The organism is Desulfonatronum lacustre DSM 10312, assembly GCF_000519265.1.
Lineage (GTDB): Bacteria > Desulfobacterota > Desulfovibrionia > Desulfovibrionales > Desulfonatronaceae > Desulfonatronum > Desulfonatronum lacustre.
On sequence record NZ_KI912608.1, the window covers coordinates 3,585,921 to 3,697,518 of the forward strand.

Genomic DNA, 111,598 nt, shown 5'->3' on the forward strand with positions numbered 1-111,598 from the left:
GAAAGATGCTGCCGAGGCCGTGGAACATGCTGTCGGAAGAATTGCTCTTCGCGGCGAGCGTGGGAGCATGGGAGGCATACCCCCGCTGTGTCGGGTCGTCGCGGACGATCAGCCAGATGGCCGCGCCTAGGATCAGACAGATGAGTCCCAGAATCCACATCACTCCGCGCCAGCCCATCAGATCGACCAACAGGCGCAGCGGCGCTCCGGCGGTGACCGCGCCCATCACCCCCACCAGCAGCCCGATCCCGGTGACGAAAGCAAACATCCGTGGCGGGAACCAGTGGGTGGCCAGTTTCATCAGGGTCACCCAGGCCACGGCCACGGAACCGCCGATGAGCAGCCGACCGATGTTGGCCAGGAGCACGGTGTCGGCCAAGGCGAAAAAAATGGTGCCCAGGGCCGCCAGCAAGGCCCCGGCCGTGAGCAGCCGCCTCGGCCCCCAGTGGTCCGCCAGCATGCCCGTGGGGACCTGCATGGCCACATAGCTGTAGAAATAAAAGGCTGAAAAATTGCCCAGGGCAGCGGCTCCGATCTGGAAATCGCTCATCAGCAGGTCGGTCATCACCGCCGGGGCCACCCGCTGGTAGAAACTCATAAAGTAGAGCGCAGCGCCCAACCCCCATATCAGCCAGGAAAGCCCAAGGGGAGGAGGGGCGAGGTTCGCCGGGACGCGATCGTCAATGGGGGACATCGAGGGCTTCATCAAGAGTATTTCATCGGGGTGCCGCCCCTTTTCGATTGGTGAGGTACACGCCCAAGCCGACCATGGCCGCTCCCAGAATCAGGGTCAGGCTGATGGTTTCACCCAGGATCAGGAATCCGGAGGCAATGGCCCAGACGGGCACGAAGTTGATGAATACCGCGGCTCTGGACGGGCCGATGGTTTTGACGCCCTGATAGAACCAGGTGAAGCCCAGCACCGTGCCGAACACTCCAAGATAAATCAGGGCCGCCCAGCGTGTCCAGGTCAGCGCCAAGACGTGGCCCGGCAAGCCCTCGGCCAAGCTAAAGGGCAGCAGTGCCGCGACGCCCACCAGGCAGGACCAAGTCACCGCCGCATGAGGTGAAAGATTCTTCATCATCACTTTGCCCACCAGGAGATAGATCACCCAACTGGCCACGCAACCGAAAATGGCCAAATCACCCCAAGACAAGGCTTGGTTAAAAATATCCTGGGGGCGGCCGCCGGTAATGGCCAGGATCGCCCCGCAGACCGAAAGTCCGATGCCGAGCAGTCTGCCCATGCCCAGCGGTTCCTTAAACAGTGGAGCGGCCAGCAGGGCGACGAAGATGGGATTGGTAGCCACGATCACCGCCGCCCGTCCGGCTTCTACGGTGCGCAGGCCGGTGAAGAACAACACATTGTAGGCGAAGATGCCGCTCATGCCCAGGATGAACACCGGAAGCAACTGACCCAGGCGAAGTCGCGGCAGGCCGCCTTCGTACACGCGCACCAGAATCACCAGGCTGACTGAGGCGATGGCGAAGCGTAAAAACGCCGCGGAGAACGGCGGCAGGTCCGCGGCCACCACTCGCCCGGCCACGAAGGTGCCGCCCCAGAACATGGAGGTGCAGAGCAGCTTGAGGTAGGTTTTGAACACGAGGGATCTTTCCCCGGGCTGTTGGAATGGTTGTCGTTTGCGGGACGCGGAATAAAAAAGGGACGAGGGAGAACCCTCGTCCCTGGTCGCCGAACCGTGTGCGGCGGTGGATTATTTTTTCAGGGTGATCAGGCCGGCTTGTCCGAGAATGTCCTTGAGTCGGGCCTCGTTGTTGGGCTGCATCCGAACCATGGGCAGACGGAACTCCGGCTTGACCTTGCCCATCAGGGACAAAGCGGTCTTGGCGGGTGCCGGGTTGGTCTCCAGGAACATGGCCCGGCACAGCGGGGCCAGTTCGTAATGCAGATCCTGGGCCTTGGCGGTGTTGCCTTCTCGATATTCGCGGCAGAGGGCGCTCATTTTGTTTGGAGCGATGTTGGAAACCACGGAGATGACCCCCTTGCCGCCCAGAGCCAAGAGGGGCAGGACCGTGAAGTCGTCCCCGGAAAGAACGATGAAGTCCGATCCGCAGTATTCGAGCACTTCGGAAACCTGAGCCATGTTCCCGGTGGCCTCCTTGACGCCTTTGACCTCCGGAACTTCCCGGAACAGCCGGGAAAGGGTCTCCGGGAGCATGTTCACGCAGGTCCGGCCCGGAACGTTGTACAGGATCATGGGAATGGAAACTTCCTTGGCCACGGCCCTGAAGTGGGCCACCAGTCCTTCCTGGGTCGGCTTATTGTAGTAGGGCGTAATCAGCAGAACGCCGTCGGCCTTGGCCTGTTTGGCCACTTTGGTCAGTTCGACGGCCTCCTTGGTGCTGTTGGAGCCCGAACCGGCCAGCACGGGGACCCGGCCTTTGACTTGATCGACGCAGATCTTGACAACCTGAGCGTGTTCGGCGTGGGACAGGGTCGCGGATTCGCCGGTGGTGCCGCAAGGAACCAACCCATTGATTCCTTCCTCGATCTGCCACTCGATCAGACTTCTGTAGGCGTCTTCATCAATCACGCCGCTGTTGAACGGTGTGACCAGCGCGGTGAACGCTCCGTGAAACGACATATTTCCTCCTTGTGCTGTACGTGCGTGCCGGTGCCGGGCGAATGAATCCGGCCATGGACCGTGTCGCGGATTATGGCTCGGTCCGATTCAGACCCAGGGATCGGAGATTGAGATTGGCCGTAAAGACCAGGACGGCCTTTCCGGTCAGAAAAACGGCGTCTTGGTGAATGGTGATGCCGAGCAGTTCGCCTCCGGATGTGCGGATGTTCACCTCCGGTCCGGTTCGGTTCAAGGCGTGGGTTATCAGGGCCGAGGCCGCCGCTCCGGTGCCGCAGGCGTAGGTTTCCCCCTCAACGCCGCGTTCGTATGTGCGCAACAACAGATTCTCCCGGTCCTGGACCTGGACGAAATTGACGTTGGTGCCGCTGGGGGCGAACCGGGGATGCTCGCGGAACCGGCGTCCGAGGTCTTGGACGTCCAGGCCGGCCACATCCGGAGAGAAGACGACCAGATGCGGAACTCCGGTGTTCACGAAGTGAGCATCCCAGGAGGGCGTTGATTCGAGTTGTTCGGAAGCCTTCGGAAGAGACGATTCCAGAGTCAGAGTCAGATTCAGACCCAGGCGCAGATCGTGGTGCGGGGTCAGCTGGACCTTGACCAAGTCCTGGTCGGGCAAGACCTCGGCTTTGATGGGACCGGCGTCCGTGCCCAGAACATGCGTCTTTCCGGCCAGCCCCAATTCATGGGCCAGTCGGGCGGCGCACCGGGAACCGTTGCCGCACATTTCGGCCCGGGAGCCGTCGGCATTGTAGAAGTGCCAGATATAGTCCGCCTCCACGCCCGGAGGCGTCGTGTCCAGCAGGATCAGCCCATCGGCTCCCACGCCGAAGGCCTTGCGGCAGACGGCCCTGGCCCAGTCGGGCATTTCATCTTGGGCAAGTTGCAAGGCCCGGTTGTCCAGGACGACGAAGTCGTTGCCGCTGCCCTGCATCTTGCAGCATTCCACCCAGGGACCGAACGCGTCGCTGGTTGATATCCGTTGGTTCATTGCGCTTCCTCAGATCGTGGGCGATGCACGCGCCAATGTTGTGTGACGATACCTGCTCAAAAACTCCGAGGTGACCGTCCTCTCATGCTCAGCGAAGCGGTGCTCGTGCTCGTGTTTGGAATCGAGCTGGAAGGTTCGGGAAAACGACCGATTACGAGTACGAGCGCCGCCGTGAGCGGCTGAGCACGAGCACGATTGGGCGTTGTTCCCTACGACGTTGCGCTTGCAGCGCTACGCGTCTTCGTTCAGGTGGTCCTTGAGCTCCTTGCCCGGTCGGAAGAAGGGCAGTCGTTTGGGCTGGACTTCCACGGACTGACCGGTTTTGGGGTTGCGGCCCTTGTAGCCCTGGTAGTCCTTGACCTTGAAGCTGCCGAATCCCCTGATCTCCACGCGGTCGCCCTGGATCATGGCATCCTTGATGGACTGAAAAAAGGTGTTCACCACAGTGGTTGCGTAATCCATCGGGATGTCGTTCTTTTCGGCAAGATTGCGGATTAATTCGCTTTTGTTCATGAGCATTTTCTCCAAATCTGTATGGCGGGCGATACGAAAAACACCACGGCAAGGGCCAATTCGCGACTACCTACACCGATACGTGAAAAAATTCTATAGGTTGAAGGTTAAAAATTTGCCAGGGCCGGTTTGTCGAGCAATCCCGGCATCAGGGCCGCGCGCAGGGATTGCAGCCGTTCGGCCAGGACCCGAATGTCCTCGGCAGCCGGTGATTTGGGCGCGATGCGCATCAGGGCTTGCTGCTTGGCCACGGCTTTTCCCATGTTCGGATCACTCCGGACCATGCCCAGGTAGTGGGTTTTGAAGCCGAGGAATTTTTCCACGGCAGCGTCCAGGCGTCGATGGGTGGTTTGGGCCTCCTCCCGGTTCGCGACCTGGTTGACCAGGATCAGAAAGTCGTGAATGTCGGCTTTGGCTGAAAGCACTTTGATTACGGCGTAGGCGTCGGTCAGCGAGGTGGGCTCCGGAGTGAGCACGACGATCCGCTTGGCAGCGGCCCGTGCCATGGCCAGCAACGTGGGGTTCAGACCGGCGGCCATGTCCAGGATCAGAAAGGCGTAGTCGGATATGATCGGCTCCAGTTTTTTCAGCAACAGGCCGCGCTGGTCCTCATCCATCTCCACCAGTTCGGGCACACCGCTGGCAGCCGGCAGCAGATCCAGGTTTGGGGCCACCGGCTGGACGAGTCGTTGTGCGGCGATGTCCCGGACCAGCAGGTCCTGGATGGTGGCTTCGCTGGAGATTCCCAACAGGATGTCCAGATTGGCCAGCCCGAGGTCGCAGTCCATCAGCAGGCAGCGCAGTCCGGATTCACTGAGGCAGAAGCCCAGGTTCGCGCTGAGGCTGGACTTGCCGACACCGCCCTTGCCGCTGAATACGGCGATGCTCAAGGTCCCATTGGGGTTGGTTTGCATTGGTTGGTGGGGGTTCATGGTGATCAGGCGGACAATCCTTGGAAAAGAAAATTCTTCTCCGTGGCATCCACCAAGGTTTGGGAAGCCGAATCCGGAGCGATGTCCCGGAACGGGGCTTTTTCCAGACGATCCTTGCCGGCCCGCTTGGCTGAGTACAAGGCGTTGTCCGCCAGTTCGAGCAGTTCCACGGGCAACATGTTCCGGAACCCCTTGTAGCAGGCCAGTCCGGTGGAAATGGTCACCTGGGGGACGGTGGAAGGAGCGGGACAGTCGAAACGCAGCTTCCGTACGGCGTCCATGATTCGCTCCAGCAGGATCACCGCGCTGGTCTGGGTCGTGGCGGGCATCAGCAGGGCGAATTCCTCCCCACCCAGGCGTGCGGCCAGATCGGCCCTGCGGATGTTTTTGCGCAAAACCTCGGCCACGGTTCGCAGGACCAAGTCTCCGTGGACATGGCCGCAGTCGTCGTTGATTTGCTTGAAGTCGTCGATGTCCAGAATGGCCAGGCTCAAGGACAGTTTGGAGCGCCGGGTGCGTTCCATCTCCGTGTGCAGGGCCTGATCGAAGACGACTCGCCGGGCCAAATCGGTCAGATCGTCATGGCCGGCGGCGTGGGTCAGATCGTCGATTCGGGCCTGAAGGCGGCTCAGGGCCGGGTAGACATCTCCTTCCAGGGGCAGAAGCATCCAAGGGAAACCCTGAAGCACGGCCTGCACTTCGGCGGACCGTTGCGGAGAAAGGCCCCTGAGCAGACGAAACAAGACCGCGTCCGCACCGGGGTCTTCAGTAGGGTTGGTGGCGAGAGGCAGGGAGGCCAGTCGGCCCCGCAGGGTTTCCAACTCGGCTCGCAACTCCGAAGGCGCGGGAAGGCTAGGCGACTTTCCGGACATGGGTCTCCAAAAGATGGTTCCGGATAAAGCCGTCGATGTCCCCGTCCAGCACGGCCTCGACGTTGCCCATCTCGAAATTCGTGCGATGGTCCTTGACCAGACGGTAGGGCTGGAGGGTGTAGGTCCGGATCTGGCTGCCCCAGGCAATGGCGTCCTTGGTGGCGTATTGGGCCTGTTTTTCGTCTTCGCGCTTGCGCAGTTCCAGTTCGTAGAGGCGGGCCTTGAGCATCTTCATGGCCGCGTCCTTGTTGCGGTGCTGGGACTTTTCATTTTGGCACTGGGTCACGATGTTCGTGGGCAGGTGGGTGATTCGGATCGCGGAACTGGTCTTGTTCACGTGCTGTCCCCCGGGACCGCTGGCCCGGAAGACGTCGATGCGCAGATCTTCCTCGTTGATTTCGATCTCGATCTCCTGACCCACGTCCGGGTAGATGTCCACCGAGGCGAAGGAGGTGTGCCGCCTGCCGGAGGAGTCGAAGGGCGAAATGCGGATCAAGCGATGAATACCTTTTTCACTTTTCAGCAGGCCGTAGGCGTACGAGCCTTCGATCTGGAGCACCACGCTCTTCACTCCGGCCTCGTCCCCGGGCAGATAGTCCAAAATCTGGACCTTGAATTGATGGCGCTCGGCCCAGCGCCGATACATCCGCAGGAGCATTTCGGCCCAGTCCTGGGCTTCCGTGCCCCCGGCACCGGGATGGATTTCCAGGATAACCGGGTGCTGGTCCTCCGGTGCGCTGAGCAAGGTATGCAGTTCCGCCTGTTCCAGTTTGTCGGACAAAACGGCCATGTGCCGCTGAACCTCTTCCAGGATTTCCCGCTCGGGTTCGTCTTCGGCCATGGCCAGCCACTCGCCCAAATCCTGCTTGGCCTTGCGCAGAGCGTACCATTCCTGGAGCGCGGTACTGAGTCGGGTCTTTTCCTGAAGCAGAGGCGTCATGCTCCGAGGGTCGTTCCAAGCCTCGGGATGGGAGATGGCCTTGTCGATTTCCACCAGGCGGGCTTCGTAGGCATCCCGGTCAAAGGCTCCTCCAGAAGCTGTCGAATTGGACTTCCAGGTTCGCACTTTCCGTTTTTAATTCGGAAAACTGCAAGAGTTTCTTGCCGTTCTCGGCGCGTTGGGCTTCAGCCGTGTTCATGAAACAAGACTCCATGGTTCGATGCGGTGCTTGACGATAGTCAAAAAAAATATCTTATTCCATCCCGAAAGACGCTCGCCGTCGACGCAGCCACCAGACCGATCCGAGCAACACGCCGACGGTCGCGGGCAAAAGCGCCTGGAGGATCGTGTAGTGCCGGTGATAAAACGTGCGGTCTTCGAGGAGGAGAACTTCCGGATAGGAGAGGGTCAAACGATGGAACAATCCTCCGGCTTCAAGTCGTCGGCCTCGTGGGTCGATGATCGCCGTGACGCCCGTATTGGTGGAACGAACGAGAAATCGGCCCTGCTCCACGGACCTGAGGACGGCCTGGTTCAAGTGTTGTCGCGGAGCCGAGGAGCGGCCGAACCAGGCATCGTTGCTAATGTTCACCAGGAGGTTCGCTCCGGCGCGAACCCGTTCCCGGCTCAATCCGGGAAAGATCGCTTCGTAGCAAATGAGCATGCCCAGGGCAAGCCGGTCCCAATGGAGCGGAGCGGGGTCGTTGCCGGCCACGAAGTCGCCCTCGCTCTGGGCCAGACGACGGATGAAGGGCAGGAGGTGGCCCAAGGGAACATACTCGCCGAAGGGGACAAGGTGTTCCTTGTCGTAGACGTCGAGGGTTTCTCCCCTCGGGCCGAGCAAAAAGGCCGAGTTGCCGTATCCGATTTCTCCGGTGGACAGGTTTACTTCGTAGCGCGGAGCGCCGGTAAGCAGGGCGAAACGTTCCTGGGAGCGGACGAAATCCCGCACCTGCCTGGACAAGGCGTTTTCCTCCTGAAGGTAAAAGGGCATGGCCGTTTCCGGCCAAATCACCAATTCCGGCGCGGAGGAGAGTTCCTTGGCGGTCAGGTCGAGGTAAGTACGAATCGTGGCTTCCTGGTATTCCGGCTCCCATTTCACGGTTTGGTCGATATTGCCCTGGACCAGCGTGACCCGGACCGGTGCTCCTTCCGGGAGAGGCTTGGTCAGCATCACAGCGCCGAAGCCGATCAAGGCCAGGGGCGTAGCAATGCCCAACAACAGGCTGAACGTGCTCCCACGAGCCAGGATCAGCCAAGCCGCGGCGGCCACGAACACCGCAGACAACCAGTATTCGCCCACCAAGGCCAAGCCCTGGATGGCCGCGGGCCAGGGCGCCAGGGCCGCCGGGAGCGTCAGCCAGGAGAAGCCGGTGAACAGCGTTCCCTGGGCCATTTCCAATCCTCCCCAGAGCAGACCGGCACCCAAGCCAAGAGGAACAGGGGAAAGGACGGGACGCGCCCAATGGATCAGGGCGGAAAACGCTCCGCCGTACAGGCCCAGGTACATGCCCAGCAGGATCGGGCAGGGCAGGGCCAGAATCCAGGGCAGGCCGCCGTGGACGTGGACCGGGATGAAGACCCAGTACAGGCAGGCGGCGTAGGCCAAGGCGGCGCAGATCCAGCCGGAGCGGAAGGCCGCGCCTGGAGAGGAGGCTTTCAGGGCGATCCAAAACAACGCGGCCGGAAAAAGAACCGCCGCCCCAGGCACATGGGAGATCGGGTTGGCATGGCCGAACCAGGCCCCGGGCAGGGCGACCAAAAGCGCGGCGGGCAGCGTGGCCGAGATCATGCTTCCGGACCGGATTCCGTTTCCAGGGGTTGGACGTCGATCCAGCGGACCTTTTTCTGATCCGCGTCCTTGATCCGGAAGCGGAAGTCCTGAATGTCGAAAACATCGCCCTTGCGTGGGACCCGTCCGGCCAGTTGAGACAGGTAGCCCCCGATGGTGTCCACCTGGTCGCTATCCAGATCGACCACAAGGTTTTCGCGCAATTCCGTCAGTTCGGTCCTGCCGGAGATTAGGTAGCCTCCATCTCCCTGGACCTGGATGTCGTCGGGACGCGGGGCGTCGTATTCGTCCTCAATGTCCCCGACGATCTCCTCCAGGACGTCCTCGAAGGTGAGCATGCCCGAGGTCCCGCCGTACTCGTCCAGGGCGATTGCCAGATGATTTTTGCGCGACTGAAACTCCTGGAGCATTTCCATGACGTTCTTGGTTTCCGGAATGAACAGGGGCTCGCGCAGGATTTCCTCCAGTCTGTTGCGAGGGGATGGCGTGGGATGGAGCACGAACTGCAAGAGGTCCTTGGCGTGCACGATGCCCACGATGTTGTCCTTGTTGTCCTTGTAGATCGGAATCCGGGTGTGACCGTGGGCGATGATCAACTCGGCCACGTCCTCGATCCGATCCTCGATCTCGGCGCAGACGATATCCGTGCGCGGAATCATGATTTCATGGACTTGCTTGCGTCCCAGGCGAAGCACTTTGAGGACGATGGAGGCCTCCTCCTTGCGGATCTCGCCTTCGTCCCTGGCCGCCAGAATGATGGCTTCAATGCTGGATGCGTCGTCCTTGCGGAAAATCCGTTTGAACATGCTCCAGAATTTGCCTTCTATGCCCTCTTCCAAAGATTCCTCCCGTTTTGTTTGGTTTTGGGGGTTAGGGGGTCAACCTAAAAAAATCATCAAACCAAGCCCTTTTCTCGGTACAAACCCAAATGACGCTTGAAAACCCAGTCCTCGATTTCTTCAACACCCTTGCCGTCCAGAGATTTCCAGCGTCTCGAGCCTTCCATGGCGGGCAGGTGGGCGACGAAGGAGAGTCCGATCAGGCGTTTACCGTGGGTCGGGTCGATGAAAACATTCCGGACCTGGGTCAAGAGCTGGTAGGTTTGCGCAGAGCCTTGCTCCGGGTCGCGCAGGACCAAGCGGATGTAGAACCGGTGGCCTTTTTCCAGGTCCGCACCCAGGGCCTTGGGCAGCGGAGGGCGCAGTTCCAGCAAAAGGCCGCCGGCGGAAATGTTCAGAACGCGGAGTGGGTTCTCCTGTTGGGTGACCAAGTACTCCAGCAGGGGCGGATCATCCTCGGGGCGGTGGAGATTGGAGAGGGTTTCCGGCCAGATCTGAAGCTCGGGGATATCCTCGCTGGGCGGGTCCAGGCGGAGGTGGTCGCGACGCTGCTTGCGATCCAATTGGTCCGGGATGGCCAGGACGATGCGCTGGATCGCTTGGCGGGAGGCGATGTCGATGATGGTGGTCGCAAAGGAGAAGAACAGCCATTTTGTTTCTTTGCGTTGTCCGGCGATTTTGAAGTAGCAGACGACGCGCCGCCCGACCCAGGACGGCTGGGGCTTGATGAACCCGGAAACTTCCAGCGTGATCCCTACGGCGGGATCAATGTCCGTGGGGGAGCAGGCAAAACCGGTTCGCTGGGCGCTTTCGTCCTGGAACCGTAATTCATGCGTGGCGCGCTGTTGGAGCGCTTCGTTGAGAATGTCTTGAATCTTGGTCGGTTCGTGGATGGAAAAACCGGCGGTTCCCGAGCCCCTGGCGCGACGATACAGCGTGACCGCCGCGGAAACCAGGGCCAGGAACAGAATCAGGGCGATGGTTATGGTCAACGGTTTTTGGGCGTCCGAAACGCTGAATCCCCAATTCTGGAAATAGAACCCGGCCTGGCTCACGGGCAATGGAAGGAGAGCGACCGGGCTTACGGGGAACATGGCTGAATCAGGCCGCGCAGGAGATCAACGCGGTTTTGGATGTGGAGAACCTCGGCCGGGTCCGGAGTCAAGGACAGGATAAAGTTCCAGTCTTCGATGAGAAAGACGACCCAGCCTTGCCCGGCATCCAGTTCGCGGGTCCGGTGGATGAGCATCCGGGCCTGTTCCAACTGGTCGGCTTCCAAGGCGGCTTTGGTGGCCTTGCGTCCGTAGACCGAGGCGAAGAGCGGGTCCGGCTCCGCGCCCAGCTTGGCGGCAAGGGCCGTGAACGCCCCTTGTTCGAGCATTTCGCGGTAGGCACGGTCCGTCGGCGTGAGATGATCTTCGGCTTGAACTTCGTGGACCGCGTCGGTGCCGGGAAGGTCGAGCTCCGGACAGGCCAATCCGGTCTCGGCCAGGTTTCGGGCCGCTTCCAGATGGTGGTCCGCGTCCAGGTTCAGGTATTGGTGCAGTTTCCAGGCGATCAGGTGGTTTCGCGCGGCGGAGCAAAAGTCGTCCTGGAGCTGATAGCTTTCCAGGCTGCGTTCGAACAGTCCCTGGGCCTCGCACCAGCGGCCTTGCAGGAAAAGCTGGATGAACTCATGCCGTTGGGCTTCGGCCATGCGCAGTGTGTCCGGGGGGGGGTACGCAGTCCGCGACGAGGAAGACCCGCAGGCCCACAGGGTCGGAAAAAGGGCGACGAGCAGCGCCAGAAATATGATGCGGATCGACACCGTTCACTCTCCTTTTACGGCCAGGGATAGGCGTGTTCCGGCCCGGTCGCCTCCCGGCGGGAAAGCGGCCAGGTTTCCTTGAGCCGCAACAACAGTTCCGTGCCCAGCCGCAGGCTGTACTCCCCCTGACGGCGCAGGCTGACCAGGTCGTGGGTCGCGGTTTTTACGTCTTCGGAAATCTGGGTGATGTTGGCCAACAGCGGCGTGACGTCCTCACGAATGCCCTGGAACTCCACGATCAGAACGTTCACCTCTCGGATCACCCCGGCGATCTCCTCCTGGATCGGCGCCAAGTCTTCCACCCGCAGCGCCGCGGTGTCCAGCAGGCGGTTGACGCCCTGCATCGCGGTATCAGCTTGACTTAGGATCTGATCGATATGCTCGACGGGGCGAGGGTCTTCGGCAAGGTAGTGGATCAGGCCGTGTTCGGCCAGGAGACGTTCGGTCATGGTTTGGGCGTTGACCAGGATGCGGCGCACCGGGCCTTCCTGGTCAACGAGGTAATCGGTCAGATCCCAGATGTTGATCACGATGGCCCTGAGCGCCTCGACCACCGGTTGCATTTCCTCAATCAGCTCGGTGATCCCGCCGACTCTGTCCAGGCGGATCACCGAGCCTTCCTCCAGTACCGGAGAGGTTTCCGTGCCGGGCAGGAGCTTCAGGAAGCTGTTGCCGATGAAGCCCTCTTGGTCCAGAATGATCCTGGCGTCCTCGGTGAACCACTGCTGATAGCGCTTCAGGACGCGGATGGTCACCCGGACTTGGTCCACCCGGTCCAGGGTCACTTCCGTGACCTGCCCGACGTTGAAACCGGAGAGGCGAACGGGAATGCCCGGTTCGATCCGTTCGCCGGTCTGGCTGATCACGGTGTATTGGATGCGCTCGGCGAAGAGGTCCTTCTTGATCCCGATATAGACGATCAGAACAACCACGGCGACGAGGATGGCCAGCACGAAAAAGCCGACCTTGAGTTCCAGGATGCGTTGGTTGAGGCTCATGGCGTCGAGTTCAGTTCAATGACGGGGTATTCCAAGGAAGTATAGACATCCTGATCGATTGACAAGCAGGCGACCCAGAGAAAAACGTCTTGATCCAGGATTTCCGCTGCCCGGTGCAGGATGTCGCAGTCCGAGCGGGAAAGCGTGGGCAAAAAAATAAAGGTCGATTCGTTGGCCATGCAGCGTAACAGATGCATTTTCAACAGCATCGGCCTGCTCATGAACTGGGCCTGCTGATCCAGGCTTTCATTCACTCCCAGGGCGTCGACGAGGTCCTGGATTTTCTTCCGGCAGGAATGAAGCGACATGGTCTTGTGGTACATGCACCCCAGGACGATGTTCTCCAGTGCGGAAAGGTTGGTCAGAAAGGGGAAGTCGTCGCTGATGATCCCGATGTGGAAGTCGGACTGAAGGACCATGGCCGTGAGCCGGGAAATCGTGGACTCGTCCTCGGAAACCAGGAGCAGGTGTCGGCGCTGGGCCGTGAGGGTGGAAATGGAGATCGGGAGCGTGGACATGGCTTTACGACGATTCGTTTGCATCCTCTAAAACAGGTTGAAGAGCACTTCCACGGCGATGATCAGGGTGACGGTCTGGATCATGCCCTGGATCAGCCGGATGGGAACTTCCGTGAAGGAACGCTGGACGCTGAGTCCGCGCTGCAGGGCTACCAGACAGACCAGGCCGGCCATGATCGTGGATTTGGCGATCATGGTCAGGACGTCGAAGACATGCACCGCTTCCAGGAGCCGGTCCAGGTAGCTGGCAAAGGTGATGTCGTGCAGGAACCCCAGCGTAAAAAAGCCGCCGAACAGTCCGACGATACAGAAACAAAAGCTCAGGCAAGGGCCGGCGATCAGAAAGGCCGTCAGTCGGGGCAGATACAGATACTCCGCCACCGGAACAGCCAGGGCGTCCAGGGTGGCGATTTCCCGGTTGATCTTCATCAGGGCCACCTCGGTCAGCACCGCGGTTCCCGAGCGCAGGACGATGATCAGGGTGCAGGTGATGGGTGCGATGTAGTGGAGCATGGCCGTGACCAGATACGCCCCGATCTGTTCGTAGGCACCCAGGCTGAGCAGGATGCGCAGCAGGATGTGCACCGTGACCGAGCCCAGGATCAGGGCCGCCACGATGATGATGGTCAGCGGCTGGACCGCGGTGAAGTAGACTTGGCGGACAAGGACGAAAAAAACGGCTGGATTGAAAAAGGAAAGCCGCGCGAATGCCGAACCGGTCTGGCCCAGAATGCGCGCCATCCGGGTGTAGCTTTGGGACCGGTCAATGGCCCAACGACCCAGGGTTTGGACCAGGGGGAGGCTCATGGTTCGGGGGTGGTCGGCGGATTTGGCGGTGTGGAAGGCGTTTTCTCCATCTTGCGCAGGTGAATGCGTAGACATCCCAGGGCCGCCGGGGTGACGCCGGAAATCCGGCCGGCCTGGCCCAGGTTCAACGGCCTGACGCGGCACAACTTTTCCCGAACCTCACGGGAAAGTCCAGCAACATGTTCGAAGTCCAGGTTTTCCGGCAAACGGATTTGTTCCAGGGACTGGTCCCGGTCGGCCAGTTCCTCTTGCCGGGTCAGGTACCCCGCGTATTTAACCCGGTTCTCCACTTCCTCGGCCACGTCCTGCTCCAGGCTTGCCAAGTCCGGCCAAAAATCGGTCAGGTCGCCCAGGTGCAGTTCCGGTCGACGGAGCAGTTCCTCCAGAGTGAGGACCTTGCCAGGCAGGGCCGTGCCCCGTGACTCGCAGAACGCCTTGGTGGCGGCGTCAGGTCGGATCGTGACGGCGCGCAGTCCTTCCAGCGTGGCGTGTAAGGCTTCTTGTTTGCGCGAAAAAATATGCCAGTGATCGTCCTGAACCAGACCCCGGGTCAGGGATCGGCCCAGGGGGGTCAGGCGCTGATCCGCGTTGCCCTCGCGCAACAACAGGCGGTGTTCGGCCCGAGAAGTGAACATCCGGTAAGGTTCGCGGGTGCCTTTGGTAACCAGGTCGTCCACCAGCACGGCCATGTAGGCCTGGTCGCGCCCGAGGAGAAAGGGCGGATCGCCGGTCAGAGCCGCGGCGATGTTCAGCGCGGCCCACAGTCCCTGGGCCGCAGCCTCCTCATAGCCGGAGGTGCCGTTGATCTGTCCGGCCAAGTACAAGCCGCGAACGGCCTTGGTCTCCAGGGTTGGCAGAAGCTGTTCCGGGAAGACGAAATCGTACTCAATGGCGTAGCCGGGGCGGACGATCTGGGCCTTTTCCAGGCCGGGGATGGTGCGCAGCATGGCTCGTTGAACTTCCAGGGGCAGGCTGGTGGGCAATCCGTTGGGATAGACTTCCGGATGGTCCACCCCTTCGGGCTCCACGAAGACCTGGTGGCGGTCCTTGTCCGGGAACCGGGCTATCTTGTCCTCAATGGACGGACAGTAACGCGCTCCGGTGCCCTGGATGATTCCGGTATACAGCGGGGAGCGGTCCAGGCCGGAGCGGATCACGGCGTGGGTGGCCGTGTTGGTATGGGTCAGGTGGCAGGGAATCTGGGGCAGACGGATGCCGGGAGAATGAAAACTGAAGGGCCGCGGCGGTTCGTCGCCGGGTTGCGGGATCATGGATTGGTAGTCGATGCTGTCGCGCCGCAACCGAGGCACTGTGCCGGTCTTCAGTCGACCCAGTTCCAGGCCGAGCCGGAGCAGGTCCGTGGAAAGCGATTTTGCCGGAGGGTCGCCGAGTCGCCCGCCGGAAAAGTGTTCCAGGCCGATGTGGATCAGGCCGCGCAAAAAGGTGCCCGTGGTCAGGAGCACGGCCCGGGCGGGCAGGTTTTCGCCCAGACGGGTGCGCACGCCCAGGACGCGTCCGTCCCGGTCAAGCAGGCCGTCCACCATTTCCTGTCGGACCCAGAGCCGCTCTTGGGCAAAGACGTCCCGCTGGACCACCCGCATGTAGACGTCCCGGTCGATCTGGGCCCTGGTGGCCCGGACGGCCGGCCCCTTGCGGGTATTCAAAATCCGAAACTGGATACCGGCCTGGTCGGCCCAAACACCCATGCATCCGCCCAGGGCGTCGATCTCCTTGACCATGTGCCCCTTGGCCAAGCCGCCGATGGCCGGATTACAGGAAAGGTGGCCGACGCGGTCGATGTTGATGGTCAGCAGCAGAGTGTTCAGGCCCATCCGGGCCGCGGCCATGGCCGCCTCGCACCCGGCATGGCCGGCGCCGACGACGATGACGTCGAATTGGTCCGGCTCCAGAGGCTTGCGAAGGATCACGCGGTTGGAGGGCCGGGGAGAGGGAGGTTCTTCAGTGGTCGAGGATCGAGGCATGGGGATGGCGAAGGACCACCCGGATCAAACCCGGGAGATCTCGGAAAGATTCGTCCCGATTTCCTGTTCGGTTTTCAGGCCGGGTCGTTCATGCACAGGACATGGGCCATGACCTGTGCATCGGCCAGGGTGTTTCGGATGGATGAATGCTCGTTGGGCTGGTGGGCCGTGCCCAAAAGAGTGGACCAGACCACGCAGGGGATGTCTTGGCGGCGCAGAAACGAAGCCACTGTGCCGCCGCCGATGCCCATGGGCCTGGGGTTGGTCCCGTGCACGGCCCGGACCGCGGCCAGCATACGCTGAACAATGGGACTTTCCGGTGGGGTGGCCGGTGCCGAGCGGACTTCCTGGACGATCTCCCACTCCACGCGCACCCCGTGGTCCGCAGCCATCCCGACGCAGATCTCGTCCACGGCGGCTTGTACCTCGTCCAGGTCGTATTGGACCAGGACCCGGCAGTCCACATAAAAGACGTCCAGCCCGGGAATGGTGTTCACGTTGGGGACATTGGCTTCTTTTTTCGTCGCTTCGAAGGTGGAGTTGGGTGGAAAGAACAGCGGGTCCTGATGGTCGAAGCGGGTGTACAGGGAGCGCAGGCGCAGGATCAGGTCCGAGGCGGCGACCAGACTGTTGACGCCTTTTTGGGGGGTGGAGGCGTGACACTGTTTGCCGAAGACCGAGAATTTCAACCAGAGCAAGCTTTTCTCTGCCACTTCAACCATTTCTCCATCCGCGGTCCCGAAGTCCGGGATCAGGATCAAATCCTGGGGACCAAAGAGATCCCGGCGGTGGGTCAGCACGTAATCCAGTCCCTTGGCGCTGGCGGTCTCCTCGTCCGCGACGAAGAGCATCCCAAAATTGATGGGCGGCGGCTCAGACCCGGCGAGCACGGCCTCGGCCACCAGCAACGAGGCCACCAAGCCCTGGTGGTTGTCCTCCACGCCGCGTCCGTAGATCAGGTCCCCGTCCACCCGCAGCTCGTAAGGCGGGCTGGTCCACAATCCCGCGTCACCCGGAGGGACGATGTCGGTGTGCGAAATGACCCAGAATGTCCGCGAAGTGTCCCGGCCCGGAATCACCGCGGCCAGATTGGGCCGGAAGCCGCAGGACACGGTGTCGTCCGGAGCCGGGATCTCCTCGATGTGCTGGATACCCATGGACCGCAGCAGACGCAGCAGGTGTTCGGCCTTTTCCCGTTCTCCCTGGCCGCCGTTGATCGGGCCCAGGGCCGGGATAGCCACCAGATCGCGCTGCAGTTCGATCAACCGGTCGCGTCCACCGGCGATGAAGGAGCACAAAGCGTCACACATCAGAGCACGGTCCCGAAACCAAAAGGTCGCCTAACGTCCGCGAGCAGCGCGTTTGGAGGCCTTCAAGGGGTTGACCTTGATTTTACCCTGCTTGTCCACGCTGGCCTTGACATGGGTAGCGAAGTTGCAGACCCCCAGAGCCCACTTGGCCTCGGGTTCGGCGTAGCTGCTGCAATGGCGCAATCCATCGTCTTCCTTGATCCGCTCACAGCCCTCGCACTTCTCCACCACGGGCTGAAATACAAAGGCGCCGGCGGCGCCGTTTTTCGTCTTTTCGACTTGCATCGCAAAACTCCTGAAAAAGAAATTGGAAAAAGAGAGGTCTTTTATGGACAACCGCTTCGGTCTGTCAAGGCAGGACAATTTTGTTCTCGAACTACGGGGCGCTCTTGATCGGTATCGAAATCGAAATCGTGGTCGAAATCGATTTGGTAACATTCTGATTTCGATAGCGATTTCGATGGTTGCTGGCCCACCCATGGGGGTTCCTCTTGAACATCCTGCAATCTACCACTCTGAAAGTATGGATATTTTCCAGAGAACAAAATGGCCCTGTCTGTCAAGGTGACGTTTTTCGCCCTTCCTCCTCTGCTCAGGATTTCGACTCCACCTGGTCATGCAGGCGCTGCAATGACGAAAGGCAGCGGTCTTGCAGGTTGAGTCGGCCGCGAGTGTTTTCCCAGCGGTAGACGCTGGCCGGAGTCACGCCCAGCTTGGCGGCGAAATCCTGGACCGTAAGGCCGGACTTTTCGCGCAACCTGGATATGCTCGTGCCCTTGGGCACGAAGGGTTTGGGCTTGGGGGCGGCTTGCGGCGTGGCCCTGGTTTTGGCGGACTGGTCTTTGGTTGGCTTTGGAGCACGAGGTTTGCCAGGCTCGACGGCTGTTTTGGCTTTTGACGCGACAGGAGGTTTGGCGGTCTTCTTCGTCGGCGAGGCAACGGTTTTTGCGGATGCTTTGCTGCTCGGCGCTGTTTCGGCCTTGGCCTTGGTCCCGGCTGGCGTTGTTTTCGTCGTTGCTTTTCTCCGCGGACTCGCGGTGGTGGTTTTGGAGGCAGGCTCGGCAGGCGGGCCAGGATCCATTGCTTCGTCCAGTTCGATGCCGAAAATATCGCCCAGGGAATCTGCTTTAGGCGCATCAGGGTTTGCAGAACCAGCCCCCGGCGGGCCATGGCCTCGACCTCTTTCAGGGTCTTGGTCATGTGGTTCACCACCTGCTGGTAGAGTTTGACCTGGGTTTTGGTCAGCAGGCAGTAGCGCACGGTTTCGGTCTTGTCCGGGAGGTCGGCGATGATCCTGCGATCGGTTTTCAGCCGTCTCAGGATATACGGGCCGGCCAGGCGACGCAGGGGGCCGAAGGGGTCGTTCTCCCGGGCCTCCAGGGCCTTGACGAAATCCTTGAACCGCTTGGCGTTGCCCAGCAGGCCGGGGTTGAGAAAGTCGAACAGGCTCCAGAGTTCGCCCAGCCGGTTTTCCACGGGCGTGCCGGTCAGGGCCACCCGCGCCTGGGCAGGGAGTTTTTTGGCCGCTCTGCTCTGGGCCGTGGAGGGGTTCTTGATGGCCTGGGCTTCGTCCAGGATCACCAGCCGCCAGGGCTGCCCGGCCAGCCAGGGCATTCGTCCGACCATGGAATAGGTGGTCACGACCAAGTCGATGCCCGAAAGAATCCGGGTGTGATCCCGGGCCAGGGCGTCCAGATCCTTGCGCGGGGTTTCCGAGGGGTGCGCGAAAAGCAGACGCAGATTCGGGGCGAAATGCCGGGCCTCGGCCCGCCAGTTGCCCAGCAGCGAGGCTGGAATGAGCAGCAGGGAAGGCCCGGCTCGCCCCCCGGCTTCCGCGGCTTCGGCCTTGATTCGGCTGAGCAGGCCGAGCACCTGGATGGTCTTGCCCAGGCCCATGTCGTCGGCCAGGCAGGCCCCCAGACCCAGGCTGGTCAGGAGGTGCAGCCAGCCCACGCCGTCCTTCTGGTACGGCCGCAGGGTCGCACTCAGGCCGATGGCGGACTCGTCCACCCGCAACCGGGCCGGATCGCGCAGGGTGTCCAGAATTTCGCGCAAGGCCGTTCCGGCCTGGACATGGGCCCACTCCCGGATGGCCTCGTCCTGGTCGTCGTCGCGCAGATCCGCCGATGCCCCGGCCAGCAGGCGCATCCCGTTGATAAAGGATATCTGGCCTTCCTGGGAGGTCCGGGCCTCCCGCTCCAGCCGCTTCCAATGCTCCAGGGCTTCCTGCAGCCGTTCCCGGTCCACCTCCACCCACTGGCCCTTGAACAAAACCAGGCTCTCCGTGCCGGAGAGCAGCTCCTGCATATCCTCCCCGGTCAGCGGCGTATCCCCCAGGGCGACCTGCACCCGGAAATCCAGCATGGCCTCCGCGCCCAGGGACGTCTTACGCTGCTCGCCGATGACCACGCCCACCTGGGGCCTGGGACGCTTCCGCCACCAGTTGGGCAGGCGCACGGACAGGCCGCTGTCCTCCAGGGACGGAGCGGATCGGAGCATCTCGTAGGCCCGGGGGACGCTCCAGGCCATGGGCCGATAGACGTCCCCCTCGTCCACCAGAACCTTGACCCAATCCAGGCGGTTGGCCGCCTCATGGACCGGGGTCAGCAGCTTGAGCAGGGCCGCCTTGTTGCCGGCTCCGGCGTAAAGTTCCAGGGCCTTGCGCAGCGGCAGGTGCCGGACCTGGCCCGAGGCATCCATGCCGGTGCTGAAACTGGCCATGAAGGCAAAGGGGCGGTCCTCGTCGGTCTTGTTCTCAGCCAGATGAAAGGTGACCCGGCCGACCTGGTTCCAGCGCGGGGCGCGCTTGCGCAGAAATTCCGAGGGGCCGTTGTCCCGGGCCATGGTCTCCTGGGCCCAGGCGGACAGCTCGTCCCAGATTCCAGCCAGCAGATCAGAGGAAAGGTATTCCCCACCGACCATCGGCGGGGCGGAATCGGCCCAGGACTGAAAACGCTCCGGGGGCGGCGGCGGAAGCTGAATGGAAGGGGGGGGCGGCAAACGGTGCTCAAGTCCGCGTGGTCCCGTGGATTGGACATGTGCGGCGGCCTCTGGCGCGTGGCACAGCCTGGTCAGGTAATCCGCCGCTATCCTGGTCCAGAAGCTCATGGAAGGCGACGAGGCCAGATCGCCGCGAGCCGCGAGCAGAAACAGCCCTTCGCGCCAGTCGCGGGCAAAGGCTTCGGTCAGGGCCGTGGACGCGGGTGCGAGGTCCGTGCCCGGGGCGTGCAGACTCAGCCGACCGGTGGGCGTGAGACGGATTTCAGGCATGTAAGGGAGTGTCGTCGTGGTTGCTTTACATCGATTCGTGGGCCCCGTTTGACAAAGGCGGGAAGACGAGGTTCGCCAAAAGTTGGAAGCGGTGGGGCGAGAGTTCTTCGGGGCGGCTTTCCGGGCGCAGGTCTTGGTCTTGGAACCATTGATCCAGGTGGTCGCCCCAGAGTGGGCGGAGGATGGTTTTGAGTTGTTTGCGGCGTTGCTGGAAGCACAGGGGCAGTAATCGGCGGAGCGGGCCGGAGTGTTGAAGGCGTTCTTCCGGTGCCAAGGTGGTGAGGCGGACCACGGCGGAGTCCACTTTGGGGCGGGGGTGGAAGACCTGGGGGCCAACGGTGAACAGGCCGCGAACCTGGACATGGCTCTGGACCCAGACGCTCAGGGCCCCGTAGTTTCGCGAGCCCGGCGCGGCGGCCAGCCTTTGGGCGACTTCCTTTTGAACCATGAATATTCCCCGTTCGAGGTGCGGGACGTCGGCGGCCAGATCCCAGATGATCGGCGAGGCCACGTTGTAGGGCAGGTTGCCGATGATCCGCCATGGGCCGTGGAGTTTGGTCCAGTTGAACCGCAGCGCGTCCATCACGACCACTGCAAGCGTCGGCCAGCGGTGTTTCAGCTCTCCGGCCAGGACATCGTCCTTTTCCAGGGCGTACAGCCGGCAACCGGACTCCAGGAGCCGTCCGGTCAGCGCACCGCGCCCCGGACCGATTTCCAGAACCGGGTCTTCGGATGAGGCCTTCAGGGCGTCCGCGATCTTATGGGCCGTGCCCTGGTCGGAGAGAAAATTCTGTCCCAGGCTGCGCTTGGGCCGGTGGGTGGTCCTCTGAGCGATTTGTCGCTCCGTCTTGGGCATGGCTGGCATTATGCGTCCGAACCAGGCTGATGAGGAGGGGTGCGGGAAGATTCGGACGAGGGCGAAAGGAAGTGCCTTTTATACGGCGACGTGGCCATTTTCCTGGCGCGGCGGGCCTGGTGGGCCCGGGTCACGGCCAGGGTCAGGAAGTAGGCCAGCACGGCGCTGGGCACGGCGATCACGAACCCGCCCAGCAGGATGCTGCCGTAGAAATGCCAACCGGCTTGCAGGAGTTCGCCGATGGTCCAGTGATCCGGGTTGAGCCGTCCCCGTCCGTCGGGGAGAAAAAAGCGGCCGATCCGGAGCATGATCAGGTAGAAAAACGGAATGGTCAGCGGATTGGTGATCAGGGTGCCGATCAGGGCGGTCAGTTTGCTGCATCGCAAAAGCAGGGCCAGGGCCAGGACCACCACGGTCTGCAGCGGGATGATCGGCAACAGGCCGATGAACACTCCCAGCCCCATGCCCAGGGCGATGTCCTCGGGAGAGGATTTGAGCCGCAGAATTTTCTTATATCCATGGCGGATTCCCCTGATCAGGTTCTCCCACCAAATTCTGGTCCGTCGTGGATGCATGGGAGCGGGGATCACGCCAGGACGTCGAAGCGGGAGAAACGCATGGTGAAGCCGGCCCGGCCCTGGGAGGCGGAGCGCAGGGCCGTGGAAAAGCCGAAAAGTTGCCGCATGGGAGCCATGCCGGTGACCACCTTGGCTCCGGAACGGTCGAACATGTTGCCCACCCGACCGCCTCGGGAGTTGAAGAGACCGATCACCTCGCCCACGAATTCGTCGGGAACGGTCATTTCGATGTTCATGATCGGCTCCAGGAGCACCGGAGCGGCTTCGTTCAAGGCCTGTTTCAGGGCCTGGGCCGCGGCCATTTGGTAGCCCACCGGCGAGGATTCGCCGTCACGCCGTTCCAGGTGGACGATTTCCACCAGCACGTCCTGGACAGGGTATCCCTTGGCCACGCCGCTTTGCAGGCCGTCGGCGACGCCTTGCTCCACGGCCTTGACCCAGGTTTCCGGCCAGCCTTGGGTGTCCATGGTCCAGCGTACGGCGTTACCCGCGTCCCGGTGGCGCGGAGCCACGGCGATTCGGACCGCGCCGAAATGCGGAATCTTGGCCAGCTCGCGTTCGAACACGGCCTGGCCATCGGCGGGTTTGAGGATGGTTTCCTGATGCAGCACCTGTGGGTTGCCGGTCCGTGGGGAAACTCCGTACTCCCGGTGCATCCGCTCCAGGACGACGTCCAGGTGCAGCTCGCCCATTCCGGAGAGGATCAATTGGTCGGTTTCCTCGTCCTGGCTCAGGAACAGGGTCGGGTCCTGGAGCAGGAAGAACTGGAGCGATTCGGAGAGTTTCTTGGCGTCCGCCTGGGTCTTGGGCTCCAGGGCTAGGGAGATCACCGGCTGGTAGGCGGTGATTTGCTCCAGAAGCACCGGGCTGTTCAACGTCGCCAGCGTATCCCCGGTACGGGTGACCTTGCAGCCGGCCAGAGCCACGATCAGGCCGGCCCCGGCCTTGTCCTGGCGTTGCTTTTTGTCGGCGTGCATCCGGTAGATATGGGCAATACGTTCATCCTGGCCCTGGGTCACGTTGCGGATCTGCTCGCCTTCGGCCAGGGTGCCGGAGTAGATCCGGGCATAGGCCAAGCGCCGGCCGGCCTCAATGGTGATCTTGAAGACCAGGGCGGCCAGCGGCCCGCCGGGGTCCGCGGACAGGGAAATGGGGTCATGGCTGACCGGATGGACGCCTTTGGCGGCTGGGGCATCCTCTGGGGAAGGCAGGTAGGCGCAGATCGCGTCCAGCAGGGGTTGGATCCCGGCGTTTTTAAGGGCTGAGCCGCAGAGCACGGGAACCAGGGCACCCTCCAGCGTCGACCGACGGATCACGGCCTGAACGGCGTCCAGGTCCATGGGCGCGCCGGAAAGATACGCCTCCAGCAGAGTGTCGTCCTGTTCGGCGATCTTTTCCAGGAGCTGCTCCCGCCAGGGCCGGGCGGCCAGTTCCTGTTCAGCGGTCAACTCCGTCTCTTGCCACTGCGCGTTCGCATTTTTGTCCTCCGGAACGAAGCTCAAAAAGCGCATCCCGAGCAGGTCGATCACGCCTTTGAAGTCCTGGCCCTGTCCGTCCGGAATTTGCAACGGCAAGGGCGTGGTGCGCAGCTTGGAGCGCATGTCCTCCAGCACGGCGGCGAAGTCCGCCCCCAGCCGATCGAGTTTGTTGATGAAGGCCAGTTTGGGCACGCCGAATTTTTCAGACTGCCGCCAGACCGTCTCGGACTGCGGCTCCACTCCGCCCACGGCGCAAAACACGCCCACGGCCCCGTCCAAGACCCGCAGGCTGCGCTCCACCTCAATGGTGAAGTCCACATGGCCCGGAGTGTCGATGATGTTCAGAATATGTTCATGCCACTGCGTGGTGGTACAGGCCGAGGTGATGGTGATCCCCCGTTCCTGTTCCTCGGGGAGATAGTCCATGGTGGCGTTGCCTTCGTGCACCTCGCCCATGCGGTGAATGGCTCCGCTGAAATAGAGGATGCGCTCGGTGACCGTGGTTTTGCCGGCGTCGATGTGGGCGATGATCCCTATGTTGCGGACCAGAGACAAGCTGGAACGTTTTCCCGGTCCGTGGCCGGATGAAGACATCGTCGGCGTGGATTTGGCTTTGCTCATGTGGGAGATTGTTACAGATGAACGTCCGGCCTTACAAGGGGGCTTCTGGGAAGGGGCGTTCAGGGAAAATGAATGTCCACGGCGTGCAAATGGCTCGTTTGGGGTCGGCGCCTAGGATGCGATCGCCTCACCTCGAGAGTCGGCAAGGGCCATGCCGCGCTGAAAGCACAAGAAGCCCGGATCAAGGTCCGGCCAGTACCAACAGCCTTCCTGTCCCGGCGTGAGAATCAGGCCGGGGCCCGGTAGGTCCGACAGGCGGGCGTGAAGCATGTCCGCGCCGACGCCCAGGACCGCTCCGGGTAAGCGGCGGAAGTCGTCCCAGTCCCCGTCGCCCTGGAGCACCCGGTCCGACGCGGTTTCACGGCATGGGCCCCAGGCTTCGATCCGGGCATGGGGGTGGTTCCATTCCAGGGTCGACCAATCCCACTGATCGGGAGTGGCGCACCAGATTCGGAGTTGCCGTGAAAGTCGGGGACGCCAGACCATGGTTCGGTGGAAGACCTCCGCCGTGAGCGGATCACAAGAAGCCAGGCCTCCCAGATCCAGGATCAAGCCAGCAGGGTCCCGTGCGACGAGGACGTGGAGTTCCTTTGGTATTGCTTTTCGGGGAACAGCGTATACGTTTTCCAAGCCGCATAGCTCAAGAGTGGTCAGCAGGTGGGCGGACTGCAGGGACGAAGGAGGCAGGATCGCCAGAATGTCGGTAATGCCCGCGGTCATCACCGGTACCAGGGCCGCCGCGATTTCGGCCGGACCGGCTCCGGCTTCGGACATTGATTCCGGGCACACCAGGCACGCCCAGGGCCTGGCAAGACGGGTGGACGTGGTGGCAAGGCCGCCGCTCCAACTGGTACACGTGCTGGAGCGGTCCGTGCCCCCGGGAGGGTGCAGGGCGTAGAGCTGGGCGATATTTTTTTTGATCCAGGAACGCTCGACATCACCGACGGACGAATATGAGGCGGCCAGGACGTCATCCTGGACCCGCAGATCATCCGAGAGAACGGGCCAAGCCAAGGTGCCGGGTTCAGGCATGGTGAACGGGCAGGCCGAAAAGTAGCGCAAAAGCCAGGGAACGGGTGGAAAGCATTGTCACGCGACGGGCGGCGGGATCAGAGCCAGTCCAACAGACGTTTCCAGGTACCTTCCCGCTCTTCCCGGTCTTCCTGGGACTGCTGCTTCTGAAAGCGGTAGTAGGCGAAATCACTTTGCCGCTGGGCGTACTCCGAAATTTCCGGAATGTCCCCGAACTCTTGCTGAACGGCTTGGTATCGCCGCCAAGCCGGCCCGTACTGGCCTCTGCGCCAATAGAAGTCGGCCACGAACAACTCGTGCTCGGCGATGCGGCTCCGGGTCTCCTGGATGGCTTGTTCGGCGTCCCGGGCCTGGGGAGACTGAGGGAAGGTCTGTTGAAGGCGTTGGAAATATTGCAGAGCCAGGTGGAGGTTGTCGGTGGGCCGGTCGATGGAGCGAAATTGTCGGAGATTGGCCATGCCGACCTGGAACAGGACGTAGGGGATGGCCTCGTGGCCTGGGTGCAGGGACTCGAACTCCAGATAGGTCTGGACCGCGGCCTCGTATTGCTCCGAGAGATAGTAGGCGTCGCCCAAGGCCAACTCCGCCGCGGAGGTGAATGGACTGAAGGGATACCGGTCCTTGAGTTTGGTAAAGGCGGTGATGGCCCGGCGATAGTCCTTTTCCTCCATGGCTTCGAACCCGGCCTGGGCCAGTTCCTGGGCCGTGTCTTCCGGAGGCGTCAGAAAATAATAGTCGATGATGCCGCAACCCGAAAGATATGCGGTGAGCAACAAGCAGGACAAAAAGGCGAAGATGGGTGTTTTGTTCACAGGGAGTCCAGAAAAAGGGATGCGGAATGGGCGGCCGTGGCACCGTCTCCCACGGCCGTGGCTACTTGGCGGCAGAGCTTGTCGCGAACGTCCCCGGCGGCGTAAATTCCCGGCAGGTTGGTTGCCATTTCCAGGTCGGTGACGATGAAGCGCGCCGGGGAGAGGGGCAGCGTTTCGGGAACGAAGTCGGTCAAGGGGGTGGATCCCACGAAGACGAACAACCCGGAGACGTCCAGAAGGCGCTGTGCGCCGTCGGGCAGATGCGTCACCCGGATACCTTTGAGTTCCGTGTCACCCACGAGTTCCGTGGCCACGGACCGCATCACGCACTCGATGTTCGGAATGCGCTTGATTCGTTCCTGGAGGATCTTGTCGGCTCGGAAGGCGTCGCGACGGTGGATCAGGTAGACCTTGGCGACGATTTTGGAAAGATAGATGGATTCCTCCAGAGCCGTGTTGCCGCCGCCCACCGCGGCCACGGCCTGGCCCCTGAAGAAATTGGCGTCGCAGAGGGCGCAATACGAGATGCCCCGTCCGGTGAAGTACTCTTCCCGCTCCAGTCCCAAGCGCTTCCAGGCCACGCCGGAGCAGATCACCACGACCTTGGCCTGAATGGTTTCCTCTTCCAGATGCACGAGGTTGCTCCCAGGACCCTGGTGTTCGATGGATCGGACCTCCTGGCGCAGGGTCGTGTAGGAAAAATCTTTGAGGTGATCGGCCATCAGGTCGGCCAACTCATAGCCCTTCACGCCCTTGGGGTGGCCGGGATAGTTTTCGATCCTCTCCGTGGTCAGGATCTGGCCGCCGGGAGCGAGGCGTTCCACCAAGGCCACGGAGGCTCCGGAGCGCAACAAGTAGAGGGCGGCCGTCATGCCTGCCGGGCCGCCCCCTATGATGACCGAATCAAAAGATTTCATGCTCGAGAACTAGATTTTCTTGGAGATCATTTCCTTGATGCTGCTCTTGGAGACGGCGCCGGTCAACTGCTCGACCACTTCCCCGTTCTTGAAGAGGATCAGCGTAGGGATGGCCCGAATGCCGAAGCGAGAAGGAGTTTTTGAGCTTTCGTCCACGTTCATCTTCGCAATTTTGACCTGTCCGGTCAGCTCCTGGGAGAGTTCTTCGATGACCGGGGCGATGGCCCGACACGGACCGCACCAGGGCGCCCAGAAATCGACGAGGACCGGAAGGTCGCACTGCAGGACTTCAGCGTCGAAATTCGTATCGTTTAGTTCATGAGCCATGTTCGTCTCCTTTTCGCTTGCGGGTTCGTATGACGTGCCGTTTGGTTACGTGAACGGATAATGCCGGAAGTAGAGCAAACTCCTGTGCAGCCAATCAAACTAGTTGTGGGGGCTGTACGTGTCAAGGTGAGGCGGACGGGTTCGGAAAAGATCGAGGGCGGTAATCCCAGGGAATGGGTTTGCCGCGGGGGAGGGCTTCCACGGTCAGGTCGTGTTCCCAGCCGTCCCGAGCCAGTAGCCAGCCGGAGTAGGCGATCATCGCGGCGTTGTCCGTGCACAGGGTCGGGCTGGGCAGAATCAGTTCCAGGTCATGGGACTGCGCGGTTTTCGCCAGCATGGAGCGGAGCATGGTGTTGGCGGCCACGCCGCCGGCCGCGATCACGGAGCGGTAGGCTGTTTTGTCCGTCAGGGTTCGTTCGACCTTGGTTCGCAGGGTTTCGGCGATGCTCCAGTTCAGGGATGCGCAGACCGTGCCCACTTCCGGATGGTCCTCGGCCCATCGGGTCAGGGCGGCGTCGTCCGGGAGGCGCGGCAGGCGCAGATCGGGACGCTGGGCAAGATGCTGGGAAAAAGCGGTCTTCAGACCGCTGAAGCTGAAATCCAGGTTCCGGTTGTCCAAATAGGGCCGGGGAAACAAGGATCGGTTCGGTTCGGATCCCGCGGCCAGGGCGTCGATGTGTCGGCCGCCGGGGTAGGGCAGGTTGAGCATGGACGCGGCCTTGTCCAGAGCCTCTCCGGCCGCGTCGTCCAGGGTTCGGCCCAGCAGGTCGAATTGGAACGGAGAGGTGATCCGGTACAATTGGGTGTGTCCTCCGGAGACCAAAAGCCCCAGGGCCGGGAACGGGATATCCCGCTCCAGTCCGGCGGCCAGCAGGTGGGCGTGTAGGTGGTTGACGCCAACCAGGGGGACGCCCAGGGACAGAGCCAGGCCCTTGGCCATGCCCAGGCCCACCAGCAGGCTGCCCAGCAGTCCGGGCCCTCTTGCGGCGGCCACGATCTGCACGTCCCGAATGGTCAGGCCGGTCCGCTCCATGAGCCGTTCCAGGAGAACCGGCAGGGCCGTGAGATGTCCTCGGGAAGCCAGTTCCGGAACCACCCCTCCGAATAAGGCGTGGAGTTTTTCCTGACTGTGCAGACACTGCCCCAGCAGTCGTCCGTCGTGGACCAGGGCCAACGCGGTTTCGTCGCAGGAGGTTTCAATGCCGAGGCAGAGCATGGGAGAAAATGTGAGCCGGTTTCTGGTCGGCTCAACCGGCCTGGAGCAGTTCCCGGACCTTGAGCACGTCCAGCTTGGAACCGATGACCAAAGGAACGCGCTGATGCAGTTCCGTGGGTTGGATGTCCAGGATGCGGTTGATTCCGTCGGTGGCCATGCCGCCGGCCTGCTCCACGACCATGGCCAGGGGGTTGGCCTCGCACATCAGGCGCAGTTTTCCATGGGGATGACTGGAGTCTTTGGTGTCCGCCGGGTAGAGAAAGACGCCGCCGTAGAGCAGGTTGCGATGGAAGTCCGCCACCAGGGAGCCGATGTACCGGGAGCGATAGACCCGCTTGGAGTCGTTGTCCGGATCCTTGAAATAGTCGATGGCCTTGCGGGTGGGCTGGTCCCAATAGTGCCGATAGCCTTCGTTGGCGGAGTAAATCTTGCCCCGTTCCGGAATCTGGATGTCCGGATGGGAGAGCAGGAATTCCCCGACGCTGGGGTCCAGGGTAAAGCCGTGAACCCCTTTGCCCGTGGTATATACGAGCATGGTGGACGATCCGTAGATGATGTACCCGGCGGCCACCTGTTGGGCGCCCTTTTGGAGCACGTCGGCCATGGTGGCGGGTTCCTCGCAAGCACTGGTCCGGCGAAAAATGGAGAAGATCGTGCCGATGCTGACGTTGGCGTCGATGTTCGACGAACCGTCCAGGGGGTCGAAAATCAGGATGTAGTCCCCTTGGGGGCAGTCGGCGGGGATATGGATCAAATCGGCGTTTTCCTCGGAAGCCAGGGCGCAGAGCACACCCGCCCGCTGCAAGCGGTGCACCAGGACTTGGTTGGCGAATTCATCCAGCTTGCGGACCTTTTCTCCCTGAACGTTGGTCTCCCCGGTCAGCCCCAGGATTTCCACCAACCCGGCCTTGTTCACCTCTTGATTAATAATCTTTCCGGAGAGGATCATTTCCGAAAGAAGGCGGGTGAATCGTCCCGTGGCCATGGGGGATTCCTTCTGGTGGAAAAGCAGGTGTTCGATGACCGTGATCTGGGGCATGGGGCGACTCCATAAAATAGCGTTAGTTGGGCAGGGCCAGGGCGTAGATCAGTTGCAGGGTTCCGATGGGCCGAGACAGCCAGAGGAAGGTCTTGGTTTCAGCCGATTGACGGCCGTGAACCCGGTCCCGGAGGATGTTCTCCCAGGGGGCTTCCGTGATTTTTCGGGTCGCTTCCTGGTCGACGCCGGTCCAGAGAAGGGTTTCCGGAGTCAGCAGGACCAAGCGCTCTGAAGCCGTGGCGAAGGCTGTCAGGGCGCGAGGATCGAAGTGGGCGATGATCAACCCTTGCCACGCCCCGTCGTGGAAGAACGGGCCGGCGATGATCACTTCCGGACCCAACGGCGTCTCCTCGACGAATCCTTGCAGGTCGCGATGGAGCATGGACCATTCCCGTTCCAGCAACGCCTCCACGGGGACGCTTTTCAGCGGGGTCTCCGGATGGCTGGTCAGCACTCGACCCTGGGCGTCCACCGCCAGAACGGCGGTCATCCAGGGAAACCGCTCCAGAAACGCGGTGAACCAGGCCGAGGGCGGAAATCGATCCTGAGGTGCCAGGGTCCGCAAGGCCTCCTCCAGATGTTGGTCCATCAGGCTGAACTGCGTGGCTAAGAGTTGTTCGTTTCTGGACAAGCCGGGACGGCGGTCCAGGTCGATCTCCGGTTTGGGGTCGACATAGGTTTCATAGGCGTCGGAGGTTTTGTCCCAGGCGCTTTGGATGGTCGAGCAGCCGGCCAGGGAAATGAGTAGGGCCAAAAGGCTCAGACGGAAAAGAATGTGGATGGTCATAATCGCGGTGAACTCCAATCGCATGCAGTGTGGAACGTGTTCGGGGAGGCTATTTTTCGGCCCGGGATTCCAAGCGTTCCGCAAGCTTTTTGAGGGTTTGTTTCGTGGTCGCGGTTTTCGGCGACGGGGCCGTGGAGGGCGAAGCGACGGGATCGTCCGCATCGTGCGGCACTTCTCCCTTCCCGATGCTCAATTTCGGTTCCGGGACTGTCCCAGGCTCAGGCTCAGGCCCAGGCTCAGGCCCAGGCCCAGGTTCAGGTTCAAATTCCGGCTTTGTTTCAGACTCTGGCTGTGGTTTCGCGTCTTTTTCGGCTGGTTTGGAATCCAGATCCTTGAGGCCTTTGGCGGCCCGGTCCCGCAGTTCCTGTATCCGAGCCTCCAGGTCCAGGCGTTGTGCGTCGTCCGGAGACGTTTGGAGCAGTTTTGCGTACAGGTCCAGGGCTTCGTCCTGCTCGCCCTGCTTGGCCAGCAGGTCGGCATAAGTTTTTGTCTCATAGTACCGTCGCTCGCCTTCGGAAAGGTGAGCCTCGGCCTCCGCCTCGGGGCGCGGCACTTCGACCGGTTCGGGCTCCGAGGGAAACGTTTGCGCTGTTTCCGTTTTAAGTTTCGGCTCGGGTTCCTGTTCGGGGTCGGGCGTAAGGTCCGGCTCCGGAGCCGGATCAGACTCTGGCTTCGACAGGGGGTCGGGTTCCGGAGGTGTAGAGTGTTCTTCCTCCTGGGGAGCGGGAGTCTGAAGTTCTTCGCGTCCTCCGGTCACCGCGCGCAGGCCCTGTTCCAGAAGCGTCTCCCAGGTGATCCGGGCTCCGCCGAGTTGGACCGCGAGCATGTCCAGGGTCACGGCGAGGTCGGTCCGGCCGTCGGCCCTGCTTCGGGCGGCCCAGTGCCTCCAAAAGGAAGGGTGTCCGGCCAACGCCTTGACGAGCGATTCCAGTTCCGGGGAGGAGAGGGCCTCAGGAGTTTCTTCGGTGGAAGAAGGGAAGTCCTTGGAGACGACGTCCAGCTGGGAGAGGCATTCGATCAAAAGGAGGCGGGCTTCCAGGTGTTCCGGGTGAAAGGTCAACCCCTTGCGCAATATGGCGATGGCGTCCTCGGGCCGATGATCCTGCGTATATGCCTGGGCCAGGGGGAAAAACAGCTTGGAGTTGGGCTCCAGGCGCAACACCTCTTCAAACCAGGCGATTTTTTCGGTCATGGCAGCCTCCGGAACGTATCGTTTTGTGGAATATAGAGGATTTCATCGGGCCGAAGGTAGTGCATCTCCACCCGGATCACGCTGGCCACGTAGTCGTGGTCCGTGGTCAGACGACGGATTTCCCGGCTCAGATCCAGATTGACCTCGTCCACGGCGGCAATCTGCTCGACAAGCGTATCCCGGCGGTCCCGCAGTTCCAGGTAGGATTTCCAGCCCTGATCATGGATCAGAAGCGTCCAGGCCAAAAAGCCGCTCAACAGCAGGAGGAAAGAAAAGAGCAGGCGGGTCCATTTCATGGCGTGGTCACTTCGCGATGAGTCGGGGGGCATCCCAGACCGTAAAACATTTTATTGGAGCAACCGGTCGGCGTGGGGCCTGGTTTCCAGGTACTGAAACTGTACTCCCAACTCCTGTAAAAAAATGGTCGTCGCCAGTTCAATGCGCTTAATGTCCGCCTCGTCCACCGGGGTCCGCTCCAGTTTGAGGCCATGGATCAGGGATCGCAGAGACGAGAGTTCCGCCACCAGCGCTCCGGCCTCGCGCAGGGAGCGCAATTGGGACTCCATTTCCAGGATGGTTTCCAAGCAATTCAACAAACGTGCTTTTTTTTGCGATTCCATATCCGTCGTGAACGTCAGTTCGTGGGTTTGCCCGATTCTTCAGCGGCCAGACGCCACATTTTGTAGGTTTCCTCGTACCCGTCAATGACGGTCCGCACAAGCCGGGGGACGTCGGCGACGTCGCTTCGGTGCAGGTACCAGTTCACGCCGTTGCGAAAAGAGGTGTCGGGGTGCAGGCTTTTGGCCTCGTCGCCGACCAGGACGACGTTCACTCCTCGGCGCTGGATTCCCGGCCAGCCGTGGACGCGTTGCAGCACTTCGGCTCCGTGCGGGGCATGGTCGATGAATACGAGTTCATAAGCGGCGGAGTCAATTTTTTGAAGTGCTTCCGCCGGACCATCGGGGACGGCCAAATGGTAGCCTTGTTCGTCCAGACAGGAGACCAGGGCGGCTTTCCATTCCGGATCGCGTACCAAAACAAAGGCGATTTTCGCTCCCGGAGGATAGAAGTCCAGCTCTTCCGCGGTTGGAGGCGTCGGTGACGCAGAGGACATGGTGTTTGAACCGGAAGGTGTGCCAACGGAGTCAGGCTCCACGGTGAACGGCTTGTTGCATTGCGGACAGACTAATTTAAAGCGTTGGCCGGACGGGATTTTTTCGTCGGCCACGGAGAGTTGTCGATCACAGTGCGGGCAGTTCAGGCGCATGCGGAAATTTCCTGTTTCGGTGTTGAACTTACGTTCTCAAAAATCAGAGTTGCGTTGATCGTAGTTTGTATCCAGTTCCAACCCCTCGATGTTCGTCACTTTTTCCCCGCGCAGTGTCTTGACGCGGTTGATGGTCTGGCCCAGGCGGGAACGGTCCGAGGCCGTGTTCATGGCCGTTTCCTCGGTGATGGCTTCTTCGGAATACAGCCGAGCCAGGTGTTGGTCAAAGGTGAACATGCCGTAAGCATCGCCGGACTCGACCACATTGTAGAAGGTCTTTTCACCTGATTCGCCGTTGATGATCAATTCTTTGATCCGTAGCGTGTTGGTCAGCACTTCCAGGGCCGCCACCCGTCCGCCGCCGATGCGGGGCATCAGCCGCTGGGAGACGACGTACTTCAAAGCCTGGGACAGGCGTTGGCGGATCAGGCGTTCTTCGGCCAGTTCGAACATGCCGATGATCCGGTTGATGGTCTGGCCCGTGTCGCTGGTATGCAGGGTGCCCAGAACCAAGTGGCCGGTTTCCGAGGCCTGCAGAGCGATTTCAATGGTTTCCCGGTCTCGGATTTCGCCTACCAGGATCACCTTGGGAGCTTGACGCAGGGCCGCGCGCAGGCCGGAGGAGAATCGGTCGAAGTCCGTGCCCATCTCCCTTTGGTTGACCGTGCCGCGTTTGTGGTGATGCACGAACTCCACCGGGTCTTCCAGAGTCAGGATGTGCTTGGAGTGGCGTTCGTTGATGGCGTCGATCAGCGCGGCCAGGGTGGTGGATTTTCCGGTCCCGGTTCCGCCGGTGAGCAGGATCAGCCCGTATTTTTCGTCGGCCATCCGGTCGAAGAGCGGGGGGAGGTTGAGATCCTTGAGCGTAGGGATCGTGCTGGGCATCTTGCGCATCACGATGGAGGCCGAGCCCTGCTGAAAAAAGATGTTCACCCGGAAGCGGCAAAAGCCCGGAAGGTCGTAGGAGAGGTCGCAGGAGCCCTGCTCTTGAAGATCCTGAAACAGACGCAGGCTGCCGGAGTGCTTGTTCAGCATCATGCAAAACCCCACGGACTCGACCTGAAACGGGACCAGGGCATCGGAGAGCAGGGCCGTGGGCACGTCGGTCAGCCTGCCGTGAACCTCGGCCTGGATGGGCTTGCCCACGGTGAACAGGATGTCCGAGGTGTCCGGGGCCTTGGTCAGCACCTCGGCGATGGTGGCGTCCAATTGGCTGCGGTGCATGGATCAGACCTCTGTGAAATCCTGTGGGGGCTCGGTGAGGAAATCCCGGAACTTGGATTTGGAAACAGCCTTGTTATATGCGTCCGTGGGGGAGACGGCCCCTTCCTGAAGGAGCTTGAGAATGGCGTCGTCCAGGGATTGCATGCCGTATTTGCGTCCGGTCTCAATCACGGAATTGATCTGGAAAGTCTTGTTTTCGCGGATCAGGTTGCGCACCGCCGGGACGCCCACCAGAATTTCCAGGGCCGCGCACCGACCCGGACGGTCGATGCGTTTGAACAGGTTCTGAGAGATGACCGCCCGCAGGGATTCCGAGAGTCCGGAGCGGATCTGGCCCTGAACATCGCCGGGAAAGACCTCGATAATCCGGTCGATGGTCTTGGACGCGGAAATGGTGTGCAGGGTGGAAAAAACCAGGTGACCGGTTTCCGCGGCTTCGATGGCCAATTCGATGGTTTCCAGGTCGCGCATTTCGCCTACCATGATGATGTCCGGGTCTTCGCGCAGGGCTCCGCGCAGAGCGGATTTGAAGCTCACTGTGTCCCTGGAGACTTCTCGCTGATTGATCAGGCAGCTGACGGGCTCGTGCACGAATTCGATGGGGTCCTCGATGGTCAGGATGTGATCCTTGCGATTCCGGTTGGCGTAGTCCACGATGGCGGCCAGGGTCGTGGACTTACCGCTGCCCGTGGGGCCGGTGACCAGGACCAGTCCCTTGGGGAGCATGGCCAAGCTCTTGAACAGCGGGGGCAGTTTCAGGTCGTCGATGCTCAGGATTTTTTGCGGGATTTCGCGAAAAACCGCGGCGCAGCCGCGACGCTGCTGAAAGAAATTGACCCGGTACCGGGCCAAGTTCGGGATTTCGTAGGAAAAATCCACGTCCCCGGTTTCCTCGAAGTTCTTGACCTTTTGCTCCGGCGTGATCTCATAGAGCATCTTCTTGAGTTCCTCATGCTCCAGGACTTTGTACTTGATGCGCTGCAAATCGCCGTGCAGGCGGATGATGGGCTGGGAGCCGGAGGAGAGGTGCAGGTCCGACGCCCCGAGTTCGTGCATCATCCGAAAAAACGCGTCTATTTGGGCCATACGGGGCTCCTTGGCGTGAGGTCGAGAGCGAGGTTCTTTCGTTTAGTTGAGTATTGAAAAGATCCTTATCCACAGTCCGTTCAAAACCCCCAATTGCAGCGACGCAGCAATTGGGGATTTTTCAACGGACTGTTAGAACCCGTCGTCCCGGTTCACCTGGCGAAAGAAGTGGATCACGTACTTCGCGCCGGAAAAGACGGTCAGGATCAGAGCGATGGCCAGCAGCCCCGCGCCCAGAGGCCGGGGGTCGAAACCCCACCAGGGATAGTGGAGGATCAGCGGACACAGGGCCACCACCTGGATCACCGCCTTGAGTTTGCCGAAGCTGTCCGCGGCCAGAACATGGCCCTGGTCCGCGGCGATGGCCCTAAGGCCCGTTACGGTCATCTCCCGGGCGATGATCACGATGGCCATCCAGGCTTGGACCCAGCCGTGGAACACGAGCATGATCAAGACGGAACTGATCAAGAGCTTGTCGGCCAAAGGGTCGAGAAACTTGCCCAGATTGGAGACCATTTGCCAGCGGCGGGCGATGAAGCCGTCGGCCAGGTCGGTCAGGGCCACGAGAATGAACACGATCATGGCCGCGGCGTTGACCGGCTTGCTCGGGAAATACAGCAGCAAGATCAGGACGGGGATGGCCAGGATGCGGCCCAAGGTGACTTGGTTGGCGAGGTTGAGCATGGCTTAGTTTCGCGCCGCCCGCCGACGGTCGTAGTTGGTCGTGACCTTGCGGACGTAGTCCTGGGTTTCCCGGAACGGAGGAATGCCGTTGTAGCGTTCCACGTTGGCCGGTCCGGCGTTGTAGGCGGCCAGGGCCAGGGAGAGGTCCGGGAAGCGGTCCATGAGCATTTTCAGGTAACGGATGCCTGCTTCGATGTTCTCCGCCGGGTCAAAGGGCGCGGTTAGCCCCAGGTCTTGCTGTGTGGCCGGCATGATCTGCATCAGGCCTTGGGCTCCGGCCCGGGAGACGGCCTGATGATTGAAGCCGGATTCAACCTCGATCACGGCCATGACCAGGTGTGGATCAAGGCCGTATCTCTGGCTGTACTGCTCCACGTGGCGGGTGATGGAGGCCCGGTCCGCGCTGCTGCCCATGCGCGAACGCAGGGAGAGAAACGGACGGAACTTGGACGAGGTGGGGGTGTCCGTAAAATGCATCACCCCATGTTCGTCCTTGTAGAAAAAGATCGTGCCCGCGGCACATAATCCGGTCCAGAGCAGCAACAGCACGGAAATACCGGCCACGGCTCCGAAAAAGGAGAAAAAACGACGTTGTTTGGTCAGCATGTTCGACCTCGTCATGGCTGGAGGGCGTCTGCCGAAGACCGCCTACTGTGGCGGTCCACCGGCGGCGGCCTCCAGGCTGTTTTCAGATGTCCGGATGACCGTTTCCGCCAGTTGCAAGAGGGCGCGCTTGGCCGGCGTGTCCTCGTCCAGCATGACCACCGGCTTGCCCAGGTCACCGGCGACCACGGCCGCGGGGTCCAGGGGGATGGCGCCGAGAAATTCCAGCCCGTACTTTTTGGCCAGGGTCTCTCCTCCGCCGGTTTTGAACAGTTCGATCCGCTCGGAGCAGTGCGGGCAAATCAGCCCGCTCATGTTTTCCACCAGTCCGAGAATGTTGGCGTGGGCGTACTGCAGGAAGTTGATGGCCTTGCGCACGTCGGCCAAGGAGATTTCCTGGGGCGTGGTGACCACGATGCTCAGGGCCTCGGGAATGGTCTTCAGCACGGTCATGGGCTCGTCCCCGGTTCCGGGGGGAGAGTCCACCACCAGATAGTCCAGGTGGCCCCAATCCACGTCGGCGATGAACTGGCGGATGGCCGCGGTTTTCATCGGACCACGCCAGAGCACGGCTTGATCCGGATCTTGGAGCAAGGATTCCATGGAGACGACGAAGAGACGTTCTCCGTATCGTTTCGGCGAGATCAGCGAACCCCGTGACTGTTCCAGGGGGCCGGACAGACCCAGGAGGTGCGGGACGCTTGGACCGTGAATGTCCACGTCCAGCAGGCCCACGCGGTGTCCCTTCAGGGCCAGGGCCGCGGCCAGGTTCACGGCGATGGAACTTTTGCCGACCCCGCCCTTGCCGCTCATCACGAAGAGTTTGAAGCGGATGTTGTCCAGGGTGGATTTGATCAACTGATCCTGAACGTTACCGACGGCGGAACGTTCGCCGTGTCCGCTTTTTTTTCGCGACGGGCAGGTGGAACAGGATGCGTCGGATGAGGTGTTTGAAGCGTTGGTCATGGGTATCTTTTTTTGAGAGACGGTGTTGACTGGAGCGCTGGAGCCGGAGTTCCGGTGCGATGGCTCATCCTTGGCCGGTTGAGAGCTGACTTGGTCACCAACCATGGGCGCCGATCAAGTCGACGAACATGACGGCCCCAAGGTTCGCTTTCATAATTTTGCCTTCTTTCTTGACGAAGCGGATCAGCTCCTGGCTGCGCTGCCTGGCGCCCACGGGGATGATCAGAATGCCGGATTCGTCCAGCTGTTCCAGCAGGGGCGGAGGCACGTCGGGCCCGCCGGCGGTGACCATGATTCGTTGGAACGGACTTTCTTCCGGCCAGCCCATGGTTCCGTCGTCCAGTTTCAGGTGGACGCTGAAATAGCGCATTTTGTTCAGGCGGGTCAGCGCCGCGGAGTAGAGGGGCTGGACGCGCTCCACGGAATAGACCTCGGCTCCCATTTCCGCCAATATCGCCGCTTGATAGCCGGACCCGGTCCCGATTTCCAAAACTCGCATCCCAGGTTGAACATTCAGCACGGCCGTCATCAGGGCCACGATGAACGGCTGGGAGATGGTCTGGCCGTAGCCGATGGGCAGGGGATGATCTTCGTATGCCTGGGAGCGCAGGGCCTCTTCCACGAACAGATGTCGGGGAACTTTGCGCATGGCGGAGAGCACCGCCGGATCTGTAATGCCTCGCGACTCGATCTGTTCACGGACCATCCGCTCTCGATTGCGTTTCGGGTCGATTCTCAATCCGGTGCCCCAGTACTCCTAAAAATCTTTCGCGCCGGCGACAAGCCGGAAACAGGAACCTTGAACCCCGGTTTGAAAACAAATTTTCGCGTCCAAGTCAAACGTGGACGGGCACGGGGTCGAGCGGGCGCGAGCCCGTCTCGTCCCGTGCCCGGAAACGGTGACGAAGGCAAGGGGAGGAAAAACGCTGGAGGAAAAGAGATCAGTCCGTGAGGGTCTGAAGACCTTGCATGACGATCTCCAGCGGCGGACGGATGTTGATATCCTCCACGTGCAGAAAGCGGATCAGCCCTTGTTTGTCGATGAAGATCAGGGCCCGTTCCGTGGTCCCGTCGCCGCGCAACAGACCGTAGGCATCGGCGGTTTTGCCGTGGGGCCAGAAGTCGGAGAGCACTGGAAACCACAGTCCGCCCATGGCTTGGAGCCAGGAGTGGAGCGTCGGGATGTTGTCCACGGTGATGCCCAGAATGATGGTCTCGTGACGGTCGAAGATGTCTTGCAGGATGTTGTATCCGGGCCACTGGTCGGAGCAGACCGGGGTCCAGGCGGCGGGCACGAAGGACAGCATGACGTTTTTTCGGCCATGGTAGTCGCTCAAGGCGATGGTTTCGCCGTGTACCGCGGGCAGGGAAAAGTCGGGAGCCGGATCGCCGATCCGGACCTGCAACTCGCTGTCGATGGGTTTGAGTTTCGGGTTTTGAAAAATAGCTCCCTTGGCTCCATCAGGCGTGCCGGCCAGTGTGCTCCCCGCGGAGAGCAGCACCCAGAGAAGCCCAAGAAGCAGTGCCGTTCGTATCGTGAGTCTGGGGGCATGAGCGAGGCGCATGGCGTCTCCTAGTGTTTGGCGGTGAGCATTTCTTTCAGAAAATCTTCCACGGAATCGAACGCTCCGAGGTGCGAGAGTCGAACAACATGGCCATTCTCAGCTGAGCCGGAGGGCTGGACAAGGACGAAATAGGGGGTGCCCACGCCGCCGAAGGTTTTGTGCAGGACGTAGTCCGGGTCGGAGACCAGAGGGAACGGGATGTCGTAACGCTCTTGAAACACCTGGACTTCAAGGTCCGAATTGCCCGCGCCGAGGCCCAAAATCTTGATCATGTCCGCCAACCCCTCGCGTTGAAGAGCGGCGTACAGCGCGTTCACCTCCGGCGCTTCGCGCTGGCAGATCGGACAATACATGCTGAAGATCTGGATCAGGACGGCCGGGGCGTCCATATCGGCCAGGGTAAACTGGGACGCTTCCGCGGACAAACCCAAGTAGCTCCGGTGCGTAGAGGACTCCGGAGCGGTCATGGAAAAGGCGGGAAGGTGATCCCCGACGGAGAAGGGTTCGTTTTGGGCGTGACCCGTGAGGATGAGGGCGAGGGTGAAAAGCGGAGTGAACAAAAGAGGGGCGAGGCGGCGCATTGGGGACTCCTGTAGCAAGATTTGAGGGGCAGGGAACGGCGTCCTGACGACGGTGGAAGGGACATGGTCGAAAACGCCGAGCGGCCACGAACATGAAGAGTTTTTATCACGTTCGTGGCCGCTTGCAAGAAGTGTTTTCAGAAACTTGCGCACGTTTCGGCACCCCGGATCAAGCGCTGGGGAAATTGCCGCGCTTCTCACTTCCTGTCTGGAGGCCCGAATGTTTCCCTGATTACGCCGGTTGGAATGTGATCCGGCCTTGCTCCGGGTGGAGGAATCGACGTCAGTAACAGGGGTTGCACGGAGCGTAAGGCGGCAGCACGGGGTTTACCACCGTGGTCCTGGTGACGTAGGGCAGGTGATAGGGCGTGCAGTAGCCCACATAGCCCGGATGGCAACGGTGCGGTCCATAGGTGGGGAGCACGGGCACCGCGGCAGGGATGGGCTGGGTGATCACCGCCGGCGCGCAGGAGATGCGCGCGGGGCAACAGGAGGACGTGGTCAGAGCCACGCCAGCCAGGATGAGGATGATCGTCAGGTATCTCATGGGAGTTCTCCATGCGGTTGTCCAGGATAAGGTTCCGGAGGTCATTGGCCTGTTCCCTTGAACAGCTCCCGTTGCGCCGAGAGGTCCCAGGTCGTTGGCGAGGCGAGCTGGCGGTTGGACTTGAAGCGATTCAACGCGGCCCGTGAGTTTTTTCCCCAAATGCCGTCGATCCGGTCGGTATAGTAATTCAATTCCGCCAGTCGGGCCTGGATCAGTCGGGCGGCCAGGGAGTTCTTGGGATCCAGGAGGATGGTCCCACGAGCCAATGGCCCCTCGGGCACGGTTTCGCGTTCCGGTTGCGCCGTGGAAGGTTGGGTTCGCTTGGGCTCAAACGTGGCGGTGTTTCTGGTCACCAACTCTTGAATTTCCCGAGTTTTGCGCAAGGTGACGTCCCGTGTGGCCAGAATGGCTCCGTCCAGGGTGCTGAGCAGCTTCGCGGATACGATCATCGCGTTGTCGGTCGCCACGTAGGTGCCCACCAGCACGGCCTGGGTGTCGTGGTTGGTCCGCACGTCCCGCAGGTCGCGGGACAGGATCATTTCTCCGGCGTTTTGGCTGACGACCATGGACCCTTGGCGCAGTTTGAGTTCAACCACCCGGTAGCCGAGCTGGGACATTCGCGAGGCCACCTGTTCGCCCAGCAGTCGGCCAAAGGTGCTGGACGTGTTCAGGTCGTCCAGGTCCACGAAGCTGGTGAACAAGATAGGCCGGGTCCGGTCAACGTACTGAACCAAATTGTGTTCCAGTCCGTCGGCCAGGGCGTAGGCCAGTCCCTGGAAACCTTGGACGTGGGAGTAGGAACCAGAGCCGTAATACGGGTGGGTGGCCGAGACGGTTTGGGCCAAGGTCAGGGTTACGCTGAACAGAAGGGCGGCGATGAGGTTTCTGAGCATGATTGCGTCTCCCTAGCGGTCCACGAGCTGGTAGTTGACCGTCGCCGGTTGGCTGGGCTGGGCGTGTTGCTTGTAGTGCCACCAGTCCGCGTCGTTGATGTAGTAAATGGAGGAATCCCGCATCAGGAAGTGTTCCTCGAAGACAAGGGACGAGGTGATCAGGACCTCCATCCTGGGCAGCTCGTGAGTGTAGGCCCCGGACTCCACGTTGACCTCCGCGGCTTCCAGCATGGCCTGGTTGACTAACGCGCCATGGCCGTCCGGGGTGAGCAGAGAGGAGCGCTGGACAAAAACGTCCGGGGCCAGAGCCTTGTAGATCCCTTTTCCCGTGCGCAGGACACGGTTGCCGTGGCGGACCGCCTCAATGTCGAAACTCAGGACCATGACGTTGGTAAAGCCGCTGGACACGGCGATGTTCCGCTCCACCAGCTTGGTGATCAACAGGGCATGAAAGGATTTGGCAAAGGGGGTCGTGCCGGACGGAGCCACGTGGACGGGAAACTGACGCTCCAGGACGCGACGCTCCAGGGCCTCGTGGACCCTGAGGGCCACGTCGTCGGCCAGGACTTCCCAATGCTGCACGGCCTGCATTTTGGGTTGGGTTTTCAAAGGGTAGGCCGTGGGAACGGGAACTTGGGACAAGACCGGCAACGGGGTGTAGACCATTTGCACCGGTTGCCTCGCGCATCCCGGACCGGCCAGGAGGACGAAGCCGAGGAGAATTCCGAGCAACATTGTCCGCATGTGACGTCGTTCCTTTGGTTACGTTCCGCGTGTCGGAGCACAGGGGCCCGGTTTTTCGGACACGCAAGGTTGGATCGAAATTTGCTAAAAGCCGAGATGAACTCGGAAGCGGGCAAATTTTGCATTCCGGATGAGCTCCGAAAATCAAGGTCAGGAAGATTTCCGTGCGCAGAGATTTATCCGGTTGCTCCTCTTATCGGCGGTCGTCCGGTTTTCTTTAGGGCAAGGGCGTGTCCGTTGCGGCACGGAATTGATGGAGAAGAAAAGTCATGCTTAGGAAGATGTTCCCTGAATCAAGGCGGTGCGGCTTCGCGATGCTTTGGCTGGCCGGACTCTGGTTGGTCGGGTTCTGGCTGGTCGGATGCTCCCGGCCACATGGCCCGTACATCGCGCACCAACCGGCGGTGGAACTGATCACGGTGCATTACACCGTGGCGGACACGCTGTACGAGGCCCTGTGCAAGCCGGAAGTCTGTGAAATGCCCCTGCTGATGTCCTCCTTCGTCATGCTGGAGGACCTGGACCGGACCAGCCCGCTGGGGCGGATCATCCCGCAGCAGATCGGCTCCCGCTTCGCCCAGCACGGCATGCACATGGTGGACGTGCGCCTGCGCACCCAGTCCCTGCTGGTGCGCAAGGGCCAGGGCGAGTTCGCGCTGTCCCGGGAACTGGACAAAATCAACCGGGACATCAACGCCTTCGCCGTGCTCACCGGCACCTACTCCGTGGTCTACGGCCGGGTCTACGTCACGGCCATGATCCTGCGCAGCACCGACGGCGCGCTGCTGGCCTCCCTGGATTACTTCCTGCCCGTGGACCGTAGATCTCTACGACCAGGCGGCTTGGAAACCGCGCCCCCAGCTTTTCAGGTCCCTGGAGAGCTTCCCGAGCCCTTTGACGGCACGATTCAGCCATCCGTTCTGACGCGGCTGTCCTTTTTCCGCGACCGCGTCATGGGCGGCGAGCTCCAGGGTTGAGGTCGTCGTCAAGGAGCCTTGGGTCGTTGGATCTTCGGCGACGGAGGGGTCGTCTTGGGCTGGAATTTCACTCGCTCCGTCTATCGTTGAACCGCTGAACAACTGAACCAGGAACCTCCCCCGTTACATATAGCTCTCCATCAACCGCGTCAGCTTTACCCTGTCCGGGGTGCGCCCGAAGAGGGGGCCTTCCTGGAGGACGGGGAAGTGGGATTCGAAGGTGGGACGGGATTCGTCGCGGCGGATCACGCCGATGGGGATGCGGTCGCCGAACATCCGGGCCAGGGTCATGGCCTGATTCCAGTCCGCGGGGTCGTGGTCCTCCGGGATCTCCCAGACGCGTTCCTTATACCAGGAAAAGGTGTTCACCTTGTTGAAGGAGCCGCAGGGCTGGAGAATGTCCACCAGGGCGAAGCCCGGGAAGGCGTGGGCCTGGCGGATCAGGTCGGCCAGGTGGTCCGGCTTTCCGGCGAAGCCGCGGGCCACGAATCCGGCCTGCATGGCCACGGCCACGGCCACGGGGTTGAAGGCCTGTGAGGACGCTCCCTGGGGTTGGGCCTTGGTGGCGTGGCCGTGCTGCGTGGTGGGGCTGGCCTGGCCTTTGGTCAGGCCGTAGATCTGGTTGTCGTGGACCAGCATGGTGATGTCCGCGTTGCGCCGTAGCGCGGCCAGGAAATGGTTGCCGCCCTCGCCGTAGGAGCAGCCGTCTCCGCTTTCAACGAAAACGTGGAGCCCTGGGTTGGCCAGCTTGGCGCCGGTGGCCGCGGGCAAGGCCCTGCCGTGCAGGCCGTTGAAGACGTTGCAGCGCAGATAGTGCGGCGTCTTGGCCGCCTGGCCGATGCCGGAGACCATCAGCACTTGGTGGGGGGCCAGGCCGCTGTCGGCCAGGGCCTTTTTGAGCGCCTTGAGGATGGAGAAGTTTCCGCATCCCGGGCACCAGGCCGTTTCAAACTCCCCGAAATCTTCGATCGTCGTCATGTGTCTCTCCCCACGGCCTTGCGGGATTCCTGTTCCCGGCCGGTTTCGACATTCAGTTCGCGCAAAATGTCAGCCGCTGTGAACGGCAGTCCGTCGTAGCGCAGGATGGAGCGGGAGACGCTGAATCCGACCTCCTTGCGCAGCAGTCCGGCGAACTGCCCCGTGGCGTTGCTCTCGATGCAGACGGTTTCCCGGGCTTGCCGCAACCGCTCCAGAAACTGCTCCGGCCGCAGGGGCCAGACCTGACGGAAGTGGAGCAATCCCACGTTGCGTCCCTCCTTGCGCAGGATCTCCGCGGCCTCGTCCGCCGGTCCCAAGGTCGATCCCCAGCAGATCAGCAGCAGATCGCTCTGCTCGTCCCCGATGTAGGTCGGGGCCAGAGCGGCTTCCCGCAACCTCCGTTCCTTGGCCAGCCGCTTTTCGACCATCCGCTTTCGGATGGTCAGATCCTCGGTGATATGTCCGTCCTCGGTATGCTCATCGCTGTCCAGGACCACCAGATGCTCTCCCGTGCCGGGCAGCAGCCGGGGGGATGCGCCGTCTTCGGTAAAGGCGTAGCGCTTGTAGTCGAGCGGTTGATCGCAGGTCCGGGCCGGGCGGAGTGGTTCGCTGAGCATGTCCAAATCAAACGGCGGGACGGCCTGGATGGTGTCGGCCAGGTATTGGTCGGTCATGACGATGACCGGACCTTGGGAGTGTTCGGCCAGGTTCACGGCGGCGTGGGTCAGGCGGAAGCACTCCTCGACGCTGCCAGGGGTAAGAATGGCTCGGGGAAACTCCCCGTGTCCGGCGTAGAGGGCCAGGTTCAGATCGCCCTGTTCGGTCCGGGTGGGCAGGCCGGTGGCCGGTCCGGGTCGTTGGCCCAGAACCAGCACCAGGGGGGTTTCGGTCATTCCGGCCAAACTGATTCCTTCGGTCATCAGGGCGAATCCACCGCCGGAGGTGGGCACGATGGCCGGCGCTCCGGCATAGGATGCGCCAAGGGCCATGTTCACCGCCGCGATCTCGTCCTCGGCCTGCTCCACCACCAGCCCGAAGTCCATGGCCGCGGCGCTCAGGGTCAGAGCCACGCCCGTGGCCGGGGTCATGGGGTAGAAGGCGCAGAAACGCGTGCCTGCGGCCAAGGCCCCCAGGGCTACGGCTTGGTTGCCGTTCAAGACCATGCGTCTGGTCGGCTTCGGAGGTTCGGGGAGGGGCTGAAAGGCCGCGGACTGTTCGGAGGCCCACGCCGCCGCGGCGTGAAGGACGTTCACGTTTTTCTCCGCCACGTCGGCCTTTTTTTTGGCGAAAGCTTCTCGAACCAAGTCCGTGGTCACGTTTTCTGGAAGCCCGAGGAGCCGGGCCGCGACTTCCAAGGCCACGATGTTGTGGAAGACTTTATTGGGGGCCAGCTCGGCGAAGGGAACGCGCAGGGCGCGGTCCCTTTTGGCTTCCTGATCTCCGTCCCTCGTTGCGGCTTGGTCGTCGTGTTCCGCGTCCATAAGGACCAGGGCGTTTTCGGTCAGCTCCTCGCGATGCAAGGAAATGCTTTCCCGGTTCAGGGCGATCAGGAGATCCACGTCCCGGATCCCGGCCCGGATCGGCCCGAGGCCGGTGCGCACGGCAAAGGTGTTGTGCCCGCCGCGAATGCGGGATTCGTACCCCTGGGTGACGAAAATTTCATAGCCTGATCTGACCAGGGCCTTGGCCAGAAGCATGCCCACCGTGGCCAAGCCCTGCCCGGCTTCCCCGGCGATCAGGATGTTTTTGGATAGGCGCATGAACGACTCCGGGGTGAAAGGTTGGCCGCATGTGTGCGGTCTGGAATTCGAAAAGAGCCTTGTCCCGGCGCGCGCCGCCGTGCGCCGGGACAAGACGGCGTATCGTGGAGGATGCGTCGTGAAGCGGAAAAAATGCGGTCAGGCGGTCGGCTGGGAGCAAGGGCAGGCAGAGGCCCTGCCGGCCAGTTCCCGGTCGATCATGAACAGGCCGCCGCCGTCCTTGCCCAGGAGTTTCAGTTTTTGCAGCACGGCGTTCACGCTGGCTTCCTCTTCCACCTGCTCGGTGACGAACCACTGCAAGAAGATGTTCGTGGCATGGTCTTTTTCTGCAATGGCCAGGTCGACCAAGTTGTTGATCAGGGCGGTGACTTTTTGTTCGTGTTCCAGCACGGCCTCGAACACGGCCGTCGGAGAATCCCAGGACGAGGGCGGGGCCTCGATGGCTTTCAGAGTGTTTTTTCCGCCCCGTTCGTTGATGAAGGCGTAAAACTTCATGGCATGACCGAGTTCTTCCTGGGACTGCATGTTCATCCAGTGGGTGAAGCCTTCCAGGTCGTGGTCGCTGAAATAGGCGGCCATGGCCAGATAGAGGTAGGCCGAGTAGAGTTCGGCGTTAACCTGCTCGTTCAGGGCCTGTTCGATTTTCGGGGTCAGCATGTAGGGTTCCTCCTGACGTTGAGCGATGAAGGGGACGAAATTCGCCTTTGCGGACGGAATCGATCCGAAGCGCAAGAGGCTTGTTCAAGATGGATAAGAAATCTACAGAATCCAGATGCACAGGTCAAAGCCGTCGGATCAGCTCGCGAATGATGAAACCGGGGGGTGAGAGGGAGTCTCGACCTTCGTCGGCCAAGGGATCGCAATCGCAATCAATTCTGAAATCAAGGTGTTGAAAAGGGTGTCGGAAAAACTCTTTTCGATCAGGATTTCGAATTGGTCCCGGTACATGTGCACAGTGAGTTCAGATAGGTCCCGTTGTTCTCCGAATCAATGGTTGCAGGGATGCCTTGAGCAGGGTAAGGACGTGGCGTGCACGTTCGTGCATTATGGAACAAGGAGCCCTGGGGTTGCATCGACAGCAAGGGCCTGCCCTAAGATATGGATATCGCAAGGAGTCTTTTTTTGATGAACAAAGCGGAAGTGGATTCCAAGATTTGGGAAAATGCCTGGGCCATCGTGCTGGCCGGCGGCTCCGGCACCCGGCTGTGGCCCATGTCCCGGGCCCTGCTGCCCAAACAATTGCTGGCCTTGAACGGGGAGAAAACCTTGCTGCAACAGACCGCCGAGCGGTTGTTGGGGCGACTGCCCGCCGAGCGAATCGTCACCGTGACCAACGAGGAACATTTTTTCGAGGTTTGCTCGCAGTTGGCCGAAGTGCACCCGGGCCTGAAGGATCACGTGCTCAAGGAGCCCCTGGCCCGCAACACGCTTCCGGCGATCCTGCTCGGCCTGGACAGGATCGTCGCGGCTCAGGATACGGAGCACGGGCAGGCTCTGGTGGGCGTTTTCCCTTCGGACCACATGATCGGCGATCAAGCCAGGTTCGAGGCCGATTGGGGACAGGCCTTGGCCCTGGCGGATCAGGACTGGTTCGTGACCTTCGGCATTCCGCCCACCAAGCCGGAGACCGGCTACGGATACATCGCCAAGGCCGAGGAACTGGCGCCGGGCGCGTACAAGGTAGCGGGCTTCGTGGAGAAACCCCCGCTGGAGGCGGCGCGGGAGTTCGTCAGCGCCGGCACCCACTCCTGGAACAGCGGAATGTTCATTGTTCCCTCCTCGGCGTTCCTGGACGCCGTTGAAGAATTTCAGCCCCGGCTCTGGGCGTGGTGGCGGGAGCGGGACGAACGTGACTTGGCTTCCGGGTACGGCGACATTCCCGACATTTCGGTGGACTATGGGATCATGGAGCATGCCCGGCGCTTGGCGGTGGTGGAAGCCGGATTTTCCTGGGACGACCTGGGAAGCTGGGAAGCCATGTTCCGGATGGGCGAGCAAGACGCCGTGGACCATTGCGTGGTCAAGGGCGACGTGCTGGCCCTGGACTGCCGGGACAGCCTGCTGTTTTCCTCGGGCGGCAAGCTGGCCGCCGTGGGGCTGGAGGGCGTGGCCGTGGTCCAGACCAGGGACGCGACCCTGGTCTGCCCGTTGAGTCAGGTCCAGCGAGTCAAGGACGTGGTCAACCGGCTGAAGGCCGAGAAGTCCACCCTGGTGGAGGCTCACGTCACGGTACGTCGGCCCTGGGGCAGCTACACGGTGTTGGAGGAAGGCCAATTCTACAAGATCAAGCGGATCATGGTCCATCCGGGGGCGAGGCTGAGCCTGCAGATGCATCACCATCGCAGCGAACACTGGGTGGTGATCAAAGGCACGGCTCTGGTCCAGGTGGGGGACAAGGAAACGCTGGTCGCGGAGAATCAGTCCGTGGACATTCCCAAAACCGCGATGCACAGACTTTCCAATCCGGGCCGGGTTCCGGTGGAGATCATCGAGATCCAGAGCGGGCCCTATCTGGAGGAGGACGACATCGTTCGGTTCGACGATGTTTATGGACGGAGCCGGCCCGAGCCTTCCAAGTGAGGCGGATACGGGTTGCCTGAACTGTTCGTTAGTAAGGCAACATGTTTTTTTTATTCATCTTAACTTGCGCCCATGCTTCGTGAATTTTTTCATTTATGCTTGACAGGGCTTTGCTCTCTTGCATAGGGTGCCGAAAATTTGGATCCAGGTAGGGAAACCTGAGGCTCTTTTCATCATCAACACTACAGCATGTGAGGCAACATGATGGAAGAAAAGAAAGGGGGAACGAGTGCGGGCGGAGTAGTTCTGCCGTTCTTGTTGGGGTTTGTGGCCGCGTTGGCCTTCGGATGGTGGGGAGTTCCACAGCTGTTATACAGCAAGAAGGTCCAACCGCTTGTTTTTACACACCAAAACCACATCGAGTTGTATGGGATGATGTGTGACGACTGTCACTCCTTCCGGAGGGATGGCTCCTTTGCGGGGTTGCCCGATAATGCCAAGTGCGCGGAGTGCCACTCTTTTCCCATGGGCGACCATCCGGATGAGATCAAGTTCGTGGAAGAGTACTACGAAAAGGGGATTGAGGTTCCGTGGCTGGTTTATCAGTATCAACCGGACAACGTCTTTTTCTCCCACGCCGCGCACAGAGAGTATGATTGCGCCACCGCCGGCTGTCATCCGGACGTGGGCAGTTCCAACGAGTTGCCGGCCTACTATGAAAACCGCCTGACCAAGTACAGTCGGGATACGATGAAGATGAAGGACTGCGAGCGGTGTCACGCCACGGTGGCCGCCCAGGAGCCGGAGCGGTTCGCTGGTGCTCCCAATGCCTGCCAGATCTGTCATAAATAGAGAGGGGTGATATAAAATGGCACTTAATCGGAGAAGTTTTCTCACGTTTGCTGCCGGGGGTGTCGCGGGAACCCTGTTCACCCCGGTGATTTGGAAATCCATTGACGACACGGCCATCTGGACCCAGAACTGGCCGTGGATTCCCCGGCTGGAGTACGGACCGCGGGCCTATGCCGCGACCACCTGCAAGCTCTGCCCCGCCGGGTGCGGCCTGAACATTCGCACCGCCGGCGGCCGCCCCGTGGCCGCTGAAGGACGAACCGATCATCCGCTGAGCCAGGGCGGGATCTGTCCCCTGGGCGCGGCCGCGGTGCAGCTGCTGTACGCTCCGGCCCGGATCAAAGGACCGATGCAGAAGCAGGCCGACGGAACGCACCAGCCCATTTCCTGGGACCAGGCCGAAGCCTTGTTGAAGGAGAAGTTGGCTGAACAGAACGGCAAAAAAGACGCCGTGGTCTGCGTCAGCGGGGATGAAAACGGGACCATCAACGAACTCTTTTCCGCCTTGCTGGGCGGCCTGGGTTCGGACGGCTGTTTCCTGATGCCCGGCGAGCAGATCGTGGCTTCCAAGATTCTTCGCGAGGGAAGCATCGGCTACGACCTCGAAAACGCGGATTTCGTCCTGGTTTTCGGCGCGGACCTGCTGGACGGTTGGGGCACCGCCGTCCGGAACAAAAAGGCTTACGGCGCCGCGCACCCCATGGGCGAGGAAGCCTCGGCGGAATACGTCTATGTCGGACCGACGCAGAACGTCACCGGCGGCGCGGCCGACCAGTGGGTCTCTATTGCTCCGGGCATGGAAGGCGTTTTAGCCCTGGGCGTCGCCTACCATCTCCTGCAGGGCGGGATGACCGCTCCCCAGGCTCATGACTTTTTCGCCTATCGCAATTTCGTCATCAATCGCTACACCCCGGAATACGTCGAACGCCTGACCGGCGTGGCTCCGGAGCAGGTGGCCGAATTGGCCCGAAAGCTGCGCTCCGCAAACAAGCCGCTGATCATCCCGGGGTCCACCATCGCCCAGGGCGGCGGCGTGTTCAACTTTGCCGCGGCCTTGAGCCTGAACATGCTGTTCGACAACGTCAACTCCGCGGGCGGTATTCAAGTCCTGCCGGATCTGCCCACGGTGGTTTCGGGAGCCAAGGAGCCAGCCCAGGTTCGGGCCAAGGACCTGGTCGCCTATGTTCAGGGCGTGGCTGAAGGCAAAGTGAGCAAGCCGGCCGTGTGTTTGGTCTACGAGGCCAATCCGCTCTTCGCCCTGCCGCTGCCCGACGTGACGGCCCAGGCTTTTGACGGCACGTATCTGGTCAGCTTCAGCACATTCTACGACGAAACAGCCGCCCAGGCAGACCTGCTGCTGCCCACGCCCACCTTCATAGAACGGTTCGACGACGTCCAGACGCCCTATGGCTCCGGTTTCGCCAGCTACAGCCTGACGCGGCCGGCGATCCGCCAGCCCATTTTCGACACCAAGCCTACCGGCGACGTGCTGCTGGCCGTGGCCAAGGCGCTGGGGATCGATCTTGGATTCGCGTCTTTTGACAAGGTGCTGGAGGCCAAGGTGGCCGTCTTGAGCGAGCTGGAAGGCTTCTTCACGGACAAGGTTCAGCCCTGGGAGGCCAGAGCCGGCAAAGCTCCCGCCGCGGCTTCGGGCAACCTGTGGCGGACCATCTCCAGAGGCGCTGTCTGGGCTTCCATCACGGAACCCTTTCCCACGGCCATGCAGCTCGGCTCCACGATCATTTCCCAGACCGCTCCCCCCGACGCCGAGGACTGGACCTTCCCGGTCAGCTTGGCGGCCATGGACAGCCGGACCTACGGCTCCCGGCACATCGCCATTCCGCCGTTTTGCCTGCCGCTTTTGGGCGAACAGGAAATCCAGGGCGACGTGTTCTACGTCTGGATGAATTCCGCCACAGCCCGCTCCTACGGCTTGCAAGCCGAGGACAGGGTCACGTTGACCGGCCCCAACGGCTCCTGTCTGGCCAAGGTGCGCATTTTCGAGGGCGTGGGCCGGAACATGGTCGCTGCTCCGCTGGGCTTCGGCCACACGGCTTGGGACAAGTTCAGCCGGAACAAGGGAGACAACATCTACAAAGTGTTGACGGTACGTACCGAACCGGGGAGCAACCTGGCCGTTTGGGCCGATTCCCGCGTGCGCATCGCCAAAGCCTAAAGGAAGGTTGAGCATATGGTTTTGTATCTCAAGGAATTCAAAATCAAGTGGGGAATGGTCATCGACCTGGACCGCTGCACCGGTTGCGGAGCCTGCATGGTCGCCTGTCAGGCGGAAAACAACATCGCTCCTCCGGTGGACGCTTCGAACAAGCGCTATAGCCTGACTTGGCTGTTGGTCTACCAGCTCTCCAACAAGCAGCCCTATCCGAACCACGACGTGGCCTACATGCCGCGCCCGTGTTTACAGTGCGGAAAGCCGAACTGCGTGCCGGTCTGCCCGGTCATCGCCACGGACAAGAACCAGGAAGGCGGGATCGTCAGCCAGGTCAACGCCCGGTGCATCGGCTGCCGGTACTGCATGGCCGCCTGCCCCTATCATGCCCGATACTTCAACTGGCATGACCCGGTCTGGCCCGAAGGCATGGAAAAGACTCTCACTCCGGACGTTTCCACCCGGCCCCGGGGCGTGGTGGAAAAATGTCTGTTCTGTCACCATCGCTACATGGCCGCTCGGGACAAGGCCCGGATCGAAGACCGCGACCCCAACGCCCTGGCCGAGGGCGACTACATCCCGGCCTGCGTGGAGATGTGTCCCACCGGGGCCATGGTTTTCGGCGACCTGGAAAATCCGGAGCACAAAGTCCATAAGCTTTCCAAAAGCCCGTATGCGTTTCGGCTGTTGGAGCGCTTGAACACCAAACCTCAGGTCTACTACTACAGCAAGCGGGAATGGGTCCGGAAGCAGGGCGACAATTACCTTGAACATGAAACGGTCGGAGGGGTCTAGACCATGAGTGATAAAGAATTGTGGCCCGAAGGGGTCCAGCGTTGCTCCTTGAAGCTGTTCATCGCCTGGCTGGCGGTCATCTTCGCCGTGCTGGCCTGGGGCGTTTACGCCGCCTACGTGGTCTGGTCCGGCGGGCTGATCGTCACGGGCATGGACAATTACTTCGCCTTTGGCTTGTACATCATCTTCGACTTGGCCGTGATCGCCCTCGGGGCCGGGGCCTTTTTCAGCGGGCTCTTGTATTACCTGATCCGCGTCGAAGGTCTGAAGAACATCATCAACCTGGCGGTGATCATCGGCTTCATCTGCTACTCCGGTGCGCTGCTGATCCTGACCCTGGAAGTCGGTCAGCCGCTGCGGGCCTGGTTCGGATTCTGGCACCCCAACGTCCACTCCATGCTCACGGAAGTCATCTTCTGCATCACTGTGTACATGTTGGTGCTGACCATCGAGTTCATTCCGATCATTCTGGAGAACCGCAAGCTGAACAAGATCAAGTTCCTGCATCACATGGCCCACAACTTCCACGTGATCATGCCCTTGTTCGCCGGTGTCGGGGCCTTCCTGTCCTTCTTCCACCAGGGCTCTCTGGGCGGCATGTACGGCGTGCTGTTCTCCCGGCCCTACGCTTTTCGTGAAGGCTTCTTCATCTGGCCCTGGACCTTCTTCCTGTTCATCCTTTCCGCCGTGGCCTCGGGACCGGGCTTCACCATGCTGGTCGCCACGCTGATGGAGAAAATGACCGGCCGCAAGCTGGTGGACTTCAGCGTCAAGGCCTTGATGGGCAAGATTTCCGGTACCATGCTGGCCATCTATTTGGTCTTCAAGTACCTGGACACGTGGGCCTGGGCCACCGGCATCCTGCCCCGATCCGGCCTGACCTTCAGTGAAGTGTTCTACGGCGTGGCCTACGGCAAGTGGCTGCTGTTCTCCGAACTGATCGTCTGCGGCCTGTTCCCGGCCATCCTGCTGCTCAACGCCAAGACCCGGAACACCCCGTGGATTCTCTATTCCGCATGTACCCTGGTCGGCATCGGCGTGATCATCAACCGGTACGTCCAAACCGCCCAGACCCTGGCTCACCCGGTCATGCCCTTCGACCGCTGGTACGTCTACATGCCCACCTGGGCTGAATGGGCCCCGTCCCTGGCCATCATCGCCTACGGCGCCCTGATCCTCAGCCTGGCCTACCGCTATCTGCCGGTTTTCCCGCAGGAGCGGAAGCTGAATCAGGCCTAATATCTACGAGGCCTAAAGACGACAAAGCGCCCCTTTCCGTGAGGAGAGGGGCGCTTTTTTATGTTTGGAGTTTGGTGAGGATTCGGCTGAGATGAGGGTGCAGGGTCGGAAAAAAATCTTTTTGTCGCTACTTACTCAGCAAGTCTCGAAGGGAGCGAAATCCCGGCTCGAAAGTCGGTCGGACAATGTGCCGCCCGCTACCCGGTTCGGCGTTGACGCGGCCTTCGCGCACCACTTCCCATCCAGCCAGATAAGTGGCCACGGGTGCGCCGCGAAAGGCCATGCCTTCGAACACGCTGTAGTCCACGGCGTGGTGATGAGTTTTGGCGCTGACCGTGTGTTCGGCCTGGGGATCCCAGAGCACGATGTCCGCGTCCGCGCCGGGAAGGATGCAGCCCTTGCCGGGATATATGTTGAACAGGCGGGCCGCGTTGGTGGAGGTTACGGCCACGAATTGTTCCGGCGTCAGACGGCCCTGGGCCACGCCGCCGTCCCAGATCACCCGCATCCGATCCTCCAGTCCCGGGGTGCCGCTGGGCAGCTTGGAGAAGTCGCGCAACCCGCCTTGGCGTTGGGCGTCGGTGAAGGCGCAGTTGTCGCTGGCCGTGACCTGGATGGCCCCGGTGGTCAGCCCGGTCCACAGGGCTTCGCGGTCCTCCTTGGGGCGAAACGGCGGGCTCATCACAAAGCGGGCCGCGGCCTGGGCGTCCTCCTGCTCGTAAACTGTCGCGTCCACGGCCAGATGGCCGCCCAGGCATTCCGCGAACACGGGCAAGCCGCGGGCCCGGGCCGCGATCACCGCGTCCAGGGCCTGGGCGCAGGAGAGGTGGACGATGTAAAGCGGCACGCTCGCGGCCTCGGCCACGGCAATGGCCCGCCACGTGGCGTCCGCCTCCCCGGACGCGGGATGGGAGATTGGGTGGCCCCTGGGGTGGGTTACTCCCTGGGCCAGGAGCTTGCGTTGCAGAAAGGGGATGATCTCGGCATTCTCGGCATGAACGGTGCACAGACAGCCCAGCTCCCCGGCCCGGGCGAAGCTGTCCGGCATCTGCTCCGGATCGAGCATCACCGTGCCCTTGTAGGCCATGTAGTGCTTGAAGGAATTGACCCCCCGCTCCCGGGCCAGCACGCCCATTTCCTGGGCAACACGCGCGTCGAACCAGGTCACGGCCACATGAAAGGAATAGTCGCAGGTGGCGCTGCGGGCCAATTTCATCCAGGCGTCATGAGCCTGGAGCAGGGATTGCCCCTGGCGGGGAATGACGAAGTCGATGATCGTGGTGGTCCCCCCGGCCAGGGCGGCCCGTCCGCCCTGTTCAAAATCGTCCGCGGTGCGGGTTCCGGCAATGGGCATGTCCAGATGGGTGTGCGGGTCGATGCCGCCGGGCAGGGCCAGCAGACCCTCGGCGTCCACGATCCGTGTTCCGGATGGAATGTCCAGATCACGGCCCACGGCGCGTATCTTTCCGTCGGAAACGAGGATGTCCGCCCTGGCGGAGTGGTCGGCGTTGACCACGGTGGCGCCTCGGATCATGATCTGCATGCTGCCTCCGTGCAAAAAGGTTGAGGGGTTAGAAATGAAATACGGTTGGGTTGGCAAGGATCACGAATGTACAAATTAGCCGGCTTGATCCTGGCCGCCGGGGCCGGTCGGCGGATGGGCGGCGGGCTCGGGGGCAAGTTGTTGCTGCCGTACCGCGGCGAGCCGCTGGTTGTCCATGTGGCGCGCAAGGCATTGGCGGTCTGCGATCCGGTGGTGGCGGTGACGGGTTGCAACGCGGAAGCTGTTGCACAGGTTCTGCGGGAGCAGGCTCCTGGATTGCGCTTCGCCCATGCGCCGGATTGGCGCGCAGGCCAAGCCCGTTCGCTCCGGGCCGGACTGGAGTCGCTTGAGGGGGATATGGCAGCAGACATTGCCGGAGTCCTGGTTTTTCTGAGTGACCAACCTCTCGTGCGTATGGAGACGCTGGAAACTTTGGCCGCGTCTTTTCGTGATCACCCGGAAGATTTCGTCGCTCCGCGGTATCGCGGCAAGCGGGGCAACCCGGTTTGTATTCCACGGGCATGGTTCGCGCGGGTCATGGCCCTGGACGGAGATGTTGGAGCCCGGCCGCTTCTGGATCATCCGGATGCGCGGTTACGCCTGGTGGACGTGGATGACTGCGGAGTGCTGCGGGACGTGGACACGGTCGAGGACTACCATGCGCTCATGAACTGTCGGGAATCAGTCGTCATCCAAGAAGCGCAGCCAGCCCTCCGTGACTGACCCGGCGAACCACTCCGTCGCGGATATCGGGCCGTCCGGATGCGCGGCTTTGACGAGTCGCCGGGCATGACGCAGCATGTCCCATGCAGCCTCACCGACTCTGTCCATCTTGTTTGCGAAGAAGATCCGCCGACAACGTAGCTGGACGTTCTTAAACAATCCCAGAGGATGCGCGACCAGATGGGCCAGAACGCGGGCGTCCAAGGAGTCCGTGGGGGGCATGTCGCAAAGCACGGCCAGCCGTTCGGGACGGAAGACATGCTCATTGACCAGGGACACACCCAGGGCATCCGCGCCAACAATTCCGATCACCAAATCCGTTGAGCGGGGAATCACGGGTTCGTGGTCCGCCGGGGCCTTGAGCGATTTGCCGCGTGCGCCGTCGGCTTCCACGAAAATCCGGTCCGCCAGCCCGGAAGCGGCCAGCAGGTCCACGGCCTCGGGCGTAAGGCCGAGGAGTTTGCCTGTGGCGGGGGCACGGTCCCGGGCCAATATCATGGACCGGCACCGGAAGAGGCGGGACTGGAGACGGGGTAGGGACGACTCCTGGCCGTCCCAGAAAACAGGGTATGCCATATTGGCGGCCAGTTTCGTCGTGGTGGTGAGGACAACGGTCTCGCCCGCGGCCACGGCATGGGCGGCCATGGCGGCCATCAGGCTGGTCTTGCCGCCCGCGCCCACCAGAGCAACGAGCGTTGCGTCCGGTAGGTAGAATTCGGCCGGTACGTTTGGGATCAAGGTGGCGTGGATTCGGTGTGGTCGTGGGGCGTAGCGGGCTGGTCGAGAGATTGGCGCACGGCCTGGACAATAGTGTCGTAGCCCGTGCAACGGCAGAGGTTGCCGGCATGGGCTCGGCGGATGTCGTCCTGGGTGATATCTTCGGGATCGCGGCCTTGGTCGCGGCAGGATTCCACAAAAGCGGTGGTGGTCATGATCAGCCCGGGGGTGCAGAATCCGCACTGCACGGCTCCGGCATCCACGTAGGCCTGCTGGACCGGGGAAAGATGGCCGTTTTTTACCTCTCCCTCCACGGTGCGGATGCGTTTGCCGTGAACCCAGGTCGCCAGATAGAGGCAGGCGTTCACGGCCACGTCGTCCACCAGTACGGTGCAGGCTCCGCACTCGCCCACGCCGCAACCCTGCTTGACGCTGGTCAGGCCCTGGTCCCGAAGCAGGTCCAGGAGCGAGGAGCGGGGATCGATGGTCAGCTCGTAGGGGCGATCATTGATGGCGCAGGAGATGGTCAGCATGTCCGGACCTCGCGGTGTTCGGCAACGTGGGTGATGAAGCGCTCCGCGGCGGTGCGGATCATTCGCCCGGCCAGGGTGCGGATGATGTGCATCCGGAAATCTCCCGCCGCCCGCCAGGAGGTGCGGGGGGAGACGTCCTGGTCCAGGGCCGCGAGGGCGGCCTGGACGGCTTCGTCCAGGGGCAGTCCTCGGGCCGCGGCTTCGGCGGCCGGGCAGCGCACCGGGGTGGGCGCGGCCACGGTGAAGGCCAGGCGCAGTTCGTCAACGATTCCCGTGCATCTCTCTGATTTTCCGTTTCCCTCGCTCTTGGCCGATTGTCCGTCTTGGATGCGAACGCCCGCGCCGCAGCCGATGGTGGCGATGTCCATGGCCTGGCGCATGGAATACTTGACGTAGGCCGTGCCCAGGTTTTGATCCGGTTCAGGCTTGATCCGCACCGAGCGCAGAATTTCCCCCTGCCGCAGCTCCACCCGGCCCGGGCCGAGATGAAACCCGCGCAGGGGGATCAGCCGCTGGCCTTCCGGGCCGATCAGGTCCAGGTGGGCGTTGAGGACCAGAAGCGGGGCCGCGGAGTCCGCGCAGGCCGAGCCGTTGCAGATATTCCCGCCGATGGTGGCCGTGTTGCGGATCTGCGGTCCGGCCACCCAGCCCGCGGCCTCGATGAGCACAGGGGCTAGGCGGGCCACCAGTGGTGAGGCCATCATCGTGGCGAAGGTCGTGCCCGAACCGATGCGCAGTTCGCCGTGTTCCTCGGTGATGCTGTCGAGTTCCGGCAGGCCGTGGATGTCCACGATGTCGGCGTAGTCCTTGTGCCCCTCCCGCAACCGGACCAGGATGTCCGTCCCCCCGGCCATGGGGCGGGCAAAAGGGTTCGCGGCCAGCAGTTCCACGGCCTCGGTCAGGCTTTGGGCGCGATGGTAGGATTCGAAGGCGTACATGGCGGATAGTCCTCAGCGCGGTCCCAGCAGCCCGGCGTCTCGGAACAGCGGGAACAGGGCCTTGGGGGTGAGGGGGATGAAGTCGGCCTTGACGCCGGTGGCGTCCCAGACCGCGTTGCGGATGGCCGGGCCGGGGGAGAGCAGGGGCGGTTCGCCCAGGGACTTGTTGCCGAAGCCCCCGGAGGGCTCGGCGGTCTGGACAAAGGCCACGTCCAGCTCGGGCAGGTCCGGGAAGGTGGGCATTTTATAGTCCAGGAGGTTGTTGTTGCGCACCCGGCCGGTGCGCGGGTCCACCAGCAATTCCTCGTACAGGGCCCAGCCGATGGCCATGGCCATGCCGCCCTGGGCCTGGCCCCTGGCCGTGACGGGGTTGATAACCACGCCGCAGTCGTGGACGTTGAGCATGTCCGTGACCCGGACCCGGCAGAGCGGGATATCCACCTCCACTTCCACGAAGGTGCAGCCGAAGGAAGGCGCGTTGCTCCGGGTTTTGACCGAGCGCTCCGCGGTGAGTTGGCCGCCCCGTTCCTTGTGGTAGTAGGCGTCCAGGGCCAACTCGTTCAGGCTCATGAAGACCCGCGAGGGCTGGCGGGCCGCGACCACGAAGCCAGCCTCCAGGGCCAGGGCCGGAGCAGGATACCCGGTCATCAGCGCGGCATGGTCCAGGATTTTTGCGCGCAGTTCCAGGGCCGCGGCCTTGACCGCCGGACCGACGACGTAGGTCTGGCGGGAGGCGAAAGCCCCCGGGTCAAAAGGAGTCACGTTCGTGTCCTGGGTGGAGACCACGCGCACGGAAGTCATGGGCAAGTCCAGGACCGATGCAGCCATTTGGGCAAAAACCGTGTCCGCGCCCTGGCCGATTTCCGTGGCCCCGGCCTGGAGCGTCACGCAGCCGTCCTGGGCCAAGGTCAGGCGGACCCCGGAAATCTCCACGCCCACGGGATAGACCCCGGAATTGAAACTGAAGCAGGCCACGCCCACGCCGCGTGGTTTTTCGGGATCAGCTTGCTTGGTCCGAGAGGCCTGGGCTGCGGCCCGGCGCTCGTCCCAGTTGAATCGCTCCCGACCCAGGCGCAGGCAATCGGCCAGACCGTGGGTTTCGATGGGTTTGCCGGAGCGAGGATTGACGTCCCCGGGGCGTCCGGCATTGATCAGGCGCAGGTCCAGTGGGTCCATGTCCAGAACCCTGGCCGCTTCCTCCAGCAGGCATTCGCAGGCAAAGATGATCTGGGGCGAGCCGTAGCCGCGCATGGCTCCGGCAATGGGCAGGTTGGTGTAGACCGTGGCCGCCTGGAAGCGGACTCCGGCGTGGGGATACATGCTGCACAGCTTGCCCCCGCCCGCGGAGACCACGGAATGGCCGTGGGAGGCATAGCCCCCGGTGTTGGACACGGCGTCCATGTCCATGGCCAGCAGCCGCCCGTCCCGGGAAAAGCCCGCCTTGGCCCGGATGCGCATGGCATGGCGGGTGCGGGTGATCATGCTTTCCTCACGGGTCAGGGCCATGCGTACCGGTCGGCCCAGCTTCCAGGCCAGGAAGGCGACCATGGGCTCCAGGAGCACATCCTGCTTGGCCCCGAATCCCCCACCCACATAGGGCTTGACGATCCGCACCCGACTCCAGTCCAGGCCCAGGGCCTGGCCCACCACCCGGCGGCAGATGTGCGGAATCTGGGTGGAGGTGATCACGGTGATCCGCTCCATGTCCTCCATGTAGGCGTGGGCCACCACGGGTTCCATGTGGCAGTGCTGGGTCACCGGGGTCTGGTACTCGCCCTCCACCACCACGTCGGCCTGGGCAAGGAGAGCATCCACGTCTCCGCCGACGCTGAACCCGTCCTGCTTGACGATGTTGCCGCCGGGGTGGATGGCCGGAGCCCCGTGGGCCATGGCCTCCCGGGGATCGGTGAGCACCGGGAATTCTTCGTAGGACACCGCGACCAGGCTCGCGGCGCGTTGGGCCGTAAGCTCGTCCCGGGCCACCACCACGCCGATCTCGTCACCATGAAAGCGGACATGCTCGGTGAGCAGCAGGCGGTCGGCCACGTCGGCATGGGCCGGATCAAGGGAGAAGGGATGGCCAGCCGGGGCGTAGGGCAGTCTGGGCACGTCGGCGAACGTGAACACGGCCTCCACGCCGGGCAGGGCCAGGGCCGCCGAAACGTCCATGGTCAGAACACGGCCATGGGCCACGGTGCTCCGGATATACACGGCCGAGAGTATGCCCGCGGGGAGCATATCCTCGGTGTACCGGGCCCGGCCCGTGACCTTGGCCTCGGCGTCCAGACGCTTGACGGGTTGTCCGATGCTCATCCGGTTCTCCCGAGATGGATGGGTAGGGGTGATGGTTCAGGATGGGACTTCGGCGGGGTCTGGCCCAAATCAGGCTCAAGGCGAGGCTCAAGCCCGGGAACGGTCCCGGCCCGGAGGCCGTCCAGATGGGCGCGAACAGCCCGCAACACGCCTTGGCCCACGGCCCGCGCCTTGTCCGAGACGCGGCGGCAACGCCATGTTTCGCCCCTGGGGTCCACGTCCCCCAGTTTCAGGCCTTTTTCGACCACGACGCCGGAGCGCAACAGTCCGCGAATCACCCCGGAAGTCAGAGCCGTCACCGGGGCGACGGTCCCGTGCGCGTCCACTTGGCCCACGGTCTCCCCTTCTTGGACCATGTCGCCGATGGTCCGGCAGGCTGTAAAGACGCCGTCCATGGGCGCACGCAAAAGCCGCTCCAGAGACTTGCCCAGCACTGGACCCGGAATGCCGGTGTTCGGAAAGGCCGAGCCGGTGGAGCGGATCTCGCCGAGACCTTGACCGCGATGGGTTTCCACCACGCAGTGCACATCCTTCCCAGCGGTGAAACCCGGCCCCAGCCCGATGACCAGAGGAGCCATGTCGCGATGGACCCCAGTATTGCGCTTGGCTATCAGGGCGTCGACTAAGACATGGGGGAGAAGTTGGGGCTGAAGCTGCTTCAGGCAGGTCATGTCCGGGTCGACGAGAACCGGAATCTCTCCCTTGGTCCAGGCCGACGTCGCTTGGTCCAAGGCGTCGATCCGCACCGCCCCAATCCCTTCCACGTCGACCCGGCCCTCGTGGACCGCCTCGGAAAACGCCACCAGCCGCCGTACGGCCAGCGGCCGCGCGCGTTCCAGCAACAGCAGACGCCTCAGCCCGGCCTCGTAGAGTTCCAAGGCGACGCCCGTGGCCAGGTCTCCGGCTCCGCGGATGAGGATGGAAGGGGTAGCTGGTATATTGGATGGGGGCATGAGAATATGTGAGAAAATTGCAGAAGGAAACTGTTCGTTTTTTTATACAGTAATCTGGACGCCTTCGCGACGCGCGCATTCAATAATGGTGCTTTCATCATCCGTCTTCCAGCGGTTCAACCCAACGGGCAGCGGTTCAATCCGACTGTCCGTCCGCGCGGCTGTTCGCCAAAGCAGATTGATGTCTTCTCGGCTGTAGGGCGTGTCGTAGGCCGGAGATACGACAAGTAGGTCAATGTCGCTCCAGCGATGAAAATCATTGCGGGCACGGGAGCCGTACATGACCCCGAAGCAGACTGGGATGCCGAGGCGAATCAGTTCTGTCAGGTAGTTTTTTACGGCAATTTGAGTTGATTCTTCAGGCATGAGGCTCAAGATGTTCCTCGTAAACTTCCAACATATCCCCCAGTACCTCTATCAGTGCAGAGAGTGGGTGATCAGCATCATCGCGGACGATGTCGAGAAGATGATGCAGCAGGCAAGTTGCCTGCTGGTATGTCAGCCCTGAAGAGTGTTCATTTTCCATTTTAAAGTATCCCCAACGGCGACCTCATGGTCATTGTGAACAGCAATCCCGCCTCCATGGCTGGTCCAAGGTCGACCAGGTTCGAATTCGGGGGCAGGTCGGCGCTGGTGGGTTCCAGGGTATCCGGGTTGAGAGTGAGGGTCAAAGATTTGCTTTCGTAGCGCAGGCCCTGGTGGGTGCGGGTCAGGCTGGCCGGGGTGCCGTGATGCAGGATTTCCATGTGGTCCGGGGTGGCCGGGAAATAGCCGTTCTGTTCGTCCTCGAAGCCGGCCCTGGTCAGGTGAATGCGCGGCTTGTCGCTGAAGGGCGCTCCGGAGGAGGGGCAGAAGGTGGCGCAGTTGCCGCAGGTGTTGCAGACGTCGGCCAGGATCACGATCTGGGTGCAGTCGGTCAGGGGGCGGTTTGCCGTGATGCGGAGGGCGGGCTTGCCGTCCGGGTCGCGGTGGACTTCCCCCCTGGCAATGGGGCCGAGGAAGGGCGGCAGGGCCAGGATGGCCCGGTTGGGGCAGACCGTGACGCAGATTTCGCACAGGCTGTCGCAGCGCAGGCAGCGGGCGGCCTCCAGGGGCATGGCTTCGTCGTCGGTGACTTTACGAGACCCGGAGTCAGGGTCGGCATAAGGGCCGAAATCGCGGATGTGACGGGCCGAGCGCAACGCCGAAATGTCGGCCTCGGGGCGAGATGGCCTGTCCGCGGGTTGTGGAGGCAAGTCTTGGGATCGCAGATAGGCTTTTGCGGCCTCGCGGCCCAATGCTACGGCCCTGGGCAGGCTGCCGGGGCCGGTGGGCAGGGGGCCGTCAAAGGTGATGACGTGGTCGCTCTTCGGCTGGTCCTGGGTTGCACCGTCAATGACAACTAGAGTTCCGTATCGCGTCCCGTTTTGAGAGGCGCTTAGGCTCAAGGCTCTCAGGTCAGCGAGATCCGTAAGCAGGGCGCGTTTGGCTGGCGAGGCTCCCTCTGCTTGGAGGGCATTCTCCGGTACGAGCAGGGTCACGTCCACCCCGGCCTGGATCAGGGTCCCGGCGCAGCTTACGCTCCGGGCATCCAGGCCATGCACGACCACGGAGGCGGTGTTTTCGGCGTTGCTCGTTGCTTGTGGTTGGTCAGGCGAACTGGAGTCAGGCCCTCCCAGACGGGCCGCCGCGGCCTTGGCCTCCCGGATGCGCAAGGGCGTATCCAGGTTGCCCCGTGTGCAGCGCTTGCGGCACAGGGCGTCGCAGGCCAAGCCCAGGTGGTGGGCCGGAGCATTGGTAGCCCGGATGGTGGCCAGCGCGGCCGTGGGCCTGTTTTGCGCCAAGTGGCCCAGGTAGGCCGGAATATCCTGGCTGGCGGCGCAGGCCGCCCTGCAGGGAGCGGTGAAGCAGTCCAGGCGGGGCAGGGGGCGGGGGATTTTGACGTCCGCGTGGGTCTTGGCCGTTTTGGCGTAGCGTCGGGCTGTGGCCGTGGCTTGAGCGTAGGCGGCCAAACCCGGGCCTTGGGCCTGCCACTTCTCCAGGCTTTCGGCTCCGGCGGCGGCCATCCGCTCTTTGAGGACGTCCATGTATTGGCGGAGACGACCATACCCCCCGGGTTTGAGCAGGTCGCTGCACGAGGTCACCGGCCCCAGCCCGGCGGCCAACAGATCCGGAATGTTGAAGGCGTCGGCCCCGGCGCAGAAGGACATGGGCGGACAGCCTTCGGACTGCTCTGGCCCGGAGTCCTGTTGCTCTCCCAAGTGTTCACGCAGCAGCAGGGCCACGTGTACGGCCAGGGGGTGCAGGGGGCGGCCGCTGCAATAGACCTGCTGTTCCGCCTCGGGCAGGGCTGAGCGGTTCACGCAGGGCAGGGTGTTGGTCAGCTTCAGGTTGAACTCCACGCCCCGCTTGCGGGCCGCGGCGGACAGGGTGCGGATGATGGGCAGGGCCTGATCCAGGGACAGGTCATTGGCGAAAACTGCATCCGGCACCTCCATATCCCAGCCCAGGCCCTGGAGCAGGGCGCGGACCCGCTCCGGCCCGAGCAGGGTGGGGTTGAGCTTCAAGGTGGTGTGCAGCCCTCGGTCCTCGATAAAATGCAGGGCAATGCGTTGGATTTCGTCCGGGGGGCAGCCGTGCATGGTGGAGATGGTCAGGCTGGTGCTGACCCCGTCGGGCAGGTCCACCCAGGCCAGTTCGGGGCAGACGCGGGACAAGCGCGTCGCGGCCTCGGCCATGTCCTCCGGACAGTGGGTCATGCGGTCCAAAAAGCGGGTCATGGCCGGACTGGTGATCCCGGCCAGGTCGTACCCGGCGCTCATGTTCAGGATGAATCCCGGGTCGCGTCCGTCCCCGCCGGCGGGAAAATTCATTTTACGGCGCAGGGCCAGGATCAGCAGCAGGCCGTTCAGGTACTCATCAAAGGACTGCTCCAGCTTGAGTTCCTGCGACCACTCGCAGTTGTAGCCCTCGTCGCGCATGTCGATGCACGGTCTGGCCAGGGTCAGTTCGTCCAGGATCTGGACGGTCTTCAGTTCCAGATATCGCCCCCCGCACAGCCAGGCTGCCACCAGGTTGCGGGCCAACTGGGTATGCGGTCCGGCTGCCGCGCCGATGGGCGTTTCCAGGCGCTGGCCGTAGCGGGTCGTGGTGAAGGGGTCATCCGGGCCTGGCTGGAAAAAACAGGCCTTGGGTATGCCCAGGATCTGCCCATGCTTGAGTTCGTCGAGCAGGGAAGCCAGAAGTTTGTCGTGAGGGATGGGATGGAAGCGGTCCATGGTCATTTCTTGATTCACCTACTCGGCTGGTAAAAGCTCTTTTGGGTCATTGCAACAGATCGTCAAAGGAAAGCTCGGCGTCTCTCAGGATTTTCCTCAACAGGCCTTTTCCGACATCCTGACAGGAATGAGAAGGGACTGTTACCGTGCGTCCATCCTGGTGACGCAGTCGGACATGGCTGCCACGCTGGCGGACAGTCAAAAAACCTTGCCTTTTCAGCGCCTTGAGAACCTCTTTAGATGTAAGCATGGGAAGGTTCGTAATCAATGCTCACCTTTTGGACTCCAATGAACTCGTTTTGCGAGTAGGGTTCTTCAATGCACATCTCTATGACTTCCCGGATGTTACGCAGCATCTCTTCCATGGTTCTTCCCTGCGCGTAACAGGCTTGCAAGCTGGGGACTTCACCGACAAAAAAGCCGTCCTCATCCTTCTCGACCACGACGAAAAAGTCCTTGGCCATGTGTTCCTCCACCTTCAGATCTTATTGTTCAGAGATATTCCACGCCTGTGACGTTTACTCTCGAGGCGTCCATGTTCAGGCCCATGTTGAAACTATCGATCACTTCGCTGTATTTCTCAACTCTCCGTCAACCGTTTCCACAACCTTTGGGCCTGTTCCCGTGCATAGCCCAGAATTTCCGCTTCGTCATGGCTGACCAGGCGGCGGTTTTCGACCACGATTCGGCCCTGGGCGATGACCGTGTGGACGTGGACGGCTTCCAGGCCGAAGAGGAAATGGCCGAGCATGTTGTCCGGGGTCATGGGGGTGGGCGTGTCGTAGTCCAGGATGACCAGGTTGTTGGGGCCGTCGCCCGGCGCGTTGACGCGGCGGATCAGTTCGTGGGTGCGGCGCAGGCGGTCGTAGGCTTCGCGGAAGCCCAGGCTTTCGGTGCTTTGCCCGGCGATGAACGCGGCCTTCAGGGCCCGGAGCATGTCCACGTGCATCCCGTCCGTGCCCAGGATCACCCGGGAGCCGAGGTCGTCGTAGCGTCCCAGGCCGACGTTGTTGTTCAGGTTGGACTCGCTGGCCTGGGCCACGAGGACCGGGGAGCGGCGCAGCAGTTCCCGTTCGGCGTCGTCAAGATGCACGCAGTGGGCCAGCAGGGTTCGCGGGGAGGCCAGGGCGCCGGCATCGGCCAAGCGTTGGACCACCCGTTTTCCATATCGCTCAAGGCAGTGGTTCTGGTCCGCCGGATCCTCGGCCACGTGCAGGTGCAGCCCGGTCTGATACTTCCCGGCCAGGGCCACGGCCCGGGCGAGCAGATCGTCGTCCACGGTGAAGGAGGCGTGCAGCCCGACCTGTCCGATTCGCCCGGAAGCAAGGTAGGCCTCGGTTTCGGCCAACCCGGCCTCCTTGACCGCCTCGCCGTCGCGGCACGATATTTCATAGCACAGCAGATGCCCCAGCCCCACGGCGTCAAAAGCCTTGGCAATGGTCTCCAGGCTGCCCTCCACGGCAAAGGGGGAAGCGTGGTGATCCACGACAAAGGTCACCCCGCGCTTGGCGCAGAGCAGGGCCGTGGCCAGGGCGCTGGCCTCGATCATCGGCAGATCCAGGCGCTTGTCCAGCCGCCACCAGACCAGGTCGAGAATCTCCGGAAAATTGGTGGGCGTGCGGGGCGGGGCGGGCATGCCCCGGGCAAAGGTGGAGTACAGATGGTGATGGCCCAGGGCAAAGGAGCGGGTTACCAGCTTCCCGGCGCAGTCCAACTCTTGCTGGTTGTCAGAGAATTGCGGGCGATGGTCCAGGATTTCCAGGCTGCCGTCCGGTCCCGGCGTAACCCGCAGGCAGGCGTCCCGCAGGGTCAGATCGTCCGGGTCCAGCCAGCGGGCATTGGTCAGTAGCAGCTCCATGCGGTGTCTCCTTCGCTATTTTGCGTCAGTGCTCCGACAGGTTCTCCCAGAGGCTCCAGGGGCAGGGTTCGGCGAGGAATACCGTCGTAGCGGTAATAGGCCGCGGCGATGGCCGGGGCCGTGGGAATGGAGCCGATCTCGCCCACGCCCTTGGCCCCGCGAGGTCCTTCCGGGTCGGCGTTGTCCACGGCGATGACCGTGATCCTGGGCATGGCGTCGGCCCTGAGCAGGCCCACGTCCCGGAATTTGTCCGAGGCCAGATGGCCTTTGTCCAGACGGAGTCGTTCGGACAGGGCCGCGCCCATGCCCATGAGCACCCCGCCTTCGATCTGGCCCTCCAGCATTTGGCGGTTGACCACGGTTCCGGCGTCGTGGGCCGCCACCACTTCCTGGACCTTGCCGTCGGAGGACAGGAGCACCAGGTGGGCCGCGAAGCTGTAGGCCACGTGGCTGCGGAACGTGCCCGGCTCGCCGCCCGGGGCGGTGTCCGTGCACAGATAGCGGCCTTCATAGGTCCGTCCGGCCAGGGCTTCCAGCCCGCCCGCAGCGTTCATATCGGCCTTGATGTGTTCCGCGGCGTCCAACACGGCCCGACCAAGCTGGAAAGTGCCCCGGCTGGCCGTGGTCGCCCCGGCCACGGCTCCGTAGCGGGTGTCTGAGTCCACCATGATTTTTGACAGATCATCGATGCCCAGAACCTCGGCCAGGAACTGGGCGGCCACGGTGTGGATGCCCTGGCCCATCTCGGACCAGCCGTGGTGCAGGACCAGTCGGCCGCCCGGCAGGATTTCCACCCTGGCCAGACATTCTTCCCGCAGCCCGTTGCCGATGCCGCAGTTCTTGATTCCGCAGGACAGCCCGGCCCGGCCGGACTTCCTGACCCGCTTCCAGGGTTCGCGCAGGGCTTCCAGGCAGGCCTTCAGTCCGATGCCCGGTCCCAGAACCTGGCCCGTGGCCACCATCCTGCCCTGGTCCAGGGCGTTGTCGTAGCGGAACTGCCAGGGATCGAATCCGCCGGCCCTGCACAGCCGCTCGACCATGGCCTCCATGGCGAACACGGCCTGGTTCACGCCAAAGCCGCGCATGGCCCCGTTGGGAATGTTGTTGGTAAACACGGCCCGGGATTCGATGTCCACCACCGGGATGTGATAAGCACCGGTTGCATGGGTGGCGGCCCGGGCCATGACCGCCGCGCCAACCGAGGCGTAGGCCCCGGTATCCCCCAGGATGCGCGCCTTAAGGGCCGTGAGTCGGCCTTGGGCGTTGCAACCCGCGGCATAGCTGAGGCGCATGGGATGACGCTTGGGGTGCATGCGCAAGGACTCGGGCCGGGAGAGCTTGACCTTGACCGGGGCCTGGAGCACCCAGGCTGCCAGGGCCGCGTGGTGCTGCACGGTCAGATCCTCTTTGCCGCCAAAGGCTCCGCCGCAATCCACCATGGTCGCCCGGACTTTCTCCTTGGGCAGGTTCAGGACCCGGGCCACGTCGTCCCGGTCGTGATACATGCCCTGGCCCTGGGTGTAAAAGTGAATCCCTCCAGTGTCCGGGTCCGGCAAGGCCACGGCGCATTCCGGCTCCAGGAAGCCGTGTTCGATGGGTGACGTGTGGAAGGTCTCCGTGACCACGAAGGCGGAGCAGCGCAGGGCCTCGTCCACGTCGCCGCCTCGACGGACGGTCTTCACGGCCAGCAGGTTGCCTGACTCGTGGACCCGGATCGGGCTCTGCTCGGCCTGCTCCATGTCGGTCAGCGGCTCCAGGATTTCATACTCCACTCGGATCAGCGCGGCCGCGGCCCGGGCCTGCTCCCTGGTCTCGGCCACCACGCAGGCCAGCACGTCGGCCACGGTGCGGGTGGTTTCGCCAGGGGCCACGTACATGGGCCAGTCCGGGACGATCATGCCCACGGTGCGCTCCCCGGGAACGTCCGCTGCGGTGAGCACGCGGACCACGCCCGGCGCGGCCAGGGCCTCGCCGGAATCCATGGCCACGACCCGTGCCCGGGGGTGGGCGCTGAAGTGCAGCGCGCCGTGGAGCATGTCCGGAAAGCGCAGGTCGTCGGTAAACAGGTGGGTGCCCACAGCCCGCTCAAAGGCCCCATAGCGGACGGGACTGGTGCCGAGCACGGGTGGGGCGGCATCCAAACGCGGGGAGACATCGCCGCGTAGAATGCGGGCCGCCTCCAAAATGGCGTCCACGATCTTCACGTACCCGGTGCAGCGGCAGAGGTGCGGGCGTACGGCCTTGATCACGTCTTCGACGGTGGGTTCGGTATTCTGTTCCAACAAGAGCTTGGTCCGGGCCAGAAAGCCCGGCGTGCAGAACCCGCACTGCACCGCGCCCTTTTCCGCAAAGGCCCGGCCCAGGACGCGGCGCAGGTCTTCCGGAAAACCCTCCAGTGTCAGGACATGCTTACCCGCCACCTTGCGCATCGGCGTGGCGCAGGCAAAGGCGGCCCGCCCGTCCACTTCAACCAGGCAGGCCCCGCAGGCCGCCTGGCCGGAACAGCCGTCCTTGGCCGCGGTCAGCCCTTGGTCCTCCCGCAGCCAGGTGAGCAGGGAGCGTTCCGGGTCGCCGTCGTAGGTCGTTGGGGAGTTGTTCAGGGTGAAATCCATGGTGACGTCCAAGGTTGTTTTGGGGGCTGTTTTTTTGAGTTGATGTTCAAGGGGAGGACCGGAGATCCTGGGACTCAACCTCCAGACACAGCTCGATAGCTTCCATGATTCGCCTCATCAGTGTGTTCGGCGATTTCGCTTGGGTATGGCATCCGCGGATGCTCGGCACCGAGGCGACATAATAACCGTCTTCATCCAGCTCAATCAGCACACTGAACACCCTCAGCATTGCAAATCCTCGCTGCATACGGTTGTTTGATCTTTAAGGGGACGATCTTCGGAGCCTTGTTTTCCATAGACTCCAGAGGGGTCGTAAACCAACGGGTATGCTCCGGGACGTTTGATCGAATCCAGGGACAAATCAATATCGAGTTCAGGCCATCTCAAATGCCCCGACCCCTCTTCGATGACGCGAAACACCTTTTGAATGGGAGCTGTCAAGAACCAGGGATATTCATCGTAACCCAGAAAGTATTCCTTCCCGGCATACATGATCCAGAGGCCGAATGGGGAGATGTCGGTCACCTCAGGCTTTGAAATGCTCGTCCCAATGTTTGCGGATTTCACTTTTTTTATCCTCCACAACCATTTCCAGTTCTCTCAACTCTTTCTGGGAGAGGCCATGGTTGATCGCCAATTCGATTTCGGGCTCAAGCCAGAATTTCGCCTCTCCGTCCGGGCTTCGGACATGCACGTGTCGCCGAGATTCTTCGCGTGAGAAAAAGAAGAATCGGTACTGTCTGAAGTGAAAAACGGTTGGGCTCATATGCTGGACCCTTCGCTCGTTCCTCGTCGTCCGCCCTATCCAAGCCCCGCCAACAACCCCACCCGCTCGTTGAACGCCTCGATCAACCGGTCGATCTCCTCCAGTTGGCGGGGGATCCCGGTCCAGTAGTCCTCGTCGTGCCATTGGGCCTGGATTTCCTCGTAGGTTTTGCCCTGCTGCTCGACCCAGGTGAAGTATTTCAGGTTGTGGACCCGTTTGCGATCCCAGTGGTTCAGTTCCAGGAGGTTGTCCAGACCTTGGCCCAGCAGGTGGCGTTCGAAGGCCACGGCGGCGTCCACGGCGGTGAAGGGGCCGCGCTCCGCGGTCAGTTCTTCCAGGCGGCTGCCGTACATTTCCATGGAGTCCGTGGCCACGGTGGCCACCACGTCGTCCGGTCCCAGTTCGAACCATTTGGCGAATTTGGCCGCGGAAATGATGTTCGACCAGCCGGAGATGCCGATCAGGTCCAGTTGCTCCACCAGGGCCGGAGCCACGCCCCGGGAGGCTAGGTATTCGCGTCCGGCCTCTTCGTTGGCCAGACGGATGAGCTGCATGGGGGCCTCGTCGTCAATGGCCAGGATCATGTCCGTGTTCCTGACGTTGTGCACCCAGGGCACGTGCTTGTCGCCGATGCCCTCAATGCGGTGGTCGCCGAAGCCGTTGAACAGCAGGGTGGGGCACTGGCCGGCCTCGCAGGCGGCGATTTTCAGGGCCGGAAAGCGGGCCTTGAGGTAGTCCCCGGCGGCCAGGGTTCCGCCCGAGCCGGTGGCCAGGATCAGGCCGCGAATCCGGGAAGGCTTGTCCGTCAGCCCGGTCATGACCTCTTCCAGGGCCGGGCCGGTGATCTCGTGGTGCCAGAGGTAGTTTCCGAACTCGTCGAACTGGTTGAAGATGACCACGTCGTCGCCGGAAGCCCGCAGCTCATGGCATTTGTCGAAAATTGCCTTGACGTTGGATTCCGATCCCGGCGTCTTGATGATCTCTCCGGCCACCTTGGTCAACCACTCGAAGCGCTCCCGGCTCATGCCCTCGGGCAAGATGGCGATGGAGGAGCAGCCCAGCAAGGCCGAATCATAGGCCCCGCCCCGGCAGTAGTTGCCCGTGGAGGGCCAGACCGCCTTCTGGGTGGTGGGGTCGAACTGGCCGGTGACCAGCCGGGGCACCAGGCAGCCGAAGGCCGCGCCGACCTTGTGCGCGCCCGTGGGGAACCACTTGCCGGTGAGGACCACGATTCGGCAGGGCGCGCCGGTCAGCTCCGGCGGCAGAACCAGATGGTTGACCCCGCCGAACCCGCCGCCCGAGGCCGTGGGTTCGTTGCGCCAGGTGATCCGGAACAGGTTGGCCGGGTCCAGGTCCCAGAGGCCGAGGCCGGACAGCTTCTCACGCATGGCTGCGGGGATGGTTTGCGGGTCGCGCATCTGGGCAAAGGTGGGAATGATGATGCCGCGCTCCCGGGCCCGCTCAACGGCCCGGTCCAGCCCGGCTTGATTGATGGTCAAATCGATGGCCGCGGACATGATGAAATCCTTTTTTCGGTAAAGATGTTGGTGAGATTGGTGTCGATGGGTCCGCCCCTTGCGAGGCGGAGCCGGCCCGAGAGACGGTGAGGATGGATTTTCAGGCAGGCTGTCTCGGGTAGTTACCAGCAGAAGGAGCGTGCTTCAAGCCTCAATGGCTTGGGGAGGGTGGGCCGGAGTTCCTCAGCGTCGTTGAAGGCGAGGCGAACGTCTGTTGAGAAATTCATGCAGGGCGGGTAGGAGTCTCAAGCATGGACAGCACGGCAGCCGTCATTATTTCGGCCAGGAACCGCGCATTGGGGAGATTCGCATCGGTTCCAGGCCTGCTTCCATTTCCCCAATTCCCGGCATGAGTCAACGGAGCCGGCTATTTCAAACAGTCAGGATGGCAACATGAAATACCAGCCGCCCTTCACAATCACCCCGGAAATCCTGAACCGGGTCGCCGCAATCAGCGAGGCCGTCGGGCGGCTGACCGTACTCACGGACCAAGCCAGGGCGCTCCGATTGAGGCGCATCAATCGCGTCCGCACCATTCATGGTTCGCTGGCCATCGAGGGCAACACCCTGAGCGAGGCGCAGATCAGCGCTATCTTGGAGGGCAAGCGGGTCATCGCCCCACCACGTGAGGTGCAAGAGGTGAAGAATGCGTTGGCCGCTTATGAACATTTCGATACCTGGAAGCCTCGGGTGGAAAAGGACCTGCTGGAGGCGCATCGAATTTTGATGTCCGGCCTTATTGACGAAGCGGGAAGCTACCGACGCGGTGGCGTGGGAGTGATGTCAGGCCAAGAGGTGATACACATGGCGCCACCCGCCGCCCGGGTACCACGGCTGATGGCCGACCTGTTCGCCTGGTTGAGTACTACCGAAGCCCATCCGCTCATTTCCAGCTCCGTCTTTCACTACGAATTCGAATTCATTCATCCCTTTGCCGACGGCAACGGCCGGATGGGGCGGCTGTGGCAGAGTCTGATTCTGACCCGCTGGAATCCCCTATTCGCCGATATCCCGGTGGAAAGCCTGATCTTCGAGCACCAGGAAGAGTATTATCATGTCTTGCGCGAGAGCACCCGCCAGACCGATTCCGCGCCGTTCATCGCCTTCATGTTGCGGATGATTCTGGAGGCTTTGACCACCTTCGCCCCCCAAGTCACCCCCCAAGTCACCCCCCAAGTTGGTGATTTGCTGGCGGTGATTCAGGGCGAGATGGGCCGAGAAGCGTTGCAACTGGCCCTGGGCCTATCGGACCGAAAATCGTTCCGCGAGCGCTACCTCAAACCGGCCCTGGCCGATGGCCTGATTGAGATGACAATCCCCGGCAAACCCAACAGCCGCCTTCAGAAATACCGCCTGACCGACAAGGGGCGTCAGGCCGTGATGAACCGATCATGATAATCCGTTGGCGCTCTTCGCCGGGATTTCAGCGTATAGATTCCAGCATTTGCTTCCGCTCCAGCGTATATTCCCACCAGCACCGGGGCGCTTCGCCGTTCATGAACCGGGTCACGGAGAGAAACACGTCGAGCACGCAGGGATCTTGTCGTTTGCCGGTGACGGCCTGAAGACGTTCATACATTTCCAGCGGGTCCAGGCCTTTGAGCTGTTCGGGCCGGTGAACGCCCAAAAGCCGAAGATCCTCAGCCATGGCCCGCCCGATGTTGGGCAGGTCCGTCAGATCGTGGAGACGGTCGCGGCAGACTTTGGCGGGGTGCAAAGACTGATCCTTTTGAATTAATTTGCTGAATCCAAAGAAACACTAACGGCTCCACCTTCCAGCCGTTTGATGCTCCGGTCGACGGTCAGGATTTCCATTTGTTCGATGGCGATGCGGTTCAGCTTTCGCAGTCGTTCGGGTTGTTCGATTCCTTCCTTGATGAACAGCGCGTTCAAGTTTTCCAGATTGGCCAGACAGACCAACTGGGCAGCGTTGGCCTGATCGCGGATGTTGCCTTTTTCCTTGGGGTTCGCGTCCCGCCATTGTTTGGCCGTCATGCCGAAAAGCGCCATGTTCAGCACGTCCGCCTCACTGGCATAGACCAGATTGACCTGTTGGCCGGACAATTCCGGCGGGATGAGGTTCGCCTTGATGGCATCGGTGTGGATGCGGTAATTGATATTGGCCAGATTGCGTTTGATGTCCCATCCCAGCTGGGCCTGCTCGGCCTCCTTGAGCCGCTGGAACTCCTTGATCAGGTAGAGCTTGAACTCCACGGAAACCCAGGAGGCGAACTCGAAGGCGATGTCGCGATGGGCGAAGGTACCGCCGTAGCGGCCGGCTTTGGAGACAATCCCTCTGGCCTGAGTACGTTGAATCCACTGCTTCGGCGTCAGGGTGAAGCTGTTGAGACCTGCCTGCATTCTAAACCCGTCGAATTCGACGGAATTAAAATCGGGGTTGTGAATCTGCTCCCATATCCCGAGAAATTCCAAGGTGTTTCGATTGCGAATCCAGTTCCGAACCAGATCGTCGGACCGCTCAGTATCTCGGTGGCGGGCGATGTCGGTGAGCGAGATATAATCTTCCTCGGCCATCCGGGCGATGGTGATTCGCGTATTCATCACCTCAATTTCACGGTTTTTCGTTGTCATGTGCTCACCTCGACAATGGTCATGGTGTCGTTGCCGAAGCTATCCAACACCTTCACCGCGACCTTGCATCGCCGCGACACTTCTTGGGCTGGGCTGTGGAAGGTGGTCTCAGTCATCAGTAGCGATTGCCATGCGCGCGGCGCGTTGCAGGTCACCATCGGCACTGTCGTCAAATGAAAAACTGTAAATGATCCAATCGTCTTTCGGACGGTAAAAAGTGAACTCCATCCTCAAGGGTTGCCGCTCGAAGAGGGCCAGGTAGGTGACTTGAATCAGGCGTTCTCCATAGCTGTGATGCCCGATCCGGTCCTGGCCCAGGTATGTCCCGAGCATTGGCTGAAGAGCGGTTAACTGCCCTTTCAGGTTGAGAACCTGATCGGATGTGACGTTGATCCATCTGTTCGTGGAGTAGATGCTGTCCACAGCCTGAACGATCTCTCCTTGCTCGTAAAAATTAAAGAAATTCTCGATTTCCTGCTCGTAACTCTTGGCCCAGGCCGAGGTGGAGATTGTCGCAACGAGGATCATTCCAAAGACAGATTGCAGAAATTTCATCTTTTCCTCCCGTGTTTTTTGAGTGAAGCCGTGGAGAGCAGCGATGGACGGCTTGAATGGCGAAACTGGCTATTGCGGAACAGAGCGGAGAGCGAATCATCCGCGACACCTCATGTCTACTTTGACTTGTCGTGATCCTCTATTCCACCTTTTCGAGGGTCTGTTTCAGACCTTTCCGGCCAACAGAAACCGCCGTCGGCGTAAGGTTCTGGTCGGTGCAGGCCTGGATGGCCGAGGCGACGTCTTTGAGGCCGGAGCCGGTGATCAGCAGGCAGATGGTTTCCTCGGGGGAAAGATTTCCGGTCTGGGCCGCGGCAAGGGCTCCGGCCAGGGCCGCGGCGCCTGCCGGTTCGGCGAAGACGCCGGTGTTGCGGGCCAGGGTGGGGATGGCTTGGAGGATGGTTGGGTCGTCGACTTTGATGAACGCGCCGTGGGTTTCCCGGACCGCGGCCAGGGCCTTGAGGCGGTCGCGGGGCAGGCCGGCGGAGATGGAGTCGGCCACGGTGTGGGCCGGGATGGCGGGTTTGGTCAGAGGGGCTTCGTTGTTGTGCCAAGCTTGGTGGAGATAGTCGCTTCCCGCGGCCTGGACGCCCATCAGCCGAGGCAGGCGGGTGGTCAGGCCCAGGGCCTTGAGGTCGGCGAAGCCTTTGTGCAGGCCACCGATGATGCAGCCGTCGCCCACGCCCACGAAGACCCGGTCCGGCACTTCCCAGCCGGATTGTTCGGCGATTTCGAAGGCCGCCGTCTTTTTGCCTTCGGTCATGAAGGGGTTGTAGGCGGTGTTGCGGTTGTACCAGGGGCGGACCCGGCAGGCGGCCATACACAGATCGAAGGCGTCGTCGTAGCTGCCCTGCACGGTGAAGACCCGGGCTCCGAAGGCCAGCAACTGGGCCACTTTGGCCTGGGGGGCCGAGGCGGGTACGAAGATCACGCAGTTCAGGTTCATGGACGCGGCCATGCCGGCCAGGGCCGCGGCGGCGTTGCCCGTGCTGGCGCAGGCCACGGTGGTCAGGCCCATGGATTTGGCCTGGGCGACGGCCAGGGCGCTGGCCCGGTCCTTGAGCGAGGCCGTGGGCTGGCGGGTTTCGTCCTTGATCAGAACACGGGCCACGCCAAGCAGCCTGGCCAGGCGCGGGGACTCGTACAGGGGCGTCCAGCCCGTGACCAGGGGCGGGGTTTCGGCGTCCAGGGGCAGGGGCAGGAGGGAGCGGTAGCGCCACAGGGTTTGGGGGCCCCGGGCCAGGGCTTCCGGGGTGAACGCGGAGCGGGCGGCCTGGTAGTCGTAGCGCAGGTCCAGGATGCCCTCGTTTTCGAGTTTTCCGGCATGGTCGGGGCAGACGTAGCCCATATTCAGGGGGGCGACGGTCTTGCCGCAGATTTGGCAGACGGCCCCGGTGACGAAGGGGCCTTGGGGAAACGGCGGAATGGCGGTCATGAAAGCGTCCTTTGCGAGCGCGGTCAACTCCGGAAGGCCCAGCCCGTGGTCCGCTTTTCCAGGGCCGCGAAGATGGCGTACATCCCGATGCCCATGGCCGCGATGACGATCAGCCCGGCAAAGACCAGGGGCACGTTGAACCGGGCGCTGGCGGACATCATCAGGTAGCCGATGCCCTCGTTGGAGGCCACGGTTTCGGAGATCACCGAACCGACGAAGGCCAGGGTCACGGCGATCTTCAGCGAGGCGAAGAAGTAGGGCATGGAGTTGGGGATGCCCACCTTGAGCAGGATGGTCAGCTTGGACGCCCCCAGGACCCGGAGCACGTCTTCCAGCTCCGGCTCAATGGTGGCCAGGCCGGTGGCCACGTTGACCACCACGGGAAAGAAGGAGATCAGAAACGCGGTGATGATCGCCGGGACCGTGCCGATGCCGAACCAGATCACCAGCAGGGGCACCAGGGCCACCTTGGGCACGGAGTTGAAGCCGATCAGGATCGGGTAAAAGGCCCGGTAGAGCAGTTTGGATGACCCGATGATCACGCCCACGAGCATGCCGAAAACCACGGCCAGGCCGAATCCGGCCAGGGTGGTGTAGAGGGTCTGCAAGGCGTGCTTGCTGATGGGGCCGGCGAACTCGTATCCGGCCATCACGGCCTCGCTGGGCGGAGGCAGGATGTAGCTGGGGATTTTGGCCAGCCGGGAGACGGCTTCCCAGGCCACGAACATGGCCACGGTGACGATCACCGGGGAAAAACGTTCCAGGTTTTTACGCAGTGGGGACATCGGCGATTCCTTGGGGGCCGTCGCAGCGCACGCGCTCGATGTGGCCGCGCAGCTCGTGGACGATGTCCACGAAGGCCGGTTCGTAGCAGGTTTCCAGGGTGCGTGGTCCGGGCAGGTCCACGCGGCGGCTGTGGACGATGCGTCCGGGACGGCTGCTCATCACGTGGACCGTGTCCGCCAGAAACACGGCTTCGCGCAGGTCGTGGGTCACCAGGACCACGGTGAGCTGCTTGGCGCGGCGCAGATCGGCCAGCACGCACCACAATTCCTCACGGGTGAAGGCGTCCAGGGCCCCGAAGGGCTCGTCCAGCATCAGCAGCCGGGGATCGTGGATCAGGGCGCGGCAGAGATTGGCCCGCTGGCGCATGCCGCCGGAGAGTTCCCAGGGTTGCTTGGATTCGTAGGGCGCCAGGCCCACGGTCCGCAGCAGGTTGCGGGCCCGTTCCAGATAGGCGGGCTTCTCCTTGCGCAGTCGGCTCCGGTGGGGCTCAACGATCTCCAGGGGGAGCATGATGTTGCGCAGGGTGTCGCGCCAGGGCAGGAGGGTGGGGTTCTGGAAGGCCATGCCCACGAAGGACAGCGTGCCGCCGACCCGGTCGCCGTCCACGAAGACCGCGCCCCGTGTCGGGGGCATCAGGCCGGTGACCAGCTTGAGCAGGGTGGATTTGCCGCACCCGGACGGGCCGACCACGGCCACGAAGTCCCCTTCGCGGATATCCAGGTTCAGCCCCTGGACGGCCAGGCTCTCGGCGTCCTCGCCATAGGCCAGGTCAACGTCTTTTATTTCAACGAACAGGCCCGCACGGCCGGTTTGGCCGTGCGGGTCCGCGTGATCTGCTTGCGATGTCATGGATTGAAGAATCGCCCTTAGAAGATGGACCGGGTTTCTTGATCGGGCAGAAAGGATCGGTCGAAAACAGCCTCCGGAGCGGGCGTTGTGGAAAGACCAAAGGCGTTGACCACTTCGGCGATGGCCTTGACCAGGCGCTCGTCGTCCACGTCGCCCATGCCGTTGGCCGCGGCGTAGTCCGTGGCCACGCTGGTTTCGATGGCCAGCTTCAGGCGCCGGGTTTCCAGGTCCACGTCGATCAGCCCGTCCCGTTCGCGGACATAGGCGATGGCTGCGGCGGGGTCTTCAAGGGTTTCGGCCCAGCCTCGAACCACGGCGCGCAGGAAGCCTTTGACCGCTTCGGGCTGGGCGGCCAGTTGCGGGGAGACGATGATGGCGTTGCCGTACAGATTGACGCCGTAGTCCGGATACAGAAAGACCGTCAGTTCGTCGGCGGGAATGCCCAGGTTGTCCAGGTTGAGCAGGCTGGTGAAGTAGAAGCCGGAGATGGCGTCCACCTGGCCGCGCAGCAGCATGGGCTCGCGCAGGGGCGGGTCCATGGAGGTCCAGTTCACGGCATCGGCATCCAGGCCGGTGGCCGCGGCAAAGGCGGAAAAGGTCTTGCGCGGGGAGTCGAAGACCGGCGCGCCCAGGGTCTTGCCGGCCAGGTCCGCCGGGGTCTGGATGCCGCTTTCCTTTTTCGTGAAAATGGCGAAGGGCGGGTGGTCGTAGATCATGAACACGGCCTTCAGGGCCTGGTCCTGGTTGTTCACGTTGAACTCGATCATGGCGTTGATGTCCGCGAAGCCGACATCATAGGCCCCGGATGCGACCCGGTTCACGGCTCCGGCCGAGCCGGTTCCGGAGTCGATGGTCACGTTCAGCCCTTCCTCGGCGAAGTAGCCGCGGGCATGGGCCAGGAGGTAGGGCGCGATGGGCCCCTCGAACTTCCAGTCCAGGGTGAAGCGGATGGGGGTCTGGGCCGAGGCGGATGCGGCCAGAAAAAAGAACAGGCACAGCGCGGACAAACACAGGGTGATGCGGGAAGACAGCGAAGACAGGGTCTTGAGCATGGGTTCCTCCAGACGGAAGCTTTTTGGGGTGAGGGCCTGGGCGACGAACGCGGTCGCCGGGTCTGACTGCCGGGTTGCCGTGCGCGGAATCCGGCGATGAAAAGTACCACAAGCAACGGCTGTGCCATGGTTGGAATCCAGCGGTTTTCATAGATGTTCTTGGTTTCGCCGGGTTCCGCGTCGAACTCTTGCGCGTTGGGAATCTTTCAAAAAACGTGCATTTTTGCAAGGTCGGATTACAAAAACGGCAGGACGAATCCGTCTAAATTAATGAATGCTTCAGGTTTTTTTGTTCTCTGTAAAAAAATTATAATTCCAGAATAGTAGGTTGTAGTGTGTCCACGGGGATTCCCAGTGTGGGCCTGCGATCATCGAAATCGAAATCGCTATCGAAATCGGAAAGTTGCCAGGAATCGATTTCGATCACGGCTTCGATTTCGATACCGATCAAGAGCACCTGTGGCTCAAGAACAAATCTGCCCCTGATAGATGCTTCATGGGCGGTTGACTCCGGTCCGGCTCTCGGATAGTGGCATACGTTTTCGTTTTGTTTCTTGAAGCCTCAAGTCCGGATACCCCATGTTCGACAGTTTAGCGGATCGTCTGCAATCCGTCTTCAAAAAAATCCGCGGTCACGGCCGATTGGATGAGAAGAGCGTCCAGGAAGGCTTGCGCGAGGTGCGTCTGGCCTTGCTGGAAGCGGACGTCAATTTCAAGGTCGTCAAGGACTTCGTGGAACGGGTCCGGGAACGGGCCATGGGCCAGGACGTCCTGGGCAGCCTGACGCCCGGTCAGCAGGTAGTCAAGATCGTCCACGATGAAATGGTCGACTTGCTGGGCGGCGAGCATCTGGGATTGCAACTCCAGGGCAAGCCGCCGGTGGTCATCATGCTGGTCGGTTTGCAGGGCTCGGGAAAGACGACCACCGCGGCCAAGCTGGCCCTGCACCTGCGCCGTCTGAAGCGTTCTCCCTTCCTGGTCCCCGCGGACGTCTACCGCCCCGCCGCCATTGATCAGCTCCACAAGCTGGCCTCCCAACTGGACGTTCCGGCTTTTGCCTCCACCGCCCAGATGCGGCCCGTGGACATCTGCCTCCAGGCTCGGGACGAGGCGGCCCTCAAGGGCTTGGACGTTCTCCTGGTGGACACGGCCGGGCGGTTGCACATCGATGCGCCGCTGATGGATGAGCTGGTGGCCGTGAAGCAGGCCTTGAGTCCTCAGGAAATTCTCTTCGTGGCCGATGCCATGACCGGTCAGGACGCAGTCAACGTGGCGGTCAAATTCGATGAGCTTCTGGATTTGTCCGGCATCGTGCTGACCAAGATGGAAGGCGACGCCCGTGGCGGCGCGGCCCTGTCCATCAAGTCCGTGACCGGCAAGCCGATCAAGTTCGTGGGCATGGGCGAAAAGGTCAGCGACCTGGAGGCCTTTCATCCGGACCGCGTGGCTTCGCGCATCCTGGGCATGGGCGACATCCTCTCGCTGATTGAAAAGGCCCAGGGCTCCATAGATCAGGATGAAGCCGAAGCCCTGCAGAAAAAGATGCAGAAGGCCGAGTTCAACCTGGAGGATTTTCGCGTCCAGATGCGCCGGTTGCGCAAGCTCGGTTCCCTGGAGGGGATGCTCAAGCTGATTCCGGGCATGGGCGACCTGCGCAAGCAGCTTGGCGAGATGAAGATGCCGGAAAAAGAGATGGGCCGCATGGAGGCGATCATCAACTCCATGACCCCGGGGGAGCGCAAGAACCCCAAGGTGATGAACGCGAACCGCAAGCTCCGGGTGGCCAAGGGCAGCGGCGTAAAAGTCCAGGATGTGAACGCGCTGTTGAAAAATTTCGAACAGATGCAGAAGATGATGAAGAAAATGACCAGCGGGGGAGGTCTTGGAGGCATGAAGATGCCCTCCGGCCCCGGAGGGCTGAGCTTGCCCGGCGGTCTGGGCGGGCCGGGCGGACCGAGTGGCCTAGGGCTTCCCGCGGGCATGCCGAAAACCGGGACCAAGTCCGCGACCAAGAAGAAAAAGGAACGGCGCAAGAAAAAACGCCGCTGAGATCACCGGCGCAATCCACGCCCCCATTTCACGACACCATTTCAGATCAACTTGAAGAGAGGAACGCAGCAATGGCAATGAGAATCAGACTGACCCGGATGGGCTCCAAGAAGAAGCCGTTTTACCGCATCGTGGCCCTGAACAGCGAAACCCGCCGCGACGGCCGCGCTTTGGATTTTCTCGGCTACTACAACCCGATGAAAGAGCCCAACGAATTGAAGATCGACACCGACAAGGTCCGCGAATGGATGGCCAAGGGCGCCAAGCCCACGGACACGGTTCGTTCGCTGTTGGCCAGGGTGGGCTTCAATCAAGCCCAGGCCTAACAGTTCGTTGATAAACGCCCGCCGGCCGCGTGTTTCAAGCGTCGCGGGCCTTTGCGTTTTTTTGAGCTGCTCCACGGCGATGAGCTTTTACGGAGTGAAGACGGCATGAAGGAACTCATCGAGTACATTGCCACGTCCTTGGTGGATCAGCCCGAGGCCGTGCAGGTTTCCCTGGTGGAGGGCGAGCAGTCTTCCGTGGTGGAGCTGCGCGTGGCCAAGGAAGATCTGGGCAAGGTGATCGGCAAGCAGGGTCGGACGGCCAAGGCCCTGCGTACGATTCTCGCCGCCGCCTCGGCCAAGGCCGACAAGCGGGTGGTGCTGGAAATCATCGAGTAGGCGGGTTCACGATGTCCGGGCAAGCGTTGGTCCTGGTCGGAAAAGTGATCAAGCCGCACGGTTTGGCAGGGGAGTTCAGTGTCAAAGTGCACGTGGACTCCCCTGATTTTTTTGCCCATGTCCCACGCCTGTACCTGCGCGGTGCCCCCGGAGAACGTCCGCGTCCCGTGGCCGTGACCTCCTGGAGAATGCACAACGCACGGCTTCTGCTGCGCCTGGACCAGATCCAGGGGCGTGATGAAGTGGAGCAGGTGCGCGGGGCGGAGTTGCTGGCGCGCCGCGAGGATCTGCCCGATCGTTCGGATGAGGACATTTTCATTCAGGAACTGATCGGCATGCGGGTGCTGCTGCCTTCCGGCGAGGTGTTGGGCCGGATCGAGAACGTCAACTTCGGTGCCGGTACCGGAGTCGGCCAGGAGATCTGGAGCATCCGGACCGGGTCGCGCCGGGAAGTACTCTTTCCGGCGCACCAGGATTTCGTCCTGGACGTGGACCTGGCCGCGGCCACGGTGCGCATCGATCCGCCGCCTGGGCTGTTGGAATTGTATCTGGGGGAAGAAGGGTAATACCAATTCTCCTTCAGAACTGAACCATCCCCGAAAGAAAAGCTTTGAATTGGAGAACTGCTCAGCACATCCTGAGTTGAGCCCATTTCCGGCGCTGGATTCCCGCCTTCGCGGGAATGACGTGTTTTTCCATGCCGCCTCCCAATCAGTCATACCCGCGAAGGCGGGTATCCAGGCCGCTTTCGCACGGATGAGCTGAGTAGTTACGAATTGGAAATGGTATAAGGACCAGGATTCAGGCGGCATGCGGTTCAACATTGTCACGCTTTTTCCGGAGTTTTTCGCTTCGGCCCTGCACTGTGGCCTGCTGGGCAAGGCCCTGGAGCAGGAGACGGTCACGGTTCGGTTGATCAATCCCCGGGATTTCGCCGTGGACCGGCATCGCAGTGTTGACGACCGGCCCTATGGTGGCGGGCCGGGCATGGTCATGACCTTGCCGCCGTTGGTTGCTGCCCTGCGGTCCCTGGAAGTACCTGGGGAAGCGCCTGGGGAAGCACTTGGGGAAGCGCCCGGGGAAACGCCCGGCAGGGTGGTCCTGCTGTGCCCCAAGGGCCGCCCACTGGATCACGACCTGGCCGCTTCCCTGGCCGAAGAACCGGTTGTGACCCTGATCTGTGGACGGTACGAGGGCATCGACCACCGTTTGGAGTCCCTGTTTCCCCTGGAAAAGGTCAGCGTGGGCGGCGTGGTCCTCAATGGCGGGGAGACGCCCGCCCTGCACGTCCTGGAAGCGGTCTCCCGGCTCTTGCCCGGATTCATGGGGCATGAGGAGTCTCCCGCGGACGAAAGCTTCGTGCGCGGCCTGCTGGAGTATCCGCACTACTCCAGGCCGGAGGTTTTTGAGGATTTGCGGGTGCCGGAGATTCTGCTTTCCGGCGACCATGCCAAGGTCGCGGCCTGGCGGCGGGATGAGGCCCTGCGGACCACCCTGGAGTCGCGCCCGGACCTGCTGCCCAGGGCCGCGCTGGAGCCCGGAGACGTCCGGACCTTGCGGGAGTTGGTCAAGCAACGGCGACGGACGGCCAGAAACTGTTTCCTGGCCCTGGTCCATGCTCCGGTCCTGAACAAGTTCGGGCAGAGCGGGGCGGTTTCTTTGACAAATCTGGACATCCACGATATTGCCCGCTGTTCTCGTACGTACGGCTTGGGAGGGTATTTCATCTGTACCCCCTTGCGGGACCAACAGCAGTTGGCCGATCGTCTGCTGGACCATTGGCTGAGTGGGCCGGGGGCCTCGGCAAACCCGGATCGGGGAGAGGCGCTGCGCTTGGTGCGCGTCGTGGACGGCCTGGAACAGGCCGCGGACGCGGTGGCCGAACGCTGCGGCAAGCGGCCGGTGCTGGTGGCTACTTCCGCCCAAGGCGCGGGGAGCATGACCTATCCTCAGGCCCGCGATCTGCTGGAGGACCAGCCGGTCTTGCTGGTTCTGGGCACGGGGTACGGGCTGGCCCCGGAGGTGTTGGAACAATGCGTCGGAACACTGCGCCCGGTGCGCTGTTTCAGTGACTACAACCATCTTTCGGTACGCGCCGCCGCGGCCATTATGCTGGACCGGATACTTGGCGACGACGGCTGACGTCCGGCCCGGTTTATTTTTCTTTGCTTTCGAAGATGGAGTATTGGTTCAACTTGGTATTGTCGTCAGGATCGAAATCGAAATCGCAATCGGTATCGAAAGAGTTTCATGGTTTCATTGTTTTTTCGATTGCGATTGCGATTGCGATTGCGATTGCGATTTCGACCCCGATCATGCACTGGCTCTTTGTGATACATTGAGCGCAAGTGAGAGTTTGTTCGGACGCAAATACATTTACTTGATTCATAAGGAGACGTGGTCATGGATTTGATGAAAAAGATCGAATATTCCCAGATGCGCATGGACATCCCGCAGTTCAAGGCCGGAGACACGGTCAAGGTGCATGTCCGGATCATCGAGGGAGACAAGGAACGGATTCAGATGTTCGAGGGCGTGGTGCTCTGTCGGCATCGCGGCACCACCAACGCCACCTTCACCGTGCGCAAAATGTCCGATGGGATCGGCGTGGAGCGTATTTTCCCCCTGCATTCCCCCTTCATCGAGCGCGTGGAAGTTCTCAGCGAGGGCCGGGTCCGTCGCAGCCGGATTTTCTACCTGCGCAAGCTCCGGGGCAAGGCCAGTCGGATCAAGTCCAAGAACGCCTGGGACAACTAGGTTTGTTTCATGCCCGGGCCAACGAATCGGCCCGCGGACGGGCGACTGTCCGGGAGCTTTTCCGGCCTCCTGGCCGGTGAAGAAACGGTGCGCTGCCTCGGTTTGACCGCCGGGTTGGACGAGGCCGGGCGGGGATGCCTGGCTGGCCCGGTGGTGGCCGCGGCGGTGATTCTTCCTGAGTCGTACGATCTGCCCGGCCTGACCGATTCAAAAAAACTCCGGGCCGAGGCGCGGGAGCGTCTGGCCCGTGCCGTTCGAGATCAGGCCGCGGCCTGGTCCCTAGGACTGGCTTGGCCGCGGGAAATCGAGCGGGTGAACATCCTGCGGGCTTCCCTGCTGGCCATGACCCGGGCGGTGCGCACCCTGAAGGTGCGCCCGAATGCGTTGATCGTGGACGGGCCGCATCGGGTTCCCCTGGACATGCCCCAACAGGCGGTGGTCAGGGCGGACGCCACGGTTCCGGCTGTTTCCGCCGCCTCCATCCTGGCCAAGACTTTTCGCGACAAACTCCTGACCTTTCTGGACCGCCGCCATCCGGGCTACGACCTGGCGATCCACAAAGGCTACCCCACGGCCCGACACCTGGAGGCCCTGCGGCGTCTCGGACCGGCTCCGGTGCACCGGCTGACCTTCAAGGGCGTTTTGGCCGCCACCGGCCGGGATGCTCGGCGGGAACAGCTATGGTTGCCGGGCATCTGAGACAGGGACAGGCCGGCGAGGATGCAGCTGTTCAGTTGCTGAAAGAGCTGGGTTTTCAGATTCTGGAACGCAACTGGCGCTGTCAATCCGGCGAAGTGGACGTTATCTGTCAGGACCGGGACACCGTGGTGTTCGTCGAAGTCCGAACCCGAGGGGCTTGCGCCCGCACCTCTCCGGCCCAGAGCGTGAACCGCTCCAAAATCACCAAGCTGACCCGGGCCGCCAGCTACTATCTCAGCCGGCGCGACTGGTGGGAGCGGCCATGCCGATTCGACGTGGTCGCGGTGATCCACACCGCCCAGGGACACCGACTGGAGCACATTCCTGATGCCTTTTCCTTCCCCCAGACTCTGGGTCGTGGCCGGAACCCTTGGCAACCCTGGTGACTTTTCACCCCGGGCCAAAGAGGTCCTGGAAGGCGCGGACCTGATTCTGGCCGAGGACACCCGCCGGGCCGGGTTGTTCTTTCAGCGCCACGGCGTGACCCCCAAGGGAACCCTGCGCAGTTTTTTCGAGCACAATGAACAGGACCGGATTCCCTCGGTCCTGAGCGTTTTGGAGCAGGGGCGCGACGTGGCCCTTATTTCCGACGCCGGAACACCGCTGATCGGCGACCCGGGATACCGTCTGGTCCGAGCCTGTCGCGACGCCGGGATCCCGGTCTCTCCGGTCCCCGGTCCCTGCGCCCCGGTGGCCGCTTTGTGCGCTTCCGGCCTTCCTCCCTCTCCGTTCACCTTCCTGGGTTTTTTGCCTCGCCAGGCCGGGGATCAAAAACGGTTGTTTCTCTCGTGGGCCGAAGCGGCCACCACCCTGATTTTTTTCGAGCGCAACTCCCGGCTGCGCGACACCCTGGAAACGGTCCTGGAATGCCTGGGACCACGGGAGCTTTGCCTGGCCCGCGAATTGACCAAGGAGCATGAGCAGATTATTCTGGGACGTTTGGAAAGCCATCAGGACATGGAGTGGGACCCTCGCGGCGAGGTGACCGTGCTCGTCGGCCCGCCGGAAGCCCCGGAGAAGACCTTGGACGTGGATGTGGACCAGATGCTGTCGGAAGAGATGCTGACCGGCCCGCCAAAGCAGATAGCCGCTCGGGTCGCTGCCAGGGCTCATGGATGGTCTTCCAAGGAGGTCTACGCCAGGTTGATCGCCTTGGCCCGGGCCGCCCCCACTTCGAGGACCCCATGACATCCCCCATGGTCACCTCCAAGAGCACCCCCAGGTCCACACACGGGACCACGCCTGGGACCACACCCGGCACGCTTCCCTCCTCCCTCAGCTTCCGGGTCATGCTGCGCACGTTCCTGCGCACTTACCTCGTGGGCGCCAACTACAACACCCGTGGGATGCAAAACGTCGGCCTGGCGCTGGCCTTGGAGCCCGGTCTGACCGTCATTCACCGCAATTCCCAGGAGTTGCGCAAAGCCCGGCGTCGGTCTCTGCAACACTACAATACGCATCCCTTCTGGACGCCGCTTTTGGCTGGCATTTTTTTGTCCCTGGAACGGGACATCGCCCGGGGAGTGCTGCCGCCGCCCATGTTGCAACGGGTCAAGAACACCACGACCTACACCCTGTCAGCCCTGGGCGACTCTTTTTTCAGCGGCGCGGCCCTGGTATTTTGCGTCCTGGTTCTGACGCTGCTGCTTGCACATGGATGGACGGGATTGGCGTGGACATGGCTGATCTGCTGTTTTCTGGGTGTGCAGGTGTTCAAACTGGCGACCTTTGTCGGTGGATTTCGGGAGGGCATCGCGTTTTTGAGTCGGCTGAAACGCTGGAACCTGATCAACTGGGGACAGCGCATCAAGCTGGTCAACGCCGGACTGTTGCTTCTGCTTTGGTGGCGGCTCTGGCCCGAGATGCGCGTCGAGGGCGGCCCGGAATGGGCGTGGATTTTCTGGACCGCGGCGGTGCTGTGCTGTGCTTTCGGTTATTTCCGGTTGCGCGTGTCCAGGGTCTGGTTCGTGTTGGCCTTTCTCGCAGTCTGGATCGGGCTTTGGACCGTCTGGAGCGGGCTGTGAGGCAGAGTTTAGGATTCAGGATTCAGGATTCAGGATTCAGGATTCAGGATTCAGAATTCAGGAGTTAGGAGTTAGGAGTTAGGAGTTGGGAGACGGGGGCGTTGACTGAAAGTCTGGAGAAGCTTCCCGTAAAAAAACCTCCAAATCAGGTTGACGTTGGTATGGAAACACTTGATGTGGTGAGTCGGAAGGTCTTCGTGGCCAATGAGCTGGGACTGCATGCCCGTCCGGCGGCTCGTCTGGCCCGGGAGGCCCAAAAATATTCTTCGCGGATCACCCTGCTTTCTCAGGAGCAGGAGGTGGACGCCAAGAGCATTCTCGACCTGCTGACCCTGGCCTTGGGGCCGGGGTGCGCCGTGGAATTGAAGGCCCAGGGAGAGGACGCCCAATCCGCCCTGGAGCAGCTTGAGCAGTTGTTTTTGAATCGTTTTGAAGAGGAGCGTTAGTGGCTCTCCAAATACTTCAAGGAATTCCCGTCTCCACCGGCATCGCCTTGGGGCGGGCGTTTTTCCTGAATCGCGGCAGGGCCCGCAACGTTCCGCGCCAGAATATTCCGGACGGCGAGGTGCAGGCCGAGCTGTCCCGCGTGGAGCAGGCCTTTTCGCAGGCTTTGGCCGAACTCGAGAACATTCAGGGCCGCGTGCCCGCGGAACTGCTGGAACACGCGCGGATCATCGATTCGCACATCATGATGCTCCAGGACCCCAAGCTGCTGGAATCGGCCAAGGCCTACATCCGGAGCATGCAGCTGAACGCGGAGTGGGCCTTGGAAAAGGCCGTGGCGGACATTGAAACGGTTTTTCGCAGCATCGAGGACGCCTACATCCGGGAACGGATTCAGGACGTGCGTCTGGTGGCGGGCCGGGTCCAGCAGCATCTGTTGGGCGAGTCCGGGAACAGCCTGCGGTCCATCAACACCCGGATCATTCTTCTGGCCCACGACCTCAGTCCGGCGGACACGGTGGAGCTGGAAGTGGGCAAGATCATGGCCTTTGCCACGGTCACCGGCGGCAAAACCTCGCACACCGGAATCCTGGCCCGGGCCATGCAGATTCCGGCCATCGTCGGCGCGGCCGATCTGGAGGAGTCCATCCAGGACGGGCAGCTGATCATCATCGACGGCCTGCAAGGGCGGATCATCATCGAGCCGGACGAGGAGGAATTGGCCGGCTTCACGGATCTGAAATACCAGTTCGAGGAGTACCAGGCCGGGATCAACCGCTCCAGCCATCTGCCCGCGGAAACCATTGATGGGTACCGGGTCAAGGTTTTCGCGAACATCGAACTGCTGGAAGAGGTGTCCTCGGTGCTGGGCAACGGCGGCGAGGGGGTCGGGCTGTACCGCACCGAGTACTCCTATCTGAACCGACTCCAGCTGCCGGACGAGGAACAGTTGCTGGAAGAATACCAGGACCTGGCCTCGATCATGTTTCCCGGCAAGGTGGTGTTGCGTACCCTGGACGTGGGTGCGGACAAGTTCATGAACCACTTCGGCGGCCTGGACGAGGCTAATCCGGCCCTGGGTCTGCGGGCGGTGCGATTCTGCCTGCACCATATGGATCTGTTTCGGGTTCAGTTGCGGGCGATATTGCGGGCCAGCGTCCACGAGAACATTTCATTGATGTTTCCCATGGTGTCCGGGTTGGGCGAACTGCGCCAGGTCAAGTCCGTGCTGAACAGCGTGCGGATGGAGTTGAAGAAGGAAGGATTGAAGTACAATCCGGAAATGCCCGTGGGGATCATGATCGAGCTGCCTTCAGCCATGATCACGGCGGACATCCTGGCCACGGAGGTGGACTTCTTCAGCATCGGGACCAACGACCTGATCCAGTACAGTCTGGGCATCGACCGGACCAACTCCTTTGTCTCCTATCTGTACCAACCGCTGCATCCGGCTCTGGTCCGGATGATCAAGTACGTGGTGGACGCCGGGCATCGGGCCGGCATAGAGGTGAGCATCTGCGGGGAAATGGCCGCGGACCCCTACTGCATCCCGGTGCTCATGGGCATGCATGTGGACTGCCTGAGCATGAACCCTCAGGCCGTGCCGGTGATCAAGCACATCATTCGTCAGGCGACCATGGAGGAGTGCAAGGCCCTGCTCAAGGACGTCCTGGCCAGCAAAACCGTGGGACGGAACAACAAGCTGGTCAAGGACAGCATTTTCCGCCGCCATCCCAGTGAACTGATGTTCTATTCTTCCCTGCTGGACGAGGGGTACTGATGAAACCGAAAAGCGACGGGACCCGGCTGATCGCCCAGAACAAGAAAGCCCGCCACGAATACGAAATCCTGGAAACCCTGGAGGCCGGCCTGGCCCTGATGGGCTCGGAGGTGAAATCCCTGCGCGACGGCAAGGTCAGCTTCAAGGACGGTTACGTTCGGTTCACGGGCGGAGACCCGGTGCTGGTGGGCGTGCATATCGCCCCGTACGCCCACGCCGTGCATACCGGACACGAACCGGAGCGCCCGCGCAAACTGCTCCTGCACCGCCACCAGATCGACGCCTGGAGCGCCAAGACCGCCCAAAAGGGCCTGACCGTGGTGCCGCTGAAAATGTACTGGAAAGCCGGTCGAGCCAAGGTGGAAATCGGCCTGGCCCGAGGCAAGAAATACCACGACCAGCGCGAGGACCTCAAACGCCGGGCCATGGATCGGGATCTGGCCCGGGAGATGTGATTCCATTCCCCCCATGCCTCTGACAACCAGCCAACGCGCCTTTCTTCGCGATCAATTTGTCGGCGACGATTATTTGGAACAGCCGGAGGCGACCTGCGTGTATGGGACGGACGCCAGTCGGCGGTTTGCTTTGCCGTGGGCCGTGGTACGTCCCCGGACGGTGGAGCAGGTAAAGGAGCTTTTGACCTGGGCGCACCGGGAAGAGATCCCGCTGTTTCCCCGGGCCAGGGGGACCAACGTGGTGGCCGGGTGCGTGCCCCAGGGCGGCGGGGTGGTGGTGTCCTGTCTGGCCATGGACCGGGTGGACATTCAGGAAGACGATTTCACGGCCGAGGTCCAGCCGGGGGTGGTCACCGGGGCTTTCCAGACCCAGGTTCAGGCGCGGGGGTTGTATTATCCTCCGGACCCGGCCAGCGTGCGCTTCTCCACCCTGGGCGGCAACGCGGCCACCTGTGCCGGAGGGATGCGGGCCGTGAAGTACGGCGTGACCCGGGACTACGTCCTGGGCATTGAGGCCGTGCTGCCAGGCGGAGAGTTGATCCACACCGGGGCCCGGACGCACAAGAACGTGGTCGGCCTGGATCTGACCCGCTTGCTGGTGGGCTCCGCCGGAACTCTGGCCTTTTTTACCAAACTGACTCTGAAGCTGCTGCCCCTGCCCCCGGCTCAAGCTTCTCTGATGGTCGGCTACCGATCCCTGGACGACGCGCTGGCCGCGTCCCAGGCCGTGTTCCGGGCCGGGATTCTGCCCGTGGCCATGGAATTGATGCCTGAGGAGGTCCTGGACTGCGTGGCCCGGATTGCCGCGCCGCCCTGGAACGCGGCCACCAAGGCGGTCCTGCTGCTCAAATGCGACGGTCGCCCGGAAGGATTACGGGAAGAGTTGGCCCTGATCCGGAGCGCCCTGGAGGGGCTTGCTCCGGTCTTCGTGGAGGAGGGCCGGGACCCCGTGGCCGAGGAGCGACTTTGGGAAGCGCGGCGCTTGATCAATCCGGCCTCCTTCCGTCTGGCCCCGGACAAGATCAGCGAAGACGTCTCTCTCCCCCGGGGCAAGGTGGCGGAAGGGATTCTTGGCATTCGGGGCATCGGTCGCGCCCACGATTTGCCGATCCTGACCTTCGGCCACCTGGGCGACGGCAACATCCACGTCAACATCATGCACGACGCTTCGGACGAGAACCAGCGGGACCATGCGTTCCAGGCCCGGGAAGCCGTGCTGGAACTGGTGCTCCGCTTGGGCGGCGTTCTTTCCGGAGAGCACGGCCTGGGCCTGACCAAGCGCGGCTGGCTGCATCGGCAGGTCGGCCCGGTGGAGCGCGGCCTGTTCTCCCTGATCAAACGCGCCTTCGATCCCAAGGGCATCATGAACCCGGGCAAGGCGTATTGAGTCTCCCGTTGTCCACACTCCTTCATAATTGCGCCAAGGCAGATTTCTCCCGAGCCGCCGGCGCTCTGGATCGAAATCGAAATCGAAATCGAAATCGCAATCGTGATCGAAATCGATTTCTGGCAACTTTGCGATTTCGATCACGATTGCGATTTCGATTACGATGAGAGAAAAAAAACGTCACGCCAATCCCGCGACACCATGCCCCACGGACTCGGGCGTTCCGACGCGGCCCTGCATTCTTTGCGGCAAGTGTCTGGACGTCTGTCCGTTGTTCGCGGCCACGGGGCGGGAGGAGTTGAGCCCTCGGGGCAAGTCCTTTTTGATCCGCCAGGCATTGGAGGAGGGCAATCTCCATGATCCGGCCGCGGCCGGCAAGCTGCTGGGGCTGTGCCTGGGGTGCGGACGGTGCGCGGATGGTTGTCCTCAAGGCCGAAATCTTCCGGAACTGCTGCGGGAGGTGAAGGCCGGTCATCCGGGGTGGCAGGCCTGGATCTGGCGGATCTGGATCACCCGGGCCAAGCGTCTGTGGCCGCTGGCGGGCCGTTGCGCGGGGTTGTTCCCGGAACAACTCGGCACCAAAATAATGGATGCGCCGCGGGCCATGGTGCGTCGGCCTTCTCGGGAGCGGACATCCGGTGGCTTTGAGCGGGTTGCCGACGAAGCTGTTTTGCCCGGGAACGCCGTGCTGTTCCCCGGATGCACGGCGCGATTCGCCAGACCCTGGTGGATGGCGAACGCGGCACGGATGCTGGGGATGGCGGGTGATGGATTGAACACCTTTCCGGATTGGCAATGTTGCGGTTTTACCGTGGCTCAGGCAGGATTACCCGGTTTGAACGCCGAAATGCAGGTCCGGAACGTGGCCTTGTGGCGGGAACTGGGACGGCCCAGGCTGCTCACCATCTGCGCCACCTGCACCACGGCCCTACGCGGGTACGCGAAGGCGGCGGACCTGTTTCACGACGATCGGGAACGGCTGGCTTGGGAAGCGGCCGTCCAGCCGTTGAGCGGTCTGCTCACTTCGGAGGACTTTCGGGCCGTGGGGAGCGGAGAGGTTTTCTATCACCGCCCTTGTCACGCCCCGACCCCGGACCCGGATGAGGCTTTTTTGCGCGGCGTATTCACGACACGATTGATTGCCGAGGCCGAAAACGCCTGCTGCGGGATGGGCGGCGTGATGCGACTCAGCGCGCCGAGCCTGTCCTCCCAGGTCGCGGCCCGGTGCTGGAGCAAGGTGCCAGAGCAAAGTGAACTCACCGTGGCCACTGGGTGCAGCGGGTGCGTGGTTCAACTCGCGGCCACGGCACCCCAAGGCTTCGAGGTCGCGCACTGGTTGGAGCTGCTTGAAGGGTGATAGCGGTTACGGCCAGGAATCATCGATACCGAACCAGAGTGCCCGTGCTTCGAGAACACAAATGCCCTGCGTCCAGGGCTTTCGAGGAATACTAAGGAGAAATGCATGTTCAATTTTATCGTCAAGAAAGTAATCGGCTCCAAAAATGAGCGATACCTGAAAAAGCTCAAGCCGATGGTGCAGACTATTAACGGCCACGAAGAACAGATGCGCGGCCTTGGCGACGACGACTTTCCGATCAAGGTCCGGGAGTGGAAGGAGCAGGTTCAGAACGGGCGCACCCTGGACGATCTGCTGCCCGAGACCTTCGCCCTGGTGCGCGAGGCTTCCTGGCGAGCCTTGAAGATGCGCCATTTTGACGCCCAGTTGATCGGCGGGATGGTGCTGCACCACGGGAAGATCGCCGAAATGAAGACCGGCGAGGGCAAGACCCTGGCCGCGACTCTGCCGGTGGTGCTCAACGCCCTGGCCGGCAAGGGCGTGCACGTGGTCACGGTCAACGATTATCTGGCCCGCCGCGATGCGGAGTGGATGGGGCAGATTTATCGTTTCCTGGGCCTGGAGGTCGGGGTGATTCTCCACGGATTGACCGACCCCGAGCGGCAAACGTCCTACAACGCCGACGTGACCTACGGCACGAATAACGAGTTCGGCTTCGATTATCTGCGGGATAACATGAAGTTCCGGATGGAACATCTGGTTCAGCGGGACCTGTTTTTCGGGATCGTGGACGAGGTGGACTCCATCCTGATCGACGAAGCCCGGACACCGCTGATCATTTCCGGTCCGGCCGAGGATTCCACAGGGTTGTATATGCAGATCAACGCCCTGATTCCCAAGTTGAAGAAGGAAGAGCACTTCACGGTGGACGAGAAGCTGCGCGCCATTCTGCTCACGGACGAGGGGGTGATGCGCTGCGAGGAACTGCTCGGCCTGGAAAACCTCTATGATACGAAAAACATCCGCTTCCAGCACCACATCCTGCAGGCCCTCAAGGCCCATTATCTCTTCAAGCGGGACGTGGACTACATCGTGGGCGACGGGCAGGTGGTCATCGTGGACGAATTCACCGGCCGAACCATGCCCGGTCGCCGCTACAGCGACGGGCTGCACCAGGCCCTGGAAGCCAAGGAATACGTCAAGATTCAGGCCGAGAACCAGACCCTGGCCTCCATCACCTTCCAGAACTACTTCCGGATGTACGACAAGCTGGCCGGGATGACCGGGACCGCGGACACCGAGGCCGTGGAGTTCAAGGAAATCTACAATCTGGACGTGGCGTCCGTCCCCACCCATCGACCCATGGTCCGAGAAGATCACCCGGACATGATCTATAAGACCCAGGACGACAAGTACAAAGCCATCGCCCAGGAGATCAGCGACCTGCACCATAAGGGGCAGCCCGTCCTGGTGGGCACGGTGTCCATCGAAAAGTCCGAAATCGTGGCCAAGCTGCTCAAGCGTCACGGGGTTCCGCACAGCGTGCTCAATGCCAAGAACCACGAAAAAGAGGCCGAGATTGTGGCCCTGGCCGGCCATAGCGGGCAGGTGACCATTGCCACGAACATGGCCGGTCGCGGGACGGACATCGTTCTCGGCGAAGGCGTGGTGGACCTGGGAGGTTTGCACATCATCGGCACGGAGCGCCATGAAAGCCGACGTATCGACAACCAGTTGCGCGGACGGAGCGGACGTCAGGGCGATCCGGGCAGCTCTCGGTTCTACTTGGCCCTGGACGACGATCTGCTGCGGCTGTTCGGCTCGGACAAGATCGCGGGGTTGATGGGGCGGCTGGGGTTGCAGGAAGGCGAGGCCATCGAAAACCGGATGGTCTCCCGGGCCATCGAAAACGCCCAGCGCAAAGTGGAAGCCCACAACTTCGAAATCCGCAAACAGTTGCTGGACTTCGACAACGTGATGAACCAGCAGCGGGAAGTCATCTACACCCAACGCCGGGAGATCATGGCCAGCAAGGACCTGGAGGAAATGGTCGAGTCCTTCGTGCAGGATCTGGTGGAGGACGTCTACACCCCGGTGCAGGACAAGGACGCTGACGACGAGGCCCGTCAGGAAGTCCGGACCCGGCTGGGCGAGATTTTCGGGCTGGGGCGGGTCCATCCCCTGCCTGATGACAAGCTGCCCAGTCAGGACGAAACCGTGGAGCTGATTCGGGGCGTGCTGGACAAGCTCAAGACCGACGCCCCGCAACACTACCTGGAGATTCTCCGCTATTTTCTGTTGGACAGCCTGGACCGGGACTGGAAAGAGCACCTGCTGAACATGGACGGCCTGCGCGACGGTATCGGCCTGCGCGGCTACGGCCAGAAAGACCCCAAGCAGGAGTACAAGCGCGAGGGCTTCGAGCTGTTCCAGACCATGCTGCACCTGATCAAGGAACATACCTTGCGCAATCTGTGTCACCTGCGCCTGAACGTTGTCCGGGAGGAACAGTTCCAGCACGAAGAGAAGCCCCAGAAACTGCAATACTCCGGCTCGGAGCAGCAAGCCCAGGCCAAACAACCCGTGCGACGGGACCAGCCCAAGGTCGGCCGCAACGACCCCTGCCCCTGCGGCAGCGGCAAGAAACACAAGAAATGCTGCGGGGCCGCGGGGTAGCTGCAGCGCTCCGTCTTAACGATGAAAATGAGAAGAGAGGACATGAATGCCGTCGTTCGATATTGTGAGCAAAGTTGATCTCCAGGAAGTGGACAACGCCGTGAACAACGTTCGCAAGGAGCTGGACACACGGTTTGACTTCCGGAACGTGAAAACGGACCTGGATTTGAATCGCAAGGAAAAAGTTCTGCATGTGGTCACCGGGGATGAGATGAAAATGCGGGCCATCCAGGACCTGCTCAAGGTGCATTTCACTCGGCGCAAGCTGGACCCCAGGAGCATGGAGTTTAAAGAATTGGAAGCCACCAGTCAGGGCCGGGTAAAGATGGACATCCTGATCAAGGAAGGCATTTCCAAGGATACGGCCCAGAAGATCGTCAAACTGATCAAGGCGCAAAAGCTGAAGGTTCAGGCTGCGATCCAGGACGAGCAGGTTCGGGTCACCGGCAAGAAGATTGATGATTTGCAGGCTGTGATCAAGCTTCTGGACGATCAGGAACTCGACGTGCCCTTGCAGCACGTGAACATGAAAAGCTGAAAAGGCCGGAGCCGATCCATGCGCCCATCCAGCAACTGGACCATACCCAATGTCATCACCATATTCCGGATCGTTCTCGTTCCGGTGTTCGTGATGATGTTCATTGATCAGCGGTTCGGCGCGGCGTTGCTGATTTTTCTGATCGCCGGAGTGAGCGACGGAGTGGACGGATTTTTGGCCCGGGTGCTCAAACAGCGGTCGCAACTCGGTGCCCTGCTGGACCCCATCGCGGACAAGCTGCTGCTGATCACGGCGTACTTCTGCCTCGGATTCGTGGGACTGCTGCCGAGCTGGTTGGCCGTGCTGGTCATCAGTCGGGACATGATGATCATCGGCGGCATGGCCCTGCTGCACTTCTGGGGCGTGGACGTCCGGTCGCGGATTCACCCGACGTGGTTGAGCAAGTTCAACACCTGCGGACAAATCGTGCTGATTGTCGCCGTTTTAACCAAGTACTCCTTTGCTCTGCCCTGGACGGGGTTGATTCAGCTTCTCGTGCTCACGGTCACCATGAGCACGGTGCTTTCCGGCGCGCACTATATTTATATAGGGTTAGGGCATTTTCCCGGGGAGGCGGAGAAGCGTGAAGAGTAGAGGCGCGGCGCACCGTGCCCCTACGGAGATGCGCTTCCTCTCTCGAGTTTTTTCTGAGTAGAGCGAGTTCAATTTTTTTGCGGGTAAAAAAATTTTTATTTTCCGTCAAAAAAATGATTTTTTTACTTGACAACTTTGTCCGGGCGGGCATAGAAGGTTTCCGACCTGACGAAGGTGGTCTTCGTTGCGGTATGGGTGGATACGATTTTTTTTCTTTGGGATCGCAAAAGGAGGAAGGTATGAAAAGATTAGTTTGTTTGGCCGTTTTGGTCGCGTTCATTCTCGGTACGGCGGGCATGGCTTCCGCCATCGAATTGAAGGCTAAAGGCTGGTGGCGGGTTCACTTCAATTACCTCGACAACTGGGATTTCGGCGCAATGCAGCAGGCTTCCCCTAACAAGGACCGTTCCGAGTATGATCGGTTTGATGCCCTGCAGCGGATGCGCACCCAGTTTGAATTCGTCGCCAATGAAAACCTCAAGGGCGTTTTGCAGATGGAAATCGGCAATGCCCGTTGGGGTGCCGATAATTTTGACCTTGGCGCAGGTGGACGAAGCAACAACATCAAGACCCGCTTCGCCTATCTTGACTTTAATTTCCCCGGTACCCCCGTCAATGTGAAGGCTGGTCGTCAGCCTGTCGCTTTGCCGAGCACCATGGGATCTCACATTCTTGAGTCCGAAGGCACCGGCGTCCTGGTCGGCGTTCCGTTTTCAGACATGGCCGGCCTGACGTTGGGCTGGGTCCGTGCTTTTAATCACGACAGGGCCAACCCCGACGACATCACCAAGAAGTGGGATGATGAAGTTGATGCCTTCGTGGCCGTTGTGCCCGTGACCCTGGACGGCCTGAAGTTGAATCCCTTTGCCGCCTATACTCGCTGGGGCAAGGACTTCACCGGTACCGACAAGAATGCCAACATGATGCATTTTGGCTTGAATTTCGACGTGTCCATGCTCAATCCCATCGGCATCAAGGGTGATTTGAACTACGGGACCATGAAGTGGAACGACAAACCGAGCGTGAAGCAGTCTGGTTGGGTAGCCGTTCTGGCCGTGGATTATGCCATGGACATGATGACCCCCACTGTGTTCGGTTGGTACGAATCCGGTGAAGATAAAGACTTCGCCACCGGCGGCGACTCCAAGCGCATGCCCACGATTGAAACCTACGGCGGCGCTTTCGGCCCCGGCGTTGGCTTTGGTCAGCAGACAACCATGGCCGGTGACAGCTACTTCCGTTACATGCTGGCCGGGATGGAGTTCGCTGGAACAGGCAACTTGTGGGATGTTTGGCAGAACGCTGAGGGCGCGGTTGGTTCCGTGGCCTTGGGTGCCGGGCTGAAGAAAATTCAGTTCATTGACGGCGTCTCCCATGACCTGACTGCTTTCTACATGAAGGGCACCAACCACAAAGACAACATCCATCTGTTCACCAAGGAAGACAACTACTGGGAAGTGACTTTCAACAACAGATGGCAGATGTATGAAAACTTGGCCCTGTTGGCTGAATTCGCCTACGCCAAAGTCAACCTGGACGACCTGAGCACCCGTGGTGCCGACAGACGTAGCGATTGGTTCGACAAGGCTATGAAGCTCGGCAAGGTCGGCTTTATCTTCAACTTCTAGATCAGTATAGATCGTATTCACTCACCACCGCAAAAAAAGCCGGGGCGTTCGCCCCGGCTTTTTTTTTGGTGCGCCCGGCAGGGCGCAGCCATCACGCGACAATCCACATGGTGGAGACTTTTCAGGGTTTTCTTGGAATGATAACCCCGTAACGACTTAGAACTTCAACAACTTCCGCCAGCGGCAGCCCGACCACGTTGGTGTAGGAGCCCTGAATGCGCTCCACCAGGCAGGCGGCCCGCTCCTGAATGCCGTAGGCCCCGGCCTTGTCCATGGGCTCTCCCGTGGCCACGTAGGCGGCCAGAACCTCCGGCCCGAAGTTTTGCATCCACACGGTGGTCCGCACGGCGAAGCTCTGTTCCTCGTCGTTTTTTGGGTACCGCAGACAACAGCCCGTAATCACCACATGCTCCCGCCCGGCCAGCCGTTCCAGCATGGCCAGGGCTTCCAGAGAATCCACCGGCTTGCCCAGCACGTCCCCCTCCAACACCACGATGGTGTCCGCGGCCAGTACCACGGCCTCCGGCTGAAGCGTCGCCACTTCCCGCGCCTTGGCCTTGGCCGCGATCACGGCATAGACTTCGGGATCGGTGCCAGGGGCGAAGACCGGCTCCGGAGTCACGGCCGGGTGGACGGAAAAGGTCAGTCCCAGGGCGGCGAGCAGCTCGCGCCGCCGGGGCGAACCCGAGGCCAGAACCAGGGGAGTCAGGGTGCGGAACATGGCCTTGAGATCCAAATTGTGGAGGACGGAGTCATTGAGGGTTCGCCAGCAGGGCGTGGCGCAGCGTTTCATCCAGGGTGGGGTGGGCGAAGATCAGGTTTTCGGCCTGGGATCGACTCCAGCCTTGGCTGACCATGATCGTGGCTGCGGTGACCATGTGCAGCACGCCGTGACCCACGGCGCTGACGCTGATCACGGTGTCGTCGCGCCAAAGGACTTTGACCAGCCCGTGGGGCGCTGCCGCGGCCTGGGCCACGGGGTTGGCGGCGAGCTGGGCCTTGGATTCGGTGCAGGTCAAGCCCTTGGCACGGGCATCCTCCAGGGTGGGGCCGACCCGGAAAGCCTCTGGGTCGCCGTAGATGCAGAACGGGATGGGTCCCGGCGCGTAGGGACCGGATATTTTCCCGGCGGCGAACCGGGCCGCGAACCGGCCCTGGTCCTCGGCGGCATGGGCCAGCAGGGTTCTGCCGTTGCAGTCGCCCACGGCAAAGATATGCTCGCTGAGCATCAGATTCTCGTCCACTTCCAAAGAGTTTTTTTTCATGGCCGGGAGCATCGCTTCCAGCCCCGGAAAGTGGGTGTTGGGCTTTCTGCCCACTGCCACCAGGACCTTGGATGCCGCTACGTCCTCTTCCGGGCCGAGACGGACGCGGACTCCTTCCGCCGTCCGTTCCAGGGCGAAGACGGTCGTGCCTGCCCGGACGGTCACGCCCTGGCGTTTGAGCATGGAGGCCAGTTGGGCGCTGATTTCCGGGTCTTCGGTGGGGGCGATGCGGTCGGCGGCTTCGATCAGCGTCACGGACGAGCCCATGCGTTGGAAAAATTGGGCCATTTCCAGCCCGATGGCCCCGGCCCCGATCACGGCCAGGGACTCCGGGACGGTCGAGAGGTCCAGGGCGTGGTCCGAGGTGAGCACGGCCTCGCCGTCCGGAGTCAGAAGTTCCGGCCAGGCTGGAGCCGAGCCCAGGGCCAGGATCAGGTGCTGAAAATCGATTCGGGTTTGGGCGGCGTCCTCGGACCGCACCAAGACCTGGGTCGGCCCGCAAAGTTCCGCTTCCCCGGAGATCAACCGTACTCCCGCCGTTTCCAGTGATTTTGCCATGGCCTGGCGCGTGGCCGCCAGCAGGGACGCCTTGCGTTTTTGCAGGGCCGCCATGTCCACGGTGAAGCTCCCCTGGCCCAGCCGCAGCCGTGACTGGGCCGCCATGGCGGGAATGGGGGCCGTGGCTCCGAGAAAGAGCTTGGTGGGAATGCAGCCCCGGTTCAGGCAGGTTCCGCCAAGCAGGTTCCGTTCCATCAGCGCGGTGGACTTGCCCTGGGCCGCGCTCTCCAGGGCCGCGGCATAGCCCGCCGGACCCCCGCCGATCACCAGGATGTCATATGCTTCCGACATGGATCACTCCTCGTACTCCTGACCTCAGGACAATCTGTTCTCACAATCCAAATCGCGATCGAAATCGAAATCGAAATCGGAATTGAAAAAAGCGGCGCATCACCGCATGATTACGTCATCCTCTTGGACATGGCGTTCGATTTCGATCACGATTTCAGATGGCCGCTGAGGATCGAGGCGAAATCTGCCTTGTATCTCGGGCCGGATCAAACCTGAAAAAAATCCCGATACCAATCCACGAAGCGCTGAATGCCTACCCGCACCGGAGTGTTCGGGCGGTAGCCCAGGTCGCGCTCCAGGTCCGTGGTGTCGGCCCAGGTGGCCGGAACGTCGCCGGGCTGAAGCGGCAGGAGATTCATTTCGGCCTTTTTGCCCAGGGCCTCTTCCAGGGCCTCGATGAACCGGATCAACTCCACCTGTTGGGAATTGCCGATGTTGTAGACCTTCCACGGGGCCGGAGACGAGGACGGGTCCGGTGCGGTTCCGTCCCAATCCGGGTTGCCCTGGGGCGCGCGATGGATCACCCGCAGAACGCCCTCGACGATGTCGTCCACATAGGTGAAGTCGCGCTGCATTTTCCCATAGTTGAAGACGTCGATGGGCCGATTTTCGAGGATGGCCTTGGTGAACAGGAACAGGGCCATGTCCGGACGGCCCCAGGGCCCGTACACGGTGAAGAAGCGCAGCCCCGTGGTGGGCAGTCCGTAGAGATAGCTGTAGGTGTGGGCCATCAGCTCGTTGGACTTCTTGCTGGCCGCGTAGAGGCTGATGGGGTGGTCCACGTTGTGGCGGGTGGAAAAGGGCATGGTCTGGTTCAGCCCGTAGACCGACGAACTAGAGGCAAAGGCGAAGTGCTCCACGGGATGATGGCGGCAGGCTTCCAGCAGGTTCAGGAAGGCCAGGAAGTTGCTTTGCATGTAGGCGTGGGGATTGGTCAGGCTGTAGCGCACGCCGGCCTGGGCCGCGTAGTGCATCACCCGGTCGAACTTCTCCTGGGCGAACAGGTTCATCAATCCGGCACCGTCCTCCAGGTTCATGCGCACGAAGCGGTAGCCAGGGTGGATCGTGCTCTGGATCGTCCGGTTCAGGGCAATATCGGCCTCCGCGATGCCCGAGTGGGCCAGGCGGCCGTATTTGACCCGGACGTCGTAATAGTCGTTGATGTTGTCCAGACCCACCACCTCGTGGCCCTGCTCCAGCAGGCGCAGGACGGTATGGAAGCCGATGAACCCGGCTGCGCCGGTGATCAGTATTTTCATGAATATACTCCAGGGATTCGTTGGGATGGGGCAAGACAGCCGTGTGAGCCTATCCGCTCTCGGGTTCGCTGTCATCCCCCGACCAAAGAGGATGGTGATAAATCCATTCTCATCGAAATCGCAATCGCAATCGAAGAATTCCACGCATCATCCCGTGATAACCTCGTCTTCTTGGACATGACGTTCGATTTCGATCACGATTTCGATTTCGATACCGATTCAGAGAGCGGGTGAGGATCGAGAATAAATCTGTCTGGGATAAGAGAGGGGCGGGGGGCTTGCCATGGGGCCGAGGGATGGGTATTTGCCCTGCGCATTATGAGTAAAGATTTGATCATCGTTGAGTCACCGGCCAAGGTCAAAACCATCAAGAAGTTTCTTGGACCGGATTATGAGGTCAGCGCCTCGGTGGGACACGTTCGCGACCTGCCGAAGAAGGTGCTGGGGGTGGATGAAGCGGGCGATTTTGCCCCGGAATACGAGGTGATCCCCGGCAAGCAGAAGGTCGTCAGTCAGCTTAAGAAGCTGGCGGCCCAGGCGGATCAGATTTATCTCGCGCCGGACCCGGACCGGGAAGGCGAGGCCATCGCCTGGCACGTGGCCGAGCTGATCAAGGACGCCAATCCGCGGATCAAGCGGATCCAGTTCAATGAGATCACGGCCAGGGCCGTGCGCGAAGCCCTGGAGCACCCCAGGACCCTGAACCTGGATCTGTTCAACGCCCAGCAGGCTAGGCGGGTTCTGGACCGTTTGGTGGGATACAAGCTTTCGCCGCTGCTCTGGCAAAAGGTCAAGCGCGGCATCTCTGCGGGTCGGGTTCAGTCCGTGGCCTTGCGCCTGATCGTGGACCGGGAGCGGGAGCGTCAGGTTTTCGAGCCCAAGGAATACTGGGTCTTCAAGGTCAAACTGGCGGACCAGAGCGCCGCGGTGATTGAGGCTGATCTGTGGAAGGTGGGCGGCAAGAAGCCGGACATCGGCTCCGCGGACCAGGCCGGGGAGCTGGAGGCCGCGGTGTCCCAGGCTCCCTTCGTGGTGGAGTCCGTGGATGAAAAGGAACGGCAGCGCCAGTCCGGCCCGCCCTTCATCACCTCCACTCTGCAACAGGAAGCCAGCCGCCGCTTTTCCTATCCGGCCAAACGGACCATGTCCCTGGCCCAGCGCCTGTACGAGGGCGTGGAGTTGGGGGACCGGGGCATCCAGGCCCTGATCACCTACATGCGGACCGACTCGGTGCGCACCTCACCGGATGCGATCAAGGACGTTCGCAAGCTGATCCTGGAATCCTACGGGCCGGACTATTGCCCGGAAAAGGAACGCTATTTCAAGTCCCGCAAATCCGCCCAGGAAGCCCACGAAGCCATCCGGCCCGTGGACGTGACCCTGACCCCGGAAATGCTCCAGGCCTATCTGCCCCGGGACATGTACCAGCTCTACAAGCTGATCTGGACCCGCTTCGTGGCCTCGCAGATGAGCCCGGCCCGATTCTGGGACACCACCATCACCGTGGCCGCGGCCCACACCCAGTGGCGGGCCAAGGGCGAGCGGCTGATTTTCCCTGGCTATCTCAAGGTCTATGGCGGAGGGGAGGCGGAGAAGAACCAGGAACTGCCCACCCTGACCCCGAAGCAGGAACTGCGGCTCCAGGAACTGCTCAAGGAACAAAAGTTCACCCAGCCGTCGCCGCGCTACAGCGAAGCCTCGCTGATCCGGGAGCTGGAAGAAAAGGGCATCGGGCGGCCCTCCACCTACGCCCAGATCATCTCCACCCTGCTGGACCGGGAGTACGTCACCCAGGAAGAGCGCCACTTCGTGCCCCTGGAACTGGGCTACGTGGTCACGGACCAACTGACCGCGCATTTCACCCGGCTGATGGACGTGGATTTCACGGCCCAGATGGAAGAGTCCCTGGACCAGGTGGCCGAGGGCAGCCAGGACTGGGTGGAGCTGATGCGCGGCTTCACCGGGGAATTCTATCCCGTCCTGGACAAGGCCAAGAAGGACATGGCCGCCGTGAAAGGGGGGATCGACGCCGGGATGCCTTGCCCGGAATGCACCAAATCCCTGGTGATCAAGTTCGGCAAGGCCGGGGCCTTTCTGGCCTGCTCCGGGTACCCGGATTGTTCGTTCACCGGCAACTTCACCCGTGACGAATCCGGAAAGATCAAGACCATCGAAAAGCTGCCCAGGGAAGAGGCGGTCAAGGTCGGCACCTGCCCGGACTGCGGCGGGGACGTGGTCCTGAAAAAGGCCCGCACCGGCAGCCGGTTCTATGCCTGCGCCTCTTACCCCAAGTGCAAGTACACCAAGTCCTACTCCACGGGAGTAGCCTGCCCCGCGGCAGGGTGCACCGGCGAACTGGTGGAGCGCAGTTCGCGCTTCGGCAAGATGTTCTTCTCGTGCAGCCGCTACCCGGATTGCACCACGGCCATGCCCGCCCCGCCAGTGCCCCAGCCCTGCCCAAAGTGCGACTTCCCGATCATGCTGCGCCGCCACACGGAAAAGCGCGGCAACTACCTGTCCTGCCCGGTCAAGGAGTGCCGTCACTTCATCCCGGTGGCCGAGGAATTCGAGGAAACCGAGGGCCCGCTCCCGGACTTTTCCGAACCCACCCCCAAGAAGGCCCCAACCAAGGCTGCCGACAAAGCCGCCTCAAAAGCTGCCTCAAAAACTCCCTCGGATTCAACCAAACCGGCTCCGAAACGGACGACAACCAAGAAAACCACGACAAAAAAGCCCGCGGCCAAGAAAACCACCCGGGCCAAGAAGACGACGTAGCTGGCCTTTCTCGCTCAAGTCCAATTTCAAAACCGCCTCCAGGCTTCCCATTCGGGAGCCTGGAGGCGGTTTTTTTGGAGAATCTCGCAGGAAACACGATAGTAGGACAGGCATCTTGCCTGTCTGCCCAGGATTAGGGCACGGAAAGGAGAAAGATTGACCGCGGTATCCGATCCTCAGACCTCGGACTTCCGACCTCCGTGCTTTTTCCGCGTATTCAGTGGGCAAATCCATGAAAATTGCCTTCCGCGTTGACGTCTCCCGGAACATCGGCGTAGACCATGCTCTACCATCGGAGGCCGGACATACCCATGAACGAAATCAATAACATCCACGACACGTTTTTCCGGGAGACCATGAGCCACAAGGAAGTTGCCGCCGACTTTCTGGCCAACTACCTTCCGGGATACAACTAGTAATGAATGGTGTAGATGCATCTCCATTTCACATTGTATTCGATGGGAGCTAGTGATTCATTTTTTGTTGATTTTTTCATGAAATAGAACTTTTAAAGAAATTACAACCACACCATGCCCCAAGAATCCCACGACCATAACTTCAAAAACGTCTTCCTGGACTTCCCGCGTGAGTCCTTGGAACTCTTCTACCCTCAAGCTCTGGAACAGTACGGCGAGCTACAGGAGATTACCTTTGTCCGCCAGGAACCGCGCAAACATCGCTTAGCTGACTCCGGCTTGGCCCTGGACATGCCGATCCTGTTCCGGTTTGCTCGTGGAGCCTTGCTGCTCTGGTTGGTGGAGTTCCAGGAGGACAAGGAGAAGTTCTCCATCTACAGGCTGCTACGCTACGCCACGGACCTGATGGAAGCCCACCCGGACGCCGTGATTATTCCCACGGTCCTCTTCACGGACCGCAAGGCCTGGCGCAAAGACGTACCCCGCCAGTTGGAAAGCAGTTTCGCCGGAACCACCTTTCTCCACTTCGAGTACGTCCACCTGAAACTGTTTGCCCTCCACGCCAAAGATTACTACAATGTGAATAACCCGGTGGCCAAAATCCTCATGCCCAAAATGCAATATCCGCCATCTGAACGGCTCGAAGTCTTGCGCCACGCCTATCTGGGCCTCTATCAACTGGCATCACGGATGCTGTTTGAAAAATATACAGAATTTATTGACGTTTACGCCCAGGTGCAGCCGGAAGAACAAGAGATCATCTGCGCCGACATCATGGAAAACGAGGAGACCGCCATGCTCGCACAATACATCAAGAATCTTGGCCGTGACGAAGGCCGCGTCGAAGGCCGCGTCGAAGGCCGCGTCGAAGGACGTGTCGAAGGCGAATTTGTAGGTGAGGTAAAAGGCCGCCAAGCCATTATCCAGCGCCTCTTCACCAAACGCTTCGGCAAAAGCATCACGGACATGGACGTTCAGGAGCGCCTCCGAAAAGCCACGCCTGAACAGCTTGACCTTTGGGCCGAGCGAATCCTGGACGCCAAGAATGTTGACGAGGTGTTCAAGGACAATTGAGGGTCGGGGCTGTCAACAGGCAAGGTTTTTGGGACCGAGAACCGCCCGCTTTGCTCAAGGTGCCGTGGGCTCCAAGGAAAACCGATTCCTCAATCTTGACCTCGTTGTCTTAATATCTTGAAAAAGTGGAGTTAATGGCGGCTTGTTTGTTGGTGAAATGCCCAGCCAAGTCAGTAGGTGGCAAGATCTGCGAATTCCGCATAATCCATTTGTTCCCGTGACGCTTCCGCGTCGCGGGAGCGGGCCGGGGCTGACTGCGTCCCAGCCGTTATGGTCAGCGCATATTTGGATAAGGTCAGATCAATATTTGGGCAAGCCATAGATGCGCTCTGTATATTTCTATTATATTTCATACAATTTGAAAGGTGTTGAGGATGAAAAAAAATATTTTGGTTTTATTAATGACAATAGCAGTGTCTGGCTGTGCAAAATCAGGGATTGTGAAAATAAGTGAGAATGAATTGTATATTACTGAAGCTAGTAATTTAGGGATTAGTCACGGCACGCTTAGAATAAAAGCCTTGGAAAAAGCCAAAGTGGCATGCGGCGAAAAGGATGTCGTAGTCATAAGCGATGAAACTGGCGGTGCAACCGGATGGACGGCAACAACAGTAAACATAAGGTTCCGATGCGAATAGAGTGTTTTTATTTGTTTGCTTATATGCAAGTCCTCAATAGGTTATTGACCATAATCTCTGCATCTACAAGGAGTGGGCAATAAAACGCCGCCCGTCCTGTATGCAGGCCATTACATGCTCAATTCGGTGCTCAAGCCTAAAATTCCTACTTGACAGTGATTCAATAGTGGTATGCGATTTCTCACATGGCAACAGTTCAGGATATTCTCAGCCAGATGCGGAAGAATCCCAAAGGCATCAAATTCAATGACTTGAGCGAGGTTTGCGATGCCTATTTTGGGTTGACGATGCCCCTCTCTATTCCAGCGCCCGCTCCAGCGCCCGCCGCAAAAACGGCAACAAATCCGCCACGCCGAAGGCCGGGGTGGGGTTGGCGAAGTGGCCGAGGTGGCGGTTGGCCAGGGCCGCGACGCGGCAGGACTGGGTCATCTCCATGCCCGAGGCCAGCAGGGCTGTGACCAGGCCGGTCAGGCTGTCTCCGGTGCCGCCGATGGGTTCCATGGCCGGGACGTCCGGGGCGGTGATTTCGGCCACTGTCGTGCCTTTGGCGACCACGTAGTCCGTCTTGCCTTTGACCAGCAGGTGCCGGGCCGCGTTTTCCTCGGCGTAGGCCCGCTCAATCAGCTCGGGGACGCGATCCTCTTCCTGGAGCAGAAAGCCCCGGGTGTAGAACGGGTGCGGGGCGACCTCGTCGGCCAGGAAGGCGATTTCCCCGGCGTCCGGGGTGAAGAGGTCGTAGTGGGCGGCGTAGCCGCTCATTTTGGCCGCGTACATGAACCCGGCGTCCGCGACCAGGAGCGGGGCCGGGTTTCGGGCTTCCAGGGTCCAGAGCACCTGATTGTGCCAGGCGATATCCGGCAGCAGGTAGTGAAAGGTCAGGCCGGCATGATCGATGTGGGCGATGTTTTCCACCAGATGGGCGTAGACCGCCCGGCTGCCCTCCCCGGTGCCGATGTCTCCGGCCACCAGGGCCTGGGGCGCGGGGACGGCCAGCACCTCGGCGGCCGCGGCGGCCACGGCCATCAGGGCCGGGGTGCCGCGGGCCACGCGGATGCGTTGTCCGTCCAGAAAAAGCGTGTCGTCCTGGAGCCGGTAGTCGCCTTGAGCCAGGGGGAAGTCCGCCCTGGGCACGCTGCCCACGATTAGCCAGGACATCGGCGGCGTAACTCCTCGAACGCCAGTTGCAGGGAATAGCCGCACAGGGTTCGGCCCAGGGAGCGCGGTTCCGGCGCGTCGTCCAGGACCTTGCCGACAAGCGTTTCGGCTAGAAAGGGCACGTCCGGACAGCCTCCGCCGGAGACGTTGACGATCCGGCGATCCCGTTTGTCCATGGTGATCTTCATGTTCGCGGCCCGGACCATCAGGTAGTCCCCGAAGTCCTTGACATGGTACAGCGACACGGGTTCCAGGAGGTGATCCTGGGCCGCGGCCACACGCATGGGGGCGAGGCCCGCCTGCTCCAGCAGGCCCCGAATGCGCATCTCCTCCAGCAGCGGAAACTCGATCACCATGTCGCAGCCCTGGCGCAGATCCGGTGGCGGCCCTTTCACCGCCACCTCCACCCCGGCTTCCTTGAGCAGGGTCTCGGCCCGGATGACCTCGCCGGTGCTGTGGTAGAGCAGCAGGCCCTTTTCGGAGACGCCGCGCTTGGCGTCATCCTTGCGGAACAGGTTGCGGAGGAAGTCGATCATTTCGTCAGCACCAGGCGGAAATCTTGGCCCGCTTCCTCAGTGGCCGCCACGGTCCATCCCTTGCTCTGGGCGGCCCGCCCGACATTTTCCCGGCTGGCTTCGTTGTCAATGAGGATTTCCAGTTCGCCGCCGCCCGCCGCGTCCATGGCCCGGGTGGCCAGGAGCACGGGTTGGGGGCAGGATAAGCCGCGCGCGTCGATGTGTTGTCGTGCCATGATCGTGTCTCCGTGTTCAGGATTTTTTGCAGTTGACCACGCCGATGAACAGCAGCACCGCAAGGCCGATGATCACCGCGGCCATGCCGTTGGGGCCGATGCCCGCCGGCGAGCTGGCCAGGCCGAAGTTGTGCGCCAGGGCCGCTCCGGCCAGCAGGCCCAGGGCGAAGATGCCGGCGTCCGTGTTGCCTTCGCCGGACATGAAGAGTTGGCGGCCCGGGCACCCGCCGGCCAGGGCAAAGGCCAGGCCGGCCACCACCATGCCCATGAAATTCCAAAGTCCCATGGTATGGGCCACGGGTTGGCCTTCAAATCCGGGATTGAACTGGCCCAGAACCAGGTTGGTGATGAACGCCGCGACCAGCAGGGCGATGAAGCCGTACATCAGGTACATCTGCCGGAACAGGATCACGTCCCGGATCGCGCCCATGGTGCAGAACCGGCTGCGTTGGGCCAGAAAGCCGATGCCCAGGCCCGCGGCCAGGGCAAAGCCCAACGGAGCGTAGGCCGCGCCCGGTCCGCTCACGGAGTACCAGAGCACGCCGCTTTGGGCTTCGCCGGGCAGGGGAGGAAAGAGCAACCGCAAGGCCAGCAGACCGAGCATGAGCAGGGGGATCATCAGCCCCGCGCTCCAGCTTTGGACCTGGCCGCGGCCGAGGTTGAAGCCGTTTTTGAAAAACAGCGTACCGATCCAAACTCCGGCCGCCAACCCGGCCAGCCCGAACAGGGCGTTGCCGTCCCCGCCGGCCAGGCGCAGGATCACCCGCCAGGGGCAACCCAGAAAGACCAGAGCCCCGATCATGGCGATCATTCCCAGCACGAACCGGGTCACCGGCGCGGAGCCGCCGATGGGTTTGAACTCCTTGAAGGCCAGGGCCGCGGCAAAGGAGCCCAGGACAAAGCCCAGAATCTCCGGTCGGAGATACTGGACCACGGCGGCGCGGTGAATGCCGATGGCCCCGGCGATGTCCCGGCCGAAACAGGCCACGCAGATGCCCATATTCGTCGGGTTGCCGGATTGTTGCAGGAAACCGGCCACCACGCCGATGATCGAGCCCACGGCAATGATGCCCAGGGTGGTGGCAAAGATGTTTTTGACGGCCCGAGACATGGATGTTGTCCTCCTTGTTGGGGGTGGGGGAAGTCGGGAGTTATGCCAATTTCAATTCGATAATGTGGTATTTGTTTGAAAAAATGCAGTTGTCGGCGTCGGGGTCGCTATCGACATCGGTATCGATATTGATTGTTCGCCGTAAATTTTGATTCGATCCCGATCCCGATCCCGATCCCGATCCCGATACCGACACCGAAAGAGATGCTTTGAATCGGAAATGGTTCAGGCGGTTAGAGTGTTGGGCGCTCGATTGGTTTTCGGGGCCTGAAGTGGGCATGCCAGTTCGTCCGGGGCATAGACGTGAAGTTCGCTGCAAAGCGGACAGAGAACGCGGACCCCGCCGCGCAGGTGCTTGCGCCCGTCCGGGTCGGTGACGGCCTTCAGGTCCGGATCCACGGTCCATTGCGCGGATCGGAATTCCTTGCCTTGCTTTGGACAGGTGAAGTGAAGCTCGAGCATGACGCCTCCAGGGAAGAGGGGCTGTAGTAGGCCCTTTTCATGATCTGGCGCTGCATACACGGTTTTTGGAGTTTTCGTCCAATCGGATTCACGAATGACGTTTGGAATGTTTGATTTGTTTTTTCGATGGATCGACGAAAGGGGAGTGGAAAAGGAAACGGCCGGGATGCGAGTGCATGCCGGCCGTGGAGAGCAGGGGGGGAGACGGGATCAGAAGAGGTCAGCGGGAGGGACGTCTTTCAGGCGCGGGGCCTGGGCGTCCTTGGCCGAAAGGCTGGGGGCTTCCAGAGGCCAGGAGATGGCGATGTCCGGGTCGTTCCAGATGATGGAGCGTTCCAGGTCCGGGGCGTAGGTTTCGGTGCATTTATAGAGAAAGTCGGCCTGCTCCGAGAGGACGCAGAACCCGTGGGCGAAGCCCGGCGGAACGTAAAGTTGATGGTGGTTGTCGTCGTTGAGTTCGGCTCCGAACCACTGGCCGAAGGTCGGCGAGTTCCGGCGGATGTCCACGGCCACGTCGAACACCGCGCCCTTGGTGACCATGACCAGTTTTCCCTGGGGCCGCTCAATCTGGTAGTGCAGCCCGCGCAGTACGCCCCGGGCGGACCGGGAGTGGTTGTCCTGGACAAAGGGATCGGGGATTCCGGCTTCGGCGTAGCGTCGGGCCCGGAAGGTTTCCAGAAAAAAGCCTCGGGCGTCGCCGAAGACCTTGGGAGCGATCAGCAGGACGCCGTCGAGGGGCGTGACCTGGACATTCATGGCCGGCCTCCCTGGTCGGGGAAAAGCGGGTCGCGCCGGACCAGGGCTTCCAGATAGCGGCCGTATCCGCTTTTGCGCAGCGGTTTGGCCAGCTCCAGGACGTCCTCGGCCCTGATCCAGCCATTGGCGTAGGCGATCTCTTCCGGGCAGGCGATCTTCAGGCCCTGGCGCTCTTCCATGGTCTGCACGAAATTGCCGGCCTGGAGCAGGGAGGCGTGGGTGCCCGTGTCCAGCCAGGCAAAGCCGCGGCCCAGGCATTCTACGTGCAACTGCTTGCGCTGGAGGTAGACCATGTTCACGTCGGTGATTTCCAGTTCACCGCGTGGGGAGGGTTGCAGCTCGGAGGCGATCTTCGTGACCTGGTTGTCGTAGACGTACAGGCCGGTGACGGCCCAGTTGGATTTGGGAACCTCGGGCTTTTCCTCAATGCTTCGCGCCGTTCCCCGGTCGTCGAAGTCCACCACGCCGTAACGTTCCGGGTCGCTGACCCAGTAGCCGAACACCGTGGCCCCGCTGTGGGTGGTCATGGCCCGGCGCAGTTTTTCGGTCAATCCGTGACCGTAAAAAATATTGTCTCCGAGGATCAGGGCGCAGCCCCGGTCGGCCAGGAAGTCCCGGCCGATCAGAAAGGCCTGGGCAATGCCGCCGGGTTTGGGCTGGGCCGCGTATTCCAACTGGACACCCCACTGGCTTCCGTCACCGAGCAGGTTCCGGAAGGCCGGGCCGTCCTCGGGGGTGGTGATGACCAGGATTTCCCGGATACCGGCCAGCATCAACACGCTGAGCGGGTAGTAGATCATCGGCTTGTCGTACACGGCCATCAGCTGCTTGCTCGTGGCCCTGGTCAGCGGATACAACCGGGTGCCCGAGCCTCCGGCCAGAATGATTCCCTTGCGTTTGTTCTCGACGGACGTCACGATTCCTCCCAGGGGAATGGGTTGAATGGGTTGAATGGGTTGAATGGGTTGAATGGGTTGAATGGGTTGAATGGGTTGAATGGGTTGAATGGGTTGAATGGGTGATGGTGGTTGTCCGCTAAGCGCCTGTGTTTTTCAGGTCCCGCAACAATTCGCGAACGTCCGACTCGCGACGGGCGCAGGTTGTCTTGGCGAATTGCCGGATGGTTTTTTGCACGGTGTCCGGGGGCGGGTACTCCGGAAAAACGGGCAGGCACAGCGAGGCGAAATCAATGCACGTGAACAGCATGCCCCGGTCCCTGCCGATCTCACACGACGCCCCGGCGGCCTTTTCCATGGAGCAGGACCGGGCATCCAGCCTTTTCACGAACTGCAGTACCTCTCCAGCTGATTGTTCCGTGTTCAGCTTGGTGATGGTGTGGTTCAATTTTTCCGCCCACTCCACCATCTTCAGGTATCCGCTGAAGGCGATCTTGCGTTTGGGGTTCGTGGGGTCGTCCCGGTATCCGCCGTGCAGATAGACGTCCACTTCGGCATGGGTGCGGGAGTACGCGGAAAAGAGCAATTTAGAATATCTGCCGTGCAGCGTCCAGGCGGTGGGCTTGGAAAGACGGCGCGCGATTTCCTCCCGAGGAGCCGGGGAGGGGTGTTCCGGAGCGGGGTGGCCGAGGACGGCGTAAAAGGCCTGAATGGTTTCCGCGTCCAGCAAGACACCGTGGAGGACGTTTTGCTCGTCCATGACCCGTTTGCCCAGTTCCAGCACCTGCCGGGACCGGGCCGTGAACCGATCCATTTCTTCTTCAAGGGCCTTGCGCTGCCCGAAAAACGTCTGCGCGGCTTCGGAAATGACTTCGGTCGCCAGTTCGTCGGCCATTTGCTCGAGATGGCTCATCAGTTTGCTCCTGACTGTTTTCGTGTCGATCGGAATGGATTTCAGGCGCCGCATGGGCGCAAAATGGATCTCGCTCTTCACCTGCGATCTGAATCGGTATCGAAATCGAAATCGTGATCGAAATCGAACGTCATGTCCAAGAAGATCGTAATCACAGGGTGGTGCACAGTATTTTCAAATTTCGATTTCGATTTCGATTTCGATCTCGACTTGGATTATGATGCGAACAGATTTGCTCTGGACGCCGGATATGCGCGCATTGACATTTGAAAAAAACAGCATGTATGGCATACAGGCCGAACATGTGTGATGCCGTCTTCGGCGAGCGGAACCATGCTTTTTTCCGCCACGAAATCGATGGTGAAATCCGGTTTTGGGTCGGCTGAAGGCCAAGCCCTTGGAAAGAAAGCATCCTTTGCCCCGGTTGTCAAAATGCCCAAGCGATGCGTGCTTGCCATTTTGGTCCTGGGAGCCCACAATAATTCAAACAACCCAACACGGAAGCAGCAGCGTCATGAGCACAGTCAATTATGTGAAATGTTTTTTGCGGGACAAAAACGTCGCCTCCATCACCCCGACATCCCCCTTTGGGGTGAAGCGGGTGTGCAAGAAGATCGATTTTTCCCAGGCCAACGTGATCGTCGAATACGGCCCCGGGGCCGGGGTGTTCACGGAGTATCTGCTCAAAAAGATGCGACCCGGCGCCCATCTCGTCCTGATCGAGCGCAACAAGGACATGTTCAAATGTCTGACCAAGGCGTTTCGCAGCGAGCGGGTGCACATCTTCAACGACAGCGTGGAAAACGTCG

114 protein-coding genes (2 of these 114 only partly in view) are annotated in these 111,598 nt (G+C 61.6%); 32 read left to right on the forward strand and 82 right to left on the reverse strand.

All coding sequences use genetic code 11. The features are described 5' to 3' along the window. The 45 genes from DESLA_RS0116885 to DESLA_RS0117100 form a co-directional block, all read right to left on the reverse strand. Positions 1-694, reverse strand: the 5' portion of a protein-coding gene (locus tag DESLA_RS0116885) for an MFS transporter (RefSeq protein ID WP_035261995.1). The gene continues 626 nt to the left of window position 1, outside the view; 694 of the gene's 1,320 nt are visible here — the first part of the coding sequence; the start codon lies at positions 692-694; its stop codon lies beyond the left edge, outside the window. Positions 695-716: 22 nt separating this feature from the next. Then, the gene (locus tag DESLA_RS0116890) at positions 717-1,604 is read right to left on the reverse strand and encodes a DMT family transporter (protein WP_028573386.1); all 888 of its coding nucleotides are present in this window, start codon (positions 1,602-1,604) and stop codon (positions 717-719) included. A gap of 111 nt (positions 1,605-1,715) precedes the next feature. Further along, a complete protein-coding gene (dapA, locus tag DESLA_RS0116895; protein ID WP_028573387.1) occupies positions 1,716-2,606 on the reverse strand; it encodes a 4-hydroxy-tetrahydrodipicolinate synthase in 891 nt (296 codons plus the stop codon). A gap of 70 nt (positions 2,607-2,676) precedes the next feature. After that, the gene (gene dapF / locus DESLA_RS0116900) at positions 2,677-3,594 is read right to left on the reverse strand and encodes a diaminopimelate epimerase (protein ID WP_051434792.1); all 918 of its coding nucleotides are present in this window, start codon (positions 3,592-3,594) and stop codon (positions 2,677-2,679) included. 231 nt (positions 3,595-3,825) lie between these two features. Then, on the reverse strand, positions 3,826-4,107 hold the full coding sequence (locus tag DESLA_RS0116905) for an HU family DNA-binding protein (RefSeq protein WP_028573389.1): 282 nt from the start codon (positions 4,105-4,107) through the stop codon (positions 3,826-3,828). A gap of 107 nt (positions 4,108-4,214) precedes the next feature. After that, positions 4,215-5,021, reverse strand: a complete 807-nt coding sequence (locus DESLA_RS0116910; RefSeq protein WP_035261998.1) for a MinD/ParA family protein — start codon at positions 5,019-5,021, stop codon at positions 4,215-4,217. 23 nt (positions 5,022-5,044) lie between these two features. Next, positions 5,045-5,911 carry a GGDEF domain-containing protein gene (locus tag DESLA_RS0116915; RefSeq protein WP_028573391.1) on the reverse strand — a complete coding sequence of 289 codons (867 nt, stop codon included), beginning with the start codon at positions 5,909-5,911 and terminating at the stop codon, positions 5,045-5,047. Next, a protein-coding gene (prfB, locus tag DESLA_RS21150; protein WP_245590088.1) for a peptide chain release factor 2 occupies positions 5,892-7,050 on the reverse strand; the annotation gives its coding sequence in 2 pieces (ribosomal slippage) (positions 5,892-6,941 and positions 6,943-7,050; 1,158 coding nt in all). The genes DESLA_RS0116915 and prfB overlap by 20 nt, the downstream gene beginning before the upstream one ends. A 54-nt stretch (positions 7,051-7,104) precedes the next feature. Then, positions 7,105-8,643: an apolipoprotein N-acyltransferase gene (gene lnt, locus DESLA_RS0116925; protein ID WP_035262001.1), complete on the reverse strand. Its 1,539-nt coding sequence runs from the start codon at positions 8,641-8,643 to the stop codon at positions 7,105-7,107. Next, complete coding sequence (locus DESLA_RS0116930) at positions 8,640-9,482, reverse strand: hemolysin family protein (protein ID WP_028573393.1); 843 nt, start codon at positions 9,480-9,482, stop codon at positions 8,640-8,642. The genes lnt and DESLA_RS0116930 overlap by 4 nt, the downstream gene beginning before the upstream one ends. Positions 9,483-9,538: 56 nt before the next feature. Continuing rightward, positions 9,539-10,576, reverse strand: a complete 1,038-nt coding sequence (locus DESLA_RS0116935; RefSeq protein WP_028573394.1) for a PilZ domain-containing protein — start codon at positions 10,574-10,576, stop codon at positions 9,539-9,541. Beyond that, positions 10,564-11,289: a hypothetical protein gene (locus DESLA_RS0116940; RefSeq protein ID WP_028573395.1), complete on the reverse strand. Its 726-nt coding sequence runs from the start codon at positions 11,287-11,289 to the stop codon at positions 10,564-10,566. Before DESLA_RS0116940 ends, DESLA_RS0116935 begins: the two co-directional genes overlap by 13 nt. Positions 11,290-11,303: 14 nt before the next feature. After that, the gene (locus tag DESLA_RS0116945) at positions 11,304-12,287 is read right to left on the reverse strand and encodes an MlaD family protein (protein ID WP_028573396.1); all 984 of its coding nucleotides are present in this window, start codon (positions 12,285-12,287) and stop codon (positions 11,304-11,306) included. After that, entirely contained in the window at positions 12,284-12,805 is a 522-nt protein-coding gene (locus tag DESLA_RS0116950) for a hypothetical protein (RefSeq protein ID WP_028573397.1), read from the reverse strand. Before DESLA_RS0116950 ends, DESLA_RS0116945 begins: the two co-directional genes overlap by 4 nt. Before the next feature lie 27 nt (positions 12,806-12,832). Further along, positions 12,833-13,612, reverse strand: a complete 780-nt coding sequence (locus tag DESLA_RS0116955) for an MlaE family ABC transporter permease (RefSeq protein ID WP_028573398.1) — start codon at positions 13,610-13,612, stop codon at positions 12,833-12,835. Next, entirely contained in the window at positions 13,609-15,594 is a 1,986-nt protein-coding gene (mnmG, locus tag DESLA_RS0116960) for a tRNA uridine-5-carboxymethylaminomethyl(34) synthesis enzyme MnmG (protein ID WP_084032150.1), read from the reverse strand. The genes DESLA_RS0116955 and mnmG overlap by 4 nt, the downstream gene beginning before the upstream one ends. A gap of 74 nt (positions 15,595-15,668) precedes the next feature. Next, a complete protein-coding gene (locus DESLA_RS0116965; protein ID WP_028573400.1) occupies positions 15,669-16,904 on the reverse strand; it encodes a M20 family metallo-hydrolase in 1,236 nt (411 codons plus the stop codon). Positions 16,905-16,934: 30 nt separating this feature from the next. Beyond that, entirely contained in the window at positions 16,935-17,189 is a 255-nt protein-coding gene (locus DESLA_RS0116970) for a PxxKW family cysteine-rich protein (RefSeq protein ID WP_028573401.1), read from the reverse strand. 307 nt (positions 17,190-17,496) lie between these two features. Further along, positions 17,497-17,661 (reverse strand): helix-turn-helix domain-containing protein, encoded by a 165-nt coding sequence (locus DESLA_RS23250; RefSeq protein ID WP_169732641.1) that lies wholly within the window; start codon positions 17,659-17,661, stop codon positions 17,497-17,499. Beyond that, positions 17,607-20,174: a DEAD/DEAH box helicase gene (locus DESLA_RS21155; RefSeq protein WP_051434794.1), complete on the reverse strand. Its 2,568-nt coding sequence runs from the start codon at positions 20,172-20,174 to the stop codon at positions 17,607-17,609. Before DESLA_RS21155 ends, DESLA_RS23250 begins: the two co-directional genes overlap by 55 nt. 25 nt (positions 20,175-20,199) lie before the next feature. Further along, positions 20,200-21,039: a 16S rRNA (adenine(1518)-N(6)/adenine(1519)-N(6))-dimethyltransferase RsmA gene (gene rsmA / locus DESLA_RS21160; RefSeq protein WP_245590089.1), complete on the reverse strand. Its 840-nt coding sequence runs from the start codon at positions 21,037-21,039 to the stop codon at positions 20,200-20,202. Further along, on the reverse strand, positions 21,039-21,620 hold the full coding sequence (locus DESLA_RS21165) for a DUF2062 domain-containing protein (RefSeq protein ID WP_156933007.1): 582 nt from the start codon (positions 21,618-21,620) through the stop codon (positions 21,039-21,041). The genes rsmA and DESLA_RS21165 overlap by 1 nt, the downstream gene beginning before the upstream one ends. Continuing rightward, on the reverse strand, positions 21,617-23,707 hold the full coding sequence (gene fusA, locus DESLA_RS0116990) for an elongation factor G (RefSeq protein WP_435050752.1): 2,091 nt from the start codon (positions 23,705-23,707) through the stop codon (positions 21,617-21,619). Before fusA ends, DESLA_RS21165 begins: the two co-directional genes overlap by 4 nt. Positions 23,708-23,818: 111 nt before the next feature. Next, positions 23,819-24,739, reverse strand: coding sequence for a hypothetical protein (locus tag DESLA_RS0116995; RefSeq protein ID WP_156933008.1), 921 nt, complete (start codon positions 24,737-24,739; stop codon positions 23,819-23,821). Positions 24,740-24,816: 77 nt separating this feature from the next. Next, on the reverse strand, positions 24,817-25,551 hold the full coding sequence (locus DESLA_RS0117000) for an outer membrane protein assembly factor BamD (protein WP_028573404.1): 735 nt from the start codon (positions 25,549-25,551) through the stop codon (positions 24,817-24,819). Further along, positions 25,548-26,468 carry an NAD(P)/FAD-dependent oxidoreductase gene (locus tag DESLA_RS0117005; protein ID WP_028573405.1) on the reverse strand — a complete coding sequence of 307 codons (921 nt, stop codon included), beginning with the start codon at positions 26,466-26,468 and terminating at the stop codon, positions 25,548-25,550. Before DESLA_RS0117005 ends, DESLA_RS0117000 begins: the two co-directional genes overlap by 4 nt. Positions 26,469-26,477: 9 nt before the next feature. Beyond that, entirely contained in the window at positions 26,478-26,795 is a 318-nt protein-coding gene (gene trxA, locus DESLA_RS0117010) for a thioredoxin (RefSeq protein ID WP_028573406.1), read from the reverse strand. 121 nt (positions 26,796-26,916) lie between these two features. After that, complete coding sequence (gene tsaD, locus DESLA_RS0117015; RefSeq protein WP_028573407.1) at positions 26,917-28,011, reverse strand: tRNA (adenosine(37)-N6)-threonylcarbamoyltransferase complex transferase subunit TsaD; 1,095 nt, start codon at positions 28,009-28,011, stop codon at positions 26,917-26,919. A 31-nt stretch (positions 28,012-28,042) separates the two neighbouring features. After that, on the reverse strand, positions 28,043-29,050 hold the full coding sequence (fbp, locus tag DESLA_RS0117020; protein ID WP_028573408.1) for a class 1 fructose-bisphosphatase: 1,008 nt from the start codon (positions 29,048-29,050) through the stop codon (positions 28,043-28,045). Positions 29,051-29,072: 22 nt separating this feature from the next. Then, positions 29,073-29,837, reverse strand: a complete 765-nt coding sequence (locus DESLA_RS0117025; protein ID WP_028573409.1) for a hypothetical protein — start codon at positions 29,835-29,837, stop codon at positions 29,073-29,075. Between the two features lie 49 nt (positions 29,838-29,886). Then, a complete protein-coding gene (locus DESLA_RS23045; protein ID WP_028573410.1) occupies positions 29,887-31,029 on the reverse strand; it encodes a hypothetical protein in 1,143 nt (380 codons plus the stop codon). Then, positions 31,026-31,325 carry an FtsB family cell division protein gene (locus DESLA_RS0117035; protein WP_028573411.1) on the reverse strand — a complete coding sequence of 100 codons (300 nt, stop codon included), beginning with the start codon at positions 31,323-31,325 and terminating at the stop codon, positions 31,026-31,028. The genes DESLA_RS23045 and DESLA_RS0117035 overlap by 4 nt, the downstream gene beginning before the upstream one ends. Before the next feature lie 51 nt (positions 31,326-31,376). After that, a complete protein-coding gene (locus DESLA_RS0117040) occupies positions 31,377-31,622 on the reverse strand; it encodes a hypothetical protein (protein ID WP_156933009.1) in 246 nt (81 codons plus the stop codon). Positions 31,623-31,663: 41 nt separating this feature from the next. Continuing rightward, a complete protein-coding gene (locus tag DESLA_RS0117045) occupies positions 31,664-32,296 on the reverse strand; it encodes an MJ0042-type zinc finger domain-containing protein (protein WP_028573413.1) in 633 nt (210 codons plus the stop codon). Positions 32,297-32,332: 36 nt separating this feature from the next. Continuing rightward, on the reverse strand, positions 32,333-33,520 hold the full coding sequence (locus DESLA_RS0117050; protein ID WP_028573414.1) for a type IV pilus twitching motility protein PilT: 1,188 nt from the start codon (positions 33,518-33,520) through the stop codon (positions 32,333-32,335). 3 nt (positions 33,521-33,523) lie between these two features. Beyond that, positions 33,524-34,606, reverse strand: a complete 1,083-nt coding sequence (locus DESLA_RS0117055; RefSeq protein WP_028573415.1) for a type IV pilus twitching motility protein PilT — start codon at positions 34,604-34,606, stop codon at positions 33,524-33,526. Positions 34,607-34,738: 132 nt separating this feature from the next. Next, positions 34,739-35,290, reverse strand: coding sequence for a CDP-diacylglycerol--glycerol-3-phosphate 3-phosphatidyltransferase (gene pgsA / locus DESLA_RS0117060; protein WP_028573416.1), 552 nt, complete (start codon positions 35,288-35,290; stop codon positions 34,739-34,741). Between the two features lie 3 nt (positions 35,291-35,293). After that, complete coding sequence (locus DESLA_RS21170) at positions 35,294-35,896, reverse strand: transglycosylase SLT domain-containing protein (RefSeq protein ID WP_051434796.1); 603 nt, start codon at positions 35,894-35,896, stop codon at positions 35,294-35,296. A gap of 42 nt (positions 35,897-35,938) precedes the next feature. Then, positions 35,939-36,859 (reverse strand): Mrp/NBP35 family ATP-binding protein, encoded by a 921-nt coding sequence (locus DESLA_RS0117070; RefSeq protein WP_028573417.1) that lies wholly within the window; start codon positions 36,857-36,859, stop codon positions 35,939-35,941. 94 nt (positions 36,860-36,953) lie between these two features. Continuing rightward, entirely contained in the window at positions 36,954-37,598 is a 645-nt protein-coding gene (locus DESLA_RS0117075; RefSeq protein ID WP_028573418.1) for a protein-L-isoaspartate(D-aspartate) O-methyltransferase, read from the reverse strand. 202 nt (positions 37,599-37,800) lie between these two features. Then, positions 37,801-38,424, reverse strand: coding sequence for a redoxin domain-containing protein (locus DESLA_RS0117080; protein ID WP_051434798.1), 624 nt, complete (start codon positions 38,422-38,424; stop codon positions 37,801-37,803). 8 nt (positions 38,425-38,432) lie between these two features. Then, on the reverse strand, positions 38,433-39,005 hold the full coding sequence (locus tag DESLA_RS21175; protein WP_035263445.1) for a peroxiredoxin family protein: 573 nt from the start codon (positions 39,003-39,005) through the stop codon (positions 38,433-38,435). A 283-nt stretch (positions 39,006-39,288) separates the two neighbouring features. Further along, entirely contained in the window at positions 39,289-39,552 is a 264-nt protein-coding gene (locus DESLA_RS22015; protein ID WP_051434799.1) for a hypothetical protein, read from the reverse strand. A 41-nt stretch (positions 39,553-39,593) separates the two neighbouring features. After that, positions 39,594-40,445: a FlgO family outer membrane protein gene (locus DESLA_RS22020; RefSeq protein WP_051434800.1), complete on the reverse strand. Its 852-nt coding sequence runs from the start codon at positions 40,443-40,445 to the stop codon at positions 39,594-39,596. Positions 40,446-40,457: 12 nt separating this feature from the next. After that, a complete protein-coding gene (locus DESLA_RS0117100) occupies positions 40,458-41,189 on the reverse strand; it encodes a hypothetical protein (protein WP_028573420.1) in 732 nt (243 codons plus the stop codon). A 269-nt stretch (positions 41,190-41,458) separates the two neighbouring features. Here DESLA_RS0117100 and DESLA_RS22025 point away from each other — a divergent pair, with 269 nt between their 5' ends. Next, on the forward strand, positions 41,459-42,166 hold the full coding sequence (locus DESLA_RS22025) for a FlgO family outer membrane protein (protein WP_156933010.1): 708 nt from the start codon (positions 41,459-41,461) through the stop codon (positions 42,164-42,166). Between the two features lie 123 nt (positions 42,167-42,289). On the opposite strand, the gene DESLA_RS0117110 is transcribed toward DESLA_RS22025, so the two are convergent. From DESLA_RS0117110 to DESLA_RS0117120, 3 genes are all read right to left on the reverse strand, one after another. Then, the gene (locus DESLA_RS0117110) at positions 42,290-43,144 is read right to left on the reverse strand and encodes a 2-oxoacid:ferredoxin oxidoreductase subunit beta (protein ID WP_028573421.1); all 855 of its coding nucleotides are present in this window, start codon (positions 43,142-43,144) and stop codon (positions 42,290-42,292) included. After that, positions 43,141-44,904, reverse strand: coding sequence for a 2-oxoacid:acceptor oxidoreductase subunit alpha (locus DESLA_RS21190; RefSeq protein ID WP_051434802.1), 1,764 nt, complete (start codon positions 44,902-44,904; stop codon positions 43,141-43,143). Before DESLA_RS21190 ends, DESLA_RS0117110 begins: the two co-directional genes overlap by 4 nt. Before the next feature lie 138 nt (positions 44,905-45,042). Further along, positions 45,043-45,561, reverse strand: coding sequence for a ferritin (locus DESLA_RS0117120; protein ID WP_028573422.1), 519 nt, complete (start codon positions 45,559-45,561; stop codon positions 45,043-45,045). 468 nt (positions 45,562-46,029) lie between these two features. On the opposite strand from DESLA_RS0117120, the gene DESLA_RS0117130 reads away from it, so the two are divergent. The 5 genes from DESLA_RS0117130 (at position 46,030) to qrcD (ending at position 52,480) form a co-directional block, all read left to right on the forward strand. Then, entirely contained in the window at positions 46,030-47,484 is a 1,455-nt protein-coding gene (locus DESLA_RS0117130) for a mannose-1-phosphate guanylyltransferase/mannose-6-phosphate isomerase (protein ID WP_035262009.1), read from the forward strand. Between the two features lie 204 nt (positions 47,485-47,688). Next, complete coding sequence (gene qrcA, locus DESLA_RS0117135) at positions 47,689-48,276, forward strand: menaquinone reductase multiheme cytochrome c subunit QrcA (RefSeq protein ID WP_028573424.1); 588 nt, start codon at positions 47,689-47,691, stop codon at positions 48,274-48,276. A gap of 16 nt (positions 48,277-48,292) precedes the next feature. Beyond that, the gene (qrcB, locus tag DESLA_RS0117140; protein WP_028573425.1) at positions 48,293-50,452 is read left to right on the forward strand and encodes a menaquinone reductase molybdopterin-binding-like subunit QrcB; all 2,160 of its coding nucleotides are present in this window, start codon (positions 48,293-48,295) and stop codon (positions 50,450-50,452) included. A 15-nt stretch (positions 50,453-50,467) separates the two neighbouring features. Continuing rightward, on the forward strand, positions 50,468-51,241 hold the full coding sequence (qrcC, locus tag DESLA_RS0117145; protein WP_028573426.1) for a menaquinone reductase iron-sulfur cluster-binding subunit QrcC: 774 nt from the start codon (positions 50,468-50,470) through the stop codon (positions 51,239-51,241). 3 nt (positions 51,242-51,244) lie between these two features. After that, positions 51,245-52,480 (forward strand): menaquinone reductase integral membrane subunit QrcD, encoded by a 1,236-nt coding sequence (gene qrcD / locus DESLA_RS0117150; RefSeq protein ID WP_028573427.1) that lies wholly within the window; start codon positions 51,245-51,247, stop codon positions 52,478-52,480. A gap of 127 nt (positions 52,481-52,607) precedes the next feature. Here qrcD and hydA read toward each other — a convergent pair whose 3' ends face one another. Continuing rightward, the gene (gene hydA / locus DESLA_RS21195; RefSeq protein WP_035262012.1) at positions 52,608-54,023 is read right to left on the reverse strand and encodes a dihydropyrimidinase; all 1,416 of its coding nucleotides are present in this window, start codon (positions 54,021-54,023) and stop codon (positions 52,608-52,610) included. A 66-nt stretch (positions 54,024-54,089) separates the two neighbouring features. Here hydA and DESLA_RS21200 point away from each other — a divergent pair, with 66 nt between their 5' ends. Beyond that, positions 54,090-54,746 carry a nucleotidyltransferase family protein gene (locus DESLA_RS21200; RefSeq protein ID WP_051434804.1) on the forward strand — a complete coding sequence of 219 codons (657 nt, stop codon included), beginning with the start codon at positions 54,090-54,092 and terminating at the stop codon, positions 54,744-54,746. Here the strand turns inward: DESLA_RS21200 and yqeC are convergent. The 15 genes from yqeC to DESLA_RS0117235 all read right to left on the reverse strand — a co-directional run bounded on the left by yqeC (position 54,705) and on the right by DESLA_RS0117235 (position 70,210). Then, positions 54,705-55,484: a selenium cofactor biosynthesis protein YqeC gene (yqeC, locus tag DESLA_RS21205; RefSeq protein ID WP_051434805.1), complete on the reverse strand. Its 780-nt coding sequence runs from the start codon at positions 55,482-55,484 to the stop codon at positions 54,705-54,707. The genes DESLA_RS21200 and yqeC overlap by 42 nt on opposite strands. Continuing rightward, positions 55,481-55,996, reverse strand: coding sequence for a xanthine dehydrogenase iron sulfur-binding subunit XdhC (gene xdhC / locus DESLA_RS21210; protein ID WP_051434806.1), 516 nt, complete (start codon positions 55,994-55,996; stop codon positions 55,481-55,483). The genes yqeC and xdhC overlap by 4 nt, the downstream gene beginning before the upstream one ends. Next, complete coding sequence (gene xdhB, locus DESLA_RS0117175) at positions 55,990-56,934, reverse strand: xanthine dehydrogenase subunit XdhB (RefSeq protein WP_028573428.1); 945 nt, start codon at positions 56,932-56,934, stop codon at positions 55,990-55,992. The genes xdhC and xdhB overlap by 7 nt, the downstream gene beginning before the upstream one ends. Positions 56,935-56,946: 12 nt before the next feature. After that, positions 56,947-59,247 carry a xanthine dehydrogenase subunit XdhA gene (gene xdhA / locus DESLA_RS0117180; protein WP_028573429.1) on the reverse strand — a complete coding sequence of 767 codons (2,301 nt, stop codon included), beginning with the start codon at positions 59,245-59,247 and terminating at the stop codon, positions 56,947-56,949. Then, positions 59,244-60,200 (reverse strand): selenium-dependent molybdenum cofactor biosynthesis protein YqeB, encoded by a 957-nt coding sequence (gene yqeB / locus DESLA_RS21215; RefSeq protein WP_051434807.1) that lies wholly within the window; start codon positions 60,198-60,200, stop codon positions 59,244-59,246. Before yqeB ends, xdhA begins: the two co-directional genes overlap by 4 nt. A 42-nt stretch (positions 60,201-60,242) precedes the next feature. Continuing rightward, a complete protein-coding gene (locus DESLA_RS21220; RefSeq protein ID WP_156933011.1) occupies positions 60,243-60,566 on the reverse strand; it encodes a nucleotidyltransferase domain-containing protein in 324 nt (107 codons plus the stop codon). After that, positions 60,559-60,726: a hypothetical protein gene (locus DESLA_RS23050; protein WP_156933012.1), complete on the reverse strand. Its 168-nt coding sequence runs from the start codon at positions 60,724-60,726 to the stop codon at positions 60,559-60,561. The genes DESLA_RS21220 and DESLA_RS23050 overlap by 8 nt, the downstream gene beginning before the upstream one ends. 1 nt (position 60,727) lies before the next feature. Further along, positions 60,728-63,463 (reverse strand): hypothetical protein, encoded by a 2,736-nt coding sequence (locus DESLA_RS22030; protein ID WP_028573430.1) that lies wholly within the window; start codon positions 63,461-63,463, stop codon positions 60,728-60,730. A gap of 40 nt (positions 63,464-63,503) precedes the next feature. Continuing rightward, positions 63,504-63,707 (reverse strand): type II toxin-antitoxin system HicA family toxin, encoded by a 204-nt coding sequence (locus DESLA_RS22610; RefSeq protein WP_084032154.1) that lies wholly within the window; start codon positions 63,705-63,707, stop codon positions 63,504-63,506. Continuing rightward, complete coding sequence (locus DESLA_RS0117205; protein ID WP_028573431.1) at positions 63,694-63,921, reverse strand: type II toxin-antitoxin system HicB family antitoxin; 228 nt, start codon at positions 63,919-63,921, stop codon at positions 63,694-63,696. The genes DESLA_RS22610 and DESLA_RS0117205 overlap by 14 nt, the downstream gene beginning before the upstream one ends. Positions 63,922-64,037: 116 nt before the next feature. Further along, positions 64,038-65,315, reverse strand: coding sequence for an amidohydrolase family protein (locus DESLA_RS0117210; RefSeq protein ID WP_028573432.1), 1,278 nt, complete (start codon positions 65,313-65,315; stop codon positions 64,038-64,040). After that, complete coding sequence (gene xdh, locus DESLA_RS21230) at positions 65,300-67,927, reverse strand: selenium-dependent xanthine dehydrogenase (protein WP_051434808.1); 2,628 nt, start codon at positions 67,925-67,927, stop codon at positions 65,300-65,302. Before xdh ends, DESLA_RS0117210 begins: the two co-directional genes overlap by 16 nt. Before the next feature lie 222 nt (positions 67,928-68,149). Next, positions 68,150-68,494 (reverse strand): DUF2442 domain-containing protein, encoded by a 345-nt coding sequence (locus tag DESLA_RS22615; protein ID WP_211239073.1) that lies wholly within the window; start codon positions 68,492-68,494, stop codon positions 68,150-68,152. Next, on the reverse strand, positions 68,454-68,837 hold the full coding sequence (locus DESLA_RS23615) for a DUF4160 domain-containing protein (protein ID WP_337833225.1): 384 nt from the start codon (positions 68,835-68,837) through the stop codon (positions 68,454-68,456). Before DESLA_RS23615 ends, DESLA_RS22615 begins: the two co-directional genes overlap by 41 nt. Beyond that, positions 68,729-70,210 carry a pyridoxal-phosphate dependent enzyme gene (locus tag DESLA_RS0117235; RefSeq protein ID WP_028573436.1) on the reverse strand — a complete coding sequence of 494 codons (1,482 nt, stop codon included), beginning with the start codon at positions 70,208-70,210 and terminating at the stop codon, positions 68,729-68,731. Before DESLA_RS0117235 ends, DESLA_RS23615 begins: the two co-directional genes overlap by 109 nt. 393 nt (positions 70,211-70,603) lie before the next feature. On the opposite strand from DESLA_RS0117235, the gene DESLA_RS0117240 reads away from it, so the two are divergent. Beyond that, positions 70,604-71,605 carry a Fic family protein gene (locus DESLA_RS0117240; protein ID WP_028573437.1) on the forward strand — a complete coding sequence of 334 codons (1,002 nt, stop codon included), beginning with the start codon at positions 70,604-70,606 and terminating at the stop codon, positions 71,603-71,605. 28 nt (positions 71,606-71,633) lie between these two features. On the opposite strand, the gene DESLA_RS0117245 is transcribed toward DESLA_RS0117240, so the two are convergent. The 7 genes from DESLA_RS0117245 to DESLA_RS0117280 form a co-directional block, all read right to left on the reverse strand. After that, positions 71,634-71,927: a helix-hairpin-helix domain-containing protein gene (locus tag DESLA_RS0117245; RefSeq protein WP_028573438.1), complete on the reverse strand. Its 294-nt coding sequence runs from the start codon at positions 71,925-71,927 to the stop codon at positions 71,634-71,636. Between the two features lie 17 nt (positions 71,928-71,944). Beyond that, on the reverse strand, positions 71,945-72,802 hold the full coding sequence (locus DESLA_RS0117250; protein ID WP_028573439.1) for a KilA-N domain-containing protein: 858 nt from the start codon (positions 72,800-72,802) through the stop codon (positions 71,945-71,947). A 108-nt stretch (positions 72,803-72,910) separates the two neighbouring features. Then, entirely contained in the window at positions 72,911-73,357 is a 447-nt protein-coding gene (locus DESLA_RS0117260; protein WP_028573440.1) for a hypothetical protein, read from the reverse strand. Positions 73,358-73,496: 139 nt separating this feature from the next. After that, the gene (gene thrC, locus DESLA_RS21235; protein ID WP_051434809.1) at positions 73,497-74,792 is read right to left on the reverse strand and encodes a threonine synthase; all 1,296 of its coding nucleotides are present in this window, start codon (positions 74,790-74,792) and stop codon (positions 73,497-73,499) included. A gap of 23 nt (positions 74,793-74,815) precedes the next feature. After that, the gene (locus tag DESLA_RS0117270; protein WP_028573441.1) at positions 74,816-75,577 is read right to left on the reverse strand and encodes an ABC transporter permease; all 762 of its coding nucleotides are present in this window, start codon (positions 75,575-75,577) and stop codon (positions 74,816-74,818) included. Further along, positions 75,561-76,427, reverse strand: a complete 867-nt coding sequence (locus tag DESLA_RS21240; RefSeq protein WP_051434810.1) for an ABC transporter ATP-binding protein — start codon at positions 76,425-76,427, stop codon at positions 75,561-75,563. The genes DESLA_RS0117270 and DESLA_RS21240 overlap by 17 nt, the downstream gene beginning before the upstream one ends. A 17-nt stretch (positions 76,428-76,444) precedes the next feature. Further along, complete coding sequence (locus DESLA_RS0117280) at positions 76,445-77,479, reverse strand: ABC transporter substrate-binding protein (RefSeq protein ID WP_035262019.1); 1,035 nt, start codon at positions 77,477-77,479, stop codon at positions 76,445-76,447. 579 nt (positions 77,480-78,058) lie between these two features. Here DESLA_RS0117280 and ffh point away from each other — a divergent pair. From ffh to DESLA_RS0117395, 19 genes are all read left to right on the forward strand, one after another. Beyond that, a complete protein-coding gene (ffh, locus tag DESLA_RS0117295; protein ID WP_028573443.1) occupies positions 78,059-79,528 on the forward strand; it encodes a signal recognition particle protein in 1,470 nt (489 codons plus the stop codon). Positions 79,529-79,599: 71 nt separating this feature from the next. Continuing rightward, a complete protein-coding gene (rpsP, locus tag DESLA_RS0117300; RefSeq protein WP_028573444.1) occupies positions 79,600-79,854 on the forward strand; it encodes a 30S ribosomal protein S16 in 255 nt (84 codons plus the stop codon). 105 nt (positions 79,855-79,959) lie between these two features. Then, positions 79,960-80,190: a KH domain-containing protein gene (locus tag DESLA_RS0117305; protein WP_028573445.1), complete on the forward strand. Its 231-nt coding sequence runs from the start codon at positions 79,960-79,962 to the stop codon at positions 80,188-80,190. A gap of 11 nt (positions 80,191-80,201) precedes the next feature. After that, positions 80,202-80,756 (forward strand): ribosome maturation factor RimM, encoded by a 555-nt coding sequence (rimM, locus tag DESLA_RS0117310; protein WP_028573446.1) that lies wholly within the window; start codon positions 80,202-80,204, stop codon positions 80,754-80,756. Between the two features lie 244 nt (positions 80,757-81,000). After that, positions 81,001-82,332, forward strand: coding sequence for a tRNA (guanosine(37)-N1)-methyltransferase TrmD (trmD, locus tag DESLA_RS21245; RefSeq protein ID WP_035262023.1), 1,332 nt, complete (start codon positions 81,001-81,003; stop codon positions 82,330-82,332). Between the two features lie 261 nt (positions 82,333-82,593). Then, positions 82,594-82,947 (forward strand): 50S ribosomal protein L19, encoded by a 354-nt coding sequence (rplS, locus tag DESLA_RS0117330; RefSeq protein ID WP_028573449.1) that lies wholly within the window; start codon positions 82,594-82,596, stop codon positions 82,945-82,947. A 9-nt stretch (positions 82,948-82,956) separates the two neighbouring features. Beyond that, the gene (gene rnhB / locus DESLA_RS0117335; protein WP_084032155.1) at positions 82,957-83,646 is read left to right on the forward strand and encodes a ribonuclease HII; all 690 of its coding nucleotides are present in this window, start codon (positions 82,957-82,959) and stop codon (positions 83,644-83,646) included. After that, positions 83,628-84,032, forward strand: coding sequence for a YraN family protein (locus DESLA_RS0117340; RefSeq protein WP_028573451.1), 405 nt, complete (start codon positions 83,628-83,630; stop codon positions 84,030-84,032). The genes rnhB and DESLA_RS0117340 overlap by 19 nt, the downstream gene beginning before the upstream one ends. Beyond that, a complete protein-coding gene (rsmI, locus tag DESLA_RS0117345; RefSeq protein WP_028573452.1) occupies positions 83,974-84,834 on the forward strand; it encodes a 16S rRNA (cytidine(1402)-2'-O)-methyltransferase in 861 nt (286 codons plus the stop codon). The genes DESLA_RS0117340 and rsmI overlap by 59 nt, the downstream gene beginning before the upstream one ends. Next, positions 84,831-85,670, forward strand: coding sequence for a PTS system mannose/fructose/sorbose family transporter subunit IID (locus tag DESLA_RS21250; RefSeq protein WP_245590091.1), 840 nt, complete (start codon positions 84,831-84,833; stop codon positions 85,668-85,670). The genes rsmI and DESLA_RS21250 overlap by 4 nt, the downstream gene beginning before the upstream one ends. Before the next feature lie 161 nt (positions 85,671-85,831). Continuing rightward, positions 85,832-86,116: an HPr family phosphocarrier protein gene (locus DESLA_RS0117355; protein ID WP_028573453.1), complete on the forward strand. Its 285-nt coding sequence runs from the start codon at positions 85,832-85,834 to the stop codon at positions 86,114-86,116. Then, entirely contained in the window at positions 86,116-87,894 is a 1,779-nt protein-coding gene (gene ptsP, locus DESLA_RS0117360) for a phosphoenolpyruvate--protein phosphotransferase (protein WP_028573454.1), read from the forward strand. Before DESLA_RS0117355 ends, ptsP begins: the two co-directional genes overlap by 1 nt. Next, on the forward strand, positions 87,894-88,349 hold the full coding sequence (gene smpB, locus DESLA_RS0117365) for an SsrA-binding protein SmpB (protein ID WP_028573455.1): 456 nt from the start codon (positions 87,894-87,896) through the stop codon (positions 88,347-88,349). The genes ptsP and smpB overlap by 1 nt, the downstream gene beginning before the upstream one ends. A 13-nt stretch (positions 88,350-88,362) precedes the next feature. Beyond that, a complete protein-coding gene (locus tag DESLA_RS0117370) occupies positions 88,363-89,736 on the forward strand; it encodes an FAD-binding oxidoreductase (protein WP_035262025.1) in 1,374 nt (457 codons plus the stop codon). Between the two features lie 163 nt (positions 89,737-89,899). Continuing rightward, the gene (locus DESLA_RS21255) at positions 89,900-91,093 is read left to right on the forward strand and encodes a (Fe-S)-binding protein (protein ID WP_084032156.1); all 1,194 of its coding nucleotides are present in this window, start codon (positions 89,900-89,902) and stop codon (positions 91,091-91,093) included. A 105-nt stretch (positions 91,094-91,198) separates the two neighbouring features. Continuing rightward, positions 91,199-93,709 carry a preprotein translocase subunit SecA gene (secA, locus tag DESLA_RS0117380; RefSeq protein ID WP_028573457.1) on the forward strand — a complete coding sequence of 837 codons (2,511 nt, stop codon included), beginning with the start codon at positions 91,199-91,201 and terminating at the stop codon, positions 93,707-93,709. A 46-nt stretch (positions 93,710-93,755) separates the two neighbouring features. Continuing rightward, a complete protein-coding gene (locus DESLA_RS0117385; RefSeq protein WP_028573458.1) occupies positions 93,756-94,247 on the forward strand; it encodes a YajQ family cyclic di-GMP-binding protein in 492 nt (163 codons plus the stop codon). A gap of 18 nt (positions 94,248-94,265) precedes the next feature. Beyond that, positions 94,266-94,841, forward strand: a complete 576-nt coding sequence (locus tag DESLA_RS0117390) for a CDP-alcohol phosphatidyltransferase family protein (RefSeq protein ID WP_028573459.1) — start codon at positions 94,266-94,268, stop codon at positions 94,839-94,841. A gap of 239 nt (positions 94,842-95,080) precedes the next feature. Beyond that, positions 95,081-96,469, forward strand: coding sequence for an outer membrane homotrimeric porin (locus DESLA_RS0117395; protein ID WP_028573460.1), 1,389 nt, complete (start codon positions 95,081-95,083; stop codon positions 96,467-96,469). A 121-nt stretch (positions 96,470-96,590) separates the two neighbouring features. Here the strand turns inward: DESLA_RS0117395 and DESLA_RS0117400 are convergent, their stop codons facing one another. From DESLA_RS0117400 to DESLA_RS0117410, 3 genes are all read right to left on the reverse strand, one after another. Beyond that, complete coding sequence (locus DESLA_RS0117400; RefSeq protein WP_028573461.1) at positions 96,591-97,190, reverse strand: Maf family protein; 600 nt, start codon at positions 97,188-97,190, stop codon at positions 96,591-96,593. Positions 97,191-97,221: 31 nt separating this feature from the next. Beyond that, positions 97,222-98,583 (reverse strand): dihydrolipoyl dehydrogenase family protein, encoded by a 1,362-nt coding sequence (locus tag DESLA_RS0117405; protein WP_028573462.1) that lies wholly within the window; start codon positions 98,581-98,583, stop codon positions 97,222-97,224. A gap of 206 nt (positions 98,584-98,789) precedes the next feature. Beyond that, positions 98,790-99,842, reverse strand: coding sequence for an NAD-dependent epimerase (locus tag DESLA_RS0117410; protein ID WP_028573463.1), 1,053 nt, complete (start codon positions 99,840-99,842; stop codon positions 98,790-98,792). Between the two features lie 318 nt (positions 99,843-100,160). Here DESLA_RS0117410 and topA point away from each other — a divergent pair, with 318 nt between their 5' ends. From topA to DESLA_RS23060, 4 genes are all read left to right on the forward strand, one after another. Next, positions 100,161-102,617: a type I DNA topoisomerase gene (gene topA / locus DESLA_RS21260; RefSeq protein ID WP_084032157.1), complete on the forward strand. Its 2,457-nt coding sequence runs from the start codon at positions 100,161-100,163 to the stop codon at positions 102,615-102,617. Between the two features lie 311 nt (positions 102,618-102,928). Beyond that, the gene (locus DESLA_RS23055; RefSeq protein ID WP_169732642.1) at positions 102,929-103,033 is read left to right on the forward strand and encodes an Rpn family recombination-promoting nuclease/putative transposase; all 105 of its coding nucleotides are present in this window, start codon (positions 102,929-102,931) and stop codon (positions 103,031-103,033) included. A gap of 114 nt (positions 103,034-103,147) precedes the next feature. Then, a complete protein-coding gene (locus tag DESLA_RS21265) occupies positions 103,148-104,107 on the forward strand; it encodes an RpnC/YadD family protein (RefSeq protein WP_051434812.1) in 960 nt (319 codons plus the stop codon). Positions 104,108-104,481: 374 nt separating this feature from the next. Beyond that, on the forward strand, positions 104,482-104,745 hold the full coding sequence (locus DESLA_RS23060; RefSeq protein ID WP_156933015.1) for a hypothetical protein: 264 nt from the start codon (positions 104,482-104,484) through the stop codon (positions 104,743-104,745). Positions 104,746-105,042: 297 nt separating this feature from the next. On the opposite strand, the gene DESLA_RS0117430 is transcribed toward DESLA_RS23060, so the two are convergent. The 8 genes from DESLA_RS0117430 to DESLA_RS0117465 form a co-directional block, all read right to left on the reverse strand. After that, positions 105,043-105,900 (reverse strand): NAD(P)H-hydrate dehydratase, encoded by an 858-nt coding sequence (locus DESLA_RS0117430; RefSeq protein WP_028573464.1) that lies wholly within the window; start codon positions 105,898-105,900, stop codon positions 105,043-105,045. Next, positions 105,888-106,436: a putative Se/S carrier protein gene (locus DESLA_RS0117435; protein WP_028573465.1), complete on the reverse strand. Its 549-nt coding sequence runs from the start codon at positions 106,434-106,436 to the stop codon at positions 105,888-105,890. Before DESLA_RS0117435 ends, DESLA_RS0117430 begins: the two co-directional genes overlap by 13 nt. Further along, positions 106,433-106,651 carry a sulfurtransferase TusA family protein gene (locus DESLA_RS0117440; protein ID WP_028573466.1) on the reverse strand — a complete coding sequence of 73 codons (219 nt, stop codon included), beginning with the start codon at positions 106,649-106,651 and terminating at the stop codon, positions 106,433-106,435. The genes DESLA_RS0117435 and DESLA_RS0117440 overlap by 4 nt, the downstream gene beginning before the upstream one ends. A gap of 16 nt (positions 106,652-106,667) precedes the next feature. Continuing rightward, on the reverse strand, positions 106,668-107,762 hold the full coding sequence (yedE, locus tag DESLA_RS0117445) for a YedE family putative selenium transporter (protein ID WP_028573467.1): 1,095 nt from the start codon (positions 107,760-107,762) through the stop codon (positions 106,668-106,670). A gap of 225 nt (positions 107,763-107,987) precedes the next feature. Continuing rightward, positions 107,988-108,224, reverse strand: coding sequence for a hypothetical protein (locus tag DESLA_RS0117450; RefSeq protein WP_028573468.1), 237 nt, complete (start codon positions 108,222-108,224; stop codon positions 107,988-107,990). Positions 108,225-108,434: 210 nt separating this feature from the next. Next, a complete protein-coding gene (gene rfbC / locus DESLA_RS0117455) occupies positions 108,435-108,980 on the reverse strand; it encodes a dTDP-4-dehydrorhamnose 3,5-epimerase (RefSeq protein ID WP_028573469.1) in 546 nt (181 codons plus the stop codon). Beyond that, positions 108,977-109,897: a glucose-1-phosphate thymidylyltransferase RfbA gene (rfbA, locus tag DESLA_RS0117460; protein ID WP_035262030.1), complete on the reverse strand. Its 921-nt coding sequence runs from the start codon at positions 109,895-109,897 to the stop codon at positions 108,977-108,979. The genes rfbC and rfbA overlap by 4 nt, the downstream gene beginning before the upstream one ends. Before the next feature lie 118 nt (positions 109,898-110,015). Next, complete coding sequence (locus tag DESLA_RS0117465; RefSeq protein ID WP_028573471.1) at positions 110,016-110,789, reverse strand: hypothetical protein; 774 nt, start codon at positions 110,787-110,789, stop codon at positions 110,016-110,018. Between the two features lie 514 nt (positions 110,790-111,303). Here DESLA_RS0117465 and DESLA_RS21270 point away from each other — a divergent pair. Beyond that, positions 111,304-111,598, forward strand: partial view of a class I SAM-dependent methyltransferase gene (locus tag DESLA_RS21270; RefSeq protein WP_051434814.1) — the 5' portion only. It continues 269 nt past the right edge of the window; the window shows 295 of its 564 coding nt (coding positions 1-295); it begins with the start codon at positions 111,304-111,306; its stop codon lies off the right edge, out of view.

Excerpts from the sequence above, each read along its gene's own strand:
- rimM (WP_028573446.1), top strand. The coding sequence starts at position 80,202 with ATGTCCGGGCAAGCGTTGGTCCTGGTCGGAAAAGTGATCAAGCCGCAC.
- tsaD (WP_028573407.1), bottom strand. The coding sequence starts at position 28,011 with ATGCTCTGCCTCGGCATTGAAACCTCCTGCGACGAAACCGCGTTGGCC.
- DESLA_RS0117410 (WP_028573463.1), bottom strand. The coding sequence starts at position 99,842 with ATGAAAATACTGATCACCGGCGCAGCCGGGTTCATCGGCTTCCATACC.
- DESLA_RS0117080 (WP_051434798.1), bottom strand. The coding sequence starts at position 38,424 with ATGCGCCTCGCTCATGCCCCCAGACTCACGATACGAACGGCACTGCTT.
- DESLA_RS0117120 (WP_028573422.1), bottom strand. The coding sequence starts at position 45,561 with ATGCTGACCCCGAAAATCGAACAGGCCCTGAACGAGCAGGTTAACGCC.
- DESLA_RS0116915 (WP_028573391.1), bottom strand. The coding sequence starts at position 5,911 with ATGTCCGGAAAGTCGCCTAGCCTTCCCGCGCCTTCGGAGTTGCGAGCC.
- DESLA_RS22030 (WP_028573430.1), bottom strand. The coding sequence starts at position 63,463 with ATGACCATGGACCGCTTCCATCCCATCCCTCACGACAAACTTCTGGCT.
- DESLA_RS23050 (WP_156933012.1), bottom strand. The coding sequence starts at position 60,726 with ATGGAAAATGAACACTCTTCAGGGCTGACATACCAGCAGGCAACTTGC.
- DESLA_RS0117370 (WP_035262025.1), top strand. The coding sequence starts at position 88,363 with ATGCCTCTGACAACCAGCCAACGCGCCTTTCTTCGCGATCAATTTGTC.
- fusA (WP_435050752.1), bottom strand. The coding sequence starts at position 23,707 with ATGAGCAAAGCCAAATCCACGCCGACGATGTCTTCATCCGGCCACGGA.
- DESLA_RS0116935 (WP_028573394.1), bottom strand. The coding sequence starts at position 10,576 with ATGTTCCCCGTAAGCCCGGTCGCTCTCCTTCCATTGCCCGTGAGCCAG.
- rfbC (WP_028573469.1), bottom strand. The coding sequence starts at position 108,980 with ATGAATGTCCAGGTCACGCCCCTCGACGGCGTCCTGCTGATCGCTCCC.
- DESLA_RS0117355 (WP_028573453.1), top strand. The coding sequence starts at position 85,832 with ATGGAAACACTTGATGTGGTGAGTCGGAAGGTCTTCGTGGCCAATGAG.
- smpB (WP_028573455.1), top strand. The coding sequence starts at position 87,894 with ATGAAACCGAAAAGCGACGGGACCCGGCTGATCGCCCAGAACAAGAAA.
- yedE (WP_028573467.1), bottom strand. The coding sequence starts at position 107,762 with ATGTCTCGGGCCGTCAAAAACATCTTTGCCACCACCCTGGGCATCATT.
- xdhC (WP_051434806.1), bottom strand. The coding sequence starts at position 55,996 with ATGCTGACCATCTCCTGCGCCATCAATGATCGCCCCTACGAGCTGACC.
- DESLA_RS0117070 (WP_028573417.1), bottom strand. The coding sequence starts at position 36,859 with ATGACCAACGCTTCAAACACCTCATCCGACGCATCCTGTTCCACCTGC.
- rnhB (WP_084032155.1), top strand. The coding sequence starts at position 82,957 with ATGCCCGGGCCAACGAATCGGCCCGCGGACGGGCGACTGTCCGGGAGC.
- qrcD (WP_028573427.1), top strand. The coding sequence starts at position 51,245 with ATGAGTGATAAAGAATTGTGGCCCGAAGGGGTCCAGCGTTGCTCCTTG.
- ffh (WP_028573443.1), top strand. The coding sequence starts at position 78,059 with ATGTTCGACAGTTTAGCGGATCGTCTGCAATCCGTCTTCAAAAAAATC.
- DESLA_RS0116965 (WP_028573400.1), bottom strand. The coding sequence starts at position 16,904 with ATGTGTGACGCTTTGTGCTCCTTCATCGCCGGTGGACGCGACCGGTTG.
- DESLA_RS0117395 (WP_028573460.1), top strand. The coding sequence starts at position 95,081 with ATGAAAAGATTAGTTTGTTTGGCCGTTTTGGTCGCGTTCATTCTCGGT.
- DESLA_RS0117240 (WP_028573437.1), top strand. The coding sequence starts at position 70,604 with ATGAAATACCAGCCGCCCTTCACAATCACCCCGGAAATCCTGAACCGG.
- DESLA_RS22020 (WP_051434800.1), bottom strand. The coding sequence starts at position 40,445 with ATGCTCAGAAACCTCATCGCCGCCCTTCTGTTCAGCGTAACCCTGACC.
- rpsP (WP_028573444.1), top strand. The coding sequence starts at position 79,600 with ATGGCAATGAGAATCAGACTGACCCGGATGGGCTCCAAGAAGAAGCCG.
- xdh (WP_051434808.1), bottom strand. The coding sequence starts at position 67,927 with ATGGATTTCACCCTGAACAACTCCCCAACGACCTACGACGGCGACCCG.
- DESLA_RS0117280 (WP_035262019.1), bottom strand. The coding sequence starts at position 77,479 with ATGCTCAAGACCCTGTCTTCGCTGTCTTCCCGCATCACCCTGTGTTTG.
- DESLA_RS0117055 (WP_028573415.1), bottom strand. The coding sequence starts at position 34,606 with ATGGCCCAAATAGACGCGTTTTTTCGGATGATGCACGAACTCGGGGCG.
- DESLA_RS0117340 (WP_028573451.1), top strand. The coding sequence starts at position 83,628 with ATGGTTGCCGGGCATCTGAGACAGGGACAGGCCGGCGAGGATGCAGCT.
- DESLA_RS21250 (WP_245590091.1), top strand. The coding sequence starts at position 84,831 with ATGACATCCCCCATGGTCACCTCCAAGAGCACCCCCAGGTCCACACAC.
- DESLA_RS0117440 (WP_028573466.1), bottom strand. The coding sequence starts at position 106,651 with ATGGCACGACAACACATCGACGCGCGCGGCTTATCCTGCCCCCAACCC.
- DESLA_RS0117130 (WP_035262009.1), top strand. The coding sequence starts at position 46,030 with ATGAACAAAGCGGAAGTGGATTCCAAGATTTGGGAAAATGCCTGGGCC.
- DESLA_RS0116910 (WP_035261998.1), bottom strand. The coding sequence starts at position 5,021 with ATGCAAACCAACCCCAATGGGACCTTGAGCATCGCCGTATTCAGCGGC.
- trmD (WP_035262023.1), top strand. The coding sequence starts at position 81,001 with ATGCGGTTCAACATTGTCACGCTTTTTCCGGAGTTTTTCGCTTCGGCC.
- dapF (WP_051434792.1), bottom strand. The coding sequence starts at position 3,594 with ATGAACCAACGGATATCAACCAGCGACGCGTTCGGTCCCTGGGTGGAA.
- qrcB (WP_028573425.1), top strand. The coding sequence starts at position 48,293 with ATGGCACTTAATCGGAGAAGTTTTCTCACGTTTGCTGCCGGGGGTGTC.
- DESLA_RS21170 (WP_051434796.1), bottom strand. The coding sequence starts at position 35,896 with ATGCTGACCAAACAACGTCGTTTTTTCTCCTTTTTCGGAGCCGTGGCC.
- DESLA_RS21200 (WP_051434804.1), top strand. The coding sequence starts at position 54,090 with ATGTACAAATTAGCCGGCTTGATCCTGGCCGCCGGGGCCGGTCGGCGG.
- DESLA_RS21190 (WP_051434802.1), bottom strand. The coding sequence starts at position 44,904 with ATGCGCCTATCCAAAAACATCCTGATCGCCGGGGAAGCCGGGCAGGGC.
- mnmG (WP_084032150.1), bottom strand. The coding sequence starts at position 15,594 with ATGCCTCGATCCTCGACCACTGAAGAACCTCCCTCTCCCCGGCCCTCC.
- DESLA_RS23045 (WP_028573410.1), bottom strand. The coding sequence starts at position 31,029 with ATGACCGAAAAAATCGCCTGGTTTGAAGAGGTGTTGCGCCTGGAGCCC.
- xdhA (WP_028573429.1), bottom strand. The coding sequence starts at position 59,247 with ATGAGCATCGGACAACCCGTCAAGCGTCTGGACGCCGAGGCCAAGGTC.
- DESLA_RS0117400 (WP_028573461.1), bottom strand. The coding sequence starts at position 97,190 with ATGTTCCGCACCCTGACTCCCCTGGTTCTGGCCTCGGGTTCGCCCCGG.
- DESLA_RS0117450 (WP_028573468.1), bottom strand. The coding sequence starts at position 108,224 with ATGCTCGAGCTTCACTTCACCTGTCCAAAGCAAGGCAAGGAATTCCGA.
- DESLA_RS0117210 (WP_028573432.1), bottom strand. The coding sequence starts at position 65,315 with ATGGAGCTGCTACTGACCAATGCCCGCTGGCTGGACCCGGACGATCTG.
- yqeB (WP_051434807.1), bottom strand. The coding sequence starts at position 60,200 with ATGCCCCCATCCAATATACCAGCTACCCCTTCCATCCTCATCCGCGGA.
- DESLA_RS22610 (WP_084032154.1), bottom strand. The coding sequence starts at position 63,707 with ATGCTTACATCTAAAGAGGTTCTCAAGGCGCTGAAAAGGCAAGGTTTT.
- DESLA_RS0117035 (WP_028573411.1), bottom strand. The coding sequence starts at position 31,325 with ATGAAATGGACCCGCCTGCTCTTTTCTTTCCTCCTGCTGTTGAGCGGC.
- DESLA_RS0117465 (WP_028573471.1), bottom strand. The coding sequence starts at position 110,789 with ATGAGCCATCTCGAGCAAATGGCCGACGAACTGGCGACCGAAGTCATT.
- DESLA_RS23060 (WP_156933015.1), top strand. The coding sequence starts at position 104,482 with ATGAAAAAAAATATTTTGGTTTTATTAATGACAATAGCAGTGTCTGGC.
- dapA (WP_028573387.1), bottom strand. The coding sequence starts at position 2,606 with ATGTCGTTTCACGGAGCGTTCACCGCGCTGGTCACACCGTTCAACAGC.
- DESLA_RS0117110 (WP_028573421.1), bottom strand. The coding sequence starts at position 43,144 with ATGACGACGATCGAAGATTTCGGGGAGTTTGAAACGGCCTGGTGCCCG.
- DESLA_RS0117025 (WP_028573409.1), bottom strand. The coding sequence starts at position 29,837 with ATGACCATCCACATTCTTTTCCGTCTGAGCCTTTTGGCCCTACTCATT.
- DESLA_RS0117385 (WP_028573458.1), top strand. The coding sequence starts at position 93,756 with ATGCCGTCGTTCGATATTGTGAGCAAAGTTGATCTCCAGGAAGTGGAC.
- hydA (WP_035262012.1), bottom strand. The coding sequence starts at position 54,023 with ATGCAGATCATGATCCGAGGCGCCACCGTGGTCAACGCCGACCACTCC.
- DESLA_RS23615 (WP_337833225.1), bottom strand. The coding sequence starts at position 68,837 with ATGGCACGACGAGGACTACTGGACCGGGATCCCCCGCCAACTGGAGGA.
- DESLA_RS0117305 (WP_028573445.1), top strand. The coding sequence starts at position 79,960 with ATGAAGGAACTCATCGAGTACATTGCCACGTCCTTGGTGGATCAGCCC.
- DESLA_RS23055 (WP_169732642.1), top strand. The coding sequence starts at position 102,929 with ATGAACGAAATCAATAACATCCACGACACGTTTTTCCGGGAGACCATG.
- DESLA_RS21155 (WP_051434794.1), bottom strand. The coding sequence starts at position 20,174 with ATGCCTGAAATCCGTCTCACGCCCACCGGTCGGCTGAGTCTGCACGCC.
- thrC (WP_051434809.1), bottom strand. The coding sequence starts at position 74,792 with ATGACCGCCATTCCGCCGTTTCCCCAAGGCCCCTTCGTCACCGGGGCC.
- rplS (WP_028573449.1), top strand. The coding sequence starts at position 82,594 with ATGGATTTGATGAAAAAGATCGAATATTCCCAGATGCGCATGGACATC.
- pgsA (WP_028573416.1), bottom strand. The coding sequence starts at position 35,290 with ATGCTCAACCTCGCCAACCAAGTCACCTTGGGCCGCATCCTGGCCATC.
- DESLA_RS0117435 (WP_028573465.1), bottom strand. The coding sequence starts at position 106,436 with ATGATCGACTTCCTCCGCAACCTGTTCCGCAAGGATGACGCCAAGCGC.
- DESLA_RS21240 (WP_051434810.1), bottom strand. The coding sequence starts at position 76,427 with ATGACATCGCAAGCAGATCACGCGGACCCGCACGGCCAAACCGGCCGT.
- DESLA_RS0117390 (WP_028573459.1), top strand. The coding sequence starts at position 94,266 with ATGCGCCCATCCAGCAACTGGACCATACCCAATGTCATCACCATATTC.
- DESLA_RS0117405 (WP_028573462.1), bottom strand. The coding sequence starts at position 98,583 with ATGTCGGAAGCATATGACATCCTGGTGATCGGCGGGGGTCCGGCGGGC.
- DESLA_RS0117270 (WP_028573441.1), bottom strand. The coding sequence starts at position 75,577 with ATGTCCCCACTGCGTAAAAACCTGGAACGTTTTTCCCCGGTGATCGTC.
- DESLA_RS0116950 (WP_028573397.1), bottom strand. The coding sequence starts at position 12,805 with ATGTCCACGCTCCCGATCTCCATTTCCACCCTCACGGCCCAGCGCCGA.
- DESLA_RS22015 (WP_051434799.1), bottom strand. The coding sequence starts at position 39,552 with ATGAGATACCTGACGATCATCCTCATCCTGGCTGGCGTGGCTCTGACC.
- DESLA_RS21255 (WP_084032156.1), top strand. The coding sequence starts at position 89,900 with ATGAGAGAAAAAAAACGTCACGCCAATCCCGCGACACCATGCCCCACG.
- DESLA_RS0117100 (WP_028573420.1), bottom strand. The coding sequence starts at position 41,189 with ATGCGGACAATGTTGCTCGGAATTCTCCTCGGCTTCGTCCTCCTGGCC.
- DESLA_RS0117005 (WP_028573405.1), bottom strand. The coding sequence starts at position 26,468 with ATGAAATCTTTTGATTCGGTCATCATAGGGGGCGGCCCGGCAGGCATG.
- DESLA_RS21265 (WP_051434812.1), top strand. The coding sequence starts at position 103,148 with ATGCCCCAAGAATCCCACGACCATAACTTCAAAAACGTCTTCCTGGAC.
- trxA (WP_028573406.1), bottom strand. The coding sequence starts at position 26,795 with ATGGCTCATGAACTAAACGATACGAATTTCGACGCTGAAGTCCTGCAG.
- DESLA_RS21175 (WP_035263445.1), bottom strand. The coding sequence starts at position 39,005 with ATGCGCCGCCTCGCCCCTCTTTTGTTCACTCCGCTTTTCACCCTCGCC.
- secA (WP_028573457.1), top strand. The coding sequence starts at position 91,199 with ATGTTCAATTTTATCGTCAAGAAAGTAATCGGCTCCAAAAATGAGCGA.
- DESLA_RS0116970 (WP_028573401.1), bottom strand. The coding sequence starts at position 17,189 with ATGCAAGTCGAAAAGACGAAAAACGGCGCCGCCGGCGCCTTTGTATTT.
- rsmI (WP_028573452.1), top strand. The coding sequence starts at position 83,974 with ATGCCTTTTCCTTCCCCCAGACTCTGGGTCGTGGCCGGAACCCTTGGC.
- fbp (WP_028573408.1), bottom strand. The coding sequence starts at position 29,050 with ATGCCCCAGATCACGGTCATCGAACACCTGCTTTTCCACCAGAAGGAA.
- DESLA_RS0116905 (WP_028573389.1), bottom strand. The coding sequence starts at position 4,107 with ATGAACAAAAGCGAATTAATCCGCAATCTTGCCGAAAAGAACGACATC.
- DESLA_RS21220 (WP_156933011.1), bottom strand. The coding sequence starts at position 60,566 with ATGCCTGAAGAATCAACTCAAATTGCCGTAAAAAACTACCTGACAGAA.
- DESLA_RS0117250 (WP_028573439.1), bottom strand. The coding sequence starts at position 72,802 with ATGACAACGAAAAACCGTGAAATTGAGGTGATGAATACGCGAATCACC.
- DESLA_RS0116995 (WP_156933008.1), bottom strand. The coding sequence starts at position 24,739 with ATGCCTGAACCCGGCACCTTGGCTTGGCCCGTTCTCTCGGATGATCTG.
- DESLA_RS0117205 (WP_028573431.1), bottom strand. The coding sequence starts at position 63,921 with ATGGCCAAGGACTTTTTCGTCGTGGTCGAGAAGGATGAGGACGGCTTT.
- DESLA_RS0117260 (WP_028573440.1), bottom strand. The coding sequence starts at position 73,357 with ATGAAATTTCTGCAATCTGTCTTTGGAATGATCCTCGTTGCGACAATC.
- qrcA (WP_028573424.1), top strand. The coding sequence starts at position 47,689 with ATGGAAGAAAAGAAAGGGGGAACGAGTGCGGGCGGAGTAGTTCTGCCG.
- qrcC (WP_028573426.1), top strand. The coding sequence starts at position 50,468 with ATGGTTTTGTATCTCAAGGAATTCAAAATCAAGTGGGGAATGGTCATC.
- rsmA (WP_245590089.1), bottom strand. The coding sequence starts at position 21,039 with ATGCCAGCCATGCCCAAGACGGAGCGACAAATCGCTCAGAGGACCACC.
- DESLA_RS22025 (WP_156933010.1), top strand. The coding sequence starts at position 41,459 with ATGCTTAGGAAGATGTTCCCTGAATCAAGGCGGTGCGGCTTCGCGATG.
- DESLA_RS0117430 (WP_028573464.1), bottom strand. The coding sequence starts at position 105,900 with ATGTCCTGGCTAATCGTGGGCAGCGTGCCCAGGGCGGACTTCCCCCTG.
- DESLA_RS0116955 (WP_028573398.1), bottom strand. The coding sequence starts at position 13,612 with ATGAGCCTCCCCCTGGTCCAAACCCTGGGTCGTTGGGCCATTGACCGG.
- DESLA_RS0117045 (WP_028573413.1), bottom strand. The coding sequence starts at position 32,296 with ATGCGCCTGAACTGCCCGCACTGTGATCGACAACTCTCCGTGGCCGAC.
- DESLA_RS0116945 (WP_028573396.1), bottom strand. The coding sequence starts at position 12,287 with ATGAGCCTCAACCAACGCATCCTGGAACTCAAGGTCGGCTTTTTCGTG.
- DESLA_RS0117235 (WP_028573436.1), bottom strand. The coding sequence starts at position 70,210 with ATGTCCGCGGCCATCGATTTGACCATCAATCAAGCCGGGCTGGACCGG.
- DESLA_RS0117050 (WP_028573414.1), bottom strand. The coding sequence starts at position 33,520 with ATGCACCGCAGCCAATTGGACGCCACCATCGCCGAGGTGCTGACCAAG.
- lnt (WP_035262001.1), bottom strand. The coding sequence starts at position 8,643 with ATGATCTCGGCCACGCTGCCCGCCGCGCTTTTGGTCGCCCTGCCCGGG.
- topA (WP_084032157.1), top strand. The coding sequence starts at position 100,161 with ATGAGTAAAGATTTGATCATCGTTGAGTCACCGGCCAAGGTCAAAACC.
- xdhB (WP_028573428.1), bottom strand. The coding sequence starts at position 56,934 with ATGTACGCCTTCGAATCCTACCATCGCGCCCAAAGCCTGACCGAGGCC.